The 115,343-nt window shown below is 36.9% G+C and carries 102 protein-coding genes (1 of these 102 running past the window's edge); 63 read left to right on the top strand and 39 right to left on the bottom strand.

Annotated features, from left to right (window positions below; all coding sequences use genetic code 11):
- The 3 genes from HQN83_RS20070 to HQN83_RS20060 form a co-directional block, all read left to right on the top strand.
- Positions 1-114, top strand: partial view of a hypothetical protein gene (locus HQN83_RS20070; RefSeq protein WP_217277435.1) — the 3' end only. The gene continues 381 nt to the left of window position 1, outside the view; 114 of the gene's 495 nt are visible here — the last part of the coding sequence; the start codon falls outside the window, past its left edge; the stop codon is at positions 112-114.
- Positions 115-216: 102 nt separating this feature from the next.
- Positions 217-939 (top strand): hypothetical protein, encoded by a 723-nt coding sequence (locus HQN83_RS20065; RefSeq protein ID WP_173092709.1) that lies wholly within the window; start codon positions 217-219, stop codon positions 937-939.
- Between the two features lie 224 nt (positions 940-1,163).
- Entirely contained in the window at positions 1,164-2,300 is a 1,137-nt protein-coding gene (locus tag HQN83_RS20060; RefSeq protein WP_173092707.1) for a hypothetical protein, read from the top strand.
- A 323-nt stretch (positions 2,301-2,623) separates the two neighbouring features.
- Here HQN83_RS20060 and gap read toward each other — a convergent pair whose 3' ends face one another.
- From gap to pfkA, 3 genes are read right to left on the bottom strand one after another with little or no spacing between them, the layout of a single operon-like run.
- Positions 2,624-3,622 (bottom strand): type I glyceraldehyde-3-phosphate dehydrogenase, encoded by a 999-nt coding sequence (gene gap, locus HQN83_RS20055; protein ID WP_173092705.1) that lies wholly within the window; start codon positions 3,620-3,622, stop codon positions 2,624-2,626.
- A 4-nt stretch (positions 3,623-3,626) separates the two neighbouring features.
- On the bottom strand, positions 3,627-4,469 hold the full coding sequence (locus HQN83_RS20050) for a hypothetical protein (RefSeq protein ID WP_173092703.1): 843 nt from the start codon (positions 4,467-4,469) through the stop codon (positions 3,627-3,629).
- Positions 4,470-4,473: 4 nt separating this feature from the next.
- Positions 4,474-5,460: a 6-phosphofructokinase gene (gene pfkA, locus HQN83_RS20045; RefSeq protein WP_173092701.1), complete on the bottom strand. Its 987-nt coding sequence runs from the start codon at positions 5,458-5,460 to the stop codon at positions 4,474-4,476.
- A gap of 371 nt (positions 5,461-5,831) precedes the next feature.
- Between pfkA and HQN83_RS20040 the strand changes: the two genes are divergently transcribed.
- Positions 5,832-6,521, top strand: a complete 690-nt coding sequence (locus HQN83_RS20040) for an NUDIX hydrolase (RefSeq protein WP_173092699.1) — start codon at positions 5,832-5,834, stop codon at positions 6,519-6,521.
- Between the two features lie 66 nt (positions 6,522-6,587).
- On the opposite strand, the gene HQN83_RS20035 is transcribed toward HQN83_RS20040, so the two are convergent.
- Positions 6,588-7,445 carry an N-acetylglucosamine kinase gene (locus tag HQN83_RS20035; RefSeq protein WP_173092697.1) on the bottom strand — a complete coding sequence of 286 codons (858 nt, stop codon included), beginning with the start codon at positions 7,443-7,445 and terminating at the stop codon, positions 6,588-6,590.
- Positions 7,446-7,865: 420 nt separating this feature from the next.
- On the opposite strand from HQN83_RS20035, the gene HQN83_RS20030 reads away from it, so the two are divergent.
- From HQN83_RS20030 to HQN83_RS20020, 3 genes are read left to right on the top strand one after another with little or no spacing between them, the layout of a single operon-like run.
- Positions 7,866-8,906 (top strand): threonine aldolase family protein, encoded by a 1,041-nt coding sequence (locus HQN83_RS20030; protein ID WP_173092695.1) that lies wholly within the window; start codon positions 7,866-7,868, stop codon positions 8,904-8,906.
- Between the two features lie 8 nt (positions 8,907-8,914).
- Positions 8,915-10,399, top strand: a complete 1,485-nt coding sequence (gene accC / locus HQN83_RS20025) for an acetyl-CoA carboxylase biotin carboxylase subunit (RefSeq protein WP_173092693.1) — start codon at positions 8,915-8,917, stop codon at positions 10,397-10,399.
- Between the two features lie 5 nt (positions 10,400-10,404).
- Positions 10,405-10,989 (top strand): riboflavin synthase, encoded by a 585-nt coding sequence (locus HQN83_RS20020; protein ID WP_173092691.1) that lies wholly within the window; start codon positions 10,405-10,407, stop codon positions 10,987-10,989.
- On the opposite strand, the gene HQN83_RS20015 is transcribed toward HQN83_RS20020, so the two are convergent.
- Positions 10,990-12,135 carry a tetratricopeptide repeat protein gene (locus HQN83_RS20015; RefSeq protein WP_173092689.1) on the bottom strand — a complete coding sequence of 382 codons (1,146 nt, stop codon included), beginning with the start codon at positions 12,133-12,135 and terminating at the stop codon, positions 10,990-10,992. It abuts the gene before it with no gap.
- A gap of 182 nt (positions 12,136-12,317) precedes the next feature.
- Here HQN83_RS20015 and HQN83_RS20010 point away from each other — a divergent pair, with 182 nt between their 5' ends.
- Positions 12,318-12,617: a hypothetical protein gene (locus HQN83_RS20010; RefSeq protein ID WP_108203474.1), complete on the top strand. Its 300-nt coding sequence runs from the start codon at positions 12,318-12,320 to the stop codon at positions 12,615-12,617.
- Between the two features lie 42 nt (positions 12,618-12,659).
- Here the strand turns inward: HQN83_RS20010 and HQN83_RS20005 are convergent, their stop codons facing one another.
- Complete coding sequence (locus HQN83_RS20005) at positions 12,660-14,432, bottom strand: sensor histidine kinase (protein WP_173092687.1); 1,773 nt, start codon at positions 14,430-14,432, stop codon at positions 12,660-12,662.
- Between the two features lie 158 nt (positions 14,433-14,590).
- Between HQN83_RS20005 and HQN83_RS20000 the strand changes: the two genes are divergently transcribed.
- A complete protein-coding gene (locus tag HQN83_RS20000; RefSeq protein ID WP_173092685.1) occupies positions 14,591-15,178 on the top strand; it encodes a porin family protein in 588 nt (195 codons plus the stop codon).
- Positions 15,179-15,290: 112 nt separating this feature from the next.
- On the top strand, positions 15,291-15,572 hold the full coding sequence (locus tag HQN83_RS19995) for a hypothetical protein (RefSeq protein ID WP_173092683.1): 282 nt from the start codon (positions 15,291-15,293) through the stop codon (positions 15,570-15,572).
- On the opposite strand, the gene HQN83_RS19990 is transcribed toward HQN83_RS19995, so the two are convergent.
- The 3 genes from HQN83_RS19990 to HQN83_RS19980 form a co-directional block, all read right to left on the bottom strand.
- Positions 15,569-16,525, bottom strand: a complete 957-nt coding sequence (locus HQN83_RS19990) for a YihY/virulence factor BrkB family protein (RefSeq protein WP_246254555.1) — start codon at positions 16,523-16,525, stop codon at positions 15,569-15,571. The genes HQN83_RS19995 and HQN83_RS19990 overlap by 4 nt on opposite strands.
- A 78-nt stretch (positions 16,526-16,603) precedes the next feature.
- Positions 16,604-17,734: a 4-hydroxyphenylpyruvate dioxygenase gene (hppD, locus tag HQN83_RS19985; RefSeq protein ID WP_173092681.1), complete on the bottom strand. Its 1,131-nt coding sequence runs from the start codon at positions 17,732-17,734 to the stop codon at positions 16,604-16,606.
- Positions 17,735-17,769: 35 nt separating this feature from the next.
- The gene (locus HQN83_RS19980; RefSeq protein WP_173092679.1) at positions 17,770-18,936 is read right to left on the bottom strand and encodes a homogentisate 1,2-dioxygenase; all 1,167 of its coding nucleotides are present in this window, start codon (positions 18,934-18,936) and stop codon (positions 17,770-17,772) included.
- 334 nt (positions 18,937-19,270) lie between these two features.
- Here HQN83_RS19980 and HQN83_RS19975 point away from each other — a divergent pair, with 334 nt between their 5' ends.
- A complete protein-coding gene (locus HQN83_RS19975; protein WP_173092677.1) occupies positions 19,271-20,269 on the top strand; it encodes a fumarylacetoacetate hydrolase family protein in 999 nt (332 codons plus the stop codon).
- Positions 20,270-20,273: 4 nt separating this feature from the next.
- Positions 20,274-21,161 (top strand): flavin reductase family protein, encoded by an 888-nt coding sequence (locus HQN83_RS19970; protein WP_173092675.1) that lies wholly within the window; start codon positions 20,274-20,276, stop codon positions 21,159-21,161.
- Here the strand turns inward: HQN83_RS19970 and HQN83_RS19965 are convergent.
- The 7 genes from HQN83_RS19965 to HQN83_RS19935 form a co-directional block, all read right to left on the bottom strand.
- Complete coding sequence (locus HQN83_RS19965) at positions 21,156-21,698, bottom strand: C40 family peptidase (protein WP_173092673.1); 543 nt, start codon at positions 21,696-21,698, stop codon at positions 21,156-21,158. The genes HQN83_RS19970 and HQN83_RS19965 overlap by 6 nt on opposite strands.
- A 62-nt stretch (positions 21,699-21,760) precedes the next feature.
- The gene (locus tag HQN83_RS19960; protein ID WP_173092671.1) at positions 21,761-22,462 is read right to left on the bottom strand and encodes an SDR family oxidoreductase; all 702 of its coding nucleotides are present in this window, start codon (positions 22,460-22,462) and stop codon (positions 21,761-21,763) included.
- Complete coding sequence (locus tag HQN83_RS19955; protein WP_173092669.1) at positions 22,462-24,249, bottom strand: aromatic amino acid hydroxylase; 1,788 nt, start codon at positions 24,247-24,249, stop codon at positions 22,462-22,464. Before HQN83_RS19955 ends, HQN83_RS19960 begins: the two co-directional genes overlap by 1 nt.
- Before the next feature lie 70 nt (positions 24,250-24,319).
- Positions 24,320-24,811, bottom strand: coding sequence for a GtrA family protein (locus tag HQN83_RS19950; RefSeq protein ID WP_173092667.1), 492 nt, complete (start codon positions 24,809-24,811; stop codon positions 24,320-24,322).
- Positions 24,812-24,815: 4 nt separating this feature from the next.
- The gene (locus HQN83_RS19945) at positions 24,816-26,744 is read right to left on the bottom strand and encodes an LTA synthase family protein (protein ID WP_173092665.1); all 1,929 of its coding nucleotides are present in this window, start codon (positions 26,742-26,744) and stop codon (positions 24,816-24,818) included.
- An 83-nt stretch (positions 26,745-26,827) separates the two neighbouring features.
- The gene (locus tag HQN83_RS19940; RefSeq protein ID WP_173092663.1) at positions 26,828-27,520 is read right to left on the bottom strand and encodes a CAP domain-containing protein; all 693 of its coding nucleotides are present in this window, start codon (positions 27,518-27,520) and stop codon (positions 26,828-26,830) included.
- A gap of 85 nt (positions 27,521-27,605) precedes the next feature.
- Entirely contained in the window at positions 27,606-30,056 is a 2,451-nt protein-coding gene (locus tag HQN83_RS19935; protein ID WP_173092661.1) for a TonB-dependent receptor, read from the bottom strand.
- Between the two features lie 317 nt (positions 30,057-30,373).
- On the opposite strand from HQN83_RS19935, the gene HQN83_RS19930 reads away from it, so the two are divergent.
- The 10 genes from HQN83_RS19930 to HQN83_RS19885 all read left to right on the top strand — a co-directional run bounded on the left by HQN83_RS19930 (position 30,374) and on the right by HQN83_RS19885 (position 46,099).
- Positions 30,374-30,925 (top strand): RNA polymerase sigma factor, encoded by a 552-nt coding sequence (locus HQN83_RS19930; protein WP_173092658.1) that lies wholly within the window; start codon positions 30,374-30,376, stop codon positions 30,923-30,925.
- A 327-nt stretch (positions 30,926-31,252) separates the two neighbouring features.
- Positions 31,253-32,161: a FecR family protein gene (locus tag HQN83_RS19925; RefSeq protein ID WP_173092656.1), complete on the top strand. Its 909-nt coding sequence runs from the start codon at positions 31,253-31,255 to the stop codon at positions 32,159-32,161.
- Positions 32,162-32,292: 131 nt separating this feature from the next.
- Positions 32,293-35,730 carry a TonB-dependent receptor gene (locus HQN83_RS19920; RefSeq protein WP_217277434.1) on the top strand — a complete coding sequence of 1,146 codons (3,438 nt, stop codon included), beginning with the start codon at positions 32,293-32,295 and terminating at the stop codon, positions 35,728-35,730.
- A 17-nt stretch (positions 35,731-35,747) separates the two neighbouring features.
- On the top strand, positions 35,748-37,547 hold the full coding sequence (locus HQN83_RS19915) for a RagB/SusD family nutrient uptake outer membrane protein (protein WP_173092654.1): 1,800 nt from the start codon (positions 35,748-35,750) through the stop codon (positions 37,545-37,547).
- A 76-nt stretch (positions 37,548-37,623) separates the two neighbouring features.
- A complete protein-coding gene (locus tag HQN83_RS19910) occupies positions 37,624-40,002 on the top strand; it encodes an outer membrane protein assembly factor BamB family protein (RefSeq protein ID WP_173092652.1) in 2,379 nt (792 codons plus the stop codon).
- Positions 40,003-40,173: 171 nt separating this feature from the next.
- Positions 40,174-41,292, top strand: coding sequence for a porin (locus tag HQN83_RS19905; RefSeq protein ID WP_173092650.1), 1,119 nt, complete (start codon positions 40,174-40,176; stop codon positions 41,290-41,292).
- A 20-nt stretch (positions 41,293-41,312) separates the two neighbouring features.
- On the top strand, positions 41,313-42,743 hold the full coding sequence (locus tag HQN83_RS19900) for an anion permease (RefSeq protein WP_173092648.1): 1,431 nt from the start codon (positions 41,313-41,315) through the stop codon (positions 42,741-42,743).
- 10 nt (positions 42,744-42,753) lie between these two features.
- Positions 42,754-43,437, top strand: a complete 684-nt coding sequence (locus tag HQN83_RS19895) for a succinate dehydrogenase cytochrome b subunit (RefSeq protein WP_173092646.1) — start codon at positions 42,754-42,756, stop codon at positions 43,435-43,437.
- Positions 43,428-45,344: a fumarate reductase/succinate dehydrogenase flavoprotein subunit gene (locus HQN83_RS19890; RefSeq protein WP_173092644.1), complete on the top strand. Its 1,917-nt coding sequence runs from the start codon at positions 43,428-43,430 to the stop codon at positions 45,342-45,344. The genes HQN83_RS19895 and HQN83_RS19890 overlap by 10 nt, the downstream gene beginning before the upstream one ends.
- Before the next feature lie 8 nt (positions 45,345-45,352).
- On the top strand, positions 45,353-46,099 hold the full coding sequence (locus HQN83_RS19885) for a succinate dehydrogenase/fumarate reductase iron-sulfur subunit (RefSeq protein ID WP_173092642.1): 747 nt from the start codon (positions 45,353-45,355) through the stop codon (positions 46,097-46,099).
- A gap of 273 nt (positions 46,100-46,372) precedes the next feature.
- Here HQN83_RS19885 and HQN83_RS19880 read toward each other — a convergent pair whose 3' ends face one another.
- A complete protein-coding gene (locus HQN83_RS19880; protein ID WP_173092640.1) occupies positions 46,373-47,854 on the bottom strand; it encodes a glycine--tRNA ligase in 1,482 nt (493 codons plus the stop codon).
- 105 nt (positions 47,855-47,959) lie between these two features.
- Here HQN83_RS19880 and HQN83_RS19875 point away from each other — a divergent pair, with 105 nt between their 5' ends.
- The 11 genes from HQN83_RS19875 (at position 47,960) to HQN83_RS19825 (ending at position 57,887) form a co-directional block, all read left to right on the top strand.
- Complete coding sequence (locus HQN83_RS19875) at positions 47,960-48,667, top strand: ATP-binding cassette domain-containing protein (protein WP_173092638.1); 708 nt, start codon at positions 47,960-47,962, stop codon at positions 48,665-48,667.
- Positions 48,668-48,897: 230 nt separating this feature from the next.
- On the top strand, positions 48,898-49,437 hold the full coding sequence (locus tag HQN83_RS19870) for a hypothetical protein (RefSeq protein WP_173092636.1): 540 nt from the start codon (positions 48,898-48,900) through the stop codon (positions 49,435-49,437).
- A gap of 132 nt (positions 49,438-49,569) precedes the next feature.
- Positions 49,570-50,535 (top strand): ABC transporter substrate-binding protein, encoded by a 966-nt coding sequence (locus tag HQN83_RS19865; RefSeq protein WP_173092634.1) that lies wholly within the window; start codon positions 49,570-49,572, stop codon positions 50,533-50,535.
- Positions 50,536-51,402 carry an ABC transporter permease gene (locus HQN83_RS19860; RefSeq protein ID WP_173092632.1) on the top strand — a complete coding sequence of 289 codons (867 nt, stop codon included), beginning with the start codon at positions 50,536-50,538 and terminating at the stop codon, positions 51,400-51,402.
- Entirely contained in the window at positions 51,399-52,148 is a 750-nt protein-coding gene (locus HQN83_RS19855; protein WP_173092630.1) for an ABC transporter ATP-binding protein, read from the top strand. Before HQN83_RS19860 ends, HQN83_RS19855 begins: the two co-directional genes overlap by 4 nt.
- Before the next feature lie 101 nt (positions 52,149-52,249).
- A complete protein-coding gene (locus tag HQN83_RS19850; protein WP_173092628.1) occupies positions 52,250-52,771 on the top strand; it encodes an outer membrane beta-barrel protein in 522 nt (173 codons plus the stop codon).
- Between the two features lie 10 nt (positions 52,772-52,781).
- Positions 52,782-53,510: a gliding motility-associated ABC transporter permease subunit GldF gene (gene gldF, locus HQN83_RS19845; protein WP_173092626.1), complete on the top strand. Its 729-nt coding sequence runs from the start codon at positions 52,782-52,784 to the stop codon at positions 53,508-53,510.
- A 17-nt stretch (positions 53,511-53,527) separates the two neighbouring features.
- Positions 53,528-55,186: a gliding motility-associated ABC transporter substrate-binding protein GldG gene (gldG, locus tag HQN83_RS19840; protein ID WP_317172523.1), complete on the top strand. Its 1,659-nt coding sequence runs from the start codon at positions 53,528-53,530 to the stop codon at positions 55,184-55,186.
- Positions 55,187-55,220: 34 nt separating this feature from the next.
- Positions 55,221-56,345 (top strand): DNA polymerase III subunit beta, encoded by a 1,125-nt coding sequence (gene dnaN / locus HQN83_RS19835; RefSeq protein WP_173092622.1) that lies wholly within the window; start codon positions 55,221-55,223, stop codon positions 56,343-56,345.
- A gap of 87 nt (positions 56,346-56,432) precedes the next feature.
- Complete coding sequence (locus tag HQN83_RS19830) at positions 56,433-57,113, top strand: DUF4397 domain-containing protein (RefSeq protein ID WP_173092620.1); 681 nt, start codon at positions 56,433-56,435, stop codon at positions 57,111-57,113.
- A gap of 81 nt (positions 57,114-57,194) precedes the next feature.
- On the top strand, positions 57,195-57,887 hold the full coding sequence (locus HQN83_RS19825; protein ID WP_173092618.1) for a DedA family protein: 693 nt from the start codon (positions 57,195-57,197) through the stop codon (positions 57,885-57,887).
- A gap of 5 nt (positions 57,888-57,892) precedes the next feature.
- Here HQN83_RS19825 and HQN83_RS19820 read toward each other — a convergent pair whose 3' ends face one another.
- The 4 genes from HQN83_RS19820 to HQN83_RS19805 all read right to left on the bottom strand — a co-directional run bounded on the left by HQN83_RS19820 (position 57,893) and on the right by HQN83_RS19805 (position 63,168).
- Entirely contained in the window at positions 57,893-58,750 is an 858-nt protein-coding gene (locus HQN83_RS19820) for a zinc dependent phospholipase C family protein (protein WP_173092616.1), read from the bottom strand.
- Positions 58,751-58,785: 35 nt separating this feature from the next.
- Positions 58,786-60,675: a molecular chaperone DnaK gene (gene dnaK / locus HQN83_RS19815; RefSeq protein ID WP_173092614.1), complete on the bottom strand. Its 1,890-nt coding sequence runs from the start codon at positions 60,673-60,675 to the stop codon at positions 58,786-58,788.
- 82 nt (positions 60,676-60,757) lie between these two features.
- On the bottom strand, positions 60,758-61,834 hold the full coding sequence (locus HQN83_RS19810) for a DUF3810 domain-containing protein (protein ID WP_173092612.1): 1,077 nt from the start codon (positions 61,832-61,834) through the stop codon (positions 60,758-60,760).
- Positions 61,834-63,168, bottom strand: a complete 1,335-nt coding sequence (locus HQN83_RS19805; protein WP_173092610.1) for a dihydroorotase — start codon at positions 63,166-63,168, stop codon at positions 61,834-61,836. Before HQN83_RS19805 ends, HQN83_RS19810 begins: the two co-directional genes overlap by 1 nt.
- A 121-nt stretch (positions 63,169-63,289) precedes the next feature.
- Between HQN83_RS19805 and HQN83_RS19800 the strand changes: the two genes are divergently transcribed.
- From HQN83_RS19800 to HQN83_RS19785, 4 genes are read left to right on the top strand one after another with little or no spacing between them, the layout of a single operon-like run.
- Entirely contained in the window at positions 63,290-64,612 is a 1,323-nt protein-coding gene (locus HQN83_RS19800; protein WP_173092608.1) for a DEAD/DEAH box helicase, read from the top strand.
- Between the two features lie 9 nt (positions 64,613-64,621).
- A complete protein-coding gene (locus HQN83_RS19795) occupies positions 64,622-64,900 on the top strand; it encodes a hypothetical protein (protein ID WP_173092606.1) in 279 nt (92 codons plus the stop codon).
- The gene (gldC, locus tag HQN83_RS19790) at positions 64,900-65,235 is read left to right on the top strand and encodes a gliding motility protein GldC (protein ID WP_048904276.1); all 336 of its coding nucleotides are present in this window, start codon (positions 64,900-64,902) and stop codon (positions 65,233-65,235) included. Before HQN83_RS19795 ends, gldC begins: the two co-directional genes overlap by 1 nt.
- Before the next feature lie 5 nt (positions 65,236-65,240).
- Positions 65,241-65,654, top strand: coding sequence for a hypothetical protein (locus HQN83_RS19785; RefSeq protein WP_173092604.1), 414 nt, complete (start codon positions 65,241-65,243; stop codon positions 65,652-65,654).
- Positions 65,655-65,667: 13 nt separating this feature from the next.
- Here the strand turns inward: HQN83_RS19785 and HQN83_RS19780 are convergent, their stop codons facing one another.
- Positions 65,668-66,219 (bottom strand): DUF421 domain-containing protein, encoded by a 552-nt coding sequence (locus HQN83_RS19780; RefSeq protein ID WP_246254554.1) that lies wholly within the window; start codon positions 66,217-66,219, stop codon positions 65,668-65,670.
- A 64-nt stretch (positions 66,220-66,283) separates the two neighbouring features.
- Here HQN83_RS19780 and HQN83_RS19775 point away from each other — a divergent pair, with 64 nt between their 5' ends.
- From HQN83_RS19775 to HQN83_RS19715, 13 genes are all read left to right on the top strand, one after another.
- A complete protein-coding gene (locus HQN83_RS19775; protein WP_173092602.1) occupies positions 66,284-66,943 on the top strand; it encodes a heme exporter protein CcmB in 660 nt (219 codons plus the stop codon).
- 51 nt (positions 66,944-66,994) lie between these two features.
- Positions 66,995-67,654: a cytochrome c biogenesis protein CcsA gene (ccsA, locus tag HQN83_RS19770; protein ID WP_173092600.1), complete on the top strand. Its 660-nt coding sequence runs from the start codon at positions 66,995-66,997 to the stop codon at positions 67,652-67,654.
- Position 67,655: 1 nt separating this feature from the next.
- Entirely contained in the window at positions 67,656-67,874 is a 219-nt protein-coding gene (locus HQN83_RS19765) for a CcmD family protein (protein WP_173092598.1), read from the top strand.
- A gap of 149 nt (positions 67,875-68,023) precedes the next feature.
- A complete protein-coding gene (locus HQN83_RS19760) occupies positions 68,024-69,445 on the top strand; it encodes a Glu/Leu/Phe/Val family dehydrogenase (protein WP_173092596.1) in 1,422 nt (473 codons plus the stop codon).
- Between the two features lie 134 nt (positions 69,446-69,579).
- Positions 69,580-70,239: a peptide-methionine (S)-S-oxide reductase MsrA gene (msrA, locus tag HQN83_RS19755; protein ID WP_173092594.1), complete on the top strand. Its 660-nt coding sequence runs from the start codon at positions 69,580-69,582 to the stop codon at positions 70,237-70,239.
- A 158-nt stretch (positions 70,240-70,397) separates the two neighbouring features.
- On the top strand, positions 70,398-70,808 hold the full coding sequence (locus HQN83_RS19750) for a cytochrome c maturation protein CcmE domain-containing protein (RefSeq protein ID WP_173092592.1): 411 nt from the start codon (positions 70,398-70,400) through the stop codon (positions 70,806-70,808).
- Between the two features lie 5 nt (positions 70,809-70,813).
- On the top strand, positions 70,814-73,282 hold the full coding sequence (gene ccsA / locus HQN83_RS19745; protein ID WP_173092590.1) for a cytochrome c biogenesis protein CcsA: 2,469 nt from the start codon (positions 70,814-70,816) through the stop codon (positions 73,280-73,282).
- Positions 73,282-74,043: a Rossmann-like and DUF2520 domain-containing protein gene (locus HQN83_RS19740; RefSeq protein ID WP_173092588.1), complete on the top strand. Its 762-nt coding sequence runs from the start codon at positions 73,282-73,284 to the stop codon at positions 74,041-74,043. The genes ccsA (HQN83_RS19745) and HQN83_RS19740 overlap by 1 nt, the downstream gene beginning before the upstream one ends.
- 40 nt (positions 74,044-74,083) lie before the next feature.
- A complete protein-coding gene (locus HQN83_RS19735; protein WP_108203527.1) occupies positions 74,084-74,416 on the top strand; it encodes a 2Fe-2S iron-sulfur cluster-binding protein in 333 nt (110 codons plus the stop codon).
- Between the two features lie 28 nt (positions 74,417-74,444).
- Positions 74,445-74,687, top strand: a complete 243-nt coding sequence (gene iscX, locus HQN83_RS19730) for a Fe-S cluster assembly protein IscX (RefSeq protein WP_048904286.1) — start codon at positions 74,445-74,447, stop codon at positions 74,685-74,687.
- Between the two features lie 6 nt (positions 74,688-74,693).
- Positions 74,694-75,221 (top strand): KdsC family phosphatase, encoded by a 528-nt coding sequence (locus HQN83_RS19725; RefSeq protein ID WP_173092585.1) that lies wholly within the window; start codon positions 74,694-74,696, stop codon positions 75,219-75,221.
- 120 nt (positions 75,222-75,341) lie between these two features.
- Positions 75,342-75,746 carry a periplasmic heavy metal sensor gene (locus tag HQN83_RS19720; RefSeq protein WP_173092583.1) on the top strand — a complete coding sequence of 135 codons (405 nt, stop codon included), beginning with the start codon at positions 75,342-75,344 and terminating at the stop codon, positions 75,744-75,746.
- Between the two features lie 84 nt (positions 75,747-75,830).
- Positions 75,831-76,400, top strand: a complete 570-nt coding sequence (locus HQN83_RS19715; RefSeq protein WP_173092581.1) for a Maf family nucleotide pyrophosphatase — start codon at positions 75,831-75,833, stop codon at positions 76,398-76,400.
- Here HQN83_RS19715 and HQN83_RS19710 read toward each other — a convergent pair.
- The 5 genes from HQN83_RS19710 to HQN83_RS19690 form a co-directional block, all read right to left on the bottom strand.
- A complete protein-coding gene (locus tag HQN83_RS19710; protein ID WP_246254553.1) occupies positions 76,389-77,324 on the bottom strand; it encodes a Ppx/GppA phosphatase family protein in 936 nt (311 codons plus the stop codon). The genes HQN83_RS19715 and HQN83_RS19710 overlap by 12 nt on opposite strands.
- Before the next feature lie 242 nt (positions 77,325-77,566).
- Positions 77,567-78,736: a molecular chaperone DnaJ gene (gene dnaJ, locus HQN83_RS19705; protein ID WP_173092579.1), complete on the bottom strand. Its 1,170-nt coding sequence runs from the start codon at positions 78,734-78,736 to the stop codon at positions 77,567-77,569.
- A gap of 4 nt (positions 78,737-78,740) precedes the next feature.
- A complete protein-coding gene (locus HQN83_RS19700) occupies positions 78,741-79,340 on the bottom strand; it encodes a nucleotide exchange factor GrpE (RefSeq protein WP_173092577.1) in 600 nt (199 codons plus the stop codon).
- Between the two features lie 129 nt (positions 79,341-79,469).
- Complete coding sequence (locus HQN83_RS19695) at positions 79,470-80,153, bottom strand: cell division ATP-binding protein FtsE (RefSeq protein WP_173092575.1); 684 nt, start codon at positions 80,151-80,153, stop codon at positions 79,470-79,472.
- Between the two features lie 2 nt (positions 80,154-80,155).
- Positions 80,156-80,359, bottom strand: coding sequence for a hypothetical protein (locus HQN83_RS19690; RefSeq protein ID WP_048904292.1), 204 nt, complete (start codon positions 80,357-80,359; stop codon positions 80,156-80,158).
- An 897-nt stretch (positions 80,360-81,256) separates the two neighbouring features.
- On the opposite strand from HQN83_RS19690, the gene HQN83_RS19685 reads away from it, so the two are divergent.
- Genes HQN83_RS19685 through HQN83_RS19670 form a run of 4 tightly spaced genes read left to right on the top strand, consistent with a single transcriptional unit; the run spans position 81,257 to position 87,691 of the window.
- Positions 81,257-84,418, top strand: a complete 3,162-nt coding sequence (locus HQN83_RS19685; protein ID WP_173092573.1) for a SusC/RagA family TonB-linked outer membrane protein — start codon at positions 81,257-81,259, stop codon at positions 84,416-84,418.
- 39 nt (positions 84,419-84,457) lie between these two features.
- Entirely contained in the window at positions 84,458-85,990 is a 1,533-nt protein-coding gene (locus HQN83_RS19680) for a RagB/SusD family nutrient uptake outer membrane protein (RefSeq protein WP_173092571.1), read from the top strand.
- A 21-nt stretch (positions 85,991-86,011) separates the two neighbouring features.
- Positions 86,012-86,677, top strand: coding sequence for a fasciclin domain-containing protein (locus HQN83_RS19675; RefSeq protein WP_173092569.1), 666 nt, complete (start codon positions 86,012-86,014; stop codon positions 86,675-86,677).
- A gap of 27 nt (positions 86,678-86,704) precedes the next feature.
- On the top strand, positions 86,705-87,691 hold the full coding sequence (locus HQN83_RS19670) for a DUF5007 domain-containing protein (protein ID WP_173092567.1): 987 nt from the start codon (positions 86,705-86,707) through the stop codon (positions 87,689-87,691).
- A gap of 69 nt (positions 87,692-87,760) precedes the next feature.
- On the opposite strand, the gene HQN83_RS19665 is transcribed toward HQN83_RS19670, so the two are convergent.
- Positions 87,761-88,780, bottom strand: a complete 1,020-nt coding sequence (locus HQN83_RS19665; protein ID WP_173092565.1) for an acyl-CoA reductase — start codon at positions 88,778-88,780, stop codon at positions 87,761-87,763.
- A 77-nt stretch (positions 88,781-88,857) separates the two neighbouring features.
- Here HQN83_RS19665 and HQN83_RS19660 point away from each other — a divergent pair, with 77 nt between their 5' ends.
- Entirely contained in the window at positions 88,858-89,208 is a 351-nt protein-coding gene (locus tag HQN83_RS19660; RefSeq protein ID WP_173092564.1) for a 4Fe-4S dicluster domain-containing protein, read from the top strand.
- A 56-nt stretch (positions 89,209-89,264) separates the two neighbouring features.
- On the opposite strand, the gene HQN83_RS19655 is transcribed toward HQN83_RS19660, so the two are convergent.
- Positions 89,265-89,720, bottom strand: a complete 456-nt coding sequence (locus HQN83_RS19655) for a universal stress protein (RefSeq protein ID WP_173092563.1) — start codon at positions 89,718-89,720, stop codon at positions 89,265-89,267.
- A gap of 82 nt (positions 89,721-89,802) precedes the next feature.
- On the opposite strand from HQN83_RS19655, the gene HQN83_RS19650 reads away from it, so the two are divergent.
- Together HQN83_RS19650 and HQN83_RS19645 are read left to right on the top strand one after the other, a co-directional pair.
- The gene (locus tag HQN83_RS19650) at positions 89,803-90,582 is read left to right on the top strand and encodes a C40 family peptidase (RefSeq protein ID WP_173092562.1); all 780 of its coding nucleotides are present in this window, start codon (positions 89,803-89,805) and stop codon (positions 90,580-90,582) included.
- A gap of 48 nt (positions 90,583-90,630) precedes the next feature.
- Positions 90,631-96,345 (top strand): alpha-2-macroglobulin family protein, encoded by a 5,715-nt coding sequence (locus tag HQN83_RS19645; RefSeq protein ID WP_173092561.1) that lies wholly within the window; start codon positions 90,631-90,633, stop codon positions 96,343-96,345.
- 2 nt (positions 96,346-96,347) lie between these two features.
- On the opposite strand, the gene HQN83_RS19640 is transcribed toward HQN83_RS19645, so the two are convergent.
- Positions 96,348-96,824 carry an OsmC family protein gene (locus HQN83_RS19640; RefSeq protein ID WP_173092560.1) on the bottom strand — a complete coding sequence of 159 codons (477 nt, stop codon included), beginning with the start codon at positions 96,822-96,824 and terminating at the stop codon, positions 96,348-96,350.
- A gap of 100 nt (positions 96,825-96,924) precedes the next feature.
- Between HQN83_RS19640 and HQN83_RS19635 the strand changes: the two genes are divergently transcribed.
- From HQN83_RS19635 to HQN83_RS19625, 3 genes are read left to right on the top strand one after another with little or no spacing between them, the layout of a single operon-like run.
- Positions 96,925-98,208, top strand: coding sequence for a 6-bladed beta-propeller (locus HQN83_RS19635; protein ID WP_173092559.1), 1,284 nt, complete (start codon positions 96,925-96,927; stop codon positions 98,206-98,208).
- A 21-nt stretch (positions 98,209-98,229) separates the two neighbouring features.
- Entirely contained in the window at positions 98,230-99,465 is a 1,236-nt protein-coding gene (locus HQN83_RS19630) for a 6-bladed beta-propeller (RefSeq protein WP_173092558.1), read from the top strand.
- 36 nt (positions 99,466-99,501) lie between these two features.
- The gene (locus HQN83_RS19625) at positions 99,502-102,309 is read left to right on the top strand and encodes a porin family protein (RefSeq protein ID WP_173092557.1); all 2,808 of its coding nucleotides are present in this window, start codon (positions 99,502-99,504) and stop codon (positions 102,307-102,309) included.
- Here HQN83_RS19625 and HQN83_RS19620 read toward each other — a convergent pair.
- From HQN83_RS19620 to hisG, 9 genes are all read right to left on the bottom strand, one after another.
- On the bottom strand, positions 102,306-103,208 hold the full coding sequence (locus HQN83_RS19620; RefSeq protein WP_173092555.1) for a WD40 repeat domain-containing protein: 903 nt from the start codon (positions 103,206-103,208) through the stop codon (positions 102,306-102,308). The two genes, HQN83_RS19625 and HQN83_RS19620, sit on opposite strands and share 4 nt — an antisense overlap.
- Positions 103,208-103,798, bottom strand: a complete 591-nt coding sequence (gene hisIE, locus HQN83_RS19615) for a bifunctional phosphoribosyl-AMP cyclohydrolase/phosphoribosyl-ATP diphosphatase HisIE (RefSeq protein ID WP_048904305.1) — start codon at positions 103,796-103,798, stop codon at positions 103,208-103,210. Before hisIE ends, HQN83_RS19620 begins: the two co-directional genes overlap by 1 nt.
- Positions 103,799-104,027: 229 nt before the next feature.
- A complete protein-coding gene (gene hisF, locus HQN83_RS19610) occupies positions 104,028-104,783 on the bottom strand; it encodes an imidazole glycerol phosphate synthase subunit HisF (protein ID WP_173092553.1) in 756 nt (251 codons plus the stop codon).
- A gap of 3 nt (positions 104,784-104,786) precedes the next feature.
- Entirely contained in the window at positions 104,787-105,536 is a 750-nt protein-coding gene (hisA, locus tag HQN83_RS19605; protein WP_108203543.1) for a 1-(5-phosphoribosyl)-5-[(5-phosphoribosylamino)methylideneamino]imidazole-4-carboxamide isomerase, read from the bottom strand.
- Between the two features lies 1 nt (position 105,537).
- Positions 105,538-106,131, bottom strand: a complete 594-nt coding sequence (gene hisH / locus HQN83_RS19600) for an imidazole glycerol phosphate synthase subunit HisH (RefSeq protein ID WP_173092552.1) — start codon at positions 106,129-106,131, stop codon at positions 105,538-105,540.
- A gap of 136 nt (positions 106,132-106,267) precedes the next feature.
- Positions 106,268-107,401, bottom strand: coding sequence for a bifunctional histidinol-phosphatase/imidazoleglycerol-phosphate dehydratase HisB (gene hisB, locus HQN83_RS19595; protein WP_173092550.1), 1,134 nt, complete (start codon positions 107,399-107,401; stop codon positions 106,268-106,270).
- 10 nt (positions 107,402-107,411) lie between these two features.
- Positions 107,412-108,470 (bottom strand): histidinol-phosphate transaminase, encoded by a 1,059-nt coding sequence (hisC, locus tag HQN83_RS19590; RefSeq protein WP_173092549.1) that lies wholly within the window; start codon positions 108,468-108,470, stop codon positions 107,412-107,414.
- Positions 108,471-108,581: 111 nt separating this feature from the next.
- Positions 108,582-109,865: a histidinol dehydrogenase gene (hisD, locus tag HQN83_RS19585; protein ID WP_173092548.1), complete on the bottom strand. Its 1,284-nt coding sequence runs from the start codon at positions 109,863-109,865 to the stop codon at positions 108,582-108,584.
- Positions 109,866-110,087: 222 nt separating this feature from the next.
- On the bottom strand, positions 110,088-110,939 hold the full coding sequence (gene hisG, locus HQN83_RS19580) for an ATP phosphoribosyltransferase (RefSeq protein ID WP_173092546.1): 852 nt from the start codon (positions 110,937-110,939) through the stop codon (positions 110,088-110,090).
- Positions 110,940-111,479: 540 nt separating this feature from the next.
- Here hisG and HQN83_RS19575 point away from each other — a divergent pair.
- From HQN83_RS19575 to HQN83_RS19565, 3 genes are all read left to right on the top strand, one after another.
- Positions 111,480-112,100: an RNA polymerase sigma factor gene (locus tag HQN83_RS19575; protein ID WP_246254552.1), complete on the top strand. Its 621-nt coding sequence runs from the start codon at positions 111,480-111,482 to the stop codon at positions 112,098-112,100.
- 111 nt (positions 112,101-112,211) lie between these two features.
- On the top strand, positions 112,212-113,360 hold the full coding sequence (locus tag HQN83_RS19570; protein ID WP_173092544.1) for a FecR family protein: 1,149 nt from the start codon (positions 112,212-112,214) through the stop codon (positions 113,358-113,360).
- Entirely contained in the window at positions 113,361-114,848 is a 1,488-nt protein-coding gene (locus HQN83_RS19565; RefSeq protein WP_173092542.1) for a carboxypeptidase-like regulatory domain-containing protein, read from the top strand. It begins immediately after the preceding gene.
- The last annotated feature ends 495 nt before the right edge of the window (positions 114,849-115,343 follow it).

Genomic DNA, 115,343 nt, shown 5'->3' with positions numbered 1-115,343 from the left:
TTTAGGATTGTCAGTGATCTAGCGTACTTTAAAGACTACGAGAACCTTGTGCAGGTGGAGTTTGAAGTAAAAATACCGTGGACGATCGATGAGAAGCTAGAGTGCGATTGGTAGATTTTCAATTGTAATATCCGAACTTTCCTCTCAATTAACTATCGTTTTACCACCATAAATTTATACAAGGCAATATTAGCTTATAATTATCGACGAAAGAGTATGAAGAAGATTAACTCTATATTGCCTGAGTGGATAGCTACACATGCCTCATTAGGGGATCATGTTGAGCTAGATAATGATGTTGTGTATACTCCAAATGAAAGACTATGGTATCTGCTAACTTTGTTTTGTCCTTTGATATTTGAAAATTATGCAGTAGTCTTTCATCCATTTTGGATTAAGAGTGAAAAGTGTTTATCTCATGATTGTTTTCAATCGAATGACAAAGAGGTAGATTACAAAGCAATCACTTGGCCTAATTTCTTCAAGTTATACAAAGAGCAATTCGATTTACATAGTGCAATCCTAGTGCAAGAACGTATCAGGTTATTGCTATTGAAGGATCAACAGTGGCCATCGCATATTTCTTTTCCGGCGGACGGGGATATGGAAAACACACAGGTACAGAGAATTAGGGACGCAATTCTTAATCTGTATGGTGATATAGAAGTGAACTATTATTATTGTCTATTAAAGACGTCGGACTGGTTTGGTAATGAGATTTTATATAGAGGGAAATTATCAGAGCTAGAAGAACTTTGGAATCAGGAGGATATTAGAGAAAACCCCTCAGCCATATTCCCTGATACAAAAGAATGGTGTATTATTTCTAATTATGATTCGGATGTAACTTACATTGGAGGATCACAAGCATTACTTGGAAAACTAACTTCACTAGTGGGGTGTGATATTTATAAAATTGAACCGAAATTAAGTAACTAATTGGCATTCACACAAAATAAGTCCTAAATCCATTAATTTATTTACGTTCAGCTAGCCTTCCCTTACTCATCATTTAGATTTTGGGAAATAAGTGTATATTACATTATCTAAATCGCGCAAAATGAATAGACTATTAAAAATCCGAAAGAATCATTGTTAAGATCATGCTTGATTAAACGTTAAACCTGAATAGAAATGCCTTCACTTTTGATCTATAAATAACTATGAATAAAGTAATAATAATCAATCTTCTTTGCTTATTCAGCTTTTTGCTCTTGCTGCCCTTTAAGGAGCCTAAAGATATTACTATAGGTACACCTAAAATAGAAGCAGGTACAGCTAATATTAACGGCAAAATTAGCAGTCCAAATGAAACACATAAGAATAATGGTTCTGTGGAGATTTTCGTTCCACATCCAATTTCGGGTGAGATCTCTAAATATAAAACTGTTATTGACGAATCAGGTAAATTCTCTATAGTCGTTGATGTGGAAACAGATATTTCGCTAATTGGCTTATATACTAGTCTAAAGCCATATAATTCTCTTCTTGTCAAAGTGAAAAGCGGAGAAGTAACTAATATCGATATCACTTACAACCAGAACCTTGATATTGAAGACGTGCAGACTGAGCCGGAAATGGATAAATATCAAATGATGCGAAGCTTGGCAATCATAAATCAAATGTTAGGTGTTTATGATGCAGTACCTGAACCACAGGTATCCCTTTACAACAAGAGTCCTGAAGCCTTTCTAAACCATGTCAACACTAGGGTATCCGTGAAATTGGAAATCTTAAATAAGGATTCATTACTATCAAGAGAAATAAAAGAAATTCTGGCTAAAGATTTTCGGATATGGAATTACAGGATGCGTGCCTTCAATTACGAAAGGTCGATGAAATTTAATTACAGGAATATAGTTAAGGATACTACTGCAATGCCTAAGATGCAAAAGATTGATAAATCCTATTTTGGATTTTTGAAAGATTTCGATCTTAATAACCCTCAATATCTGATTTGTTCAAGTTTCATGGATTTTCAAAAAGAAATTTTAAAGAATGGTACATTAGCGATACCCAAAATTGCTGAACGTGATGTTCCGTCCTGGATGGCTAGTGTGAAAGCTATCTTATCGAATTTAGTTGGATTTAAAGATGGTCAATACTACGATATTTTAGCTGCCAATGCTTATGGCAGACAACTGAATGAAGAAGTAACTCCGCTTACAGAAAAGCAAAAAAAGAATATATCAGATTATTGGAAAGAAGGAGAGATTGCAAAAATACTATTGCGGAAAAACCGACAGGTTGTTGAATTAGACAATGCTAAATCATCCGCTGGCCAGACTAGGAAACAATAACCCTAAAGAACTCCTTGATTAAAGCAAACCGGAGGATTAAGAGATATTAATGCAATATTAGGGACTTTAATAGGATTTTTTTGCGCATTCGGCTTTATCGGTATAAACCCAGATTATAGAAAAAGTGTAGGTTGCGTTATCCAAAATCTGTATTTGCCCCATCCTTAAGTAATAGATTAAGGATACTAAGGTTATAAACGGTTGAAATGTAAAACGGTATGATGAGTAATCAGGTAAATGAAAATTTGATAGAAACAAAGAAAGGGATGTCGCATCCACGCACATCCCTTTTCTAACCAAATATAAACCTGTATGAACGGGTTTTACTTTAAGTTTCCGTAGTACTCTACGAATTTAGCTAATGCATTAGAATAGCCCCATTCGTTATCATACCAAGAAACCACTTTAACGAAGTTATCATTCAATGAAATACCAGCTTTTGCATCAAAAATTGAAGCATGCTCATCGCCGATAAAGTCAGTAGAAACTACTTCGTCTTCAGTATATGCTAATACGCCTTTTAACTCACCTTCAGAGGCAGCTTTCATGGCTTTTTTTACGTCTTCGTAAGTTGCTGGTTTTTCCAAACGTACAGTAAGATCGACAACAGAAACGTCGGCTACAGGAACGCGGAAAGACATACCAGTTAATTTACCTTTTAATTCAGGAAGCACCAAGCCTACAGCTTTAGCAGCACCTGTTGATGAAGGGATGATGTTAGAGAAACCACCACGTCCACCTCTCCAGTCTTTAGCTGAAGGGCTATCAACTGTTTTTTGAGTTGCAGTTACAGCGTGAATAGTACTCATTAAACCTTCAACGATACCAAAGTTATCATTTAATACTTTAGCGATTGGTGCTAAGCAGTTAGTAGTACAAGATGCATTTGAAACGATAGTTTGATCTGCAGTTAATTTATGATGATTAACACCCATTACGTAAGTAGGGGTATCGTCTTTTGCCGGAGCTGAGAATACTACTCTTTTTGCACCTGCAGCAAGGTGTTTTGCACCATCTGCTTGAGTTAAGAATAAACCAGTTGATTCGATAACAGTTTCAACACCAACTTCATCCCATTTTAAGTTTGCAGGATCTCTTTCTGCAGTGATGCGGATAGTTTTTCCGTTTACAACAAGATTACCATTTTCTACAGCGATAGTGCCATCAAAACGACCATGTGTAGAATCATATTTCAACATATAAGCCATGTAATCTGGATCAACTAAGTCATTGATTGCAACGATATCTAATCCTCTTTTTAAAGCAGCTCTAAAAACAAGTCTGCCGATACGGCCAAAGCCGTTTATTCCAATTTTGCTCATCTTATTAATTTGAATAGTAGTTTAGTAAATTATATATTGGTTCTTTAGTTATTGATGTTATTGTTAATCCATGTTTTGCAGCAATAGCACGTAGCTGCTCCTGAAACGTTCCTGCAACAAGACCTACAAAATGTATTTCTTTTCCAGGGTGTAATTCTATAGTTGGTAGTAAATAGATTTTAAAATAACTTTCAAACGCATTATCTATCAACTCTAGTATATATTTATGGTTGCGATGTTCAAGGAAGAAATCAAAGAAAGAACTGAAAAACTGCTGAGCCATCGGTTTTTTATACACTCGCTCAAGTATTTGCGGTCTGTCCAGATTATATTTAACCTCAAACTCACTTTGTAAATCTTTTGGTAATTTTTCTTGAAGAAAGCTCTTTACAAGAGTTTTTCCAAGGAAAGTTGCTGAGCCCTCATCGCCAAGGATAAATCCAAGACCAAAGTTGTTTTTCTCAGGACTTTTACCATCAAAATACGCACAGTTAGCTCCACTGCCTAAAATGCCGACAATGCCACTATTATTGTAACAAGCAGATATTGCTGCTCCATACAAATCATCCTTAACTGTAATTTTGCTGAACTTAAAGAAAAGACCTAGGGTTTCTGCCAATTCGTTTCTTCTTTCTACTGAAGAAGCACCGGCAGCAAACACATAAATTTTCTTTATGCTTTCGGCATGATTGATTAAGGTCGATTTTTTATTTAAAAACTGCAGTATTGCTTTCTGGTCATTAAAACAAGGATTAATTCCGGGCATAGTGCACTCAGCGATGGTTTTACCATCACGTGCAATTTTCCAAAATGCTGTTTTTGATCCGCTATAAACTACTGCAATCATTTTATTATATTGATAAGACTTTAGTCATTTCCAATAAATCATTCTCCAATTTAAAGCTGTGCTTTGTAAGCGCATCTTCAATTGAGGTTGTATGTATCTCGTTACCGCGTAAACCAACCATTTGCATGGTACTTCCTTTCAGAATTTCATTTACTGCTGCAAAGCCTAACCTACTTCCAAGTATCCTGTCAAAACTACTCGGACTGCCTCCGCGTTGAAGGTGGCCTAAGATAGTTACTTTTGTATCATAGTGGTTAAACCTTTCCTTAACTTTTTTGGCGATGTCATATGCTCCACCATCTTTATGTCCTTCAGAAACAATAACTATGCTCGAAGATTTTTTAGTAGATGCACCTGATTCCAGTTGCGCTACCAATTCATCAACACTGGTTTCTCTTTCTGGCAACAAAACAGCTTCCGCTCCACTGGCAATCGCACTTCTTAAAGCGATACATCCTGAATCTCTACCCATTACTTCGATAAAGAACAACCTGTCGTGTGAGTCGGCTGTATCTCTGATCTTGTCAATGGCTTCAATAACTGTGTTTATCGCGGTATCATATCCTAAAGTGAAATCTGATCCTGATAAATCGTTATCAATAGTTCCAGGAATACCTATAACTTTTACGCCATGTTTTTTTGCAAACCGTTGAGCTCCTGTAAAGGTTCCGTCTCCTCCGATTACAATTAATCCATCTATGTCTCTTGCTTTTAAATTTGCAAAAGCTATGTCAAGTCCTTCTTCAGTTTTGAATTCCAGACAACGTGCTGTTTTTAATATCGTTCCTCCGAGGTGGATAATGTTACTTACGGATCTTGCATCCATCGGATTAATATTGTTATTTATTAACCCCTGGTATCCCTGCAAAACTCCAAACATATTTATACCATTGTATATTCCGGTTCTTACTACAGCTCTAATACAAGCGTTCATTCCCGGAGCATCTCCTCCAGATGTCAATACAGCGATATTTTTGATATTTGGTCTCATGATTTATTATACGAATATAGGGTGTATTTTTTACACTAAGTAATTATTTTTTATTTTTCTGTGTAATTTGGGGACAAGTATATTTATTTGCTTTAATATTTAAAAATTTAATATATTGAAACAGAACTATAAACATGCAGTTTGTACCCACTTTCAAAGGAATGGAAAAAAAGTAAAATAGAAGCATATTTATTGTTTTACTTAAACGTTTTATTAGGAAAGTGGCTTGTTTGAAAATAAATTGGAGGCTAAACGCACATATGTTGCTAAATTGGGATTCTTACCTATCTTTATGAAAAAAATGAAACCGCCTTTAATTATATTTAGAGGTATAGTATAACGAATAATTAGCGTAATTAATATTTAATATTTTGAAAGAAATCTTACCAAAGTTTGATTCCACTTTTTCCATCGACTGTGTTGTATTCGGATTCGATGAGGGAGAGTTGAAGATTCTTCTGATCGAAAGAAATGAAGAGCCATTTAAAGACTGGTGGGCCTTGCCGGGTAATATTGTTGGAGAAGTTGAGAGTTTAGATCAATCGGCCTCCAGAATTTTGAACGAACTCACCGGACTAAGTAATATTTATATGGAACAATACTACACCTTCGGTGATGTTAACCGACATCCACAGGGAAGGGTAGTGAGTATAGCCTATTATGCATTACTGCGTTTAGGTGGTGATAAAGCAGTAAAACCGATTAGTACATATGCTAAACAGGCACATTGGATTAATGTAAAGGATTTGCCAAGACTGGCATTTGACCATCAGCAGATTTTTGATAAAGGTCTTGAAAAGATCAAACGTCGTATTAAACATCAGCCTATAGCATTTGAACTTTTACCAGAGAAGTTTACACTAACCCAGTTGCAAAATGTGTATGAAATTATCTTAAACAAGAAGCTGGATAAAAGGAACTTTAGAAAGAAGATGTTGAGTTTTGGAGTATTGAGAGATCTTCAGGAAAAACAACAGGGGGTATCTTTCAGAGCTGCCACATTGTATAAGTTTGATAAGAGAAAATATGCGAAATTGTTTGAAAAGGAAATCTCCTTTTAAACACTAAGCACATAAAAAAAGCTCCTAAATATTTAGGAGCTTTTTTTATGTGCTTATTTATGATTGTTATTTGTTAGCTACCTGTAAATGGTAATCAACAAGATCATCTATTGGTGAGCGGATAATTTTACCAACACCCATTTCATATCTATCTGCAACAATACTTAATATATCTCTAAAGCTATAACCTACAGAACCTACACAGTTTAATGTGTGTTCTTTGTAGTTAGGATAGTGAATTACAAGGTTTTCAAAGAATGCAGTAAATGCATACTCAACAGTTGAGAAAGTATAGTCCTCATAATTGTCTTTGAAGTCATATAAAAACTTACTAAAGCCAGCGCAGAAGCGGTTAGGCAATGGTTTGTTATAGATATGATCAAAAATATCTTCGTTGGTTAATGCAAAGTTATCATAGAAACTTTCTCTAAGTCCTTTTGGCATATAACCTTTCATGTAATCTGAAAGAATTCTTTTTCCGATGAAACAACCACTTCCTTCATCACCTAAGAAATATCCTAGTGAATCGATGTTTAAAGTGATGTCTTTTCCATCATATAAACAAGAGTTTGTTCCTGTTCCTAAAATTGCAGCGAAACCAGGTTCATCACCTAATAAAGCTCTGCATGAAGCTAATAAATCGTGACCAATGTTGATCTCGGCATTTGGAAATACCTGTTTCATTGCATCAGCAACAATTTTACGTTTGGCGTCTGTTGAACAGCCCGCTCCATAATAATTTACCTCTTTCAACTTGTCAGTTTCCAAGTGATCAGGTAGTGTTTTTCTTAATGACTCTACTATGTACTCTGTGCTCGAAAAGTACGGGTTATAGCCCTCTGTATTAAAATGAATTTTTCTACCAGCCTCATTAATTAAACACCAATTGGTTTTAGTTGAACCACCATCTGCAATAACTATCATCTTAATTTGATTTTTTCGGGATAAAAGTAAATAATCCTACAACTTTTGTATGGTTTTTTTTCATAAATTTAATTTTCTAGTTTCGGTTAGTTTTTAATTTTCTGCCTTTAAGTACTTAAAAACAGTGTTTTTTCTAATTTTGCTCGTGATTTTTAGATTACCATATTGTTAAATAAACACTAAGGCTAAAATACACTTGTTATTTTAAAATCCAAATTATAAAATTTTCTCCTTTTATCAACCAAGATTGCAATCGCTATTATACTGGTTTTTTGATGAAAAACATACAATTTAAACATTTAAAGATGGAGATAATTCTTTTTTTTACTAAAAGCACTGTTTTATATAGTATTTTGTAATATTATCGTTCTTAATTCCATTAAGAACTAAATGTAAATTTTGTATTCAGTAAAAATTAATATGGCAATAAAAGTCGATTTTAGAAGTGATACAGTAACAAAGCCTACACCCGAAATGAGATCTGCAATGATGAGTGCAAGAGTAGGGGATGATGTTTTTGGTGAAGATGAAACGGTTAATGAGCTGGAGAGTAAGCTGGCAGTTATGTTTAATATGGAGGCCGGCCTATTTTGCCCTTCTGGTACAATGACCAATCAGATCGCGATTAAGTGCTTTACACAACCAATGGATGAGGTGATTTGCGATCAGACATCTCATGTTTATCGTTATGAGGGTGGTGGTATTGCTTATCACTCTATGGCTTCAGTACGACTTTTATATGGCGAACGAGGGATATTGACCCCGGAGCTGATAGAGCCTGAAATTAATGAAGACAACATTCATTATCCGAATTCAACTTTGGTAGTTTTAGAGAATACGGTAAATAAGGGTGGAGGAATAGCTTATACATTGGATCAGATTGAACCAATTCATACTTTATGTAACATTAAAGGATTAAAGCTTCACCTGGATGGTGCCAGAATATTTAATGCTTTGGTTGCTACAGGTGATCATGCAAAAGATTATGGTAAATACTTTGATGGAATATCCATTTGTTTATCAAAAGGGCTTGGAGCACCGGTAGGCTCTGTACTACTTGGTTCAAAAGAGACGATTAATAAAGCTAGGAAAATTCGTAAGGCATTTGGCGGCGGAATGAGACAGGCAGGCTTTTTAGCAGCAGCAGGGATTTATGCATTAGATCATCATATAGCTCGATTAGCAGCCGACCATCGGCATGCTGCAGCATTGGCAGAGGCTTTAGGGCAGGTTAATTACGTATCTTCTGTAATGCCGGTTCAAACAAATATTGTTTTATTTGATGTTGCAGCAGGCTTTAGAGCCAATGATATTGTTCATCATTTGGCTGAAAAAGGTATTGCTTGTAATACCACGGGCCCGAATACAATCAGAATGGTTACTCATTTAGATGTTTCTTCGGAAATGATTGACATGGCTATCGAAAACATAATACATTTGCATCCAACAGCCCATAAATAACTTTACTAATGAATAAAATTCTTGTAGCCAATAGGGGTGAAATCGCTTTGCGCATTATGCGTTCGGCTCGTGAAATGGGAATAAAAACAGTTGCTGTATATTCTGAAGCTGATAGAGAAGCATTGCATGTACTTTATGCTGATGAGGCAATTTGTATTGGCCCGGCTCCATCTAATCAATCTTATTTAGTAGGACAAAAAATTATTGATGCTTGTAAAGTTACCGGTGCAGAAGCAATACATCCGGGTTATGGGTTCTTATCTGAGAATGCCGGCTTTGCGAGGTTGGTTAAAGAGTCGGGATTAACACTGATTGGGCCAACTCCTGAGGCTATGGAAATTATGGGGAATAAGTTGTCGGCCAAAGCCGCTGCTTTGAAATATAATATCCCTATGGTTCCCGGAACTGAAGAAGCCATTACCGATGTTGAAGAAGCTAAGAGAAGAGCGGTTGAAGTTGGTTTCCCTATTTTAATTAAGGCTGCCGCCGGTGGTGGCGGTAAAGGTATGAGAGTAGTAGAACAGGCCGCTGACTTTGAAGAGCAAATGCAATTGGCAGTAAGTGAAGCAACCTCTGCATTCGGCGATGGATCTGTATTTATTGAGCGGTATGTTTCGTCTCCTCGACATATAGAAATTCAGGTTCTTGGCGATACTCATGGTAATATTGTTCATTTTTTTGAGCGTGAATGCTCTATTCAAAGGCGACATCAGAAAGTAATTGAAGAAGCGCCATCCAGTATTTTAACTCAAGAAATAAGAGATAAGATGGGAGCCTGTGCTGTAGATGTAGCCCGATCTGTAAATTATGTAGGCGCGGGAACGGTGGAGTTTATTTTGGATGAAAACCTTGATTTCTTCTTCCTTGAAATGAATACCAGGCTTCAGGTGGAGCACCCTGTAACCGAAATGATAACAGGGTTAGATCTTGTAAAAGAGCAGATTAAGATTGCCAGAGGGGAAAAGCTTTCCTATAAACAAGAAGACTTAAAGATTAACGGACACGCATTGGAGCTGAGGGTTTATGCCGAAGATCCGCAAAATAATTTCTTGCCCGACATTGGGGTATTGCAAACTTATAGTACGCCAAAAGGCAATGGAGTACGTGTAGATGACGGTTTTAAGCAAGGCATGGAAATTCCAATTTACTATGATCCGATGATTGCTAAATTAATTACCTATGGCAAGGATAGGGAAGAGGCCATAGAACGGATGATTAGAGCTATCGATGAATATGACATTACAGGTATAAAAACTACACTTGCTTTTGGGAAATTTGTAATGCAGCATAATGCTTTTAAGGAGGGTAAGTTTGATACTCATTTTGTAAGTAAATATTTTAATGCCGATAGTTTGAAGCATGAGGACGAAGATGAAGCGCTTATGGCAGCATTAATTGCCGTACTTTCATTGAAAAAGCCAAAAGTAATGCAGTCGCAAGATCAGACTACTGCAATAAGTAATTGGAGAAAAAACAGAGTTAAGTTTAATTAATAAATATGTTTACAGGAATAATAGAAACACTTGGAGAGGTAACAGATATAGTATCAGAGGGAACAAACCGACATTATATTGTGAAATCGAATTTAAGCAACGAGCTAAAAATAGATCAAAGTGTTTCGCATAATGGAGTGTGTTTAACTGTTGTTGCCTTGTCTGAAGATACGCATACTGTTACCGCAATTGAAGAAACTCTTCAGAAAAGTAATCTTGATGAGTTAAAGGTAGGGAACAAGGTGAATTTGGAACGTTGCATGCTAATGAATGGAAGATTGGACGGACATATTGTTCAAGGCCATGTAGATCAAACAGCCGTATGTATTAAACGGACTGAGTTAGATGGAAGTTGGGAGTACCGTTTTAAATATGACTCTCAGAATGGCAATGTTACAGTAGAAAAGGGTTCTGTATCTGTTAATGGAATCAGTTTAACTGTAGTAAATTCAGAAATTGACGAGTTCTCGGTATTCATTATACCTTACACGTTTGAACATACTAATTTACATGAGGTTAACGTAGGTGATACTGTTAACCTTGAGTTTGATATTATTGGTAAGTATGTTGCAAGATTGGTAAACAGGTAGTTACCTTTTTAATTCAGTAATCTTATTTTTGATAAAGCCAATTAGTTTAGGTTGTTCTTTGTCATTAATTGTCTTTAAATACTGCTCGTAATAGTCTATTGCACTTTTCTTATCACTAAGCTTGGTTTCATAAACTAAAGCAATATTATACAAGAGGCTTCCATTATTTTCAAATTGGAGGCCTTTTTTATAGGATGCATTTGCCTCGGTATTCTTATTTACATTTTCAAAGGAATCACCAAGCAAGCCATAATAGCTAGCTATTTTTGTAGATATACCTTCTTGTATGGCTTTTTCCAAATAAGGTATTGCGCTTTTGTAGTCTTTTAATCCTCTGTAGCTAAGTCCAATACTGTAATACAAGGTTTCACTGTCCATCGATTTACTTTCTATTGCCAAAAAGCTCTTTAAAGCATTTTTATAGTCTAAAAGAAAGAAGTAAGATTTACCAAGGTTGTTAAGTACAAAGGTTGAGCTGTCTCCATAACTCAATATTTTTTGTCCTGTTTGGATAGACTCATCATATTTCTTTTTTGCCATGCTGATTGGCATTTTCATTTTTAACAATTGAAGATTCGTGCTGTCTGCACTTAAAGCCGGCTCAAGTATATTGCTTGCTTTATCAAAAAAGTTCGATTTGAAATATATTTCACATAGATCAAATACCACGTCGGCGTCAGTAGGGTTTATTGCATTGGCTTTTTCGAGGTAAACTACTTTAGCAATGTTCATTTCTCCTTTGTTTAAGCTAGCCAGCTGCTTGTATACTGTAAAGTTAGTGCTGTCTATCTTCAGGATATCCATGTAATAGTTTTTGGCTTTTTCATCCTGACCTCTTCTAAGGTTTATGTTTGCAAGACTAAACAATACAGGTAAACTTTGAGGTTGTTTCTCCAGCAACTTTAAATAGTTTTTTTCTGCCTCAGGTAGTTTGCCAGCCATCATATTGGCATAAGCAAGCTGAGATATTTCTTTCTCATCCTGAGTGTCTTCGGTAAAAACACTTTGTAAGTACTGTGCAGCATCAGTATATTTTTGCGTTTGATAATATTCCAGTAGTTTTTCTTTATCAAGGACAGGTTTGTCTTGTGCATAAGTGATCTGACAGGAAACGACTGCAAAAAATAGAAGAAGTGCTCTTTTCATACTAGTTATGTTTTGAACAACTAAAGTATTAGTTATTTGTTAGGAATGCAAATTTAACATCTAAATTATTGGTTACATAGCGACACATTCGCGACTCTGTTATAAAAAAACAAAACATATTGGCAGGGTAATTGGTTGAATTATAATATAAATTGAATGTTAATCTTAATTAAAATACGAATATGGATACTTTAAAGAAGTTTGAATTGATGCAGAAAATCGTAAGAGAATTAGAAGACTTACAACACTCTCAACAGGCAATTATTCAGAAGATAGGGAAAATTGAAGTTGATAACATTGAGCTCGGAGACAAAAGATTAGATAAAGATCTAACTGATATGCACCAAAGGGTTTCTGATAACTTGGATACTATTGTTGGTATACTAGATTATTTTGCCGACAAAACCCAAAACTTTGGTGATAAAAACAATGTTGACGCATTGAAAGAACAGCAAGCTATAAATGCTGTATCAGGGAAATAAAGGTGTAGTTTAAATAGAAATGCCTCCAATTTTGAGGTATTTCTATTTCACATCAACCGGTAAATAAATGTAAAAGCTAGAGCCTTTACCTATTTCACTTTTTACGATTAATTTTCCATCATTTTTTTCAATAAATTCTTTACATATTACTAAACCCAGGCCGGTACCTTTCTCATTCATTGTACCACGTGTTGATGCACCTTCACCATTAAACATTTTTTTGAGTACACTTTCCGACATTCCAATGCCATTGTCTTCTATGCAGAGTTCAATAAAACCATCTGTTTTATATACTGCGGTAATGTGTATTTTGCAATTTTCATTACAAAATTTAATGGCATTATTTAAGATGTTTCTAACCACAATCTGGATCATTAACCTATCTGCATAGACCATTTCACCAGGAAATACATCCTGTATAATTTGAACGTTTTTTGCTTTGGCTACCGGTAAATGATAGTTGATTTCATTAACAAGCATACTTTTGAGGTCAAAAAAAACTTTGTTAATTCCGTAGCCTTTTAATTGACTTCTGGACCAATGCAAAATATTATCTAAAAGGTCGGTTGTATAAGAAATATCTCTGCTAAGCGTAGGGGCAAGTACTTTAAATTCCTCAATGGTAATCATATCATCTGAGGTCATTTTTATTATTTCCGAAAGGTTAATTAGAGGCCCTCTTAAATCATGAGCTATTATCGAAAATATCCTGTCTTTAAGCTGATTTAATTGTTGAAGTTCCTCCGTTTGAGCTTTAGATTTTAAAGCTTCTTCTCTAAGTGCTGTTAGATCTTGTAGTTTTATAATAACGGCTTCACTATTTAATTTTAAGTGATTTTGGTTCAGCGTTTTAATCTCAGCCTCCAAATCAAATGATCCTGCAGAGTTTTGAACTTTCAACTCAATTTTTCCCGACTGACGCTCATTTATCAATACAAGCAGTTTTTGCTGATCAGGGAAAAGCAGCTCGATTTGCGCCCCCATTATCTTGTTTTCTTTAAAATCTAACAAGTACTTTCTGAAAGCAGAGTTATAATCAATTATCCTATTTTTACTATCTAGAATAGCGAAACCATCTTGCATTAGTTCTAGCGCTTTCTCTCTGGCAACGGGTAAAATATCAAATAACTTGAAACGATAAATAGAAATTGAGATTAAGAATACCGTGATTATAAAAGAAAAGGGTGTAATGTCTAAATCACCAAACGGCCTAAAGCCGAAAAAATAAGCGAGGTTTGCTACCCATGGTATAAAGGCAGCTATAATTATGCTGTAGTTTTGTTTCTTGTAAATTGGGTCTGATTTGCGAAAGGTAGTGATCAATAAGTAACTCCCTATTCCTAGTAGCACATAGAAGTATATTGTGAATATCCAGTAGAATGGCCCCATTTCAAGGGCAAACATTGGAAATTCTCCCGTGGTGTCCATATGGAAGCCTTTAAAATGAAGGTGATGGAGATCATTGGTCCAGACCACTAACGTAACAATAATAGCTATTGCTACTTGTATTGAAATATTGATTTTTTGCTTATACCACCTTTCCTTTCCAGATAGTTTTAAACAGAAGAGAAGCCAGTTTAAAGGAATGGTAGAGATACCTAGATATTCAATGTTTACAAAGAATTTTGCCTGCTCTAGTATTGGGCTAGCTAATTCAAAACCATAGCCTAATGACCATATGGCACTGGAGAGCATAAGCAGGCCAAAAATCCTAACGGCTCCTCCTTCCTTTTTATAAATATAATAGGAAAGCAAGAGTGCTAGAGCACCAAAGAAAATTAGAACAATCGCGTATAAATTAAACGTAAAATCCATTTAAACTGGTATGGTAATAACAATGAGGGAGTACAGTTCTAATACCGATTTAGATATTAGTCTTTTTAAGATAAAACTACGTAATTTAGTTACAAATTAAAAATATTCTTAATTTTACGTAGTTATTAGTTAATTAATATAATCCTAATCATTCTAATATGAAAAAATTAATCTTGTCTGCATTATTTGTGTGTTTCAATCTGGTGGCATTTAGCCAGGTATTGCCTAGTTTCCAATTGGGACTAAAAGCAGGAACCAATCTTTCTAAACTAAGTACCGACAACACTTTTAGCAGCGACAACAGGGCAGGCTATTACGCAGGTTTATGGGCTCGTATTGGTGCCGCAGGTATCCATTTACAACCAGAGCTTTACTTAACTGGAAAAAACACAACATTAAAAGCTAGCAATGGTGATGAAAATAAAGTGAAATTTACCAGCCTTGATGTACCGGTTTTGGTAGGTACAAAAATAGGTGCTGCTGGTGTTGGCATCAGGTTAAACACCGGACCTGTGGTTTCTTTTATCCTGGATGATGAACAGTCGTTCGGACAAGCCGCTGGTGATGTATTTAAGGGGAACTTTAAAGGACAAAATTTCGCATGGCAATTTGGCGCAGGTTTAGACATCGGAAATTTAGGTCTTGATTTAAGATATGAAACCGGACTTTCTAAAATTGGTAAAGACGGCTACAATGATGCAAAACTTAGCTTATTTACGTTAGGGCTGGCCTACAGGTTATTCTAGAAATAATAAGTTATTAACATTTATTGTAAAAGGGTAAACATTAGTTGTTTTACCCTTTTTTTTGGCTTTAAAATTGATGTTGCTTTCCTCCCTAACTTAATTCAAATTGATCATGAATATCAAAGAACTATTGCTAAACGGCCAAAGCTTTTCTAAGCTGCTAAATCAGTTCTCAATTGAAGCTGATGATGTGAAAATTCAGGATGAAGATGTCCTTCTAACTGATCAGAAATTAGAACACCAGGAAATTGTAAAAGAGACTATCTGTATCGAGGGTAAAAACAAAGATGGAATTATTAACTTTTTCGGTACACTACATTACAATTTATTAAGTAAACTGGCGGTATTTGAAATGCATGGGTTCGAGCAGATCTCCAAGCCTCAGGTATGCTAAGCATTCTTTAATACTTCTTTTATTTCATACTGGAATGCCCCTTTTATTGGGCGTATAGGGGTTTCTTTGGAGTCACTCAATACCTTAATGTAACAAGCTCCAAAATAGAATATGAAAGAGGAGTAGAACACAAAGAGCATGATCAAAACAATTGAGCCGGAAGTACCATAAATATTTCCGATTCCACTTAAAGGAAGCATAATTCTTAAAATGTATTTTCCTATGGTGAATAATACTGCTGTTAGTAGTCCGCCTTTTAGTGCGGCCTTCCAGGTTGGTCTGCCATTAGTTAGAAATCTAAATAATACAGTAAACCAGATCATTACGATAGCAATAAATAGAAGCTGATTTAATATGGATAGGAATACTTTACCGAAAGTAGGAGCGGCAGTATTTATGTAAGAACCAATAAATGCCTGAATACTATCGGTAATAAAACCCATTGTAAATAAAAGTCCGGCTAATAAAATGATGACCATTGAGCGAGCTCTTAGTCTCATTTTAAACATAAAACCGGCATGTTCCTTATTTGCTATAGACCAAATCTGATCCATAGAATTCTTAATTACCGTGAAGAGTGTGGTTGCAACAAATAAGAAAAAGATAAAGCTTAATAAGGTAGCATACCATTCATGATCAATTCCTCTGATGTTTCTTAGTGTTTGTCTTATTTGTCCGGTACTTGAGTCATCTAAAATATTTGCTAAGCGCTCAAACATTCTGGATGCAAGGATTTTTCTGTCGATAAAATAACCAAACAATCTTATTAGTATTATCAAAATAGGGGGTAATGCAAAATTTGCGAAAAAGGCTGTAGCTCCAGCTAAACGTAAGGGGTCGTTTTTTTGAAATAATATAAAAGCTGCTTTAAAATGTGTAAAAAACAGCACTATCCTGTTAACTCTATTGATTTCCATTTCCACATTATAGCCTTGAAGCCCGAAAATAGCCATTTTTTTTAAATGAAAAGGAAGTACATTAAAAAAGGGCATTTTTTTAAATGCCCTTCTTCTAGGTTAATCTATTAAAAGTTATAAATTTCCTCTTAATTCCTGTTCACGCTCCAAAGATTCGAATAGTGCTTTAAAATTCCCGGCACCAAAGGATTGAGCTCCCTTGCGTTGTATAATTTCAAAGAATAGGGTAGGTCTATCTTCTACAGGTTTTGTAAATATTTGCAGCAAATATCCCTCTTCGTCGCAATCTACCAGAATTCCAAGTTCTTTTAATTGTGCTATTTCTTCATCAATTTCTCCAACACGTTCCGGCATCATGCTATAATAGGCTTCCGGGGGTGCACTTAAAAACTCAACCCCTCGAGCCTTTAAGTCTTTTACTGTAGCTAAAATATCTTTTGTTGCTACAGCAATATGTTGCACCCCTTCACCTTCATAAAATTCCAGATATTCTTCAATCTGTGATTTCTTTTTACCCTCGGCCGGTTCATTAATTGGGAATTTAGAATAACCGTTTCCATTACTCATTACCTTGCTCATCAGCGCTGAATATTCAGTGTTGATTTGTTTATCGTCAAAGGAGAGGATATTTACAAAGCCCATTACATCTTCGTACCATTTAACAGTTTCATTCATCCTGTTCCAGCCAACATTCCCAACACAGTGGTCTATGTAAAGCAGGCCTGTTTCAATAGGGTTATAGTCGCTTTTCCAATCCCGGTATCCCGGTAAAAAAGAACCGTTGTAATTCTTACGCTCAATAAACATGTGAACAGTTTCACCATAAGTATAAATACCAGACATGCGCACTTCGCCATGCTCATCAGTTTTTGTAACAGGCTCTAGGTAAGGTTTTGCACCACGTTTGGTAGTTTCTTCAAAAGCGCTGTAGGCATCATCTACCCACAGGGCTAATACTTTAACCGCATCCCCATGTTTTTTTACATGCTCCGTTATCTGACTATCTGATTTTAATCCGGTGGTTAATACCAACCTAATCTTTCCCTGTTGCAAAACATAAGATGCCCGATCACGAACTCCCGTTTCGGGACCCGCATATGCCAGCGATTGAAATCCAAATGCTGTCTTATAAAAATGGGCAGCCTGTTTGGCGTTTCCTACATAAAATTCTATGTAGTCAGTTCCATTTATGGGCAGAAAATCTTGTGCCTTAGCAATCTTCTCTGCAAATGTTTGTGTAGTCATTTTAGTTTTTTTGAATAATAAGTTAGTTTCAGTTTTTACTCTATGTTTTCTTGCCAGCTTTTATGATAACTTTCATCCTCAATGTTGACCGCATCTTCGGTAAGCATTAACGGCCTGAAAGGATCTATCATAACAGCAAGTTCATCTGTACTTTCCTTGCCTATCGACTTTTCAACTGTTCCAGGATGAGGGCCATGAGGGATACCCCCGGGGTGGAGTGTGATTTGTCCTTTCACCACACTTTTTCTGCTCATAAAATCTCCATCAACATAATATAGTACCTCATCGCTATCCACATTGCTATGGTTGTAAGGAGCTGGAATAGAAAGTGGGTGATAATCGTATTTGCGTGGTACAAAAGAACAGATCACAAAGTTATGCCCTTCAAAGGTTTGGTGAACCGGAGGAGGTTGGTGTAGGCGACCGGTAATGGGTTCAAAATTATGGATAGAGAATGCCCAAGGGTAATGAAATCCATCCCATCCAACAAAGTCAAACGGATGAGTACCATAAACATAAGGATATATCAAGCCTTGTTTTTTAATCAATACTTTGAAATCGCCATATTGATCTATAGTTTCCAGATCTGTAGGCAGTTTAATATCGCGTTCACAGTAGGGAGAATGTTCCATGAGCTGTCCGTATTCATTACGATATCGTTTTGGGGTGCGGATAGGACTAAAGCTTTCAACTATAAATAGTCGGTTCTTTTCATTGTCAAATTCCATTTGGTAAATGGTTCCGCGCGGTACCACTAGATAATCGCCATATTCAAAGCGGATTTTACCAAAGCCGGTTTTTAAAGTGCCGCTACCTTCATGAATAAAAATGACCTCATCAGCCTGACTATTCTTGTAAAAATAATCGGTCATTGATTTTCTGGGCGCTGCCAAAGAGATGTGTAAGTCGCTGTTTACCAATACCGGTTTTCGGCTTTGTAAATAATCATCTTCAGGTTTTATATTGAAGCCAATTAAGCTGGTATGTCGTAAATGTTTTTCACGAGCAATCTTAGGTTCAACAGAATATGGCTCTCCTAAAGATTTAACAATGGTAGGGGGATGGCAATGGTAAACGAGTGAATACAGACTAGAAAATCCTTCAGTAGAGACCAGTTCTTCTGCATATAACTTTCCATCCGGTTTACGAAAAACAGTATGGCGTTTAGCAGGTATAGTTCCTAAGGTATGATATATTGGCATAGCAGTAGGTATTTGGTTAAAGTGTAATTTAATAACGATTAAAACGTACAAAACGTTTTAAATAAAGACAGAAGAAGGGAAAGTCTAAATGGAATATTGCGCAAAAATGATTTTGGATAGCATGGCATATCTAAATGAAGCCAATGCTTGCATGGCTACCTGATTCTGATATGTAAAATTGCTTTGTATCATTTTTCTTTTGCAGTGACTAAAGTAAGTATTTTATCTGCTAATCAACAAATTGTAGACTATAATTCTCTTCAGGAATTGTTTTATAACCACTTTGGTGTATTTTTATTATAGATTTGAATAACTACATAAAACTACTGATCATATGAAATTGGTATCCTATAAAACAGAAGACAGAGAACACCTTGGTGTTTTTGTAAATGGACACATTTACAATTTAAATTCTTGCGATAAACAGTTGCCTGATGAGATGAATGCCTTTTTGCAGGGTGGTGATGTTTTGATGGAAAGAGCAAAAAAAGTTGATGCACAGATTAAATCAGGAGAGATTGAACCAAAGCAGGAGGCCTTTTTTGAATTGCTGGCTCCGGTGCCACATCCAACATCATGTAGGGATGGATATGCTTTTCGTCAGCATGTAGCGGCTGCACGTAAGAACCGTAAGGTTGATATGATTGCTGAGTTTGATCAATATCCAATCTTTTATTTCACTAACCACAATGCTATTCAAGGACCAGGCGAAATTGAATGTATGCCTGATCATTTCCAAAAGCTTGATTTTGAATTAGAGGTTGCTGTAGTAATAGGTAAAAAAGGTAGAAACATTACCGCTGCGGAAGCGGATGATTATATAGCCGGCTTTACTATCATGAATGATATGAGTGCCAGGACATTACAAATAGAGGAGATGCTGTTAAATCTTGGCCCTGCAAAGGGTAAGGATTTCTCTACTGTAATAGGCCCGTGGCTGGTAACTCCAGATGAGTTGAGTCAATACAAAACTTCGGCTAAAGAGGGGCACTCAGGTAACGCTTATAATCTTCAGATGACCTGTATCGTGAATGGTAAGAAGGTGTCTGCCGGAAATATGGCTGATATGGATTGGACTTTTGCCGAAATTATAGAGCGCTGTGCCTATGGTACAGATGTTTTGCCTGGGGATGTAATAGGTTCGGGTACTGTTGGAACCGGGTGTTTTCTGGAGTTGAATGGTACAGGATTGCTAAATGATCCAAACTTTAAACCTCAGTGGTTGCAGGATGGTGATGTAGTAGAAATGGAAATTACTGGCCTTGGCCATTTAAGTAATACAATTAAAAAAGTTGATACGGATTTTTCTATCCTGTCTTTGAAGAAGAAGTAACCTTATGCTGACCCTTAATACCTCAGACCTCTCTCCAGCGCAATTACAGAACTATATGCAATACGCAATTGCACCAAGGCCAATTTGTTTTGCTACCACTATCGATCAGGCGGGAAATATCAATTTAAGTCCGTTTAGTTTCTTTAATATGTTTAGCACCAATCCACCATTGTGTGTGTTTTCTCCGGCCAGAAGGGTGCGTGATAATACCACTAAACACACGCTGGAAAACATACTTGAGGTAAAGGAATGTGTAATTAATATTGTAAACTATCCTATGGTGCAGCAAACCAGTTTAGCAAGCACCGAGTATCCGAAGGGGGTAAATGAATTTGAAAAGGCTGGCTTTACTATGCTCCCTTCTCAATTGGTTAAGCCACCAAGGGTTGCGGAGGCTCCTGTTCAAATGGAGTGCATTGTTAAAGAAGTAATTCACCTTGGTGAAAATCCTGGGGCAGGTAACCTAATATTGGCGGAAGTAAAGCTAATACACATTAAAGAGGAGATTTTAGACGAAGAGGGAAAGATTGATCAGGCTAAAATTGATCTGGTAGCTCGTTTAGGAGGTGATTGGTACTGTAGGGTTACTCCAGAAAACCTGTTTAAAGTGGCTAAACCATTAACAACACTTGGGATAGGAGTGGATGCATTACCAAAGGCAGTTCGCAATTCAATGGTGTTAACAGGTAATGACCTCGGAAAGCTGGGTAATGTAGAGCATTTACCAACAGACGATGAAGTAGATGCGATTAGAAATGGTGCCGAAGTTAAAGAGATTTTAGATGCAACTATTGGTGATAGCAACAATAGAGAACGTGAACTTCATGAGCTTGCCAAAATCTGGCTAGAGCAAGGGAATGTGAATGAGGCTTTAAAAGTAGTGTTGTTATAGAATGCTGATTACTTTTATAAACCGTTTTTTATAAAAGCCTTCATCAAGACTAGTTATTGTTACCCCTCTTTTGTTCCCTGAAGAAGAATGAATAAACTTGATTTCATCTCCGTTTATAGAGTAGATAATTCCAACATGTCCCGGTGTTCTGGATCTGCTGTTTGTTCCCGTAAATAGAATAACATCTCCAATTTTTGCATCTTCAAGTTTCTTGGCCTCGCCACTAGTTGCAAATTCCCTTGATGAACGTGGCACTTTAAAGCCAAAGTTGCTGAAAACATAATTCACAAAACCAGAGCAGTCAAATCCTCTGTTAGGGCTGCTCGAAGCCGTTCTGTACCGGATGCCGAGCATCGATTTTGCGAATTCCAGTAAACGATTTGGTGAAGTAGTGACTGCTGGTTTTTTATCCTTATCAGGTACTTCCTGGCTCAACTGATATACCAGTTCTTGAAATTGAACGGGTACGGTGGTTTGCGACTTGGCTGTCGTAAAGCTTAAAAGTACTACACTGAATAGAATAATGGTTTTCTTCATATCAATCGGGTTAAAGATATTAAAATTATCTTTGAACCCTAAAAATGTTGATAAGTTGTTGATTATGGTGTTGTTACTGCAACAGGGATTACCTTTCCGTTAAAAAACTTATGTCCGGTCTTTGCAAAATCTGCTACATACTTACCCATTTCGAATGCTAAAACAGGTGATTGATAACCCGGAAATGCCTGTTCTAACATTTCTGTTTGAGCAGAACCAAGAGCCAGACAGTTTACTTTAATACCAGTTTCTGCCAGTTCAAAAGCCAGACATTCAGTTAAAGTATGTAATGCTGATTTGCTTGAAGAATAAGCAGAAAGGCCAGGGAATTTAACACTACCCTGAAAACCGCCCATACTGCCAATGTTTACAATATGACTACTCTCGGCCATTAAAGGAATCAGGTTTTGGATCATACTAAAATGCCCAACTACATTGCTTTCAAACATCTCATAAAGATCGGCGTGAGTAGTTTCTAGAAATGGTTTATTTATTAATGCCCCTGCATTGTTTATTAAAATGTCAACCTTACCAAGTCTGTCTCTCAAAAAAGGAACTAATGCAGCATAGTCATCATTAACGATGTCAAATTCTACAGGCAACAATGTGCAGTCAGGGTTAATTCCTTTAGCTATTTCTAAAAGTTTGCGGAGTTTATCCGAAGAGCGCGCAATACAAACTACCTTATTCTCCGTGTTCAATGTAAATTCTAAAGCGGCTTCAAACCCAATGCCACTACTTGCGCCAGTTAATACTATATTCATTAATTATCTTTTTCAGTGATCAATTGAGAGACCGGATTTTCAATCACATGCAATCCATCGTTTATTAATTTTTTATGTTCTATTTCGTTTTCTGATTTTAACTCTAAATAATTACGGATCTCTTTTTCCAAATCAGGGAAAAGCTGTTTATGATGTAAAATCTCCATCATCTCAAGAGCCGCAAGCCAATCCTGTCTGTGTTCTGTTTTTACTTTTTTAAACAAATCACGCAATTGTTCAAAGTCCACTTCATGCTCTCTAATGGCACGTACATTTTTATATATATTATGAAGTTTTTCTGTCTTCTCGTCGTAGCTAACTTGATGCGTTTGCTTATCACTAACATGGGTAATCTCCTCATAAGCACCTTTATCAGCCGCTCCATTATATACGGAAATAATTGTTGCACCGATTGCCATATCGTAAATTCCCCATTCAGGTTGGAAAAGAATGTTTCCATTGCTTTCCTTAACAGTACAATCTTCAAGTACAATTAAAATAAGCTTATCATTATGTTTTATGATGTCTTTAACCAAGCCGGCTACATGTATTCCACTTTCAAAAATCAAGTCAACTCTTTGGTCTTTCAGGATTCCGGATTCTTCTAATTGAAGATCAGTGAAGTCTTCAATAGCAATAGGTTGGCCTTTTAGTTTGCCAACAGGCGATGAAAAACCATCTTTATGATAAAGTTTACCATGTCCTTCAAGCTGTTTGCCTTCTACCGCAAGCGCTGATGATCCGGTAGTTTTAATAAAAGTAAGTTCATCATTTTGGTTGATACCCATGTCGGTAAACACACCTGTAACCTGTAACCCAGAACTATAAACAGCAGTTGCCGGGTTTTTACATTCAATAGCTTTAACTATACTTTCCGAACCTCCTCGTCTGAATGCCATTGTATTGGCGAAATCTTCAAGAACATTAATCAGATTTTGGAATGTTTCGGTTACAAACAACTGAGGTTGAGGTTTAGTGATGTCGTATGTGTAGTTAACAGTGTCTTTGTTGTACCATAATTTTTCTACGTCAGGCTTCATGCACGATGAACTTTCGCCAATTGATGACAACAAGCCAGCCCCATAAATTTTAGGGTTTTCTAAAGTGCCAATCAAGCCATATTCTACAGTCCACCAATGTAAGCGACTTAATAAGGCCATCTCCGAGGGCTCGCCCATATCTTCAGAGATTTGCTGCAAGTGTTGCTCAGCCTTTGCAATTTCCTGTTCCCGTACATCAACTGCTTCTTTTAATATAGAAAGATGACGGATAGCCTCATACAATTCAAAGTCTTTTGAAGAGAACATCGCCTTAGCGCCAATAGAGCCAAAATAACTTAGGTAATTGTTGTAATCTATATCTGCAATAATTGGTGCATGGCCAGCCGACTCATGAATAATATCGGGAGCAGGGGTGTATTCTATATGATTAATCTGACGGATATCAGCGGCAATAACGAGTACACGATATGCCTGATATTCCATAAATGCTGCAGGTGGTATAAAGCCATCTACAGTTACCGCACCCCAGCCAACTTTGCCGAGGTTATCGTTCATGGTTTGTAAGTTAGGGATATACTCAATACTTAAACCTGCTTGTTGCAAACCTTTTATGTACGGATAATAAGCGACATGCTTTAAATAACTATAATTCTGACGCATTACATACCTCCAAACCGCTTGATCTATCGGAGTATATTTTTCGTAATGCTGCTCCACAATAAATTGCCTTAAGTGCTTTGGCAGCTTAGCTACTTGCGGATTATTAAAGTCATTAAAATCACTCATTGCATGAATTCAGTAAATACTGTAAAGTTACGCAAATAAAAAATAAGGGTGGGAGCCTGTACCCGGTTTTTTAATTGGACTTTTTAACCCTGAAGGTAAAATGTTTCTGCAGAAAATAGCTGCACAATGATAAGGTAATGGTGATGAATGCCTGCGATATAGAAGGGTAGAAATGCAATCCCTCTACCATATATTTTAGCATCGCAAGGTTAAGACCAAAGTTAACAGTTAAAACTGTAGCATACCTGAACATCTGTATTCTTCCTTTTATATTGGATTTAGTAAATACCAGGTATTTATTTAATGTAAACCCAATCAGAAAGCTAATTACTGTGCTGATGATTAGTGCTGCGGAGTGTGCGGTAATCAATTTCGGTACAAAAGGAAAATCAACCTGAATGCTTTTTTGATGCAAAATCCAGTTATAGGCAATGTAATAGCTGATGATTCCGGACACAGCTGTAGTACCACCAGATGCCATATATCTAAATGTATGAATGGGTAACCAACGCGAAAAAGGAGGGTAAAAGAAGTCTATTATTCGTAATAAGGCTTTCCTCATGCAATTAATTCGCTGTTAGTTTATTTTCAATCATTCTGTTGCTGTATTGCTGGATAAATGCTTTCAGGTACTTTTCCATTTTCTCTGCAATTAACGGTTCTTTTTTCAGAATGTTGTTTTTTGTTAAACGATCTGTTTTTAAATTGTATAAAGCGATATTTGTTTTCCCGTCGTTAATCAATAGATAATCACCCTGATAGAAGCTAAAAGTTCCATCGTTATTATTTACAGCAAAGTTATCATTGCCTTGTTTAAAAGCATCAAAACCTAAAGCAAAATATGGCTTATCATAATGTAAATAGTTTAATACAGTAGGCACAATGTCTATCTGCTGTACAATTTTGTCGGCCTTTCCTTTTAAGTTACCGCCAGGATAATACAGTACAATTGGAATCGAAAAGTATCCCGGTGTTGTTTGGTATTCAGGGTAGTATGAAACTGTTGCGTGATCTGCACATAGTACAAACAATGTGTTTTTATACCACGGCATAGTTGAAGCAGTTTTAAAGAAATTACGCAGAGCCATATCTGTATATCCTAAAACTTCTTGCACAGGTAAATGGCCTTTCGGGAATTTACCAACGTATTCATCAGGTAATCTGAATGGGTGATGAGATGATAAAGAAAAGAAGCTTGAAAAGAAAGGTTGTTTAAATGTATTCATGGTTTGTGCCATGTATTGCATAAAAGGATCATCCCAAATTCCCCAGGTGCCATCAGAGTCGCCTGTTTTTTTATACTCATTTTGTCCAAAATAATGCTTTATCCCAGCAAGGTGAGTGTAAGACGAAAAGCCCATTGAGCCATTAGGTGCGCCATGGAAAAATGCGGTTTCGTAACCTTTATCGCCTAATAGTTTAGCGATGCTTGTTGTTTTGTTGCCCGAATAAATTGAAAGTATAAATGGCTCTCTAATGCTTGGGATACCGGTTATAACAGAAGGTAGTGCATCAATAGATTTACGACCATTTGCATAAGTATGGGTAAAGGTGTAGCTCTGCGAAACCAACGAGTCGATAAAAGGAGTGTAGCCTTTATATTTTCCGCCATCCAGATCTGTATTTAAACTGCCCACATGCTCTTTTCCTAAGCTCTCTATAATTAAGAAAACTACGTTTAGCGGTTTAAATTTACCTGTGTCGGCAGGCAAATGAATTGGATTATATATCGCATTTAATGTTTGGTCATCATAGTAATGAACCGGCTGTAGTTTAGAGGCTGTTAGTGTTCTGAATATGCAAAAAGGCGTGTTTAAAACTAGATTCATCTGATCTGGTGTATCTACAAATTCACCTGCATTACTTAGCGTAATTGGTCTTGTGCCAAATCCCCATCCACCTCTAATTCCGGTAAGGCAGGCCAGCGCTATAATAAATAACAGCGCCGTATGTAAAAGATATATTGGCCAGGTAAAACGTGGTGCTTTATTAATTTTAACCAGATCGTATAGTTTAATAAACAGCCAGATTAACACAGCAAAAATGATAACAAGGTACCAGTAGTCTACAAGGAAATCGCCGAATAACTTAAGCTTATTCTGCTCATTTTTAAACTGATCATAAACTGTACCGGTAGTACGTTTTAGTGTGTATTTGAAATAAGCAAAATCTGCAAAGTTTGCAAATATGCCTATGCTGTTGGATACAATAAAAAGCCACTTACAAAACTTTTGATATCCTTCTTTATACCTGAAAGGGAAGGGGATAACATTTAGTAGTATAAATAACAGATTGATGTAGAGGAGTGCTGATACATCAAATTTTACCCCTCCATATAGTATGTACAGATATTTTGGAAGAGAAATGCTTTGAAATAAGCTATGATTAAAGGCGTAGAAACCCAGTCTGCAAAATGTATATAAAACCAATACAATAAAAAACCGATATGCTAATGCCAGGTAAATATTTACCGTTTTTGTGTTCTTAATTTTCAACTGTCCTTAATTAGAAGCCGTAAATTTAAGTATTTTGAAAACGAATTGTTAATAATAAATTAATGATACATTCTTTTATGAATTTATTGCTGTGGCAAGGAAACAAAATCGATTACGGCAGAATAACCAAATTTCCTATGTGGTTGAATACTTAACCCAACATAGTTAAGTCCATAAGAGTCGCCCAGAATTATTTTCCTATGTCCAAGATCCGGAACTCCTTTGTCTAGTAATAACATACAAATGTTTTCGAGACCACTGGAAAATCCAAAGGCAAGGTTTTCGCCATTTGATCTTTTAGGGTATATTTTTGAAATCCTGTCTTTAACTGATCTTCCGTCACTTGATTTATGACCGGTAAAATTATTACGGTTCATATCTCTGGCGTGTTGTCTGGCCACTACAGATAACGCCTGATCAGGCCAAAGCATAGGAAGATCTTTTATAGCACTTATCTGTTGTTCCAGACTTCTGTAATATTTATCGTTTCTACTTATTTTAAGTTCATTGTAGTTGCTGTATTTCATTACTTTTTTGTTGTAATCGTCTACAAAGTCTTGGAAATAAGTGTTAAAGAACTTCTCTCCGTCCATACGAGCCAGATTCATATAGATGACCAGGTCTTTTTCTTCACCTGTCAGATAACTGGCGTTGCCTGCAGTGTTGGCCATTTTTAATTCTTCTCTTGACCATTCATAGTAGTCAGACGTATTTTTTACTGTAGTAGGTGTAAAAAATGAAAATAGAAATAGGATAGATATTGATAACAGTTTCATGATGGCAGAGGATAGCAAAAGCCAGGCCAATATAAACGAAAAAGGCGCCCTACGGCGCCTTTTTCGTTTATATTGAAATAGATACTTAGAATCTGTAGCTAAGCGTAGTAACAAATTGTCTTGGAGGAATTGGATTAACACTATAGTTCTCATGTATATAGTAATTCAATTCATTAGTTATGTTAGATAATTTACCAAGAATAGTGAATCTTTTGTAGGCATAACCTGCAGAGAAATCAACAGTAGTAAAAGCTTTAACTGGGATGATACCACTAGAAGTTCCTAATTTGTTTGTATTTCTACCACCATTACGGTCTCCTGTATAGAAAGCAGAAGCTCCAAGTTTTAATCCTTTAACAGCACCTTCACTAAAGGTATAGAATAAACTAGCATTTGCTGTGCTTTTGGTTGTTCCAACAAGACGCTCTCCTTCAACAATACCACCAACGTCAAATTTTGTGCCGTCTGGTTTTGTTAATGTCTGCTTATCTAAAGTTGAAGTATAGCGCATATAGTTATAGCTATATCCTGCTATGAAGTTAAGTCCCTTAACCAAGGTTGCTGTAATGTCAACTTCAAGACCATCACTTGCTGTTTTCCCAGAGAATTCTTTAATGGTTGCATCAGCATTTACATTTCCATTTGCGTCTACAAGTGCTTGTTGAGCAAATTTATTGTTGTTAATTCTGTACAAGGTAATATTTGCAGAAAGTCGTCCGTCTAAGAAGTCATTTTTTACGCCTGCTTCGTATTGGTCAACAATTGAAGCACCAAGAGGAGCCTTATAGATATCTGTTCCAGTATTTGGAATGAAGTTGCTAGCATAGCTTGCATAGAGAGATGTAGTTTTGATAGGTTGGTAAATTAATCCCAATTTAGGAGAGAAAGCTTTGTCTGAAGTACCAGTTGCACCTTTAGTCATTGAACCATCTGCAACTGAAGTTGTAGTTGTTGCAGGAGTTTTTTGGTATGTCCAGCGAACACCGGCCAAAACTTTAAACTGATCCGTTAACGCAATCATGTCCTGAACAAATCCACCAAAACGATAGATAGGTGCTTTTGTATTCGCTTTTAAAACAGTTTCAGGGATATCACTTCTTGTGTTATAAGTAGATGGATCAAGCAGGTTGATGTTACCATAGCTGTAGGAAGTTGCGTTATTATTTCCTGGGTAGATGAAATTTCCACTTGTAACATTTGATTGATCAGCATCAACTCCAACTAGTAGGGTGTGCTCTATGCCAGCGGTTTTAAATTTACCTGTTAAATTTACTTGTTGGTTATAAGTGAATTCTTCTGTTTTTGAACGTGTTAAATCACGCTTAGCTATTCCAGCAGCATCAGCAAATGGACGTTCTGCAGAAAAGTAATTTCTATTGTAAGACTGTAATGAAGCAGAAACATTCAACTTCCAGTTGTCATTTAATTGATGATTTAAGGCAGCTTGCGCAGAAGCCGTGTTAGTTTTGTTATAAGCCCAAAGTGTATTAAGGAAAACGTTTCTGCCAAGTGGAGATACTTTGTTACCAACTGTACCTATACCAAAATCAGGGGTAAAGTCACTTTTCAAGTAATCACCTTGTAAAAGGATATCAGTTTTATCACTTATTTTATATAATAGTGATGGATTTACATAGAATCTTTTAGAGTCAACATGGTCTCTATAACTTCCAGCAGTCTCATAAGTGCTGATTAAACGAAATGCAACCTTTTGAGAAATAGGACCATAAACATCAACAGTTGGCTTATATAGATCATAACTTCCAACACGCATAGAAGCCTCGCCACCGTATTCAAATTTAGGCTTTTTGGTTACCATATTAACTACAGCACCACCGCTTACGCCACCATAAAGTAATGCCGCACTACCTTTTAAAACCTCTACAGATTCTAATGTACTTGCTTCTGGAAATCCACCTATAGAAGTTCTTACACCATTTTTGAAAATATTGTTTGCACCAAGGCTGTATCCTCTAGCATAAAAGTTATCACCAACAGATCCACGGTTAGCACCTAAAGCAACACCGTTTACGTTTTTCATGATATCACTTAAACGATTAGCTTGCTGATCTGCAATGACCTGAGCACCAATAATCTGAACAGATTGAGGCAGGTCTCTAGGCGCAATAGCAATTTTTCCAACGCTTACCGGTTTTTCATTAGGTGTTCTATATCCATTAATAGATACTTCATCTAACTGAGCAGAATTTTCAGATAAAGTAAATTCAACTGTTGTACTTTGTCCTTCAGTAACTGATACTTTTTGAGTTTGTACTTGTAAACCTACATAAGAAGTTTTAAGTGTGTATTCGCCAGTTTTTAAATTGTTAAAGCTAAAATTACCGTCTTCATCAGATGCTGTTTTTTTGTTATTCTCAACAATTTGAACGCTTACATAAGCTGCAGGTTTTCCATCGTTGGTTTTTATTTTACCATTTATAGTTCCTCTTGCAGGTGCGGATGCCAATTGAGCAGAAGCAGCAATGCCTGAGAAGATGAAAGTTGTAAGAATAAGTAATTTGTATAAGTGTTTCATTCGATTTATTTAGATTAATTCTAACTGGCCGCAAAAGTAATATCTCTATACTATAGAAACAAATTTATTTAGAATTAATTTAAATAGGATAATAGGGGTGGTCTTTGTCCTTTGGAAGGATAATAAATCTAAGTTTGAGCACATTCGATTTAGCTTAAGAATTTTGCTAATTCAAAAGTAGGGAGCATATTTTTATAATCTTTATAAGTTAATAAAAAGTTAACGTACTGTTAGTCTGTAAGTTTTTTTATAGTTCTACTTTTGTGGAAATTTTTAATACATTGTGATGACCAAACAATTTTAACAACCAACATCTTTTGAAGGGCCTGACTGATTTAGCTTTATTGGATTTACTAAAGGAGGATAGTGATGACGCATTTAATGAAATTTATGCGCGTTATTGGGATTTGGTTTATGCCATTGCCTGTAAAAAGTTAAATAATAGAGACGAGGCCAAAGATGTAGTACATGATCTGTTCATGCTCATTTGGATTAAGCGTCATTCAATTCGCATCACCACTACATTTATTGGATATATTTATATCATCCTTAAAAATAAACTTACCGATCTTAACCGCAGGCAAACTCTGCGTATAAAACATGATGATGAAGCAGTAAAGACTCATTCTTTTGCTGAAAATGACGTGTTTGAACAACTTGTTTCTAAGGATCTGGCTCATCAACTACAATTGGAAATTCAAGATATGCCAATTGGAATGAGGCAGGTATTTTTAATGAGTAGAGAAGAGCAGCTTTCAGTTAATGAAATAGCAGATAAATTATCTATTTCTTCTCAAACTGTAAAAAATCAAATCACAAGTGCGCTTAAAAGACTTAGGGCAAAATGTGATTTTATAGTTCATCGTTAAGTTATTTTATCCCGATTAATCGCCTTCTTTTAACTGAACTTTCGTTACCCTAACGTAGGTGAAAACTTTGCTTATTTATTTCAAAATTAAGCTGATATCGGCTGTGTACCTTAGGCATATCGCTGAGGGTTTTAGCAGGTATTTGGCAGGGGCTTCTCAGGCGTTTTGATAAGCTTAGGCCTGAGGAGAGCCTGAGAAAAGCCTCATTAGCCCCTCAGTATTCCCGACTGGGTATACATCCGGTACCGACCCGGTTCAGAGGCGATTTAGAAAAATATTTTATTTTAGGATAGTACCTCTTTAACCCTAGTTCGTTATGTACTTAGAATGGACGAAAAGAATAAAGAAGATATCTATAAAGAATTTGGTATTTCTAATCCTTCAGAATTTTTTGGGGATGAGAATGACAAAGATCAGTTGCGCAAGGAAATGCTTGGGCGCATTACTGAAAGTAGGCATTTGCATAATGCAAAGTCTGCAAATAAGCAAGGTGCTGCCAGAAAGAAATTGATGATGGCAATGGCTGCTGCTATTAGCTTTGTGTTACTCTCAGCAGGCGTTCTGTTTTATTACAATTCCAGTGATTTTGTTACTATAACTGTGCCTCAGGGACAAACCAAATTGGTTACTCTGCCAGATGGGTCAACTGTGTGGCTAAATGCTGCCAGTACCCTTAAATATCCTAAAAAGTTTGGAGCAAAAAGGATCGTTTACCTTGTTGATGGAGAGGGCTTTTTTAAGGTGGTTCATAATGAAAAGGTACCATTTATTGTTGAAGCGCCTACACTTAAAACATTTGTTCTGGGAACATCCTTTGTCGTTAAATCCTATAAGAGTCTTTCAACAGCTTCTGTATCTGTTGTAACAGGAAAGGTAGCGGTTAGGGATAATAAAAAGCAGATAAGTGTACTTACACCTAACCAAGAGGTGGTGTATAATAAAGTTACCCGAAAACCACAAACATTAAATACTAAAGCTATTGAGAAAACTCAATGGAACGATGGCAAATTAAATTTAAATGGGGTTTATTTTGAAGAGGCTGTTCTTGCTATCGAAAACGCATATGGCGTTAAAATAGACTATAATAAGGAGTTGTTTAAAAATTGTCAGAATACGTTCAACTTAAATGCCAGGCAAAGTTTAAAGGAAACTCTAAACGTGTTGGCATTGATACAAGGAGTTACTTATGAAATTAAAGAAAAGGAGGTACTGATAGCAGGAAACGGATGTAATTAGGCCAAAAAAAATAATGATCAGTACCTGTTGGAGCAGATACTGATCTAAATGTACAGCATGCGGGTAGTTCGTCGAAAAATCTTCCGTATGGCTGTTTTGTGTTTCATTTAAACTATAAAACGATTAAAAATATGAAAAAAAACATTACTACACTAATTCTTAAGATAATGAAGGTAGGATTAATAGTGTTTGCTACTTTACTTACTTCTGCCGGAACCCTTTTAGCAGAAACTGTTTTTAGCCAAAATCTTAAAGATGTAAGGGTAACTCTCAACCTTAAAGGCGAATCATTAGAAAGAGCAATTGAGAAAATCAGTAAAACAAGCAAGCTAGATTTTTCTTATAATAACAACGAATTACGTAAAGTAAAGGGATTGGTACTTGATGTATCCAATGAGCCGATAACTGAGGTGCTGATGCATTTACTGGATCAAACACCATTTTCATATCGCGAGATTGATCATAATATTGTGATCTTCAGGAAGAGAAATGAGTTGTCGGGCGAGAAACAATTGATCAAAGGAAAAGTAACTGATGAGGTTGGCATACCATTACCGGGGGTAACCGTACAGATTAAAGGAACCACTACTTCTGTAACTACTGATGCAAGTGGGGCTTATGAACTTAATACTGCATCTTCGGCTGATGTTTTAGTGTTTTCTTATATGGGTTTAACCACTCAGGAAGTTGTTGTAGGTACACAGCAACAGATTAATGTCGTTTTAAAAGACGATCAGAAGATTTTAAATGAAGTTGTTGTTGTTGGTTATGGCACGCAGAAAAAAATAAATTTAAGTGGTGCAGTTGACGGCATAACAAGTAAAGAAATCGAAAATAGGCCTTTCTCAAGTGTAGGGGCTGGTTTACAAGGACTAATTCCAAATCTTAATATAACCATTTCAAGTGGGCAGGTTAATAAAGCGCCAACTTTTAATTTAAGGGGTTATACATCGTTAAACGGCGGATCACCTTATATTTTGGTTGATAACGTGCCTTTTACAGCCGATGAATTAATGGCTTTGAACCCTAACGATATAGAAAGTGTATCAACCTTAAAGGATGCGGCTTCAGCTGCAATTTATGGAGCCAGGGGGGCTTTTGGGGTAGTCTTGATTACCACAAAAACAGCTAAGAGTAATGATTTAAAGGTTTCGGCCAATACTTATTACGCCGTACGTACCTTGGGTAAGGTTCCTGAAATTGTAACCGACCCACTTAAAACTATGGAGTTTAAGCATGATGCTGCTTATCCGCTATACAACTTGTTTCCGGAGAATGTGAGAGAGTACGCTAGACAGCGTTCTGAAAATCCTTCTCTTCCTGCTGTAATTATATCGCCAACAGATCCTAACGCATGGGCATACTATGGGTCTACAAACTGGATGAACGAGGTTTATCACAATACTGCCCCAAGTTATAGCGCAAATTTCAGTATAGCTAAAAGAGACGAAAAATTAAGCTACTATACTTCAGGCGAATATTTTAGAAATGAAGGTATGTTGCGTTATGGTAACGATAACTATGATAGGTATAATTTAAGAGCAAAAGCAGACTACAAACTTAGAAACTGGTTAACTCTTGGTAATAATACGTCTTTTATGTCTAGCACTTATGATGAATCGGTTTATGGTGGCGAAGGCTTTTTTCATAATGTTAACAGACAAAGCTCACTTGATGTTCCCAAGAACCCTGATGGAAGCTGGACCTCAACCGGGGCTGCGCTATTGGGAAGATTGCAAAGTGGTGGCCGCAGTGTAACCAGAAGCAATAATTTTCAAACAACGTTTAATGCCAAAGCTGAACTGGTAAAGGATATATGGGACTTAAAGGCAGATGCTACTTTTAGAAGGATAGATACTGCAGGTAGGTCGTATGATGTACCGGTTGCTTATAAAACAGGGCCTAATTCTGCAGTGAGTTACAGTGGTTCAAACCCAACATGGGCTCAAAACGATACCAAGCTTGTAAGGCATAATATTTATAACATCTATACAGATTTTCATAAAACTTTTGGATCAAAACATTATTTGCAAGTATTAGCAGGTTTTAATCAGGAATATAGATATAGAACCTCTAATTCGGTTAATCGCAAAGGGTTGATCAGTAATACTCTGCCATCCATCTCTTTGGCCACAGGTGATATGACAGGGAGTGAGAGAATTGATGATTGGGCAGTAAGAGGTTGGTTTTATCGCCTGAATTACATTTTTGATAATAAATATATTCTGGAATTAAATGGCCGCTATGATGGTACTTCACGTTTCCCAAGCAATGACCGTTGGGGATTCTTTCCGTCAGCTTCAGCTGCATGGGTAGTAACGGGTGAAAAATTCTTTAAACCAATAGCAGAAACCATTGGACTTGATTTATTAAAACTGCGTGCATCTTATGGCTCGCTGGGTAACCAGGATGTGGATTCATATTTATACATTCCTTCTATGGCATCAGGACAGGTCGATCAGATTCTTGATGGTAAAAGACCTATTCAAGTGCTGCCTCCAGGAGCCGTTGCGCCAAGTTTAACCTGGGAAAAGGTATCAACAATTAATTTTGGGGGCGACTTAAGCTTCCTCAAAAATCGTCTTGATCTGAGTTTTGATGCTTATACCCGCTACACTGAGGGTATGCTTACAAAAGGTAAAACCTTGCCTGGTCCTTTTGGAGTTAGCGAACCAAAAATAAATGCTGCTGATTTGAAAACAAAAGGCTGGGAGATAAGATTGGGATGGAAAGATGGATTTATGCTGGCCGAAAGCCAATTTTACTATAACATAGGGTTTAATATGGGGGATAGTCGTTCATACATTACCCGATTTGATAATCCAAATGGTTTATTATCTGATTATTATGTTGGTAGAGAAATTGGAGAGATTTGGGGCTTAGAAACAGAAGGTTTTTTCCAGAACAAAGAAGAGCTTGCTAATCACGCCGACCAAACAGCTGTTGGTGCTGATGATACAGGATATAAATTTGATGTGGGTGATTTGAAATTTAAGGACCTGAATGGTGATGGTAAAGTTGACAAAGGTAAAAATACACTTGCCGATCATGGAGATCAGAAAATCATTGGTAATGATAGGGCAAGGTATCAATATGGAGTAGACTTGAACGCAGGTTGGAAAGGATTTGATGTGAGGGTATTTTTCCAGGGTGTGGGCAAAAGAGATTGGTATCCCGGACCGAGTAACCATTATTTTTGGGGTGTTTATGCACAGCCATGGGCTAATGTTCAGGTTCATAATCTTGATCATTGGACTCCTGAAACTCCTGATGCTTACTTTCCACGCGTTAAGGCTTATATCGCAGAAGATGCAACTGAACTTGGAAATCCGCAAACGAAATACTTGCAGGATGCTTCTTACCTAAGATTAAAAAACCTAACAGTTGGTTATACACTGCCTAAGGCCTTAACTAATAGGATTAAGTTGGATAAACTGCGTATTTACTTCAGTGCAGAGAACGTATTTGATGTGTCTCACATTAAAGCAAATCTGGATCCAGAAGGACTCGATGGTAAGGTCTATCCATTCCAGAAAACCTTTTCTTTTGGTTTAAACCTTAATTTTTAACTCAAGCAGAAAGTCTCATGAAACAAAGAATAAATTATATCCTTATAATAGGATTTATAACTATAGCAATGACAGCTTGCAAGAAGGACTTTTTGCAACGTAACCCTCAAACTCAAATTACTGATGCTGTATTTTTTCAGTCTCCATCAGACCTTGAAACATATAGCAATGGCTTTTACAAGCAATTGGGGCCTTCTTACGATGATATTAACTCTGATAATATTGCAAACTATAATGCAAGTGGTGAGGTTGATAATTTGGTAAGAGGTGGTATTTCATCTTCTAACATTGGCGGTTGGGATAAAAAGGATTGGGGGAATTTACGTCAAATTAACTACATGCTAGACCACATTGGCCAGGTAAAAGGTGATGCCGTATCAATTAACCATTATGTGGGTATAGCTCGCTTTTTTAGAGGATTGTACTATTTTAATAAGATTAAAAAATACCACAATGTACCTTGGTATTCGACAGTTTTAAAATCTGATGATCCGGCTTTGTCGAAAGGCCAGGATTCGAGAGCAGTGGTTGCTGATTCGGTTTTAAACGACCTTACTTATGCTGCAACCAATATTAAGGCAGATGGTAGTAATACCCGAGTTACCAAATGGGCTGCACTTACTTTATTGGCACGTTTTGCTCTGCATGAAGGTACTTTTAGAAAATATCATGATGAAATAGGATTAAGCAACGACTATCAACGCTTTTTAGATGTTGCTGTTTCTGCCACTGCGCAAATTATTAAAGATGGAGGTTTTGTAATTTACAATACCGGAAAGGCTGGCGAAGACTACCGCGCGCTATTCTCTAGTGCAAATTTGGCTGGAAACAAAGAGATGATTATGTGGGCTGATTATGGAAAAGAACTTGGAGTTGGTAACAATAGCCATACTGTATTGGACTATACCTGGTCGCTTAGTAAAAATTTGGCAGATACTTACCTGAAAACAGACGGTACACCTTTTACTGCTACGCCTGGTTACAACACAAAATTGTATACGGAAGTATTTGCAGGTCGTGATCCTCGTATGATGGAAACTATTGTTAATCCAGCTTTTAGAGGGCCAAATAATGCGACTGCTCCATACAGAATAAAGCCAACTCTTGGTGGATACAACCAAATTAAATTTTATCCGCGTTCTGCTGATTTAATGCAGGGTTGGGTAATGAATTATACCGACTTGCCTATATTCAGATATGCTGAGGTTTTATTGATTAATGCTGAGGCTAAGGCTGAATCTGGAGTAATTACTCAAACAGATTTGGATCAAACGGTAAATAAACTAAGAGCAAGGGTGCAAATGCCTGCATTAAGTATGGGTGTGGCATTAGATCCTGTACTTGCAGCTACTTATCCTAATGCAAATGGATCAAATAAAGCTGTTCTGCTTGAAATTCGTAGGGAAAGAAGAGTGGAAATGGCTTGCGAAGGTTTAAGATATGACGATATCATTCGTTGGAAAGTTGGGAAAGTTTTGCAAGATAGTCAGCAAGGTATGTATGTTCCTGCAATGGGTGGTTTGGATGTAACAGGTGATGGCATTGCAGATATTGCTATTCTAGCCTCGCCTAATGATGAGTCTGCAATAGCAAACCTTCCTGAGGATGTGAAAAAGAACTTGTCAAAATATTATTTAAAAGATAAAGACGGTAAGGATCAGAATTTTTACCTAACAAATGGTAACTCTGGCTTTGTGGCATTTACGCGCGATAGAGATCAACCGAGAGTATTTATTGAACCAAAGTATTATTACAGACCAATACCTGTAAGTGAAACAGTAGTTAACCCAGCTCTAAAACAAGTGTTTGGTTGGTAAAATCATCATAGTAATTACACGCTCAGGCAGCAGGTTTAACCGCCTGCTGCTTTTTAAATTTACACACAAATAAGATATGAGATTATTAACGATTTTATTCTTTTGCTTGTCCTTTATCGGGACAGCGAATGCTCAGTTTAAGGGTACGGTTTTTCTTGATAAGAATAAGAACAAGCTTGCTGACCTAAATGAAAGGGGAATGCCAAATGTTGCGGTTTCTGATGGGCAAAACGTACTAAGTACTGATAAAGAAGGGAATTTTAATTTGCCCGGACACTCGAAAACGAGATTTATATTTATCACGGTTCCTGCTGGATATAAGCTTACTGATAAGCACTATATTAAGGTGGCAGGTACTGATAAGGCCTATGATTTTGGTTTGGTTGAAGATCCTACAAGTGCAGGAGCTTCTGTTAAAATGCTTCAGATAACTGATACGGAGACTGATAAGTATAACGATTGGATAGTGAACGTAAAGAATTACGCAAAAAAGCAGGGTATCAGCTTTATTGTGCATACTGGTGATATCTGCTACGAAAAGGGATTAAATTTTCATGCAAATCAGATAACCTCTGAAACACTGGGTAAGCAGATCTTTTATTGCATTGGTAACCATGATTTGGTAAAAGGAGCTTATGGAGAAGAATTGTTCGAAAGTTTGTTTGGTCCGGTATATTATTCATTTGATGCTGGTCCTGCACATTTTATTGTGACGCCAATGAGATCGGGGGATTTTCAGCCTTCTTACACTGTTGATGATGTGATCAAATGGATGAGGAATGACCTTGCTGCGGTTGACAAAAACAAGCCTGTAATTATTTTTAATCATGATCTTCTTACGTACAACGATCAGTTTATTTTAAAGGGTAAACAAGATTCCATCAATTTAAATGATAATAACTTAAAGGCATGGGTTTATGGTCACTGGCATAATAATTTTGTAAGGAAAAGTGAAAAGACCGGGATTCATTATATTTCATCGGCTCCGCCTGATAAAGGAGGGATAGACAATTCTGCAGGGCAGTTTTTATCTATTGAAATAGATAAAAATGGTGTGAAGGAAGTGAAGCCGCATTATACTTATTTGCATAAACATCTGGTAGTTACTACACCTTCGGGAGCTGATATGGTACAGGTGAAAAATGGTTCGCTAATAATAAATGCAAACTTGTATGATAGTGAAACTACGGCAAAGAGTGTTAGGAGTTTAATTTATGATTCAAAAGGAAATAAGGTTGCAGAAACTACTTTAACAGCAAATACTGATTGGAATTGGGAAGGAAAGATATTTGCAACTAAACTTGAAAAGGGAAAACCTTTAACACTTCAAACTGAGGTTTTATTTGCCGATGGTGAGCAGCACATTCAAAAACAATCTTTTACAATTGGTATTAAAACAGCAGGGGCATCATTAAAGTGGGTAAATAACCTAAAGGGAAATATATGGAAAACTGCACCTTTGTTTGCCGAAGGGCGATTGTTTGCTGCTACTATAGATGATGGGAACAATTTAAATTGTGGAGTAACAGCGCTGGATCCAAAGAGTGGTAAAACTTTATGGCACTATAAAACCCGCAATTCCATAAAACATGAAATGGCTTATGATAGTGGTTTGGTACTATGTACAGATATGGAAGGTTTTACCTATGCGTTAAAAGCATCGTCGGGCGCATTGGTGTGGAAGAAAGATTTAGGTATGAAAAGCCTTCCGGGTTATATCTCTGCAGGGGTATCAGAAAAAGGTGTTTATTATACCGGAGCAGAAGGCTATTTTCAAGCTTTGGAAGTTAAATCTGGTGAAACTATTTGGGTAAATAAGGAATGGAGAGGAGGAGAAGGAACTCCTGAAAAGATGACTATAGCCGGCGATGTAATTATTACTGGAAGTAATTGGCAAAGCTTATTCGGGCATGATAAAAAAACGGGTAAATTACTATGGAAAAGAAGTGATGAGGGTTTACGTTTTAGAAGTAGCAGTGGAAAGTATGTTGACGGTAAATTATACATTACCGGACTGAACTCAATTTTTGTGATAGACCCCAAAACAGGAAAAACACTTCAGAAAATTGATGCTGATTATGAGTTTAAGGTAATGGCCACACCTTTAGTAACCGACAAGTACATCATTATGCCAACAGCCAAACATGGCGTTGTTGCCTATGATGTAAATACTTTAAAAGAGATATGGAATACAGTAACAGGTAATGCCCTTGTTTATTCTGCACCTTATGCGGGCCCGGAATCTGGGACTGTGGAATGTTCGGTGGTTAAGTATAAAAATAAGCTTCTTTTTGGCGCTTCAGATGGATTTCTTTATGTTTTAGATGAAAACTCAGGAGATGTGCTAAGGAAAATTAATTTAGGAGCTCCAATTTTTGCTGATTTATCTATAGTTGATGATACCGTTTTTATAGCAGATTTTGCGGGTAATGTATTTGCTATAGCCAATATTTAAAAATAGTGATTGTTATAAACTCCTTTGAGAAATTCTATGTGATTAAGCATAAAATGAAACGCTCCCTTATAAAATGATACAGATTATTAAAAAGAATAACTCTAAACACTTTTTTTAGCGTTGATTTTTGATTAATTTGCTTTAACGGAAACACTTACATAAATCGCCCCTATGAAATGTCGTTCTCAAATTATCGCTGTCCTATTGTTTTGCAGCCCCATTTTAATAAAAGCACAAGGGATAAACGTTCCTGTTTCTGAAAAAGCTAAAATCAACTTTTCAGGAATGCTGCAAACCCAGTTTAATTATTCGCTCGATCAGGATATTGATATTACTGGTTTACATCATACCGGTGACGAGCATTTTTCACGTAATTCTTTCTCTGTGAAGCGAGCGCGTTTACAAGTAAATGCAACCATCAGCGACCGTATTAATGCCGTTATTCTGGTCAATTTTGGAGACTTTACCGGAAATCCTCAAAATAAGGTGCTCGAAAACGCCTATATCAAGTACAGCGTTAATGATTATGTGAATTTTCAGTTCGGCCAATTTAGGCCTCAATTTGGTCAGGAGGACAACTATCCGGTTGATTTTGTTCGCTCTATCGACTATTCTAATCAGTACTATTTATTTGGATCGAACAGTTGGCAGAGTTTTCAGATTGGAGCAAGTTATTTTGGAGAAATCAAAAATTCAGATGTTCCTGTAAAGTATTACATAGGTATTTTTAATGGGAACAACCGAAATCAGGTAAGTGATAATGACGATGGTAAAATAATACCTGCGCGTGTTGTTGTTGGTTTAAGTAAAGCTTTTCAATTGGGTGCGAGTGGTGGTGTTGGTAAAAACATGGGGCAAAAAATATGGGCCTATGGAGCAGATATCGATTATAAGAAACAGCTTAATGAGCGATGGGGTGTCGAACTTGTTTCAGAATACAAGCAAGGTATAAACAGTGTGGCTTTCTTCGGTCAGGAAAAACCTGTTATTCCGGTAAGTGAGTACGCAATGCGTGGTATCTACGTGTTGCCAAATGTGGCTTACAATATTAAAAATGCGCGACTTAAAAGTTTGGAGTTTGCAATGAGATATGAATATCTGGATTCAGATTTTAAACAAACAGGAAATGCCAGGCAAAGTTATATTCCAATGATAAGTGCTTCTTTTGCCGAAGCATATGCCATTAGAGTTCAATTGGGATACTTAATGGACAGATACGAAAGAAATATTCCTAATACAACGCAGTACAATACCAATAGGATCATTTGCCAGGTGCAAGCGAGATTTTAAAATATCTAACCCGTTAAATTATGAAAGAAATCAACTACAAAATGATGTTGGCTACATTAGCTTTTGGGTTGTTAATCTGGTTTCTGCCAGTGCCCGATGGTGTTAAACCAGAAGCATGGCATTTACTGGCTATTTTTTTGGCAACCATTTTAGGCATTATTCTAAAAGCGGCATCTATGGGCACAATGTCAATGATTGCCATTGCGCTGGTAGCTTTAACAGGAGTATTGGCTCCTGGAAATCCCGGCAAATCAATCTCAATGGCACTGAGTAGCTTTGGAGATAAGGTTATCTGGTTAATTGGCATTTCATTTTTCATAGCCAGAGGTTTTATTAAAACAGGCCTCGGAAGCAGAATAGCCTATCTTTTTATCAGAGTGTTTGGCAAAAGTTCGTTGGGCTTAGGTTATGGTTTGGGATTGGCAGATTTGGTATTGGCACCTGCAATTCCAAGCAATACTGCCAGAGGCGGGGGTATTATTTATCCCATTATGAAATCTATGGCTCTTAATTTCGGGTCTGTTCCTGAAGAACCTGAAACGCATCGTAAACTGGGAGGGTATTTAACGCTAAGTTGTTATAACATCAACCTCATTACGTCGTCAATGTTTTTAACAGGTACGGCGAGCAATCCTATGTGCCAGAAATTTGCGGCAGATCTTGGCATTGATATCACATGGATGTCCTGGATGTGGGCAGCCATTATTCCGGGAATAATCTCTTTAATTTTAGTGCCATATATCCTATACAAAATCTATCCTCCCGAAATTAAATCGACAGGTGGAGCGCCAAAAATGGCTTCTGAGAAATTGAAGGAAATGGGAGCCGTTACACGTAATGAATGGTTGATGTTAATTGCCTTTGTTGTATTGCTTTTTTTATGGATTACAGGCGATATATTTAAAATCGACGCCACTACTACGGCCTTTATTGGTTTGGTATTCTTGTTGTTATCTCAGGTTTTAACCTGGGAAGATGTGAAAAGTGAAAAGGGCGCCTGGGATACGATTGTATGGTTCTCCGCTTTGGTAATGATGGGAAGTTCGCTAAATTCCCTTGGCCTTATTCCGTGGTTTAGTGAGCTGGTAAGGGTAAAAATAGGAGGGCTGAGTTGGACAATGGCTTTCCCTATTATCGTTCTGGTTTACTTTTACAGTCATTATATGTTTGCAAGTGCAACAGCTCATGTTGCATCTATGTATGCCGCTTTGCTTGGTGTAGGTATTACAATTGGAATTCCACCAATGTTGCTTGCTTTATCTCTGGGTTTTTGTGGTGGTATTTTCGGAACGCTAACGCACTATGGGCATGGCCCGGCACCGGTATTTTTTGGAAGCACCTTTGTTGATGTGAAAGATTGGTGGTCGAAGGGATTTGTGTTAAGTATAGTTTTTCTGCTGATCTGGATGGGAATTGGTGGACTCTGGTGGAAAGTTATTGGCTTATATTAATTTAAGGCTTATGGATAGTAAAAACAGAGCATCTACGCTGATGCGCAAAACACTGATGGCGCTTACGGGATTATTCCTGTGCTTTTTTCTTGTCATTCATTTGCTTGGGAATTTGCAACTATTATTGCCTGCCGAACAGGCAAAGCAGAGTTTTAATGGCTATTCTCAGTTACTCTCTGGCAATATTTTTATAAAGATTATTTCATATGTTCTTTATGCATCTATTATTATTCATTGCCTGGATGCATTGGTTATTACACTTAAAAATAACAAAACAGCCGGAAAATATGCGGTAGATAACAGAGGAAAGGCTAGTAGATGGTATTCAAGAAATATGGGGATTCTAGGCACATTGATCCTGATATTTCTAGTCTTTCATTTTAAGGATTTTTGGTATCAGTACAAGTTTGGAAGTTTGCCAAAAGATGAAAATGGACATAAAGATCTGTATGCAATAGTGATTGCTGCGTATCAGGATTGGTGGTATGTGCTGTTTTATGTGTTATCCATGTTTGCGCTGGGCTATCACCTATTGCATGGCTTTTACAGTGCAGCAAGATCGCTGGGTCTGTATCATCCTAAATATGTTTCGTGGGTACGGGTTTTTGGTATAGGCTATTGCTATATAATTACCATTGGTTTTGCTATTATTCCAATTTATATTTACTTAACTCAACATGTTTTATGGAACTGAACGCTAAAATACCACCGGGACCATTAAAGGATAAATGGAGTTTCTATAAAGACCACGCTAAGCTGGTTAATCCTGCCAACAGGAAAAAAATGGACATCATTGTGGTTGGAACCGGATTGGCAGGTAGTGCTGCCGCTGCATCATTAGCTGAAATGGGATATAATGTTAAATCCTTCTGTTTTCAGGATTCTGCAAGGCGAGCACACTCAGTTGCTGCACAGGGTGGCGTAAACGCAGCTAAGAACTATAAGAATGATGGAGATAGTGTTTATCGCATGTTCTATGATACAATTAAGGGAGGCGACTTTAGATCGCGCGAAGCTAATGTTTATAGACTGGCCGAATGTTCGGCGCAATTAATAGATCAGGCAGTTGCTCAAGGTGTTCCTTTTGGTAGAGAATATGGAGGTTATTTAAATAACAGGTCGTTTGGTGGGGTACAGGTAAGCCGAACTTTTTACGCGAGGGGACAAACGGGACAACAGTTGCTTTTAGGTTCCTATCAGGCACTAATGCGACAGGTTGCCGCAAAGACCATAAAGCTTTACACAAGGCATGAAATGTTGGATTTGGTGGTGATTGATGGAAAGGCAAGAGGTATTATTGTGCGAAATCTGGATACGGGAGAAATTGAACGGCATAGTGCACATGCTGTGATTTTAGCAACAGGTGGTTTTGGGAAGATCTATTACTTGTCTACTCTTGCAATGGGATGTAATGCTTCTGCCATATGGCGTGCTCATAAAAAAGGTGCATTAATGGCTTGCCCAAGTTGGACGCAGGTACACCCTACATCATTACCGCAGTCTGGCGATTATCAATCTAAACTTACGCTAATGTCTGAGTCGCTGCGGAATGATGGCAGGATTTGGGTGCCGCTAAAGTCTTCGGAAAACAGGAAGCCAAATGATATTCCTGAAGCAGAACGTGATTATTATTTGGAAAGAAGATACCCTGCTTTTGGTAATCTTGCTCCTCGTGATATTTCTTCGAGAGCTGCAAAGGAGCGAATAGATGCAGGTTTTGGGGTTGGTCCTCAAAGAAACGCTGTTTATCTTGATTTTTCTAAAGCAATTAAGGAGCAAGGTAAAGGGCGCATTAAAGAAAAGTATGGGAATTTGTTTGATATGTATCGTAAAATTACGGCCACTGATGCTTATGTAGAGCCAATGATGATTTCTCCGGCCGCTCATTTTTCTATGGGAGGATTGTGGATTGATTATGAATTGATGACTACTATTCCAGGATTATTCGCTCTGGGTGAAGCCAATTTTGCTGATCATGGTGCCAACAGATTAGGCGCTAATTCATTGCTACAAGCTTGCGTTGATGGTTATTTTATTGCCCCCTATACGGTTTCGAATTATCTGGCTGGTGAAATTAAATCGGAAAGATTACCAACAGATCATCAGGCATTTGTTGATGCTGAGGTGCAGGTTCGTGCTTATTTAGGTAAGCTATTGGCTATAAATGGAAACAAAACTGCCGATTACTACCATAAAACTTTAGGTAAGCTATTGTATGATTATTGTGGCTTATCAAGAAGTAAAGATGGGTTGATTCATGCCATAACCGAAATAAAAAAGTTAAGAGAGGATTTCTATAGCGATCTCAAAGTTCCGGGTGGAGAGGATGAAATGAATGGGGAGCTGGAAAAAGCAGGCCGCATTGGCGACTATCTTGAAGTGGCAGATTTGATGTGTCAGGATGCCTTAACTCGTGAAGAATCTTGTGGTGCCCATTTTAGGGAAGAATATCAAACTCCTGAAGGAGAGGCTTTAAGGAACGACGAAAAGTTCTGTTTTGTTTCTGCCTGGAAATGGCAGGGAGAAGGGCAGGAAGAACTGTTGATTCCTGAACCATTGCAATTTGAAAATGTTGAACTGGCGGTAAGAAGCTATAAATAAATGGGCTTATGAAGTTATATCTAAAAATTTGGAGACAAAGTGATGCTGCCAGCGAAGGTAAACTGGTAGATTATGAACTTGATAATGTGATTCCACATATGTCCTTTCTGGAGATGATGGATACCCTTAATGAGCAGTTGATTTTAAAAGGAGACCGACCTGTAGAGTTTGATCATGATTGCAGGGAGGGAATTTGCGGCCAGTGTGGTATGATGATTAATGGACAGGCGCATGGCCCAATAGCAAATCTTACAACCTGTCAGCTTCATATGCGCGAGTTTAAGGACGGGGATACCATTTATGTAGAGCCTTTTAGAGCTGTTGCTTTTCCGATAAAAAGGGATTTAAGGGTTGATAGATCTGCTTTTGACAGGATTATTATGGCCGGTGGTTTTGTTTCAGTAAATACTGGCCAGGCACCGGAAGCAAATGGAATTCCTATTACCCATGAACAGGCCGAGTCGGCATTTGATTCTGCTGCCTGTATAGGATGTGGGGCGTGTGTTGCAACTTGTAAGAATTCTAGCGCGGCTTTATTTACATCGGCTAAAATTTCTCATTTGGCAAAACTGCCGCAAGGAAAAATGGAATCGAGGAAGAGGGTGCAGTCTATGGTAAAGCAAATGGACGATGAGAATTTTGGGCACTGTAGTAATACGGAGGCCTGTGAGGTAGAGTGTCCGCAACAGATTTCGGTTCTTAATATTGCACGAATGAACTGGGAGTATTCGATTAGTAGTGTTTTGAAGAAGTAATAATAATGCTTTGAAGAAATGATAAGAGTGCTTTCAAGAAATAATAAGAGTGGGAGGCTTAAAGCGTTCGTCATCCTGAATTTATTTCAGGACCTCGCACTAGCTGGGCTTCTTTTCTCTTGAGGGGTCCTGAAATAAATTCAGGATGACGATAATGCAAAAGGAGGGTGTATCATAAATTCGTGATACACCCTCCTTTTATACTATTAACAATGCTTGTGTCTTATATTAATGCTGTTATCGTAACAAAACTTACCTCACAAATTACCTCACCTACCTCAACAAGTTCTTCCAGCTTGTTTTGCTTTCAATTAATGATTGAAGATCTTTAATTTCAATACGTTGCTGCTCCATTGTATCACGATGACGAATGGTTACAGTATTGTCTTCCAATGTCTGATGGTCAATTGTTAAGCAGAAAGGAGTACCAATGGCATCTTGTCTGCGGTAACGTTTACCAATAGCATCTTTCTCTTCGTATACGCAATTGAAATCCAGCTTTAAGCTGTTCATGATTTCCCTTGCTTTTTCCGGTAAACCGTCTTTTTTAGTAAGTGGGAAAATTGCTACTTTAACAGGAGCAAGGCAAGGATGTAAGCGTAACAATGTTCTGCTGTCTTGTTTTTCTCCCTCACTCAAATCCTGCTCTTCAAAAGCATTGATCATGGTTAACAAGAACATACGATCTAAACCAATTGAAGTCTCGATTACATAAGGCACATAGTTACCATATGGTTTTCCTTCTTCGTTAAGGTCATTGTCGAAATATTGCATTTTCTTGCCAGAGAACTCCTGGTGTTGAGAAAGATCGAAATCTGTACGGCTGTGAATACCTTCTACTTCTTTAAAGCCAAACGGGAATTCAAATTCAATGTCAGTAGCTGCATTAGCATAGTGAGCAAGTTTAACATGGTCGTGGTATCTGTATTTTTCTGCAGATGTACCTAAAGCCAGGTGCCATTTTAAACGAGCTTCTTTCCAATAAGCGAACCATTTTTCATCTTCTCCAGGGCGCACAAAGAATTGCATTTCCATTTGTTCAAATTCACGCATACGCATGATGAACTGACGGGCAATTACTTCATTTCTGAAAGCTTTTCCTATTTGTGCAATTCCAAAAGGAATCTTCATTCTTCCCGATTTTTGAACATTAAGGAAGTTTACAAAGATACCCTGTGCAGTTTCAGGACGTAAATATATTTCTTCTGCTCCTTCGGCCATAGCCCCGAACTGGGTGCTAAACATTAAGTTAAACTGACGTACATCAGTCCAGTTCTTAGTTCCGCTTACAGGGCAGGCAATTTCGTGTTGCTCAATTAGTGTTTTTAATTCCTGTAGGTTTTCAGCTTTTAAGGCCTCATCCATATCAGCTTGCAGCTTTGCAGCTTTATCTGTTTTGCCGTCTTTTTCGTAACGGGCAATCTTATCTTCTAATAACTGATCAGCACGGTAACGTTTTTTTGAGTCTTTATTATCGATCATTGGATCGTTAAAGCCATCAACGTGACCACTTGCTTTCCATATTTTTGGATGCATAAATATTGCAGAATCAATACCTACAATGTTTTCATGCATTTGTACCATGGCTTTCCACCAATATGTTTTGATGTTGTTTTTTAATTCTGCTCCTAACTGCCCGTAATCATATACAGCACTTAGTCCATCATAAATTTCGCTGCTTTGGAATACAAAACCATATTCCTTGGCGTGTGATATTACATTTTTAAATTGCTCGTCGTTAGTGTTTTTTGCCATAATGATGCAAACTTAGATAAAATATTTTAATGGTTTCCATGAATGCAGTGGTGTTTTTTCTACTTTTGAAAATGATCTCTCCCGCAAACGTAAAAATTAAATAAATTGAGCATTAAAGTACAGTATTTGTCTAAATATTACGATAAGCAAAAGGCTGTCGATGAAGTTAGCTTTGAAGCTAAGCCGGGTAAGATATTGGGCTTTTTGGGTCCTAATGGAGCAGGTAAGTCTACCACAATGCGCATGCTTACCGGTTATCTTAAGCCTACTTCAGGTTCTGCTCAACTGTGTGGATTTGATTCTCAGACTCAAAGTATCGATGTAAGGCGTATTATAGGTTATCTGCCTGAAAATACACCTTTATATACAGATATGTACGTAAAGGAGTTTTTATTGTTTGTTGCCAATACTTATAAATTACAGCAGCCGGAGCAAAAAGTTAAAGAAACTATTGAAGCTGTTGGTTTAACGGCTGAGCAGCATAAAAAGATAAATATGCTTTCTAAAGGCTATAAACAACGGGTAGGTTTGGCACAGGCGATTATCCATAATCCTGCGATTTTAATACTTGATGAGCCTACATCGGGACTGGATCCTAATCAGTTAACCGATATTAGAGAGCTCATAAAGAAATTGGGAAAAGACAAAACAGTGATCCTTTCAACCCATATTATGCAAGAAGTTGAAGCAGTTTGCGATGAAGTTATCATCCTTAATAAAGGAAAAATTGTAGCAAATGCTGAAATTACTGAACTTAAAAGGCAACACCAATCGTCATCACTAGAGGATATTTTTAGAAAATTGACTTCTTAATAAGATAAGTCAGTTGTTAATAACTGAATTATCTGTCGGTTTGGTTAAAAACGTTTGTGTTTATCAGAATCGTAATTAAGGGCTGTTTTTCCTAATGTTTTGTTTTTCAGAAGGTTGCTTTTGTTAATAATTATTTACTGTATGGTTTTATTCTTTGTAACTATTGGCCAAGTTTTTGTGTCTAAGGGTAAAAGTTATATAATTAATTATACAATTTAAATTAAACAGAAATGAAAAAAGTATTTTTACTAACAGCTATTGCAGGTCTTTTTGCGTTTTCAAGCGTTAAGGCACAAAAAGATGTTGCTATGACAGGTCCAAAGTTAGGTATTGGAGCTGAGTTTGCATTTCCAATGGGTACATTTGGTGATGTAACTAAATTAGGTTATGGTGGTTCATTATTGTACCAACATCCTGTAGCTGCTAACTTGAATTTAACAGGTAGTGCAGGTTATTTAAATTTTAAAGGTAAAGACGTTAATATTGGTGGTGTAACGTATAAAGGTGGTAGTGCTGGGTATGTACCAGTTAAAGCAGGTGCAAGATACTTTGTGGCTGAGAACTTTTATATAGGTGGTGAGCTTGGTGCTGCTTTCTCTACTGAATCGGGAGGTTCTACTGCATTTGCTTACGCTCCTGGTATTGGTATAGAGTTTCCGGTTTCTGACGGTGGAGCTATTGAATTGGGTGGACGTTATGAAGGATGGTCAGCTAATTCGCACACTAGTTCTTTCATCGGACTTAGATTAGCATATAACTTCGGTTTGTAGTCAGTATTTACCGAAAAAGAATTAGAAAGCCGTCTCATAAATTTATGGGATGGCTTTTTTAATTCTAGTTTTCCATATTCGATTAATAGGTAGCTAGCCCAAAAATCAACAAAAATATTTAACTTAGCATATATGAAACTGCTTAGAAACATCGCCGTATTTTTTTTAATTCATCTTCTTGCCGGCTGCTCATCTGGCGACAAAAAAGTACCCGTTGTTGGTTTTATTGACGCTTTTGAAGATACTACTATTGCCCAGGCCCGTGCTGGTTTTACCGATGCCCTTCAGAAAGATGGCTTTAGTGAAGCTAATCATACCTTGAAAATTGAATATCGTAATGGACAGGGCAGTATACCAACCCTTGTGCAAATAGTAAACTATTATATTAATAAGCCGGTTGATATACTGGCCACAAGTACCACATTATCAACTTTGTCCTCTATTCAGAAAACAAAGATGATCCCTATTTTTGCTATGGTATCGCCAACACCTAAACTTATGGGTGTATTGGATAAAGATGGCAGAGCCCCAAGTAATTTATATGGCGCTGTAGAAGATTTGAACTATATTGACACTTCTTTTTTACTGATTCCGCAATTGCTGAAACCTGCAACAGGCAAACTTAAGGTGGGCGTAATTTATAATGATGCTGAACCGCAATCAGCAGATGCATTGAAAAGGATTGAAGTCATAGCTGCAAAGAATAACATCACGATATTGGCTACTCCGGTTGTTACTTCGGCCGACGCTCAACTCATTACTCAGTCATTATTGACTAAAAATATTGACGCTTTTTTTGCCCTTCCTGATAATGTGGTATTCGCCTCATTTGAAACAATAGTTAAAAGCTGCGACCAGAAATCTGTACCCATTTTTACGAGCGAGGCTGGTTTGGTTAAACGCGGAGCTGTAGCGGCCTTCGGTGCAGATATTTACCAATGGGGTTATCAGGCAGGTGAGCAAGCGGCGAGGTACCTGAAAGGGGATACGGTTGGCTTAAAGCCTGAAATGGTGAAAATAAGGAAGCGGGTGTATAATCCAACTGTTGCAGCTAAATACCATATTACTGTTTCTGCTAATTTTGATGCTTTAAAATAAATGGATTTTTACCTCACTGCCTTAGTACAGGGGCTTTGTTATGGGAGTCTTGCGTTGGGAATTTATATCTCCATGAAGATCTTTAATATTCCTGATATTACTACCGATGGAAGCTATACCCTGGGAGGAGCAGTTACCGCGGTGATGTTGACAAATAACCAACCAACATATTTAATTTTACCGGTAGTTATTGGGGTAGGTGCGGTAGCGGGGGCACTGACAGGATTAATCCATACCAAATTAAAAGTAAATGCCCTACTTGCAGGGATCTTGGTGATGACAGCGCTGTATTCCCTTAATCTTACCATTATGGGGCGTTCTAATTTGCCTCTAAGCAATTTACCCTCACTATTTACCCTTGTAGATATTAGTACTGATACTAACCTGAATACTTTTTGGATTGTATTGGCTTTTATTGCGATAGTTACTTTATTTATTGGCTATTTGTTAAAAACGGACTTCGGTATTGCCATGCGGGCTACAGGTAATAGTGAAAGTATGATCCGGGCATTGGGGGTTAATACGGATAAAATGAAGATCATTGGGTTGGCTTTGGCTAATGCCTTAACCGCGCTGAGCGGTTACCTCATCACCCAATGGCAAGGATTTGCTGATATTAGTATGGGTATTGGAGTGGTGATATCAGGCCTGGGTTCGGTTATTATTGCGGAAACTTTAATTCGTTCACTGAGCATTACTTCTGTATGGCTGAATCTGCTGTTAGTGCTCGGTGGTGCTATTGTTTTTCAAATGGTATTGGCATTTACCTTAAGTACGGGCGTAAATCCCCTCTATCTGAAGGCTGTTACTTCCACGTTTGTCCTGCTGATAGTTGGATTACCACGTTTATTCAGGAGGGAAGTATGATCAGAATAGATTCACTCTATAAAACTTTTAATAAAGGTCAACCTAATCAAGTAGATGCCATCAATGGGATTAATTTGCATATTGCCGCAGGTGATTATGTAATTGTTGTTGGGTCAAATGGATCGGGAAAATCAACATTAATGGACTTGATTTCGGGAAGTGTTGTGCCCACAAGAGGCGCTATTAGCTTTAATGGGAAAGATGTAAGTAAATTGGCAGATTATAATCGCAGTCCCTGGGTTGCACGAGTTTTTCAAAATCCGCTGAGTGGTACGGCACCTGATCTGAGTATTTTGGATAATTTTAGATTGGCCGCGCTACGCACCAAGCCTAAAGGGTTTAATGTGGGAGCAACCAATGCTTTTAAAACACTGGTGAAAGAAAGAATAGCTGTGTTGAACATGGGGTTGGAAAATAAAACCGGACAACTAATGGGTACCCTTTCAGGTGGACAGCGGCAGGCACTTACCCTATTGATGAGTGTGATGGATGATTGCAAAATTCTGTTGTTGGATGAACCATCAGCTGCACTAGACCCTAAATCGGCACAAGTGGTAATGCAAACAGCTGACCACCTGATTAAAGATTTTAAACTGACAGCTATGCTTGTTACTCATAATTTAAAGGACGCTTTTACCTACGGTAATCGTATTATCCAATTGTCCGAGGGTGCGATAAAGTACGATAAGAGTGCAGCCGAAAAGCATGCATTAACTCAAGAGGAATTGTTTAACTGGTTTTTTTAAATCATTAACTCTAGCATTGAAAGAAAAGAGGTTTATCTGAGACTGCCTTTTTGTTATCATGGGTATATTTTATAATATTGCAACTCATTGAAATTTAACTAATGAAAAAAATATTCTTCTCTACTGTTTTACTTATGCTTTTCTTGTTTACCAATACCCATGCACAATCAAGTGCCCAGGCTGCTGAACCAAGATTGGGGATAGGACTTGATTTAGGTTTACCTATTGGTGATTTTGGAGATTTTGCAAATTATGGAGTAGGAGGTTCAATACTTTATCAACATCCGGTATCCACATCGTTAAACATCACCGGAAATGTAGGGTATATTAAATTTAATGGTAAACAGACGATAGGTACATTGAAATACATGCAAAGCTTTATACCAATTAAAGTTGGTGCCAGGTATTTCCTTACTCAAAATATATACGGAACAGCTGAGGTCGGTTCATCCATTGCTACAACTAGTGGAAGTGGTGCTTCTTTTATTTATACTCCAGGTTTGGGTTTCGAAATTCCGGTGTCGAGTAACGGCTCGTTAGATATAGGAGCCAGATATGAAAGCTGGACTAAAAATACCGGTACAATATCGTTTATTGGCATAAGGGCCGGATATAATTTTTAGAAGCAAATTAATGTACGCAGTTTTTAAAAGAGAATTATTCAGCTTGTTAAACTCATTAATGGCTTACATAACCATTGGTGTTTTTTTATTGGCTTCGGGATTATTGCTTTGGTTTTTTCCTGATACCTCTATACTGGAATATGGTTATGCTGAACTGACAGGCTTTTTTAGCCTTGCACCATTTCTGTTTATGTTTCTTATTCCTGCAATTACTATGCGTTCATTTGCCGAAGAAAGACGTGAAGGTACTTACGTTTTACTAGCATCGCGTCCTTTAACCGATTGGCAGATCATTTTGGCTAAGTATTTTGCTTGCTTCGTTTTGGTGTTGGTTTCATTAATACCAACATTAATCTATTATTACTCTATTTATAAACTGGGTATGCCGGTTGGAAATATTGATACAGGTGCGGTAATTGGGTCTTACTTAGGGCTAGTGTTATTGGGAAGTTCATTTGTGGCGATTGGAATATTTGCTTCTTCAATTACTAAAAATCAGGTTATTGCCTTTGCTGTGGCGGTATTTATCTGTTTTATAGCTTACAGTGGCTTTGATGCTTTGAGCAAAATCTTCGCTATGCGTTATCTGGAAACTGTTTTTCTAGGCTTAAGTGTAAACGAGCATTATCAATCTATAAGCAGGGGCGTTTTAGATACCCGCGACCTTATTTATTTCATCACTTTTGTGCTGTTCTTTTTAGGTATTACTAAACTGGTAATAGGAGGTCGGAAATGGTAAAGTTGAGGGAGAATAAAATGGTAAGATTACTTGCCTTTGTAATCGGATTAATAGTGCTGAATGTAGCAGCACAGTACATTTATACTAGAATAGATTTTACCAAAGAGAAGCGTTTTACACTCACTTCTAAGTCTAAAACGATTTTAAAAGAGGCTACAAAACCAATAACTATTACAGTTTTTTTGGATGGGGATTTACCTGCTGCTTTTAAACGGCTAAGAAATGCAACAAAAGATTTGTTAGCTGATTATAAAGCATATTCGGGTACAGATATTAACATCGAGTTTGTTGATCCGATATCAGGATTATCGGGAGCTGAACAGGATACTGTTATCAATCATTTGTATCAAATAGGGGTAGAACCTACTACTCTAAATATTAAGAACGATAATGGATTTGCACAGAAAACTATATTTCCGATGGCAATTGTTGAAGGTAATGATCATCAGTTGTCGGTTAAATTGTTGCAAAATCTGGATGCCTCAGGTAATTACGAAGAGAACATCAATAATTCTATTCAGAACCTCGAGTACATATTTACCTCGGCCATTCAAAAGGTATTGAGCGGTCAGCATCCAAGGATAGGTTTTACAGAAGGGAATGGAGAGCTTTCAGATTTGTTTTTGAGTGATGCGATAAAAACTTTGTCGGAGAGTTATGATGCGGGCAGGGTAAATCTGAATCAGATTGATAAGGCAGGATTAGATAAATTGAAAGTATTGGTTATTGCCAAACCGGAAAAGGAATTTACTGAAGCAGAAAAATACAAGATCAATTATTTTGTAATGAATGGGGGTAGGGTAGTGTGGTCTATTGATCAGGTGAGTGCCAGTTTGGATAGCTTAAGAGGCGCAGGTGAGCAGCTTGCATTTAATAAAAAGCTGAACCTTGATGACATGCTGTTTATGTATGGCGCGAGGGTTAATTATAACCTTATTGCAGATGCCAATTGTGCTGAAATTCCTTTGAGTATGGGCGGTCAGCAGGGCCAAATTCAGATGGCACCTTGGGTGTTTTATCCAATACTGATGCCTGATACTTCAAATAACCTTGTGAAAAATATTGATGGTATAAGGAGTGAGTTTGTAAGTACTGTTGATACTATAGGAGTAAAGGGGCTTAGTAAAAAGGTGATCTTGCAAACTTCGGCTTACAATAAAGTGCATAATACACCTAAAATGCTTTCTCTGCAAATGGTTGCGGAACAACCGAATCCGCGTGAATATGCGAGTAAACCGCATACTGTTGGGGTGGTTATAGAAGGTAAATTTCCATCAGTTTTTCTGAATAGGTCTGTACCTGCCGGAATTACTGAGACATATAATCTTCCTGCAGAAAGCAAGCCGACTAAAATGATTGTGATTGGAGACGGAGATATCTTCAAAAATCAGATAAGTGCGAGAGATGGTTCTGTTTTTCCATTGGGATTTGACAGATATACAGAAAGAAACTACGGAAATAAGGCATTGTTATTAAATATTGCAGACTTTTTATCTAATGACGACAATTTGATCGCTTTACGTAATAAAGAAGTTAAGATCAGGCTGTTGGATAAGGTGCGTTTGCGTACCGAAAAGTTGCAATGGCAGCTAATTAATGTTGTTTTTCCTTTACTATTGTTAATATCGTTCGCGATTTTTCAACATTATTACCGCAAGCATAAGTATGCAAGGTAATTTTTATATTTTTGAGAACTGACAAGATCATACTATGAGATTTATTGTATCCACATCAACGTTATTAAAACATTTGCAAACAGTAAATGGTGCTTCGAGCAGCAGTACTGTTTTGCCTATATTGGAAAATTTCTTATTTGAAATTAAAGACGGAAATTTAACTATATCTGCAACGGACTTACAAACCAGCATGACCACTTCTTTGGCTGTTGAATCTAAAGAGGGTGGTAAAGTAGCTGTACCAGCAAGAATATTGTTAGATACTTTAAAAACGTTACCAGATCAGCCTATTTCTTTTAACATTGATGATGCTTCATTCTCTATTGAGATAAGCGCCGGAGATGGTAAATATAAACTAAGTGGCGAAAATGGAGATGATTTTCCAAAAATACCTGTAGTTGAAAATGCTTCATCAGTAAATTTACCTGCATCGGTATTAACAGAGGCAATTACCAAAACTATTTTTGCGGTAAGTAATGACGAGTTGAGACCGGCAATGACTGGTGTTTTCTGTCAATTGTCTGAAGAACATATCACTTTTGTTGCAACTGATGCTCATAAATTGGTAAGATACAGACGTATGGATAGCAAAGCCGATAAGTCGTCTTCTTTTATCCTTCCCAAAAAGGCATTAACTTTATTGAAAGCAGCTTTACCTTCAACAGATGTGAATGTTTCTGTTGATTACAATGCAACAAGTGCTTTCTTTAAATTTGAAAATATAAACCTTGTTTGTCGTTTAATCGATGAGCGTTATCCGGATTACGAAGCGGTTATTCCTGCTAATAATCCTAATAAATTGGTGATTGACAGAGCTTTATTCTTGAATACACTACGTAGGGTAGTTATTTTTGCTAATAAAACAACTCACCAGGTAAGATTAAAAATCAATGGAAGCGAATTAAACATATCTTCTGAGGATTTAGATTTTGCTAATGAAGCTCATGAGCGTTTAAGCTGCCAGTACGAAGGTGAAGATTTGGAGATTGGATTTAATGCACGTTTCTTAATTGAAATGTTAAGTAATTTGAGCGGAGAGGAAGTTACATTAGAACTTTCAACGCCAAATCGTGCAGGTTTGTTAATTCCTCAAACCAATGATGAGAACGAAGATGTTTTGATGCTGGTTATGCCGGTAATGTTAAATAATTATAATTAATACTCATTTAAATATTTGTAATGGCTTGGTTTTTGACCAAGTCATTGCTGTTTAGATTAGAATTGTTTTAAGTTTAAAAATACTACTATGAAAAAATCATTCTTTTTAAGTCTAACACTAGGCGTTCTCTTTTTAAGCTCGTGTTTTAAGGCGCCAAAACCGGATCCTGTTGGAGATGCATATGTTAAGGCTGTTAATACCGTAAAAGGATCAAATTCACAAGAGTTTTACTTAAATGGAACTAAAAGAAATGCTGCCGCCATTCCTTATGGCGAGGCTACTCCATACATTACTGTAAGTTCTGGAAGTAGTCAATTTGCATTTGCAGATGCTGGTACCGTAAGTGGGACAGCTAATGCCGCTACACAGCTTGTAGGTGTTCCAATCGGTGTTTATGCAACAACTTTTTATATCAAGGTGAAAAATCAGACAACACTTGAGGAATCACTTATGGCAACAATTATTAATGATGATATGAAACCATCGTTGGTTGCGGGTAAAGCAAAGGTTAGGTTTATTCATTTAAATTATCTTTTAAATAATTCAATTTCAGTTATGTCGGGCACTTCAAGTCTTTTAACTGGGATACCTTTTGGAAGTGCCTCATCTTATATTGATGTAGATCCTGGAACCAAGTTTACATTTAAAGCTACCGATGTAACTACCTCACCTGAGATTGGAGGAAATTTTCTTGCTAATAAGAATTATACCATATGGGTGGATGGTGCATCGGCAACTGAGTTGACCGGACATATCATCGCACAATAATTAATTAAATGACATTACTAAGGTTAAAAATATCATGGTTATTGCCATGATATTTTTATTTTTGGGCTTAATTTATAAAACTTGGAATTTTTCACTTTCTTAATAGACTTTCTTCTTCATATTGATAAGCATCTGGAGGAGATCATTAGAGATTATCAGAATTGGACATACGCCATTCTTTTCTTAATCATTTTTGCCGAAACAGGTTTTGTAGTTACCCCATTTTTACCGGGCGATTCTTTGTTATTCGCTATGGGTGCTTTAATTGCCGGTGGTAACACAGGCTTAAGCATTTGGGTAATGTTAATCTTATTAATTATAGCTGCCATTGCTGGTAATTCCTTGAATTATAAGCTAGGTAGTTTTTTTGGAGTGAAGGTGTTTAAGGAGAGTAACAAAATATTGAAACTCGAATATTACAATCAATCACATATCTTTTTTGAAAAGCATGGCGGTAAAGCCATCATTTTTAGCCGTTTCTTACCTATTTTTAGAACTATAGCTCCATTTGTTGCTGGCGTGGCTAAAATGCCTTTCGGAAGATTTACCTTCTTTAACATCATTGGTGGTGTAGCCTGGATAGCTAGTTTGTTACTTGCAGGATTCTTATTGGGTCAGATTCCGGTAGTTAAAAACAATTTTGATATCGTAATCGTTGTGATTGCTGTAGTTACTTTCTTCCCAGCTGTTTTTGCTGCTTTAAAATCTAAGTTTAAAAAGAAAGAAGTAAAACAAGAGGCTGCTGTTGAAGAGCAAACTGATAAAATAGCATAATAAAGCTAGTTTTCGAGTAGGGGTTGACCTGCGTCAACCCATGCAGAGTACCAGAATGAGCCAATAGTTAGTATAGCAGATTTCATTTGCTTTTCAACCATATTGTTCATCATGTTATGGTAGGCTGTTGCGTATTCTAATGAGTATTGTTTAAGCACCTGATTGTTTCTTTCTGAAAAGCTATATTTTCTGTATCCTGGAAATGTGTTGTTTAAATCTGCCTCCAGTACTAAAACAGAATCCACTAAGCTATGTGTTATTACATCCCATGTTTCAGTAAGTGGATTTTCAATGTACTTTGCTTTTCCTACCAGATAGTTATAATCCTGAGAAAATAGTTCAGGGAGCCTGCTCTCCCAAAAAGTATGAATACCAACCTGATTGGTTAGTTGACCGTTATGGTTTTGCGTAGTATGCAAAGGTACATGAGCATCAGCAATATAGTGCCCCAGATAGGCAGAGTAGATTAGGATTTTTAACGAATCCCTGCTTTTAAAGGCATTTACAAGTTTATAATAGCTTTTTTGAATTTGCCATGGAAGGATGCCATTCTTGGTCAATTGTTCCTTGCCGTACTTTTCAACTGCATCATCCCATTTGCGAGGAATGCTATCTATATTCTGTTCATATAATTCAACATCAAGATAATGTCGTGGAGCCTCTGCTGTATCAGCATATCTACGTTTATCGGGGTCAACTGCATGATCAGAGATATACTGTATGTTAGCCTTATAGAATCGGCTAATACCAGTGGGGAGTGTGAAAACTGCGAGTTCGTTAATTTTAACGTGGGCAAAGAAGCCCCAGGAACTGAACAGCATTAATGCTGTAATGAGCATTACGGAAATAAAAGTGTATTTCATTTCCGTAAAACTATATAAAGAAACCTTTATGGTGGTTATTTGTCTATGCTTTTCCCTTTCATTGCAGAAGAAACAGCTACATCCATAACTCGTTCTGCAAACGGACGTGTAAATTCATTTAATTCATCAGCTTTCTTAAGAATTTCATCTTTATCTGCTTTAGCCAGCGCTTCTTTTAGTGCGGCAATATGAATATTAGTATTTGAGATTTCGTCGGCTGTAAGGAAAGTGCCGTGTTTTTCAATGAAGCGCTCAGCTGTGTATGTCAATTGTTCACCTTCACTTCTGGCTTCAATCAGCATTCTTTGTTCAACATCGCTTTTTGCATGAGTAATACTGTCAATCAACATTTTTTCAACAGTTTCATCGGTAAGGCCATAACTAGGTGTAATGTCTATTTCTTGTTTTACACCAGAGCGTAATTCAATAGCCTGTACGGTTAAAATACCATCAGCGTTTAAAAGGAAATTGATGTCTACTTTTGGTAAGCCGGCCGGCATCGATGGAATACCTTTAAGGTCAAACTCAGCAAGTTTTCTGTTTTCCTGAACAAGATCACGCTCTCCCTGAAATACGGAGATTTTCATGTTTACCTGTCCGTCAATTGATGTGGTATATTGTCTGCCCGCTTTTGTTGGAACCTTTGCATTTCTTGGAATAATTACATCCATTAAGCCACCCATGGTTTCAATTCCCAATGATAAAGGAGTTACATCAAGCAAAAGTATGTCAGATCTATTCCCCGCCAGAATATCAGCTTGTATAGCTGCTCCTAAGGCAACTACTTCATCAGGGTTGATCTGGTCATGGGGTATTCGGCCAAAGAAATCAGCAACTTGTTTTTTAACATATGGACTACGTGTAGAGCCTCCTACAAGTACTACCTCATCAATGTTTTCTATAGTTAATTTAGCATCGCTTAAAGCTTGCTTACATGAGGTTATGGTTTCTTCAACTTTGGCTGCAATCAATTGCTCAAAAGTTTGTTTATCTATAGAGCACCAAATTTCGCCAAGTTTAACTTCGTTGAGCTCACCATAGGCGAGGTTTTCATTAAACAGGTTTTGAGTGGTTAAAGCTTTTTTAGCTTCTTCTGCCTTTAACCTTAAGGCTTGCATTAAGCTTGAATCAGCAGCAAGGTCTTCTTTGTTTAATTTGTTTTTTTCTATCCAATAATGAACTATAGCACGGTCAAAATCATCGCCACCTAAAAAGGTATTGCCATTAGTTGATAAAACTTCAAATATTCCATTTTGAATAGAAAGTATAGAAACATCGAAGGTTCCTCCACCTAAGTCATAAACGGCTATAGTTTTTTGTTGAGTAGGATCCAAACCTAATCCATATGCCAAACTAGCCGCGGTAGGCTCGTTTACAATTCTTAGAACATCAAGGCCAGCAAGTTTACCTGCATCGCGGGTTGCTTGTCTCTGACTGTCGTTAAAATATGCTGGAACAGTAATTACGGCTCTGTTTACGGGCGTTTTAAGTGCATGTTCTGCTCTTGCCTTAAGCTCTTTTAAAATCTCTGCAGATAATTCAATTGGTGTGTAGAATTTGTTGCCGGCTTTAATTTTTACCAGAGAATCATTCTCATCATCAATTATTTTATAGGAGAAAGTATCCTGATGACTGGCTACATCCTTGTATGACCTTCCAAGTAAACGTTTAACCGAAAATATGGTGTTTGAAGGATCGGTAATTAAAAACCCTTTGGCATCATTACCTACTAAAGCATCACCTTGCGCATTAAAGTGTACAACAGAAGGAACCAGTAAACCTTTGCCCGTGTCATTTATTACCTTCGGGTTTTTGTCCGGATCGATAAAGGCAACCAGACTGTTAGTTGTTCCTAAATCAATTCCAACGATGATCTCTTCTTGTTGCAATGAGCCTGTTGCCAGGTTGATGGATATTTTTGCCATAGTTTGGCAAATTTAGGAATGTTTTAAGGTAATTCTTAATTAGAATGAATTTGTTTGTGGCAAATTAGGTTATTATGACCTTTTATTGATTTCGCAGTTCCTTTTTATGGATGTTGTAAAGCCAAAGAACAATGTCCTGATAGCTATCGGTACCTTTCTGTTGGTTGTTTAGCTTTAAGAACCTGTCGAAAGCAACATCAAGATACCCAAACATCTCGTTATTATACTTGCGCCAAAAATCACGATCGTTTTTGAAATCCTGTATGGTGCCTGCATTTATAGTGGCATAAAGCGTATCATAATCTTCTTGAGATTTAATTCTGATCTCAAAAAGGATGCTTTTTAACATTGCATAAGATGCAGAATATTGAAAATTAGGATCGGTACTGTTTGATGCAACCAAATAACCGATAAGATTTGCCTCATCTTCGCGACCGATGCCAAGCTGATGAGCTATTTCGTGACAAGTAACAAAAGGTAAAGAGATTGAAGGCAGTCTGGTATTTACGTTGGCCTCTCCCGAAAGTGGATTGTAATACCCTTCAATACCAATTTTAGTTACTATCCAACTGTTTAAAACAGGCTTTACAGCAGGACTACGATATTTAAAAATGGGGTTTGTTTGCTCCATTTTATCATATCCTGCTTTCGCTTTAGTCTCTAATTCAGTAATACTGGACCTCGTTTTTTGGACTTTCTGGAGATGATTCAATTTGTTAATGAAGAATTTTCCAAGCAAAACAAGTTCAGTAGTATTGTATTTCTCATCGCTTATACCCAGCTGTTTAGAGATAGAGGGGCGCGAATAATTTAGTCCCCAAAGGATTTTAAAGAGTAAATAAAGAATAAGAATAAAGTTGAGTACCTGTAATGGTATTCTTACTCGATCTTCTTTTTTTAATGATTTGACTACTATCTTTTTATAGAATAGAAATAAGCTCCAGATGACAAAAAGAATTAGCAGCAAATAAAGAAAATCGCCAAGTGCAAAAGGAACTAATGAGCTTATAAATCGCTGAGCAACTGAGCTGATCTGGTAAATCCCTTCGGAGTAAATGTTTTCAATAAGCTGATTAAAAAAGCCCGCTATAAATACAATTACTGAAAGAGATAACAGGATAACAAACTTCCGTATTTCAGGTTTATAAGCTACATTCATTACCTGTTAAAGGTTAGTCTTTTTCCGTTTTCTCTAGTCATGAATCGTCCTTTTTGATAAGCAAGATTACCCGACACAAAGGTGTGGGTTACTTCTGCCTGGAATGTTTGGCCTTCAAAAGGCGACCAACCACATTTGTAAAGCACATTTTGTCTGGTTACTTTGAATGGATCATTCAAGTTTACCAAAACAAGATCTGCCCAATAGCCTTCTCTGATGAAACCTCTTTTGTCGATATTGAAACAAGTAGCGACATTGTGTGCCGTTTTTTCAGCTATCTTTTCTAAGGTGATCTTTTTTTGATGGTACATTTCAAATAAAGCAGGCAATGCATGTTGTACTAATGGACCGCCAGAAGGAGCTTTCAGGTAAGACTGTTCCTTTTCAGGAATGGTATGTGGGGCATGGTCAGTAGCTATAACATCGATGTAATTGTCAAGTACTCCTTTTAGAATGGCATCCTTATCTTCCGCTGTTTTTACAGCAGGGTTCCATTTTATCCAGTTTCCTTTGGTAGCGTAATCCTTGTCATCAAACCATAGATGATGAATGCAGGCTTCTGCTGTGATTTTCTTATCCTTTAAAGGAGTTATATTGTCAAATAACGCAACCTCTCTACCCGTTGATATGTGTAAAATATGTAGGCGGGTTCCATGTTTTTTTGCAAGTTCAATAGCCATCGATGAAGAAATATAACAAGCTTCGGCACTTCTGATAAGTGGATGCATATCAATAGTGATGTTCTCTCCATACTTTTCTTTGTACAAGGCCATGTTAGCTCGTATGGTTGCCTCATCCTCACAATGAGTTGCTACCAACATTGGAGCTTCTTTGAAAATGTTTTCTAAGACGGTTTCATTATCGACCAACATATTGCCCGTTGAAGAGCCCATAAAAACTTTAATTCCACAAACATTTTTTGGATCAGTTTTTAGCACCTCTTCAATATTGGTGTTTGATGCACCCATAAAAAAGGAGTAGTTGGCAAGTGACATTTCAGATGCAATCTGGTACTTATCTGCTAGTAATTCCTGCGTTAACGTGTTAGGAATTGTGTTAGGCATTTCCATAAAGGAAGTAATCCCACCAGCTACTGCAGCCATACTTTCAGAAAAAATATCTGCCTTGTCAGTAAGCCCTGGTTCTCTGAAATGGACTTGGTCATCTATCATTCCAGGAAAGAGATGTAATCCTTCGGCATTGATTTCCTGATCGGCAGGTTCATCAATGTTAGGTGCAATTTTTTCAATAAACCCAGCCTTGATGAGTACGTCGGCGACTACTATTCGGCCTTCATTTACAATTGAAGCAGCTTTTATCAGTATGGTATTCATGGTGTCAAACTTAAATAAAAATTTCTTTGATGCCGCTATGCTCACAATAAAAACAGAAGTCGGAATAATGTGCTAGTTAAAAACCACAGGTCAGTAAATAAATTTTGACTATTTTTGCCGAATGCCCAAAAAATTCGAAGAGTTTAACCTTAATCGACAGATTTTAAATGCTGTTGCCGATGCAGGATTTACTGTTGCAACTCCAATACAAGAAAAAGCAATAGCACCTGTATTATCCGGTCAGGATATTTTTGGTATTGCTGAAACCGGAACAGGTAAAACTGCCGCCTATGTTTTGCCTATTTTGATGCAATTGAAATATGCGCAGGGTGATTCTGCACGCGCATTAATATTAGCTCCAACAAGAGAGCTTGCAATGCAAATTACTGAACATATCCAGATCTTTTCTAAGTATACAGATCTGCGTACTGTCGTTGTTTATGGAGGACTTGGGCCTAAAACTCAAATTGAACAAATTAAAGCCGGTGTTGATATTATTGTAGCTACCCCAGGGAGATTTTTAGATATTTATCTGGCAGGACATATCAATACCCAATACTTAAAGTTTTTGGTGCTTGATGAGGCAGATAAAATGATGGATATGGGCTTTATTGGCTCTATTCATAGAATTCTAGAGGTTGTACCGCGCAAAAGGCAAAACCTTTTGTTTTCGGCAACAATGAGTAATCTTGTGCAAAAGATCGCTGGTGACTTTTTAAAGCACCCAACTATAATTGAGGTAGCGGAGCAGGCAACGCCAGCAGCAACGGTTACACAAACTTTGTATGAAGTGCCAAACTTTAAAACAAAGATTAACCTGTTGCAGCACTTAATGAAAAATGATGAGGAATTTAAAAGACTGATCATTTTCTGTAAAACAAAGACTGTAGCCGATAATATTTTTAGTTTTATTGAGCGTAGGTTTGGAGCAGAGGCTGTTAGAGTAATTCATGCTAATAAAGGCCAGAATACAAGGATTAACTCTATAAATAATTTTAAAGAAGGTAATATCAGAGTATTGGTTGCAACCGATGTGGCATCAAGAGGTATAGATGTTTCGGAAGTAAGTCATGTAATTAATTTTGATGTACCAATCATCATTGAAGATTATGTACATAGAATTGGCCGTACCGGAAGAGCTTATTCTAAAGGAGATGCACTTACTTTTTATACGCCTGCCGAAAAATATTACATTGAGAAAATACAAAAATTAATAAGACAGGAGATCCCTGTTGTACCTTTGCCATCGGAAGTTTTTGTGGAAGAAACACCTTATGAGGAGAAACAGGCTATAAATCGTGCTATTGACGATCAAAAGCGTAAAGAAGATCCTGATTTTAAAGGCGCTTTCCATGAGAAAAAACATGCTGCCGCAATTGCAGCTGCTGCAAGAAATAAAACAAACAAGCAGCCTGCGTGGAAAAAGAAGAAATTCAAAAAATAGTTTAAGAAATTGAAAGTAAAACTGACACCCCTTAATATTGTTTCTGCCATTTGTCTGGTTATCGCTGTGCTACTGTTGATAAATAAGAAAGAAGAGGGGAATCCTAAATATGTAGATATTACGGGGATTTTGGTAGGATTTAGTTTTTTAACCGCAATTGTTGCTTTCATCTCCGATCAAATTTTCAGAAGGTTTATTTTAAACCTAAAAAAACTATGGGTTGTAGAAGGCATGTTAGTTATTTTCATCACCATTTTAATATTTATAATAAAAGCTAGTATAAGTTAATGAAGCAAGCAGAAATTAAAATCACCGTTCAGTTAGACGATAATAATGTTCCTGATAATATTCTTTGGGAATCTACAGATGCACAAACTCAGGAACAAGTTCCGGTTAAGTCTATGATGCTTGCATTATGGGATCATAACTATAAAAACTCAATGCGTATTGACCTTTGGACTAAAGATATGCCTGTTGATGAGATGAAGCGTTTTTTTTATGAAACACTACAAACTATGGGCGATAGTTTTTTAAAAGCTACCGGAGAAACACTTATAGTTGAAGATTTGCGTGATTATTGCGCGCATTTTGCTGATAAAATGGGAATCAACACTCAGGGATAAGCAAAATGAGACTGCAAGGAATTATAGGGTCAGTAATTATGGCCGTAGGAGGGATGTGTCCACTGATGCGTATTCCAATTATTGGCAACTGGAATTATTTTGATATTGACCAGAGGTTAGCCATTGCTTTTTACGTACTGGTATTAATTGGCTTAATAGGTGCATTTGCCAATAAGGCCGGACTAATAAAACTTGCCGGTTGGGGTGGAGTTGCTTTAGTCCTGATCACTTTGGCCGGTATATACTTTAAAGCACACGATTCATTTAGCTTTCTTCATTTTACCAAGCTGATCAATTTTGGTGCTGGTATGGTGAAATATAAATGGGGTTGGTATGTTATTACTGCAGGAGCATTTATTTTAATTACCGTAAGAAAACCAAAGGTTATTGTGGTAAGTGAAGTTGCCGAAGTTAAGTAGATAAAAGAGGAGATTAATTCAAATCACCAAGTGATTTGTGTTTGTTTTTTCTTTTAAACTGAGTATGCTTCAGTTGGTCATCTCCACTGATGATACTGATATTTCCATCTACTTCAAGAATAGCGAGTTTTACATCTTTATATTTTTCAATTCCATGTTCCCTCATGGCTTCTTCAAGCTCCTCGTTGGTAATATCCAATTTGCCGAGCTTGTCGAAATTTAATTTGCCATTATGGATAAGGATTTCAGGATGCTGGGAGATAAGATCTCTCAGCTTCTTGCTTTTAAACATGAGTTTTTTTAAAGCGAAGTTTAAAGCAAATAATACTGCTGCGGCAACCAATCCTCCTAAAAGGCTTGTGTTATTGCCTACCATGGCGTTTTGAACGGCATTACTGATGAGTAAAATCAATACTACATCGGTAGTGTTAAGCTGGGAGAGCTCCTTTTTGCCGGTTAAGCGAATGGCTACAAGCATAAACGCATAAACTGCAAGACTCCTTAATATGATATCTAAATACTCATTCATAGCCTGGGATTCATTTTCTACTACAATAATATTCATATTTAGTTTACAAAACATTCACATAGCTCGAAAATAAGCGATTAAAAATTATCTTTGCCACAGCATGCAATTACTACACCAGGTAAAATATTTAATTAAGAAAGAGGTACTGCTGGAATGGCGCTCGAAATATGCACTTAATGGCGTTCTGCTTTATGTAGTATCAACCGTTTTTGTTTGTTTCTTGTCTTTTGTCAGTATTGTTCCGGTTACCTGGAATGCATTGTTTTGGATTATCATGCTCTTTGCCTCTATAAATGCAGTTTCGAAAGGGTTTTTACATGAAAGTAAAGGTCAGCAGCTATACATTTATACGATAGCAAGTCCTTTAGCACTCATCATTTCAAAAACAATTTATAATGTGCTTTTGATGATGCTGCTTACCCTTATAGCATTGTTTTTTTACATGATGGTATTTGATTATGTGCCTCAGGATCTTGGACTTTACATTGTTGCAACTGTATTGGGTAGCTTAAGTTTCTCAACTATTTTTACAATGATTTCCGCAATTGCCTCAAAGGCAGGTAATGGCGGTATGTTGATGGCTATATTGAGCTTCCCGGTTATTATACCGGTGCTGATTGTGCTGATAAAATTGACAAAAAATGCAATAGATGGACTAGACCGAAGCGTAAGTTTGGATGAAATTGGTTTGCTTTTAATCATAAATGCTCTGGTTGCTGCAGTAACCTTACTACTTTTTCCATATCTATGGAGAGATTAAGTGGGAAATGCACAGGCCAGTTATTACCTTTGTTACAATTAAGCCTATATAATGAACAAACTTTGGTGGAAAATTTTAGGGTCGGTATTAGTTATATATACCGCCATTGCAGGATTACTTTTAGGTGTACCTCATTTAGCTATACTAAATGAAACAATACGTAACCTGTATTTTCACGTACCTATGTGGTTTGCCATGCTTACCTTGTTCTCAATTTCAGTATTCTACAGTATTAAGAACTTGTTATACGGAAAAGAAGCTGACGATATCAGAGCGGTAGAAAGTGTAAATGTGGGGATCGTTTTTAGTATACTTGGTTTAGTAACAGGCGCAATTTGGGCTAAATTTACCTGGGGACAGTTCTGGAGTTTTGATGTGAAACAGAACTTTACAGCAGTAGCTATACTTTTATATTTTGCATATCTGGTTCTAAGAAATGCAATAGATGAGCAACAAAAAAGGGCCAAAATATCAGCCATATACAATATTTTCGCGTTTCCGATGATGGTGGTACTCATAATGGTATTGCCTCGTTTATCTGACTCTCTACACCCCGGAAACGGAGGTAATCCGGGCTTTAATAGTTATGATTTAGACAGCCGTATGCGCGCTGTTTTATATCCGGCTTTTATTGGTTGGTCAATAATTGGCTATTGGATTTATACCATTAGATTCAGAATCCGTACAATAGAAAACAAACAAAATTTATAAGATGAAGAAGATCATATTTGCTTTAATGCTGTTATTAAGTTCAGTGCAATTGTTTGCTCAATCCAATGATGTGGAGATGGCTGATGCTTTACGCAGTAACGGAAAGATATATGTTGTTGTGATCTGCATCGTCCTAATTCTTGTTGGTTTGTTGATTTATCTATTCTCGTTAGATAAAAGATTAAAAAAAATAGAGAAGAAATCTTCAGATAAAAACTAATTTTAAAACGCCTAATCGTCGTTTTTATGCCTTTTTAGGGCTAGTGTGTACGATACACTAAGTAAATCTTCATTTGTATTAATCGTTTTTTTTAGTGCAATTTTGTACTCATAACTGAGAACTTATTCAAAATTCATAAAAAACAAATAATGGCTAATTCAGCAAATGAGACAAAATTTTTTGCCGACGTGTGCAAAAATTTTGACAGTGCAGCGCAGTTCACTTCCCATCCCGAGGGACTATTAAATCAGATTAAAGCCTGTAACAGTGTGTATCGTTTCCAGTTCCCAATTAGAAGAGGAAATGGATTTGAAGTTATTGATGCGTGGCGTGTAGAACACTCTCATCACATGAGCCCAACCAAGGGCGGTATCCGTTACAGCGAAATGGTTAATGAAGATGAGGTGATGGCTTTAGCTGCCCTGATGACTTATAAATGTGCAATTGTAAATGTTCCTTTTGGTGGGGCAAAAGGTGGTATTTGCATCAATCCTAAAAACTACTCTGTAGCCGAGTTAGAAACTATAACTCGTCGCTATACGACAGAGTTGATAAAGAAGAATTTTATTGGTCCCGGCATTGATGTTCCTGCTCCTGATTATGGATCTGGAGAGCGTGAAATGAGTTGGATTGCAGATACTTATATGACCATGAATCCGGGTCAGCTGGATGCTTTAGGTTGTGTAACCGGAAAACCAATCGCTTTGCATGGTATTCGTGGGCGTAAAGAAGCTACTGGTCGCGGTGTTGCATATGCAGTTAAGGAATGTGTTAACGTTGCCGAGGATATGCAAAAGATAGGTTTTAAAGCTGGTTTAGGTGATAAACGTGTTATTGTACAAGGTTTAGGTAATGTAGGTTACCACTCTGCTAAATTTCTTTCGGAGTTTGGAGCAACAATTGTTGGTCTTTGCGAGTTTGAAGGAGCAATTTACAATGCCAACGGTTTAAATATAGATGAGGTTTTTGCTCATCGTAAAAATACAGGGTCTATTTTAGGATTCCCGGGAGCTACAGACTTCAAAAATTCAATGGAAGGCTTAGAGCAACCATGTGATATTCTTGTGCCAGCGGCATTGGAGAACCAGATCACGGTAAATAACATCCGCAACATTAAAGCAAGGATTATTGCTGAAGGTGCCAACGGGCCAACTACTCCAGAAGCAGAAGAGATATTTACTGAAATGGGAGGTATAATCATTCCTGATATGTATTGCAACGCAGGTGGTGTAACTGTTTCTTATTTCGAATGGTTGAAAAACCTTTCTCACGTGGCTTTTGGGCGTATGGAAAACCGTTATGCTGAAAATTCTAATGCTAACCTAATCAATACATTGGAGAATTTGACCGGTAAGAAAATTCCTGCTGAAAATCGTTTAATGATTGTAAAAGGAGCTTCAGAAATGGATCTTGTAAATTCAGGTCTGGAAGATACAATGATTCATTCATACCATGAAATCAGAGAGAGTTTAATCACTAAGCCTGGTATTCAAACATTGAGAACAGCTGCTTTTGTTGGTTCAATTGATAAAATCGCGGTTTCTTATATGAACCTTGGTATTTGGCCATAAATTCAGGACCGCCGTATGAAGAAAAACGCCCGTATCACATCATGTGGTACGGGCGTTTTTGTCATCTGTTTGCTATTAAAGCTGATACGAAAATCAAAATGGTATTGTGCACGTATATTGCATAAAGTTTGATTATGAAAGTTAAGGCGATCTTTTTTCTATTTCTTACTGCTTTTTTCTGTGCCTGCAATGACGTGCAAAAACTGGAAACGAAGGATGGGTTTGCTGTAATAACAGATCCGAAAAAAGGAGAGGCGGTGGCCACATATGCCGGAGGCTGTTTTTGGGCAATGCAAGAATGTATGCTGGAGTTAAAAGGTGTAGATAAAGTAATCAGTGGTTATTCAGGTGGCGCCAAAGCCAATCCAAATTACGATGAGGTTTTGTCTAAAACAACCGGACATGCTGAATCAGTTCAGGTTTATTACGACCCTAAAATAATTAGCTTTGAGAAGCTAACTGAAGCATTCTTTAATTCCCATGATCCTACCCAAGAGGATGGACAAGGTCCAGATTTAGGCTCTGATTATCGTTCAATCGCTTTTTATCGATCACCCTCAGAACGAATAATAATTCAAAACTTAATTAGTAAAATTGACTCAGTAAATGGCTACAATAAACCTGTAGTGACTGAAGTCGTCCCGTTTAAAATAATATATCCGGCTGAAACTGAACATCAGGATTATTATAGGAAGAATAGCTGGGATCGATATATTCGAAATGTTTCCCGTAAAAAGGTGCTAAAGCTCAGAAAAACTATGCCTTACCTCATAAAATTGGAATACAAAGACTGAAAAATAAAGACCTTTTTTATGTTTAATCCATTGATAATCTCTTTTTTTGTCAGAGAACTATCAATAAACTGTCATCATACTTAATTGGACAGTGCTAAAGGCCTTTAGGTACTTATATTTTTTATCTTTGTAGGGTTCAATTAATTTTTATTACGATCATGAGAAAAAGTGCAATTGTTGGTTTAATTACAATAGCGATATGTGTAGGCTTTTTAGTTAGCCTAAATGCAGATACAAACAGCTATTCTACATTTACTGAAGCTGCAAAGGATCCTAAGGAATTTCACGTAATGGGTTACTGGGAAAAAGAAAAGGGTACTTATTACGATGCTAATAAAGATGCCAACCACTTTGCTTTTTACATGAAGGACCAAAAAGGCAGTATTAATAAAGTTGTTTATAACGGAACAAAACCTCAGGATTTTGAACGCTCTGAAAAGTTGGTGTTAATCGGTAAAATGAAAGATGATACCTTCTACGCTTCTAAAATACTCATGAAATGTCCATCTAAATATAATAACGATCTAGTTGAGATCAAGAAGGACGGTACAGTGGAAAAATACAATTAATCTTAATGGATATACAATTTATTGGAGAGAACCTCCTTCCGGGTAAAGTCGGGCAATTCTTTATTGTTTTAGCGTTTGCAGCGTCTTTGCTATCAGCCATCTCTTATTTTTTTGCAACCCAAAATAAGGACCTTGCAGATCAATCATGGAAACGTATCGGACGTATCTCATTTCTAATAAACTGGGTAAGTGTAATTGGCATCGGTGCCACACTGTTTTTCCTGATCTTAAATCATTACAACGAATATTATTACGTTTGGTCACACTCTTCAAAAGAACTTCCGGTATACTATATCGTATCGGCATTCTGGGAAGGACAGGAGGGAAGCTTTTGGCTTTGGGCGTTTTGGCAATCATTGTTAGGTGTAATATTAATATGGAAAGCAAAGAGCTGGGAAAATGGAGTAATGACTACAGTTGCTTTCTCGCAAGCATTTTTAACTTCAATGTTGTTAGGCGTTCAAGTATTTGGCGAAAGAATTGGTAGCTCACCATTTATCCTTTTAAGAGATGCAATGAACCTTAAAGAGATGGCGCCGATATTTGCCAATCCTGAGAACTATAAAAATTACCTTAAATTTATAACTGACGGACGTGGATTAAACCCACTCCTTCAAAATTATTGGATGGTTATCCACCCGCCAACCTTGTTTTTAGGGTTTGCCAGTATGATTGTTCCATTTGCTTATGCCGTTGCTGGTTTATGGCAAAAGAAATATAAAGAGTGGGTAAAACCTGCAATGCCATGGGCTTTGTTTGCAGTAATGATTTTGGGAACGGGTATCATTATGGGGTCGTTCTGGGCATACGAAGCCCTAAATTTTGGTGGTTTCTGGGCTTGGGATCCTGTAGAAAATGCTTCTATTATTCCTTGGTTAACCCTTATTGCAGGTGTACACGTAATGATTGCCTTTAAAAATACTGGGCACGCATTCTTTACCGCAATTGTATTAATCTTTATCAGTTTTGTATTGGTGCTATATGCGTCATTCCTTACCAGAAGTGGTATTTTGGGTGAAACATCTGTACACTCATTTACAGATCTGGGCATGTTTGGCCATCTTATATTATATAATGTAGTCTTTTTGGCAATCCCTGTAATTTTACTGATTGTAAGATGGAAAGAATTGCCAATTACCAATAAAGACGAAGAAACTTATTCGAGAGAGTTCTGGATGTTTATCGGTTCACTTGTAATTACTGTGGCTTGTATTCAGGTAATTTTCTCTACTTCGGTACCGGTGTTTAATGCAGCATTTGGAACCAACTTTGCACCTCCAATAGATGCTATTAAGTACTACAACCAATGGCAGGCTCCGTTTGCTATTTTAGTAACGATTATATCAGGGTTTACCCAGTTCATGAAATACAAAAGAACTGACATCCGTAAATTCTATAGTGGTCTTGCGGCCACGATAATTTTCTCGTTGGTAATTACTGCTGGTTTTGTGTACATCACCAATGTATATCACAACCTGATGTATATTTTGCTTACTTTCAGCTGTGTTTTTGCCGTAATTTCTAATGCAAAAATTCTTGGACAAGCCTTTGGTGGTAAGCGTAAATTAGTAGGTGCTGCGGTTGCACACATCGGTTTTGCTTTGTTGTTGCTAGGTGCTTTAGTGGCTGCTGCAACCAACAAGCCTATTTCCTTAAATGCTACGAACTTTATTCCCGTTAAGGATTTTGAAAAGGCCGAGAAACCTGGAGAGAACATTGTGCTTTACAGAAATGAGCCAAAGAAAATGGGTAAATACACAGTTACCTATATTAGTGATACTACGGTTGCTCCGAATACTTTCTACAAATTAAACTTTAAGGTTTATGACGAAGAGACAGGTAAGGTAAAAGAAGATTTTGAAGTAAATCCACATATTCAATCGAATGAGAAAATGGGACTTATTGCTTCACCAGATACTAAGCATTATTTAACTTACGATATTTACACCCACGTTACCAGTGCTCCTTTGAAAGAAAATAAAGAGCATGGAGATCATGAAGGTCATAGCGAAGAGGAGAACTATAAAGCTCCAAGAATTGTGACGGTCAGCGTTGGTGATACCTTACATACAAGTAGTGGGGTGCTTACTGTTAAGGCGTTAAACCCAAAACCACAAGCCAAAGATTTAGTGTTAGGCCCTAAAGATTTAGCTGTTGGTATGCCAATTGAAGTTGATGTAAACGGTAAAATATATAAAACTGAACCTATCTTCCTGGTAAAAGGAAATAACGTGTTCGACTTTGCCCGTAATATTGATGAATTAGGATTAAGGGTGAGGTTTACAAAAGTAATTCCGGAACAAGGAAAAGTACAGTTGCAGGTTTACGAAAAACCTCAACAAGCTAAGGATTGGGTTGTTTTCAAATCTATCGAATTCCCTTACATCAATTTGTATTGGATTGGTACCATTGTAATGGTTGTAGGATTTGTAATTTCAATTTTCAGAAGACAAAAAGAAGTTAAAACTGTTTAATGAAAGTAGTCTGTATTGGTTCTGGTAATGTGGCAACACATTTGGCTTATGCTTTAAAAGCAAAAGGTGCGGATCTGATCCAGATATGGAGCAGAGATATAACCAATGCAATTGAGCTGGCTAAAACTACAGATTCGACTGCCATTTCAGATCTCAAAGAAATAGACCCTTTGGCAGATTTATATGTTATTGCAGTAAAGGATGATGCCATTTCAACGGTATCTGAAAGCTTAAAAGATGTAAACGGACTGGTAGTTCATACATCGGGAGCTACTGCAATAGATGCTTTGTCAGCCTTGAAAAATCACGGTGTTTTATATCCTTTGCAAACTTTCTCTAAAGCCAAACCGATTGACTTTGCCAATGTTCCGTTATGTATAGAGGCAAGTAATACCGCATCTTTAGAAATACTAAAAGAAGTAGCAATTAAACTCTCTTCGCCGGTTTATGAGGTGAACAGTGAGAAAAGAAAAATATTGCATTTAGCAGCGGTGTTTGCATGTAATTTTGTTAACCATCTTTACACATTAAGTGATAAAATAGTGGAACATTTTGAGCTCGATTTTGAGATGCTTAAACCACTAATTATGGAAACAGCCTTAAAGGTGCAGACCGAATTACCAATAAATGTACAAACAGGTCCTGCTGTTCGGAATGATGAACAGACAATGATTAAACATCAGGAATTGCTGAGCAGTATGCCTGAATTAAAAGAAATCTATCAAACTTTAAGTAAAAGCATTAAAAAAACACATTTATAGTTACAAATGCCGTTTTTGGTGCTTATTTTTGGACACAATTATGAGTATTTTTAAATTAAAGATAAATTTTGAAGAACAAGGAAAAGAACCTATCGAATTACCTATTGTGGGTGGTGAGTCGGTACTTGATGCTTGTTTAGATCACGGAATAGAATTACAACACAACTGTGGCGGAGTATGTGGCTGCAGTACATGTCATGTTTACGTATTAAAGGGCATGGATAATATCCAGGAAATCTCTGACAAAGAAGAAGATTTTATAGACAGAGCTGTTCGTCCAAGAATTACTTCCAGGTTAGGCTGTCAATGTGTTGTTATAGATGGTGACATAGAAGTAACCATTCCTGATCAATCAGAATTTTTAGGTCACTAATAATAAATCAATAAATTATACAGAAAACATGCAGGATAAATTTGCTTTACCAATATACTGGAATGACCATGAGGATATTGCCCAGGAGTTATATGAGAAATTTGGTGACGATTTTAACGAAGCCAAAATATACCGTATCAGATTTACTGAGTTAATAGAATGGGTATTAGAATTACCTAATTTTAAAGGCACCAGAGAAGAAAGTAGTGAAGGTCACCTGGAGCAAATCCAGTCGGCTTGGGTTTATGAATGGAGAGATAACCAGGATTAATAAGATATGTTCCTGCAGAAACTCAAAACTATTACCACTCTCATTTTTGATGTGGATGGTGTGCTCACTAATGGTGATATTATCGCCTCAGATAGTGGAGAGTTTCTGCGCACATTTAATATTAAAGACGGCTATGCTTTACAGCTGGCCGTAAAAAGAGGATACCTTATTTGTATCATATCTGGAGGTCGAGGTTTAGCGATGCAGAAGCGTTTTGAAGGTTTAGGTATTACAGAAGTATTTTTGGGTGTTTCTGATAAGGTAACAGTATTCAATTCTCTTTTAACAAAATACGATATCAGCGCCAGCGAAGTATTGTACATGGGTGATGATATTCCCGATCTTAAAGTAATGCAATTGGTAGGGCTGCCAACCTGCCCATCAGATGCTGTTCCCGAAATAAAAGCAATATCAGAATATGTTTCTCCGTACTCTGGAGGCAAAACAGCAGTTCGTGATATTGTTGAAAAAGTACTTAAAGTACAAGAAAAATGGTTCGATGAGAACCCCTCAGCAGCCGATTCAGGTAAGTAATAATCTGCAACAACTATGTTACTCAAGTTAGATTAAACCTATTAATGGGTTTGTTCTCTAATCTTTTACAAAACCGAAGCTAAATAGCTTTATAACCATTTAAAACAACTGTAAAAGAGTATGAAAAAATTATTGATTATCTGCGGATTGTTATTTAGTGTAATAACATTTGCACAAGCACAACAAGATCAAGGAAAGGATGGTCGTAGGGGAATGGGTACACCTGAGGAAAGAGCAAAACGGAATACCGAAATGCTTACCAAAAAACTAAACCTTACAGAAGATCAGCAAACTAAAGTTTCTGCGATTTATTTGGAGCAAGCAACGGCGATGAAAAAATTACGTGATGATGCATCAGGAGATAGGGATGCAATGAGAGCAGCAATGAAAAAATCTAATGAGGAAAGTGATGTTAAAGTTACAGCACTATTAAACGACGATCAGAAAAAAGCTTACACTACCTGGAAAGAAGAAAGAAAAGAAGCCATGAAAAAAAGGGCAGAGGGTAATGGTGGCGGCCAGTAACATGGCAGTTGGTAATTATAAAAACATTTAAAATAATAGAAGCGGCTTCCGGTCGCTTTTGTTATTTTTGAGCAAATTTTAAATATGTATAAGCAGACACTTCCAATAATACTCGCCTCAAAATCTCCACGCCGACAAGAATTAATGAAATCGATGGACCTTGATTTTAAAGTAGTTTTAAAAGAGGTTGATGAAAGCTACCCTGAGGACTTACTGCCAGCAGAAATTGCAATTTACATTGCTGAAAAAAAGGCAGCTGCTTTTGCAGATGACAGTAATGATAGCATTGTAATTACTGCGGATACCATTGTGGCTTATAATAATGAAATATTGGGTAAACCAGAGGATGTAACTCATGCTACTGAAATGTTAACTAAGCTATCAGGCACAAATCATCAGGTTTATACAGGTGTAAGTATTGCACACGCAGGTAAATTGCATTCCTTTTATGATGTTACCGAGGTGTTCTTTAACCCTCTTACAGCTGAGCAAATTGCTTACTACATCGCTAATTTTAATCCTTTCGATAAAGCCGGTGCTTATGGTATTCAGGATTGGATAGGCTTGGTTGCAGTAGAACGAGTTATTGGTTCTTATACTAATGTGATGGGTTTGCCAACAGAAAAGCTATATAAAGCTTTATTAGGATTCTAATTCTAACAGCGAATATAGGACACCCATTTTCAAGTCGTAAGTAGATAGGCTGATCTTTTTAATGCCCGACATGGATATAATGTAGTTGGTAAGAATAGCTGCAATAACAATCATATCTACCCTTAGTTTTATCAGATCAGGCATGTTTTCTCGTTCTGCATGAGTAGAGGCAATTAGTTTTTCGGATAGTGCGCTGTATGCTGTAATTTCAATTGGTGTAGATTTAGTGTTTTTTATATCTGTTCCCTTTAAAATCATGCCTGCAAATGTCTCAAAAGCTCCTGCTGATCCTATTAAATGATTAGGTTTAAAAGATGCACAAGCCTGCTTTAAATCGGCCAGTTCCTTGTCTAAATGATTAAGGATGGCAGTTTTATCTTGTTGGCTAATTGGATCAGAATTGAAGTAAGCCTGCATAAGCCTGGCAGCGCCTATGTTATAGCTTTTTTTCCATAATAGCTTTTGATGATCGCAGATGATAAACTCAGTGCTGCCTCCGCCGATATCCATAATCAATGATGTGCTATTGATTACTCCTGTAGCTTTTACCCCTTTGTAAATGTATTCGGCCTCTTTGTCGCCGTCCACAACCTCTATGTTGATGCCAGCTCCTTGCTTTGCAGCTTCAACAAAGTCGCCCCCGTTGGCAGCACTTCTTACTGCCGAAGTGGCAATTGCCAGTGTTTGCTGAACTTGATGCTTTTCAATTTCCTGTTTAAAATTTTTTAATGTTTCAATTCCACGGTTAAAAGCTTCTGGGATTATAATGTTTTCGTTTATGCGTCCTTGTCCAAGCCTAACAGGTACGTTGGTTTTATAAATTATTTTAACATCTGAAGCAGATATATCTGCTATGATTAGGTGAAATGTATTTGTACCAAGGTCTATAACTGCAGCTCTCATCAACGATTTATTTGCTGTCAAATTTATAGTTTATTTTAATGTGTTGTTGAATTTTAAATTGATGAAAATTGGATTTGAACTTGATTCAATAAATTCATCGGGTATAGTTCGGCTTTCATAAGGACCTCGTTCGGGGCTCGTCGAACGAAGTCCGAACGAGGTACGAATGAGAGTGGTGCAACACAGCTAAAAAAATAAATTGTGAGACAACAAAAAAGCCACCTGGATTGGGTGGCTTTCATATATAAAAAACTAATTAATTGTTATTCGAAATATTCCTTCATCTTCTCGAAGAAACTTTTGTCGTGCTTACCGGGTTGCGGTTTAAAATTAGGAGACTCTCTTAGTTTTTCAAGCATACTTCTTTCTTCAGAGCTTAACGCTTTAGGCGTCCAGATGTTTACATGAATAATTTCATCACCTCTGTGGTATGAATTAATTTCAGGGATACCTTTGCCTTTTAAGCGCAATAGTTTTCCGCTTTGGGTACCTGGCTCAATTTTGATTTTTGCTTTACCATCAATTGTCGGCACTTCGGCACTGTAACCTAATGCTGCATCGATGATAGAAACATGTAAATCATAAACCACATTGTTTCCTTCGCGTTTTAAAGTTTCGTGAGGGATCTCTTCAATCAAGATGATTAAATCACCAGGAATACCTCCACTAGGAGCGGCATTACCTTTTCCGCTCATGCTTAACTGCATGCCATCACTTACACCGGCAGGGATGTTAATGGTAATGGTTTCTTCACCACGAACAATACCTTCGCCATGACAAGATGTACATTTAGCTGTGATCTGCTGACCGCTACCATTACAAGTAGGGCAGGTAGAGGTAGTTTGCATCTGACCAAGAATAGTATTGGTTACTCTGCGTACTGCACCGCTTCCACCGCATGTTTTACATGTACTTACAGACGAGCGATCTTTTGCCCCTGTTCCGTCGCATGGTTTACAGCTAATCTGTTTATTTACTTTTATTTTTTTCTCTGTACCGTTGGCAATTTCTTCAAGAGTAAGTTTTACTTTGATACGCAGGTTAGTTCCTTTAGCCACGCGTCGGCCGCCTCTCGACTGCTGTTGACCACCGCCAAAGAAGCTTTCAAAAGGGCTACCGCCACCACCACCAAAAATATCTCCAAACTGGCTAAAAATATCTTCCATGTTCATGCCGCCACCGCCATATCCGCCGCCGTTAGAAGCACCACCTACACCGGCATGGCCATAATGGTCATAACGTTGTTTCTTTTCCTGATTACTTAAAATCTCGTAAGCCTCGGCAGCTTCCTTAAAGTTATCTTCTGCAGCTTTATCACCAGGATTTTTATCAGGGTGAAATTTGATGGCTAGTTTACGATAAGCCTTCTTTATCTCTTCGGCAGATGCGCTTTTGGTTACACCAAGTACATCATAAAAATCTCTCTTACTCATAATATTAACTACCCACTACAACTTTAGCAAAGCGAATCACTTTATCATTTAAAGTGTAGCCTTTCTCTAATTCATCAATTACTTTTCCTTTTAAATCTTCGGTTGGTGCAGGTATTTTAGTAATAGCCTCGTGGTTGTCGGTATCAAAAACAGTGTTGATACTTTCCATTTCTTTTAAACCTTTTTGGTTTAAAATTCCTTTTAGTTTGCTATGTACCAATGCAACACCTTCGCGGATTGGATTTATATCAGTAGCAGTTTCCATTGCCTTGTTGGCACGATCAAAATCGTCTAAAACAGGTAAAAGTGAAACTATTACATCTTTTCCTGCAGTTTGTAAAAGCTCTACACGTTCTTTTTGAGTACGACGTTTGTAGTTGTCGAATTCAGCAAACAGGCGTAGATATTTATCATTTAATGCTGCATTTTCTTCTTGTAATTTTTCTTCGGCAGATAGCTCTGGCACAACCTCAGTTTCAACAGCTGGATTTTCTTCAGTTGTTGCTTCAGTATTTAATTGATCTTCTGTATTATTCATCTGCTCTTCAGCGTTATTTTTCACTATTGGATCTGTGTTATCGTTTTTTTTCTTCTTGCTAAACATGGTATAGTAGAATTTTTGATGGTAAACTCAAAAGTTTTGCCAATGAAATATATCAGTCATGGTGTCAGTTTTATTTAAAATAAACTGACGAAAATGACTGAAAAGGAAAGTTTTGTCAGATTTTGGCGGTTACACTATTTGTGCATCTTCGTGCACAATGCCACCCTCACATTTGATAATTCTTGACGGGAACGTTCTTATAATATGGTAATCATGGGTAGCCATAAGTACGGCAGTTCCACCCTGACTAATCTGTTTAAGTAACATTACTATTTCTTCAGATGTGTCTGGATCTAAGTTTCCTGTAGGCTCATCCGCAAGTATTATTTCCGGGTTATTTAATAATGCGCGGGCAATAACAACGCGTTGTTGTTCCCCTCCTGATAGCTCATGAGGCATTTTTCTGATTTTTGAACGCAAGCCCACTTTTTCAAGAACATCTTTTATACGCTCTTCAATTAAGCCACTATCTTTCCATCCGGTAGCTTTTAATACAAACTCTAGATTTTTCTCGATCGTTCTATCGGTAAGCAATTGAAAATCCTGGAATACGATTCCTAGTTTTCTGCGTAAATATGGTACGTCTTTAATGGCAAGGTTTTTTAAATCAAAACCAGCTATTTGCCCATCGCCATTGCCAATATGAAGATCGCCGTAAATGATTTTAAGTAAACTACTTTTACCGGAACCGGTTTGGCCAATTAAAAAAACGAATTCTCCCTTATCAACATTCAAATTAACATCTGATAAAACCAGGTGTTTTTGTTGAAATACATCTACATTCTTTAAATTTATAACTGCGTTTCCTGTCATTTTTAAATATCTATTTTAGCAATTTGTCCAAAAGGCAAATCATTTACAAAATTCATTATATAAGGCAATTTGTCGCCTAAACCCAATTTTTCTAGTGATTTATCGGGTCTGTCTACCCTAAAGTAGGCCAATAGGGTAAATTTGTCATCCCTTAATTGTACGTAATCGGGGATTTTGGCAATGCCTTTTACTTTAATAACATACATTAGGTCAAAAATAGTATTTCAAATTGAGAAATAAGGTATGTGATGTATTTATCTGTAGAGGGTAGGAGATGCTATAGCGAATTGCATCTAATTAAGTGAATTGATCTTACCGTAAAGTTATCACTAAGATTTTTGAAAAATGGAATTGGAGAGGAAAATTTCGACTATTTGAGGTTTGAATTATTAAATAGCTTAAGATTAGTTAGTTGCGTTTTGTCTTGGTTTGTGTATACATTTAATATGATCCGATTAAAATAGTGCCTTTAAATGGTCTATTGGCTATTTTTCGTTCAACACAAACGGTTGTGTTAAATTTCCGTTAAATCTAATCTATTTGATTTTCTAATCACTTGCATCTGTAATGAATAGGCAATGTTTATATCTTAATAGTTAATTTTTTTCTAATGATATTTAAGATTTATAACCACATAAAAGAGCTTTATTTAAATTCATTTGATTAATGCAAACGTTTGTGTTGTTAAAACTTGTTAAATGACATTTCATTAACACTAAATTAGGCCTATCAATAAAAACGGAAATTACAATTTTGGCACACAAAGGCTTTATAATTAATTAACCATTTTCATTATCATAAACCAGGGTTTGATTTAGGGCATCAGACCAGAGCAACAAAAACCACATATAATTTAAACGAGGGTACTAGGTAAACCTCAGTTGACTATTGCTATAAATATAGCCAGGGAATTCCTATGCCATAATTTTATTAACAAACTTACTTAAACATTAACAAAAACTAACCAAACCATGAAAAATCAAGCTGCCTAATCGTAATCTGTGAATGTGACTATCCAGGTGTAGTTCAGTCACTTAAAATGATAAGAGAAACACTCTTTTTATTGAATTCAACTATTTGACTTTAAACTAAAAACAATATTTATGAATAATTTTTACAAGAAGCAACTCTTAACCGGTCTGTTGCTGCTGTTTTCCGTAATTGCGTTCGCACAAAAAAAGATTACCGGAACAGTTAAAGGATCGGACGACGGAGGTCCTCTTCCGGGCGTATCTGTCGTATTAAAAGGTACCTCTAAAGGTGCAAGCACAGATGCAAATGGAAAATTTACAATTGATGCCCCAGCCGATGGTGTACTGCATTTCTCCTATATAGGATATAATGCAAAGGATGTTAGTATTGCCGGACAAAGTGAATTGAATGTGCAGTTAGCACCTTCAGAAAATGCACTTAAAGATGTAGTGGTGATTGGATATCAGGAAGTATCAAGGAAAAAAACTACAGCAGCAGTATCTACTGTGAAAGCTAAGGATATTGAAAATTTGCCATCTCCAACATTTGATAAATTATTACAAGGTAGGGTGGCTGGTTTAAATGTTCAGGGTTTCTCTGGAGAACCAGGAGGAACACCAACATTTGTTGTACGTGGTAATTCGTCAATTGGTAGAGCAGTAAATGCAGCACGTGCTTTAAGTAGCCCATTATTCGTGATTGATGGAATTCCTATTTCGAGCGAAGATGTTACTTCTTTTGGGGATTTAACCGGGACTAATTTTATAGCAGGAATAAATCCTAATGACATTGAATCTATCGATGTATTAAAAGATGCAGCAGCTGCATCAATTTATGGTTCAAGAGGTGCAAATGGAGTAGTAGTAGTTAAAACTAAACGTGGCAAATCCGGTAAGCCTGAGATTAATGTGAGTGCATATTCTGGTATTTCTAAACAAGGTAAAATGCAAGAGTATATCACGGGTGCACAAGAACGCAGGTATAAAATGAACTATCTAAATAAGTATGCCAATCACGAGCAGCAAGGTTTGTACCCAATGATATTAACTGATAGTTTGAATCCAGCATTTAATAACGCCAACGACTGGCAAGGAATATTCTATCGTACGGGTATCATTCAAAACTACGATGCTTCAGCTTCTGGTGGTACAGAGAATATTAATTATCGCTTTAGTGGTAACTATTACAATGAAGGTGGTATTATTAAAGGAACTGGATTTAAGCGTTATACCATGTCAGGATCTATGGGGGTAAAACTTACACCCCGCCTTACTTTAGATGCTTTGTTTAGATTGTCAAGAGGAGATCGTGCAAGGGGACGTGGTCAAGCACCTTGGGAAAATCCGCTTCCTATTAGTGCAGGAACATTCCCAACTTCATTGTTATATATAAGTGATACAGACATGCAAAATTTTACTGGTGTTCTGGATCAGGTTAAGGATAAGAATATCAATGATGATATTACTTCCAGTATAACACTAAATTACGATATCAGCAGTAAATTCCATTTTCAAACACAAGGATCATTACAATCAAGTAAAGGAAGTAGAGATATTTTCAGACCTAGTATTCTGGATGCAGATGGTAATTTTTACGTTCAATCTTCGAGATCAAATTTTGATAACTTTAATATAGATAACCTTCTTTCATACACTACTTCGGTAAATAATGATCACCATATTACTGTACTTGGTGGAAATACTATTAACTATATAACAAGAGAATATGCAGGAATCGGCGGAATTGGAAGAGGAAATAATGTAATTTCTACTGTTCAGGGTATTAGCGATTATGTGTTTAATGATCCAAATGGTAGTTTGATAACAGGATCTAAGCGCGAGGCTTCCGGAATGCTTTCATTTTTTGGAAGAGCAAGCTATGACTACAAAGATAAGTATCTATTTTCAGTTAGCTTCCGTGCTGATGCATCATCTCGTTTTGGTAAAAATTATAGATGGGCTCATTTTCCATCTGTTTCGGCAGGATGGATAATATCTGATGAGCCATTTATGAAATCTGCAGAGAATTGGTTGTCTTTATTGAAGATAAGAGGTAGTTACGGGGTTTCAGGTAATTTGCCAGCAGATTATTATGCACCATTTAACTCATATACAACTGGAACCGGAGGTGCGGGGTATGAGGGTTCAGTTCCTACAAATACGTACAATGGCGTAAATGCTGTTACCTATAGCCCTAGCTCAATTACACAAGATAATTTAACATGGGAAAGATCAATTCAGTCAAATATTGGTATTGATGCTGAGTTATTTAAAAGTAGGCTGAATTTATCAGTTGATGCTTATAATCGCGGTACATCTGATCTCATTTTTGATTTAATTATGCCTGTTACCAGTGGATATGATAAGGTTAGAACTAATGCTGTTGATATTAGGAATTTAGGAGTTGATTTAAATGTGACAGGAAGGGTATTTAGTCCTGATAGTAAATTTCAATGGAACCCAAGATTGATTATGGGATTCAATAAGAGTCAAATTGCATCGTTGCCTAATGGAAATAGAGATATCATGGTTACAGATAATAATACTGGTACCACTTTTATCCTTACAAAAGGACGTCCGATATATGAATATTACTTAGTTAAATCTGAAGGTGTATACTCAGATAAAAGTCAGATCCCTTTTGATCCTCGTACAGGAGACCTTATTACTTACTGGAATGGATCACAAACAGCAAAACCTGGTTCATACAGATGGATAGATCAGAATTTTGACTATGACGTATGGGATCATTTTGATAAAGTAAGGACAGGGAATCCAAATCCAAGAATCACAGGTGGTTTGAGTAATACTTTTACCTATAAAAATTTCTCTCTTGAAGTTTTTACAACATTCTTACTGGGCAGAGAGGTGTATAATACTTATATCTCAAGTTTATTGAATCAATATAAACAGCTTGGAAGCTTTCCAAGTACTGGGCTTATTAATCTAGATAAATTACCTATATGGCGTAAACCTGGTGACAATGCTACTTATGCCGACTTAAATCCATATGGAGATTATTATTACCAGTTTAATAATTTTTCTTCAGCGTATATGGAGAATGGATCTTATGCAAAAATTAAGTACATCAATCTAGCTTACAACTTCCCAGCCAAAGTTTTGGAAAAACTAAAAATGAAACGTTTACAGGTTTATACCATTATTGATAATGTTTATTCATTCCAAAAATCAACATTACCGGACGTAGAGGCTGTAAATGAATTAGGTATTTATACAGGCGATGGTTATCCGGTACCTAGAAAATTCACCTTTGGTATTCAGGCATCTTTTTAGGCTGCTGTAAATAAATAATTAATAATTAGAACATAGATCATGATTTTATCAAAATATAAAGCATTAAGTATTTTTCTTTTAGGAGGGATGCTTTGCACAGGATTATTTTCCTGCAAAAAATTATTAGACTTAAAACCAGAAGGTTCTGTATATGAAGGAGTGTATTGGAAAACTCAAGACGATGCAACTTCCGGTTTAATGGGAGCTTATTCCTTATTACGTAAATCACTTACTCTTGGTGGACAAGGCATGTCGAATTTCGTATTTGGGGATTTTACCGCCGGAGTTTTTAATGAAGGAGGAGATTATGCTCTAAACTTCCTTGTTAAAGGCGATGAGTATTATGGAACAGGATTGAACGTTAACGATTTTAGAGGTGATTATTTGGATGATTTTCAAACCTGGACACCTTTTTATAAAACAATCACTCAAGCGAATACTGTAATAGAAAAAGTAAGTAAAATGCCGGATAAGGCATTTAAATCGCCAGCTGAAAAAAGAAAAATTATTGGCGAAGCATATTTCATCCGTGCCTATACCTACTTTTATATGGTGCGTATTTGGGGGGATGTGCCTTTGGTACTTCAGTATGATCCGGATCCGGTATCTTCTAAAAATATTCCACGTACTTCGGAAACTGCAGTTTTAGATTCTTCTGTTGTGGATATGAATAAGGCTGTAAAGCTTTTGGCTTGGAAAGCTAACAACCAAGAAATAGTGAGAGCTGATAAAGGAGCTGCCTTTGCGTTGTTGGCACATTTAAACAGGTGGAAATATTTTGTAACAAAAGGAACTGACCAGAACTTATTGAATAATGCAGTTGCTGCAATTGATTCGATCACAACATCTGGTAAGTATCAATTGGAACCTGCTACTGATTTTGCAAAGCTATTCAAGGGGAAATCATCAGAAGGTATATTTGAAATTAGCACAAGTTTTTCTCAGGGTGAATACCAGATAAATGGAGGGTTCTATTTATATACTGTTGGAGCTCCTTATATTCCAAATAAAGGAAAGGCAACAATTTTTGATAAGGATATGGTTAATGCCATTTTTACTGACCCTGCTGACGCAAGATATAGCTACTATTTTGACAGAACAAAGCCTGAGGATATGATCCTAACAAAATATGTAGGTAAAAATAAACAGAACTTAGTTTTTAAAGATCCAAATGCTCAAACTGGTGCTGTAATTGACTGTAATATCAGCATTTTTAGACTAGCTGAAATGTTATTGTTGAGAGCCGAGTGCAATAATCTACTTGGTAAGGATGGAAATGCGCTTACCGATTTAAATCTAGTTAAAAAGAGGTCTAATCTTGATAACTATGCAGGAAGCGGTGATGACCTTAGGTACGAAATATTTGATGAGACTTTCCGTGAATTGTTTTGTGAGGGACATACCTGGTATGACATGGTTCGTAACAAAATGGTAGTGGATTATCTTGGCGCTGATCGTTTTTCTCAATCGAGATATGATGAAGAAGGCTGGAAATGGCCTATCAACAGAGGATTGTTTGTTGATAATAAAGACTTGGCACAAAATAAATACTGGATCGGAAAATTAAGATAACGGACTATTAAATTAAATATCATGAAAATTAAATTATCATACATTTTAACTCTAGTCTCTTTTTGTGTTGCATTTACTGCTTGTAAAAAGAATAACTATATCATTGGAGGTGATTTACATGATCCTCATGTAAATATGACAACTTATGATTTCCTTAAAACTAAGCCCTTATTTGATACGCTAGTAGTTCTCATTGATAAGGCTGGATTAAAAGATGAAATCAACGGAAATAATACCTTTTTTGCTCCTACTGATTACTCGATTAAGTCTCTTTTGGAAAGAAGGACTTTGATTATTCAACAAAAATATCAAGATGAGAATATCAAGTATACATTGGACAGTTTACCTATTCCGGAATTGAGAGATTCATTAAGGTCACATCTTTTTGCAGGCAAGATTAATCGTGAGCAGCTAAGTTTAGAAAATAAGGTTTTCAAAAGTTTAGCCGGTGAGGATTTCTCAATTTTATTAAAAGTGGATGATGGCTATACTGGGTTGACTACAACTAAACCTCAATATCTTTATCTGACTAAAATAAGAAATGGTCTGGATCCGAATCCTATTCCAGATGATTACCCTTATCCAGATGAAGACAGAGATATAGTAGATCTGGTTCAAACTTCAGGAATTCTAACTACCAATGGGGTGCTTCATGTATTAAACAATAGGCACAAGTTTTACTGGTAAATCTTTTATTCAATTAATTAGAAAGAAATGAAAACTATAAAATATATATTAACACTCATTGTGTTTGTGAGCTTAGCTTGGGTGGGTTGCAAAAAGATTCCGATAGGTTTTATTGGAGAAACAATGTATTATAAGGACAGCCCTTTTTCGATTGAACAGGGCAATGTTAAGGTAGTAACCAGTTCCTTAAATTTGGATGGCTCAACACTTCCTGTTTTGGTGAAGTTACTTGAGGTTCGAAAAAAGGGAACTACGGGAAGAGCTGAAGAGTTTTATGCAGAACACGAAGTTTATGTATATAAACAAGCAATTGACCCTGATGTTGATACTACGATTGCTCAGGTAAATGCAAAGAGAGAGAAAAAGATGCTGCCTCCTTTTGAATTTTTGCCGAGTGGACAATTCCTGTTTAATGCAGGAACAGCGTTTTTACCGGCTAAATCTCAATATGAATTTGATGTAGAGGTAAGTAATGAGAGCGGGACAAAAGTGTTTAAAAACATTGGTGAAATTCATTTTACAGATCCGGAGTTATTTAAGTCTTATGCTATAGCTGCAAGCTGGTTTAATGATAATGGAGTAACGTCAGATAATGGGGCATTGGCTGTTAACCCAGAAATGATCATCACAAAAATTAGTGATGAGGGTACAAATGCAATCGTAAAGATTGTAGATCAAAATGGAGTTCCATTTAACCCTAAGGCAGGTGAGATCATTAAAAGGGGAGATAGACCAACTTTTGAATCTTATGCTAAATTTAACCCTGTAACTTATACTGATACTTCAATGGTTTGTAATTTTGAGATTACACCCTTCCCTATTAAGAGAATTAGTGGGTATGGTGATTTCCTTATATACTACAGAATACCAAGTAAGTATGCTTCATTAACCACGTTCCCGGCAAATCATCCTGCTGGAACAACATTTAGTATCAATCCAAGATTTGGCTTCCAGATTAAGCAATTGGGTACCTATTTAATAACCATTAAGTTAAATGGTGTAATACATAAATAATAGGCTGTATTTAAAGCAACAAGGACGGCATATCTGACAAACTCATTGGGCGTCAGATATGCCGTTTTTTTATATTGTTTTAAGGAATGCGATTGTGTTTACATTATCGGCATAATCCCAAAGTTTTGGCGACTGACTTTTGCCAAAGGCTTGTACGTCAGTTTTCAGTTCAAAAGGTATGTTGCTTACCACACATTGAATGTTTTCTTCTTCTGCCTTTAATTTTTCAGCTACGTCATCAATGCTTTTGTAGCGTTCATAGAATAATACTGCCAAAGGAGAAGCCATTCCTGCGTCCGCTTTCAATAGCAGGAAGCCATTGTCATAATGCTCAGCCATATTTACAAGGTATATCGATTTGTTGTAATCGTAGTTGTTATTGTATTTGAAATGGTTGATGATTTCTTTGAATGACTCCAGAGGTTCAAAAAAGTCCTTAATATCGTAATCTTCGGGAATAAACAATTTAGAGACATTTCTGCATCCTAAACCGAAATAATCAAATATATCGTGTCCAAGCAGCGAAATTTCAGCTGGGCTTTCCTGTCCGTTTAATACTGCGATGCTATTTCTGTTTTTACGGATGATATTTGGAACCTTGCCAAAATAAAAATCAAAATATCTTGATGTGTTGTTGCTGCCGGTTGCTATTACGGCATCAAAATCTTTCAAACGATCAACATATACAATATGTTCGGCCAGTTGAGGTTCAATAATTACAAGTTGAGCCAGTAGGGCAGGTAGCAATTTATCATCAGATGAAGATAGCTTGATTAATGCGATGTTCCCAGTGGAAATAACTGATAAAACATCGTGGAAACCAACCAGAGGGATATTTCCGGCAAGTATTAGTCCAACTTTTTTAGGTGTGTCAGTAATTGTAATGTCCTGAAACCAGGTTTCCAGATCCTGTTGATTCAACATTTTATGCAAAGCATTTAATGATCTTTGAACCTCATCTATAGTAAACCAGGCATTGCTGTTTTGGGCCGAAAACATGAGGTTTTTGAAACCTTCGTCGGGATTGGCCATGTAGTCGCTAAGTTCTTTTAAAGCAATAATTAGTTTTTCTGTAGTAAGGATTGGCATATTTCCAACAATTTTAAAGTTTAAGTGTTATATTTGCATTGCAAAGTTAACCCTTAGCAATAGATTTACACGAAGACATGGCTATTAAAATAACAGACGAATGTATTAACTGCGGAGCATGTGAGCCTGAATGCCCTAATAATGCAATTTATGACGCAGGCACTGCCTGGAGATTTTCTGATGGTACTAATTTAAATGGTATTATCGATTTTGGCGACAAACAAATAGATGCTGAGGCTGCACAAGATGCGGGATCGGATGAGGTCTATTATATTGTTTCGGATAAGTGTACAGAATGTAAAGGCTTTCATGATGAGCCTCAATGCGCTGCCGTTTGCCCGGTTGATTGTTGCGTTGATGATGAGGATGTTCGCGAAACAGAAGATGAATTATTGGCTAAAAAAGCTTGGTTACACCAGGAAAACTAGTTTTAGCTTAATAACAAAAATTTATACAGGACACCCATTGGGTGTCCTTTTTTGTTTTAGTTTTTCTCTTCGTATTTGTTTGGTACAATTAAAACGGGGCAAGCCGATTTTCTGGCAACATGCTCTGCAACACTACCCATTAAAAAGTGATATAAACCGGTTCGGCCATAAGTTCCAATTACAATAAGATCAGAACCATATTCATCAGACTGTTGTATGATACCATGCGCAGCGCTATCAACCACACTCAAATAAGTGGTAGGTATGCCGTGGCTAAATTTTGTTTCTATTTCTTTTAAAAGTAAATGGCTGTTCTCTTCACTATTGTCGTAAGTTTCCAAAAAAACAGGGGCTAAGGTTAAATCAGGACTGATATTAGCAGGCACGGGTTCTATAATATTAACAAGTGCAACCTCTGCGCCAAAAGTTTTTGCTACTTCGTAACCTACTTTTGCCGCTTTTTCTGAACAGGTACTGTTATCAACAGCAATTAAAATTTTTTTGAGGTTCATCGTCTTATAGATTAAGGTTTATACTATAAAAATAACAAAATAACTGTGCAAAAGTTTACATTTATACCATTGATTTTATGCTATGGAACAATACTATGGAATATGCAGGGTAGCAGTAGCACCCCTAAGAACTGAACCATCCGACAGAGCTGAAATTGCTTCTCAATTGCTTTTTGGTGATCACGTAGAGATCATTGCTAAAACTGAAAAGTGGTGGCAAGTGCGTAATGCTTATGATGGATATGAGGGTTGGATGGATTTTAAGCAGTTGGCAGAAGTATCTTTAGAGGAGTTTGTGCGTAACCATAATTGTAAACATCTGGCACCTGCGGAAATGGGTAATGTAATTACAGATACTCAGGGTAGTAAATATTACATATCGCCGGGCAGTAACCTTCCATCGTTTGATGACGGTTATTGTAGTGTAGGTGATGAAAAATATGAAGTTTTGTTTAATCCGATAGAATTGCCAGTTTCTGGAGCTGTTGACGTGATAGATACTGCACTTTTTTTTCAGAATGTTTCCTATTTATGGGGAGGTAAGAATTTGTTTGGTATGGATTGTTCAGGATTTGTGCAGGTTGTATTTAAACTACACGGAATACAATTAAACAGAGATGCATGGCAGCAAGCTGAACAGGGGACAACGGTCGATTTTTTACCTGAAGTTAAACCTGGAGATATGGCTTTCTTTGATAACGAAGATGGCCGCATCATACATGTAGGTATTATGCTTAATGCAAAAGACATCATCCATGCTTCGGGTAAAGTGAGAATAGATCCAATGGATAATCAGGGTATTTATAATGCCGAATTGGGCAGGTATTCACATAAACTTAGAATCATTAAACGATATTCTTAGCATTTTTATGTAATTTGGTTTCACAGCAGATTACGGTAAACCAAATATATGAAACGACTCTTAACCTCTCTGTTACTGTTTCTTGCTTCATGCAATTTTCTTTTTGCCCAACAAAATCTAACCACAAGTAGAACATCGAGTTATTATAAGTATATCTACAAACTAACAGACAAAGAAGCGTCTGAAATTGCCGAAAACCCAAATCTCAAAATAAAGGAAAGCTTTTTACATACCGTTATCGACTCTTTTTATTATGAACGTTCGGGGTATAAGAAAAAACTTCCCTTTGGTAACTACCTATACGTAAATGCAGAAAGAAATAAATTGAAATATGTATCCGTTGCCGTTGCCAATGTTAGAATAGAACGGGTAAGTAACAACAAAGACTTTCAGTTTATTATTATGGACTTAAACGGTAAACTTATTGAGGATGCTGAGGTTAAAATTGGAAACGGAGGGCATGTACCTTTTAATAGAAAGGCCAATTTATATGTTACCTCCTCAAAATCTAAACGTACCTTTATTACGGTAGTTCACGAAGGAGTTAAAAACTACTTTAGAGTAAATCCAGGTTATCTTCAGGAAAGGAATCGTAGATCTAATACTATTCAGAAGAAAACCATAGGCTATACCGGCTATCTGACTTTTAATAAACCCAAATTTAAACCTGGCGATACGGTAAGGTTTAAGGCTTATCTGGTAAATAAAAATGGCAAACCATTGCATAATAAATTGTTGGCATTTGCATTGGATGAGGATGAGATTATTGATTCGATTAAGCCGTATAATGAGGGTGGTTACGAGGGAAGCTTTGTCCTTGCAGATAGCCTAGACTTAAGTCTTGATGAATATCAACGTGTTCTTTTGAAAGAAAAAATTAAAGGTGAATGGAAAACTGTTTTCTCAAACAGTTTTTACTATGAAGATTACGAACTTAAATCGACCAGATTTTCGGTTCGTAGCGACAACTATGAACATAATCCTGGAAATCCAATTGTACTTTATTTAAAGGCAGTTGATGAAAATGAGTTGGCGGTTCCTGATGGAAGAGTAGAAATTTCAATAATAAATCCGTATAAAGGCGAACTTAAAGACAAATATCTTTTTCTTAAAGATACACTGTGGAAAAAGACCATCATGCTGGATCCGGTTGGCGAAACGAAGTTTGTACTACCTGATAGCATATTCCCTAAAAGTGACATCAGTTTTACTATGAATTTCGATTTTTTCAATAGTAATAATGAGAAGAGTTCCGAACAAAAAAACTTTAGTTATGCTAATCAACGAAAAAATGTAATTGCTAAAGTAAAGGCTGACAGCATTTACTTTGAATATATTATAAATGGTAAATCAGAGAAGAAAAAAGTAACGTTATATACCTTTTTTGAGGGCAATGATAAAACGGATTCTGTGAATTTAGTCCTTCCTACCGGTATAAAGATAAATCAGAATGCAAGTGAATATGAGGCAAAAACTGAGGATGGAAATGAGTATCGCGTTACATTTAATCGTTTGCTGCGGCCGAATATCTACATCAATTCAGTTCATACAAAAGATTCACTGAGCTTAAGTTCTGTTAACGAAAGTAAACTCAATTTTTGGTACACTATTTTGTCGGATGATAAAGTAATTCTGAAAGGATACACCAATAAATTGGATACAGTAATGAAGTTTAAGGGGACTAAAGCGGCTCATATTGTTTTGAATTATATCTGGGGTGGTCAAATTTCAAATCAAAAGACCAGTGCATGGTACAATAAGCAATCCGTGTATGTCGACTTGAAAGCTCCGCGGATAATTTATCCCGGACAAACAGTAAATATGGAGGTGAAAGTTACAAGTCAGGAAAATCAGCCTATTCCACAAACTGATGTTACTGCCTTGGCATATACTTCGAAATTCACTAATAAAGTACAGGATATTCTACTCCCTATTTTCGGTGATGTTTATAAAGCACGTAAAGTACTTCCGGATATGGATGTTCATAATATTTATACTGGTGGAGAGTTGGATTTAAATTGGACGAGATGGGGTAAAGAACTTGGTTTAGATACAATATCTTATTATCAATTTACACATCCTAAAGAGATTTATAGTAATGAAGAAACGGTAAATGATTCGATGGCCATTTTGTCTCCTTTTGCAATAAAGGATGGAGAAATTGTGCCTATTAATGTCATTTATGTAGATGATATTCCTGTTTATTATGGTGGTAGCGATCAGTTGAAACGATATGCGTTTAGGGTTACTCCAGGGCGCCACCGACTGCGCCTGCGTGGTTCAGGATTTACGATAACCTATGAGGGCGATTTTTTAAAAGGAAAGAAAACGGTTTTAGGAATTGCAACAGATCTTAAAAATACTCAAGCTAAAGTAAGTGCATCGCCATCTTTATTAACAATAGAAGAGTTATTGGATCTTGAAAAGTATGTGATTTATGTTAGAGATAACTTTGAAGGTGAGAAGACTACCATTTCAACAGATAAAACAGAAATGCTGCTTAATCCTCCAAACCAGGTTCAAAGGTCTGGTAATTTATTGATTGGGCCCATTGTTGAAAACCAACTTAGATTTAAATCAGGTTCTTTAGAGCATATGTTTGTTAAAGAACCGAGATATATGTATTCTTTTTTTACCGGATTGGTTAGGCAAAAATCTCTAAATAATAAAAATTTATTGTACCGGCTTTTAATGCCCTCTGATATGAGCGAGGATTATAGAAAAGGGCTATTAAAAAAAGAAGAGATTGATAGCATTTGGAATGATTATCTTGATTTGAGAAGCAGAACTACCAGGCTATATGAAAATAAGGAAGTAAAAGGTAAGAATATAGGTAGGTTGAATATTGATATTGACACTGCGATTTTGAATCAATTACCTTATTTAAAGAATGTCATCCTTTATAAAAATGATGATTACAGATTCTTACAAATACACCCCGGTCGGGATCCATCCTATGGTAATTTAAATGAGGGCAGCTATAGTGTAATGTATTTATTTAAAGACAATAGGTATTTTACAAAGGATGATCTAATAATTAAAGCAGGAGGCTCGAATCTTTACCTGATTAAGGATGTAAAGATAATGAAAGCTGATAGTTTGAGTATTAGGATGGACGGAAAGATAAAGGCTTTAGGTAAGAAAGATGATAGGCCGATAGATTATTTTAAGGAAAGCGAGGAGGTAGTTTTCAATTCTGGAATTGATAAAAAGCTTTTGGTAACCAGAATAAGAGGGACTGTGTTTGATGGGGGTACAAAGGAAACTATGGTAGGCGTTAGTATTGCTTATAAAGGGAAAAATAAAGCTGCTAAAGTACTAGCTCATACAAATTCCAGAGGTGTTTTTGATGTTATGGTGCCTAAAGATGGAGAAATCTGGTTTTCTTACATAAGCTACAAGAAAAAAGTAACCAAAGTTAGAGCAAGTGATAATTTAGTTGTATTTCTAGATGAAGCACCAGAGGGAATGCAGGAGGTAGTTATTAGAGGTTACGTTGCAAAACGAGAAAATGGAGGTGATGTAGAACAATTACTTCAAGGCAAGGTTGCCGGATTCAATATTCAACAAAATACAGGTGCCCCAGGAATGCGAGGGACGATTAACATTAGGGGGTTGAGCACAGGTTCATCATTGGTGGGAGCCGGTGTTTTGATTATTGTGGATGGATTACCCTATAACGGAGATATCAGCAGTATTGATCAGAATTCTATTGTTGAGATGCAGGTTTTAAAAGATAAAGCTGCAACAGATATTTATGGATCAGCAGGTGCAAATGGCGTCATTCTTATCAAAACAACAGGTAATAAGCTTAATATGGATGCAAATGGGGGACAACAGCCTCAGCAACAAACCATGAGGTCTAATTTTTCTGATTATGCAGTATGGCAGCCTAAATTGTTTACCAATGAGGAGGGGAAGGCAAGCTTTACGGTAAAATTTCCTGATGATATTACGAGTTGGACCACGAAAATTATTGCCATGAATGGTCGCCAGCAATCGGGCTCTTATCAAACGGAGATTAAATCTTTCAAAACACTGAGTGCCAATTTAGTTTCTCCACTTTTTGCGTTGCAAGGGGATAGCATCAATGTAATTGGTAAATTAATGAATTATAGTACAGAAGCCGAACGTGTTAAAAGAAAGCTCATTTACAATGGCAAGGAATTGTTAAATAGTGATTTCGACTTTAAAAATGCCCATTTAGATACAATAGCTATTGTTGCTCAGAAAAACAGTATAGATAGTCTACAACTCCAATACACTATGGAACAACCCAATGGTTATTTTGATGGGGAGATTCGCAAAATACCATTGTACCCTTTAGGGGTAACTGAAACAAAGGGCTATTTTAACGCATTAACAACTGATACCACTTTAAATTACAAATTTGATGCTGATCTTGGAAAGGTAACGTTGAGGGCAGAATCTTCCGTTTTTCCAACACTGTTGGATGAAATGGAAAAACTGCGCAATTATGAATACTTCTGTAATGAACAATTGGCATCGAAACTAAAGGGACTATTGCTTGAAAAGACAGTAAGAAAATACTTGAACGAGGATTTTAAGGGAGAAAAGAGCATCAAGGATTTGATTAAAAAGCTTCAGAATAATAGTAGACCTGAAGGAACCTGGGGTTGGTGGCAAGATAGTAACACAGAATATTGGATTAGTTTGCATGTTGTGGAAGCATTACTGCAAGCTCAAAAACAAGGTTACCCTGTATCCATAAATATGGATAAATTGCATAATTCTTTGGTAGAAAGATTAGGTGAGAAAAATGCAATTGATCAGGTTCAAGCTATAAAACTTATGCGTCTGTTAGATGAAAAGTATTACATCAAGGATTGGCTTACTACTATTGATCAGCAAAAAGCAAATGAGAAGCAAACAGTTTATGATAAGCTTCAGATTATGCAGTTAAAACAGAAGGCTGGTTTAGATGTAGATGTTAAGTGGTTATTGACACAAAAGAAAAGCACCATGTTTGGCAACAGCTATTGGGGCGAAGAAAACAATCATTTCTGGGACAACAGTATTCAAAATACATTGCTTGCTTATCAGATCCTAAAGGAAAAGGGTGGCTATAAAGAAGAGTTGGTGCGTATTCAACAGTATTTTCTTGAGCAAAGAAAAGACGGTCAGTGGAGAAATACATATGAATCTTCTCTAATTCTAGAGACAATATTGCCGGAGCTAATGGTTGCAGGTAAAAAGTCTGAACCGGCTACTATAACACTGAATAATAGTGAGACGGTGACTGTTTTTCCTTTTAATAAGGTTATCGAACCGAAAGCCTTAACGGTTAATAAAAAAGGTAATGATCCAGTGTATTTTACAGCTTACCAGCAATTTAATAATCCTAAGCCTGAAAAGGTTAGTAAAGATTTTACGGTAAAAACCTGGTTTGAACAGGGTTCTGAAGCAGTACAAAGACTTAAAGCCGGAACTTCAACTGCTTTAAAAGTAGAGGTTGATGTGCGTGCGGACGCGGATTATGTAATGATTGAAGTTCCTATTCCTGCAGGCTGTTCTTACGAAAACAAAGCACAAAGCTTTTGGGGCGTAGAAACGCACAGGGAGTACTTTAAAAACAAAACCGCTATTTTCTGTACCAAGCTTAAACAAGGAAAGCATAGTTTTTCAATCAGCCTGATGCCTAGGTATTCAGGAAGTTATACGCTTAACCCTGCAAAGGCAGAAATGATGTACTTCCCTGTTTTTTACGGCAGGGAAGGAATGAAAAGGGTAGAGGTTAAGTAAGTTTAACCTCTTTCAACAATACATTTAGGATTGTGTGTAACCGGGAAATTGCATGAGTTAGCAATAAAGCACATCTTGTTTGCTTGTTCATGTAATGCGTTGGCTTTTTCTACATGATCTTGATTGTTAATTACAACTACGGGGTTTAAAATAACCTCGGTGAAATGACCACTTCCGCTTGGCTCTTCAGCCATCTTGCCTACGGCATTATCTGTATAATCTAATACAATGATCTCGTTTTGCGAGCATAGGTGTAAAAACCAAAGCATATGACATGATGATAGTGATGAAACCAACAAATCTTCTGGATTGTGTTTAGTTTTGTCACCCAAAAATGCCGAATCAGATGATCCTTGAATATCTGCTTTATGGTCTATTGATATAGTATAACTTCTCTCATAAGACCGGTAGTCCATTGTTCCTGAACCTTTATTACCTGTCCATATTAAACTCGTTTGATATAGGTGTTCTTTAGCCATAACTTATACTTAGTATCCTCGAATTTAAACAAACTTTCCTTAAAAAAACAGTATACTTGTATAGAAGATTAAGATTTTCTTAAAATAAATTTAACCAAATATGCGCGCTCAACAACTCCTCAAATCTTTAGCCTTGCTATGCCTTTTTGCTATTGCTGGTTTTAGTGCTTTTGCCCAAAAGGTAATTCCTATTGATACTTCTAAAGTAATGACTCTGCGAGTAGATCCTATAAATGCCAATGGGGGCAATGCTTCAGAAGTATTCGAAAGTGTTACTTACATTCCTCTTGAAACTACAAAGGAAAGCACCTTTGGAAAGGTAGATCAGTTGGAAATAACCGATGAATATTATATTATTCTTGATAAAACCACCAATTCTATTTTAATCTTTAAAAAGGACGGCAAGTTTCATGGGAAAATAAAGGGTGGTAGTTTTACATTGACTAACATTGATAATCGAATGGATAATTTTAAGATCAATAAATGGACTAGAGAAATTATGTTTTCAAGATGGGATGTTAAAACAAGTCAGCAAACACATTGTTTTTTCAATTATGATGGCAAGAAAACCAGAGAGATATTGAGTAGAGATAAAGAGCTAATAATCTACAATGGAAGGTTTGTATCAAAAGACCTAATGATTCTTGCTGAGAACTATGATGATGATAAAAAGAATGGTGTAAAGACAAAATATTTGATGGAATATGCAAATGATTTTAAGAAACCTAAAACTTTTGCTTTTCCTTATCAGGCTGAAGGTTTATCTATTTCTGAAGAGGTCATGAGTGCGGGAAGTGGCCCGTTTTATAATTATGGAGTTGATTCAGCCGTGTTTTTTGTTAAACCATATGATTACAATATTTATAAAGCAGCTCCAAATACTCTTAAGCATGCTTATAGATTTCTTTTTCCATTAGTCAATTCACTGCCGAAGGATTTTCTATTTAATAATGAGTATAAAGGCAAAAGATTTAAATATCTCCAAGATAATCCAGATGCCATCTTTGCCCTGAGTAATTGTTTTCAGGTTGGTGATAATTTAGTCTTTAAAGCAAATTGTTTCAATAATGACTTTAATAAGCAGGCTTCCATGATCTATAACCTTAAATCAGGGTCACTTATTGCCCTCGGCCATATCACAACAGACGCTATGTCTTATTTCCTACCTGTCGCTGATGATCGAATGACCGGATATACAGGCTTTGTAGCCAGTGATGGTAAATATTTGTATTCTAGTTTTTCATCTGTTTATATGTTCCAAACTCATGAAGAGAACAAGGATAAAAACGTCAAATACAATAGAGTGCTAATTGACTATTTCGGAAAAGGAAGTGGGGAGAATAACCCAGTCCTAGTTCAGATTAAGTTAAAGGACGATTTATAGTCTCACATGAACTAAAACGCTATGATAAAAACGCTCATCATCTGTCTGCTATTTACCGGATTCTATTCGCAAGCACAGAAAATTATCCCAATAGATACTTCAAATGTTACGACTTTGAGGATAGACGTTGGCAATGCTTTTGGTGCGTCGGCAAGTGAAGTGTTTGAAAGTAGTACTTATATACCCCTAGAAACTACAAAAGAAAGCCTTTTTGGCAAGATAGATCAATTGGAAATAACGGATGATTATTTTATCATCTTAGACGAAACTACCAATTGCATTCTTTTTTTTACAAAAAATGGAAAATTTCATCACAAAATTTATGGAGGAGGTAAACATAGGATGGGGAACAGAGAGGAGATAAGGAGTTTTAAATTGAACCGCTGGAAAAATGAAATCGCATTTGTTCAAATTATAAACGGTAAATGGATGCATTTGGTCTTTGATCTGAAGGGGACAAAAAAAGCGGAGATTGTTGTTAAAGATGAAGAGATGCTAAATGAATCAAGATTTATAACAGAAAGTATAGCAATTTCACCTTTTTTATATGAAGACGATAAAGCGGATAGGGTAAAAACACGTTTTCTTGTCAACTATGTCACAAACTATACAAATGTTACAGCCAACGCCTTCCCTTATGATGTGCCAAGTTTAAAGATAAAGGATGATTACTATTCGACAGTAGAGAGATTATCCGATTCAGGATTAGATACAGCTATTTTTTTTACCAGAACCAGCGACTACAATATCTTTAAGATAAGTCCCTCCAGAGTCCAGAATTTGTATAGGATAATCTTTCCTACAATCAACTCAGTTCCAGTAAATTTTTTAGCCGATAGTATATTTCAAGGAAAAAGAATAAAGCTTTATAAAGCCAATCCCGAATGGATTTATGATGTAACCAACGTTATGAAAGCCGGCAATAATCTGCTGTTTTACATAAGTAAATTACACCCTGTCAATCTAATCTATAATCTAAAATCAGGTGCATCGATTGATGTTGATCATATTCTTACGGATAGCAGTACTTATTTTCTACCAGTAAATAAAGGCAAGTATTATCATACTTTTCCTTTGACTGCATGTGATGGGGAATTTGTTTATACTAGTTTTTCATCTGCTGTAATGTTTGATGCGCATGAAGAAAATAAGGATAAGAATATAAAGTACAACACCATACTTAGTGACTATTTTACTCAACGAAATAAAACAGATAATCCTGTGATTTTGCAGTTCAAACTCAAGGAGAAATTGTAGCTTAAACCAGTATAAATAAATTTAAACGCTTTCACATTGACCAAATATTTAACCATTATAGGCTTACAGATCTTTCTGTTAGGATGTTTCATTACTTCCAAGGCTCAAAAAAAGGACTCTACTTATGTAGGGGCAATAGAGGGGTTAGTAAAGGATTCCGTTCACAATTATGTACTCCGATCTGCAACGCTTTCCGTTTATAAGGCCGGTGACGATAAACTGATCAGTTACCAGTTGTCTAATAACTTTGGTAAGTTTCAGTTTAAAGAGCTTCCTGTTGGCGTTAAATTAAATATACTGATGAGTTATGTTGGATACCAGGTTTACAAGAAGGAGTTTGTAATTCCAGCAGATTCCAGAGTACTAGATCTAAAGATGCTTATTGCCGAACGGGCAGAGAATAATCTGGAGGAAGTAAAGATTGTTGCTCAAAAAGCTCCAGTAGAAATGAAGGGGGATACATTGGTATTTAATGCGGATGCATTTAAGTTGGATACGAATGCTACTGTAGAGGATTTACTTCGCAAGCTTACTGGAGTAACAGTATGGAGCGATGGATTGATTACTGTAAATGGAAAGAAAATAAGTAATCTTTATGTCGAAGGGAAGCCTTTTTTTGGTGGCGACCCTAAAATAGCCATCCAAAATCTTCCTAAAAATGTAGTAGAGAAAATCCAGGTCTATGAAAACAAGGAGAGTCTGGATAAGGTAAATCCTGATGTAAATATGAATATTGTGCTAAAGAAGGATAAAAAGAGTGGTCTTTTTGGTAAGATAGGAGGTGGTTATGGTACCGATAAGAGATATGCTATAGATGGTATGCTTAATGGTTATACCCCCAAGACGCAGACAGGTATTATAAGTACGCACAATAATGTTAACAAAACAGCCAATAGTGTTCAGTCACTTATGGCGAATAGCTCTTACAAAGGAGAAGGAACAAACTATGAATACCAGTCTGATTTTAGTCAGCGAGGACTAAACATTTTTACCTCCGCAGGTTTTACCCTTGCTCATGAGTTTGGTAAGCCAGACCGCCTTAATGCTAGTTACTTTTTTTCTAATTCTGACAATGATCTTAAAGAACAGGTTCACACAGTAGAAAGCTTAAATGACGGAAATCAACTTATCAGAGATAATGTAGGAACATCAAAAAATGTAAATAGAAGTCATAATTTTAATTCTTCTTACAATCATTCATCAGACGAAAGAGATATAGTAGCAGGATATAATATGAGGAACAGCATTAATAATAGTATCAACACTCAAACTGCAATTGGCCTTAATAAAGCAACGGGTGAGAGTAGCCAAAATGCAGCGCGACAGGAAAATACTGGAGACCAACGAACAATTGATGCAAATCTAAAGCTTTCCAATAAAAATTCATATCTAAATTCTAGTAACAAACAAGCAAAGTTCGATGCACAATATGCTTATAGTAATACTTCTGGTAGTAATAATAGTAAGCGGATCACAAATTTTAGTGCTTCAGACCCATCGCAGAATGAAAATTTCAACAGGCAATACAATACCGATTTTAACAATTCAGTACATACTATCAATTTAACTGTACCGAATGTCGGGCCTCTTTCTCTTAGCTACTTAGGTGTAACGATGGAGTTTAAAAATGCGTTGAAGGTTAATGATAATAAGGAAGCTGTTGTGGTAGGCGATCTTGACAATAATGTTGGGTATGTTGAGAATAGCTACTTGAGCAATAAAAGTAATTACAGTACACTCAGTGAAAAACCGGCTATAGGCTTTTCAAAAAGCTTTAGAAAGTACTTAGATAATCGTTATTACAAAACAGTTAGTGTGAACCTGTTTACCGAAGGTGAGGTCTTGTATCAGAAAAATGCATCTGAAAAGGTATTTCAGCGATTCAGTGAATTCAATTTTCGTTTTCTTCCCTCTGGTTCTGTTAGCTATGCGCACAATAAAACCAGCACGTTTAATAGAACCTACAGTTTAAATTATACTACTTCTGCTAATTATCCAAATGTATATCAGTTAACTCCTTTAACTGATAGTTCGAATGTGTATTTTCTCCATTATGGGAATGCTAACCTTAAATCTGATTATAAACAGAGGTTGGAATTTAGTTTTGAACATAATGGAACAAGAGTAGGAAGTACTGGACGTTTAAATCTTAGATTTTGGATGAGTAAGATCGGTAATTACATTGGTGATAGTAGCCGATATGATGTTCTGGGTAGAAGAATACACTACAATGTTAACTTGAATGGTTATCACGATGTAGGATATTATGCTAATTGGCAAAAGGCATTTAAAATGAAAGAGAACCTCTTGGAGGTTATGTTTACAAGCGAATTAAACTATGCAAATACACCGGCTTACATCAATGGCGATGAAGTACTGCAAAAAAATCTGACTACTTATAATTGGCTTAGATTGTCGTACAATTTGAATTCATTGATTACTGTTTCCGGTTCTCAATCCATTTCTACGGGTACTACCAGGCAAGAAGGAAATGTGAATTACAGTTATAAGAACTTCGGAACCTATGGAGGAATGAGTGTGGTGTGGCCTAAGAGCCTATACTGGAATACGAATATTAACTTCAATAGAAGCACGTCTAATTATTCAAAACCCATCGATTTTACCATCTGGAATGCAAGTATTGCTTACAGGTTCTTAAAGGGGGAGAATGCTGAAATTAAGGTTTCTGCATTAGATTTATTGGGGCAGAATAAAAGTATTATCAACTATGGCTACAATAACATGATCTCAACTGGTTCGGTTAATGTATTGCAGCAGTATTTTATGCTAACAATGGCCTATTATCCCCGTTTTTTTGGAAGTACCGAAAAGAAAAAGCCTTAAGAATTAAATTCCCATACCATTACCTGTCTGTCGTCTCCTGTAGAGATCAGATATTGGCCATCTGAACTCCAGATGAGTTTGTTAATAGAATGGAAATGCCCTTCGGTATTCTTTTCTAAACTAAGGATCTTATAGAGTTTAAAATCATCCGAACCCCATAGTTTAATGCTCTTGTCCTGGCTGCAAGTAGCAAAATAAGGCTGATTAGGGTGGAAGGCAATGCTGTACACACTAAACATGTGTGCGGCAATGTTATTTATTAATTGATAATCAGGTAAGCTCCACACCTTTAATTGTGCATCTCGTCCACCTGAGATTAAAGATAATCCATTAGGAGAGTATTGCAATGAGGTAATTGGGAGTTTATGACTGCTCAGCTCAGCATTTAAGCTATAATCTAAAGAATTATAAACTCTGATAATTCCATCTTTACATCCAAAAGCAACTTCTTCTTCTGAATTACTTACCGCAATGGTACGTACAGTATTCTGTAAAACAGGGAAATTATAAAGTAAAGAGAAATCGGATAGCGACCATACAGCAACTGTTCCATCTTCTCCGGTACTTAAAAGCTCGTTTTTATAAGCAATGGTTTTCAGGTCGAATACACCCTTTTGGTGATGGCTTAAAGTTGCTATGGTTTGCTCAAGCTTAATATCGAAAACCAAGATTAAGCCACTCCTTTGCGCTATAAAGAGCAAATCTTTATAGCTGTGTAAAGCATATACAGAACTTTGTACGGGCACCAGAACCTTAACAAAGGTCATTGTTTTTAATGACCATTCAACTACACCCTTATCGTTGCCTGCACTAAAAAAGACATCTTCTTTTGCCGCAGGACTTGCAAGCGCATATATGGGGTTTTGGTGACCGCTAAGTGTATGTAAATGCTTTAACATTATTTACTATGTCTGCCTTTAAGGTTTAAGCCAATATCAGCAAGAGTTTTGCCCTTTTCTCTAAGTAAAACCAATAGGTGGAAGATCAAATCTGAGCTTTCGTTAACAAAATCTACATCAGTTTCTGCCAATGCAGCGATAACGGTTTCAACACCTTCTTCACCTACTTTTTGAGCAATCTTATTAAGGCCTTTTGCGCGAAGTTTATTTACATAAGACTCTTCTGAAGGGTTCTCATAACGATCTGCAATGATCTGCTCCAATTCAAAGATAAAGTTCTGGTTGTAGTCGGTTTTAAAGCAGCTACGAGAACCTGTATGACAGGTTGGGCCAACCGGAGTAGCTTTTATAAGGATTGTGTCGTTATCGCAATCGATATGAGTTTCCTTTACAAAAAGGAAGTTTCCGCTTTCTTCACCTTTGGTCCATAACCTGTTTTTGCTGCGCGAAAAGAAAGTAACTTTCCCTTCTGCAAGCGTTTTGTCCCATGCTTCCTGGTTCATATAACCCAGCATTAAAACTTCCAGGGTATGTACATCCTGTATAATTACAGGTACTAAACCCTGTGTTTTTTCAAAATCTATATTCATAGTTTTTAATTCATTACCTCATTGAGGTATTTTTTCATTACGTCAACGAGGTTTTTACTCATTGCCTCAATGAGGTTTTATATTCATTACGTCATCCTGAATTTATTTCAGGATCTCGGACGTGTTATGTGTTAACCTTTCTCTTGCGAGGTCCTGAAATAAATTCAGGATGACGATAAAGCTTACAAAGATAAGGCTCACTAAGATAAAGCGCTTACACGAAGTATATTTACAACCTTACCGGGATATTGTGTTTCTTTAATTCGCTCTTTAAATAGGGTATAGGGATCTCGCCGAAGTGAAAAACCGATGCGGCTAAAGCTGCATCAACACCTGTCTCTAAAAATACTTCTGTAAAATGTTCAACCTTACCGGCACCACCTGATGCAATTACAGGGATGTTGATAGATCGAGCCACCTTATCAAGTAACGAACAGTCAAAGCCGTTTTTAGTGCCATCGTGATCCATTGAAGTCAATAAAATCTCTCCGGCTCCTAAGCTTTCAGCCTTGAGAATCCAGTCCTCAGTTTCCAGTTCAGTAATCAGTCGTCCGCCATTAAGGTGAACCATGTTTTTGCCATCTACCAACTTTGTGTCAACAGCCACAACGACAAACTGAACACCAAAAGCTTTAGCCAAATCCTCAATTAATTTAGGGTTTCTGACTGCTGCGGAGTTGATGCTGATCTTATCAGCACCGGAATTTAATAAGGCCTCAGCATCAGCGATGGTTGTTATACCACCACCAATAGTAAAGGGAATATTCAGCTGACGAGCAACTGATTTCACCATTTCTATCGTTGTACCACGTCTTTCATGCGTTGCGGTAATGTCTAAAAATACAAGCTCATCAGCCCCTTGCTGTGCATATTGCCAGGCAAGTTCAACCGGATCACCAGCATCTTTTAAGTCGACAAAGTTTACACCTTTAACCGTGCGCCCATCTTTAACATCAAGGCATGGAATAATACGTTTACTTAACATCGATTAAAGAGAAGTCATTTGCTTCAAATTCCATTGCTTAATCTCATCAATAGAAATCCTGTTTTCATATATTGCCTTACCAACAACAACTGAACGGATATCTAAAGCTGCCAACTCTTCAATATCAGCCATTGAACTGATACCACCAGAAGCAATTAGTTTAATAAACGGAGAGTGCTCCAATAGTTTTTTATATAAATCTACAGCTGCACCACCTAATTTACCATCCTTGTTGATGTCTGTACACAAGAACCTGAAAAAGCCAAGTTGTAAACATTTATCAACATAATCCATTAGTTTAATTGGCGAGCTTTCCATCCAACCTGAGTATTTTATTACTTCGTCTAAAACGTCGATAGCAATCACAATACGGTTAGCATAGTCATATTTTTTGCCTACTTCAGTACTAAGATCTTTTAAGAAATCAGGGTTGGTAATGGCTTGTGTACCTACAATAACACGGTGAATACCTGCATCAAGCAAATCTGTAACTTGCTTAATTGTACGTATACCACCTCCGTACTGCACACGCATGTCGGTTTTTCTAATGATATCAAAAAGCTCTTTCTGATTGCTGAAATCGCCTTTTGCTCCATTTAAGTCAATAATATGTATGAATTCTGTACCATTAGACCGGTAAGTCTCTATCATTTCAGCGATGGAAACATCATATACTGTTTTTTGGTTATAATCACCTTCTCTAAGGCGAACAACCTTACCATCTAGAATATCAATTGCGGGAATTATGTACATTTTACTGTTTTAAGTTTGAAAAATTCTTTAATAAACGTTCTCCGGCGATACCAGATTTCTCTGGATGAAATTGTACGCCATAGAAATTATCCTTTTGCACTGCTGCAGAAAATGGCTTGCCATAATTTGCAGTTGCAATATCAAAAGTAGGGTTATATTCAATAAAGTACGAATGCACAAAGTAAAATTGTGTCAGATTCTCTACACCTTCAAACAAAGAATTGTTTTTATGGTCTATATTATTCCAACCCATGTGCGGGATTTTAATCCCTTGATTCTTATCGAATAACCTTGTTTTAACGGGCACTATGTTCATCATATCGGCATTACCTTCTTCCGAATGTTCGGTAAGCAATTGCATACCAACACAGATGCCCAATACCGGTTTTTTTAGCGCTTTAATTGGTGCTACTAGTCCTGTTTGTTCCAGTTTACCCATTGCTGCTCCGGCATGTCCTACACCAGGAATAATGATGTGGGTGTATTTATCCAGATCAGCTTCTGTGTTTACCATTCCGAAAGGTATGTTTAGCCTTTCCAATGCAGAAGTAAGGGAAAAGATGTTGCCGGCGCCGTAGTTTACTATTCCAATCATTTTACTATTCCAATCATTGTTTAAATTCTTTATTTCTCGTTCCCGTCATCCTGAATTTATTTCAGGACCTCGCACTAGCGAGACTTCCTTTCTCTTGAGAGGTCCTGAAATAAATTCAGGATGACGGCTGATATATTTACAACACCCCTTTAGTGCTAGGTAAAACCAGCTTTTCAGCATCACGCTTAATGGCCATTTTTATCGCTTTAGCAAAAGCTTTAAATATAGCCTCTATTTTATGATGCTCATTCTCGCCTTCTGCTTTAATATTCAGGTTGCATTTTGATGCGTCACTAAACGATTTAAAGAAGTGATAAAACATCTCAGTAGGCATATCACCAACCATTTCACGTTTAAAATCTGCTTCCCAAACAATCCAGTTACGACCGCCAAAGTCTATCGCAGCTTGCGCTAAGCAATCGTCCATTGGCAAGCAGAAACCATAACGCTCAAGACCAAGTTTGTTGCCTATAGCCTTAGCAAAAGCTTCTCCCAATGCAATACCGGTATCTTCAATAGTGTGATGCTCATCAATGTGTAAATCACCATTGGTCTTAATCTTCAAATCAATACTGCCATGACGTGCAATTTGGTCAAGCATGTGGTTAAAGAAGTTTAAGCCAGTATCAATATCCGCTTTACCTGTTCCGTCAAGATCAATGCTAATGCTGATTTTGGTTTCATTGGTATTGCGTTCATGCGTAATTGTTCTTGTGCCAGCCTTAAGCATGGTATAAATATCTACCCAATTCTGAGTTTTTAATGCGATAATATCACTTAAATGCTCTGCTTTTTCAAGCTTTTCATTAGCACCAAGATCCTCATTGTTGCAAATCCAGATGGCTTTTGCACCAAGGTTTTTAGCTAAAATAACGTCGTTAATGCGATCACCAAGTACGAATGAATTCTTTAAATCATATTCTTCTGTAAAGTAATGCTGCAATAAACCGGTATTAGGTTTACGTGTTATTGCATTCTGATGCGCAAAAGTTTTGTCGATGATTACCTCACTAAACTCAACACCCTCACCAGAAAAAGTATCCATAATGAAATTATGTACCGGCCAGAAATGCTCTTCAGGATGGGAATCAGTACCTAAACCATCCTGATTGGTTACCATTACCAAATCATAATCCAACTCTGCTGCAATCTTAGAAAGATAGTACAGCGCTTTAGGATAGAACTCTAATTTAGCAAATGAATCAATCTGCTCATCCGCGGGTTCTTTAATGAGTGTGCCATCGCGGTCTATAAATAATAATTTCTTCATGATTTGGTTTTTAGGCGTTAGATGGCTTTGATAGTGTTTTTAAAGCCTCTAAGAGGATTTCGTTTTCTTGGGTGGTTCCTATGGTAATGCGAAGACATCCTTCGCACAGCGATACTTTAGAGCGGTCTCTGACAATGATACCCTGATCTACCAGAGCATTGTACGTATTTAACGCTTCATCAACCTGTATTAGTATAAAATTAGCATCAGATGGATGTACCTTTTTAACCATAGCAAGCTCGGCCAAATCAGTGCTTAATTTATCCCTTTCTGCAACGGTAATTTTAATCCAGTCGTTTACCTGTTCTATGTTTTCTAAAGCTTTCAAAGCAATGTCCTGAGTAGCCTGGTTGATGTTGTACGGAGGCTTAACTTTATTCAGTACATCGATAACCGGACGGGCGGCAAAAGCCATACCCAAACGTAGTGCTGCAAGGCCCCATGCTTTAGAGAAAGTTTGCAATACAATCAGGTTCGGATACTCCGTTAATTCTTTAATAAACGTGCGTTGTTTTGCGTAGTTTATGTAAGCCTCATCTATCACAACCAAGCCATTGAAATTAGCCAATACCGTTTCAATATCTGTGCGGATAATTGAGTTTCCGGTTGGGTTGTTTGGCGAGCAAATAAAGATCAGTTTAGTGTGCTCATCGATAGCTTCTGCAATGCGTTCCAGGTCTAGTTGAAAGTTCGGTAACAAGTCAACTTTACGTATCTCAACGTTGTTGATGTTTGCCGAAACTTCGTACATACCATAGGTTGGAGGGAGGATGATTACATTGTCTTTTCCGGGCTCACAAAAGGCTCTGAAAAGAAGGTCAATTGCTTCGTCGCTTCCGTTTCCAAGGAAGGTGTTTTCGATTGGAACTCCTTTGATTTTGCTGATCGCATCTTTCAAATCAAGTTGCAAAGGATCAGGGTAACGGTTGTAATTTTGATCTAATGGAGAGCCGTAGCTGTTCTCATTGGCATCCAAAAAGATACTCGCTTGCCCTTTATATTCATCCCTCGCAGTTGAGTAGGGGCGAAGGTTTTTAATGTTTTCTCTTTGTAATTTATTAATATCCATTGTACTTTTTTTAAGCGGTCGTCATGCCGGCGAAGGCTGGTATCTCGCATTGAAAGGTTTTTCTTTCTAATGCGAGATCCTGAGATAAACTCAGGATGACGAGTGTGTTAATTATTTCAATCTGATACTTATTGCGTTTCTGTGTGCCCTTAAGCCTTCTGCCTCTGCAAGCACCTCAACTGTGGCTCCTATATTCTGTAAGCCCCTAGGACTGATATGCTGGAAGGTGATCTTCTTTACAAACGAATCAAGCGAAACACCTGAATAAGCTTTTGCAAAGCCACTTGTAGGCAAGGTATGGTTGGTTCCTGAAGCATAATCACCTGCGCTTTCCGGCGTCAAATTGCCTAAGAATACAGACCCTGCATTGGAAATCAGCGGTATAAGCTGCTCAAAATGATCTGTTGAAAGGATTAAGTGTTCAGGAGCATAAGTGTTGCTAAATTCCATGCCTTGTTCCAGGTCATTAACCAATACAGCGTACGAATTTGCTATTGCAAGGGCGGTTACGTCTTTTCTTGGAAGATCTTTTAGTTGAATTTCAACTTGTTCTAGTGTTTTAGTTATGATCTCGTTTGAGGTAGATACTAGAATAGTCTGACTATCAGCTCCGTGTTCAGCTTGTGCAAGAAGGTCGGAAGCGATATATGACGGATTGGCAGTCTCATCAGCAAGCACTAAAACCTCTGAAGGGCCAGCCGGCATATCAATTGCAGTCATGGTAGTCGACTGGATTAACTGCTTTGCTTGTGTTACGTAACGGTTTCCTGGGCCAAAGATTTTGTACACTTTAGGTACGCTCTCTGTTCCGTAAGCCATTGCTGCAACTGCTTGCGCACCTCCAACCAGATAGATCTTTTCGATCCCTAATTTCAAAGCGCAATAAGCCAGATAGCAATTTGTTTTTCCATCCTTTTGAGGAGGAGAGCAAACCACAATCTCTTTGCATCCGGCAAGAGTAGCTGGTATCCCAAGCATCAAAAAAGTACTTGGTAAAACAGCAGATCCACCGGGGATGTAAAGGCCTACACGGTCGATAGCTCTTGTTTCGCGCCAGCAGGTAACACCAGGCATTGTTTCTATCTTCTCTTCCTTGCTAGCTTGCGCTGCGTGGAAGGTTCTGATGTTTTGATAGGCCGTGTCAATGGCTGCTTTTGCATCCGCAGGAATTGATGAAGCTATTTCCTCAATCTCCTTTTTATCGATGAAGAGCTGCGATAATTCAACCTGGTCAAACTGTTTCGCAAAGCTGAATAGGGCTTTGTCTCCGTCAGTTTTAACAGCATCAACTATGCTCTTAACACGGTCTTGTATGGTTGTGTCGTCTTCCAGCTGTCTTAAACAGATTGATTCAATCTCTTGTTTAGATAAATCAGTATAACTGTAGATTTTCAAGTTGTTATATTTTAAGTTTAACTATTAGTTAATGCTAAAATAAGCGTTTTATGTTGTTTTGTACTGTCTCGATCCGTCTTATATCCGGTCGTCATCCTGAATTCATTTCAGGACCTCACACTGGTAAGTCCAGAACCTGCAAATCTTACTTTCTCTTTCGAGGTCCTGAAATAAATTCAGGATGACGAGGAGATTATTAGGATGCCTAGGAACTCTACAATATTAAGCAATGATTTTTTCAATTGGCATAACAACAATTCCTTGTGCACCGGCAGCTTTAAGACTATTGATCTTCTCCCAGAAATCGTGCTCAGCAATTACCGAATGTACCGCAACCCAGTCCTCATCAAACAACGGAACTACAGTCGGACTTTTTACACCAGGTAAAAGATCTACTACTTTTTTAAGGTTAGTCTTGGCCACATTAAGCACAACATATTTTGTCTCTTTTGCGCGCAGTACCGAACGGATGCGTTGCAACAATTCCTGAACTTCAGGTAACAATTCTGAACCTTCTTTTCCAATTAAAATTGCTTCAGATTTCATCACTTCCGAGAATGGTTTTAGACCATTACTTTTCAATGTTCCACCAGTAGAAACGATGTCGCAAATCGCATCACTTAATCCCAAACCAGGACCAATTTCTACGGAGCCTGAAATGGTACGAACCTCAGCGTTTACGTGATTATCTTTTAGGTATTTTTCAAGAATTACAGGGTAAGAAGTTGCAATCGCTTTACCTTCCAGTTGTGCAATTTCTGTGATGTTCGCTTCGTTAGGAATTGCAATTTTAAGTGTGCATTTACCGAAGCCTAATTTTTGAAGATAAGTAACTTCTGATCCTGACTCAACGATTACGTTTTCGCCAACTATACCAAGATCTGCAATTCCATCCTGAACATATTCCGGGATATCATCATCTCTTAAGAAAAGGATTTCTAAAGGAAAATTGGTAACTGTTGATATTAATGAGCTTTTGTAGTTTTCGAAAGATAAACCACAATTTTTAAGGATCTCTACTGATTTTTCGTTTAGTCTACCCGATTTTTGGATAGCAATTTTAAGTGTTTTCAAATGTGCTTTTGATTATTATTGATTGAACAAGAAAATAAGGTCGGAAACAAGTTTTGAAGTACAAAACATTACATATACATCGCCAATTGGCGATGGTGCAAATGTAAATGATGGTTCAAAACAGTGTTCATAATATTATTTAAGTTCCTTATCAACAATGACTAGCATCCTGAGGGGATGCAAATATATAGATTGAAATCGCAATTCCAAATAAAATTTGGTTTAAAATGAAAAAGTTCTTAATGAGCCAAATAAAAAAAGCATTAAAATTGATACTTGAGTTGCAGTTTTAGAGTTTTTAGGAAGTATTGCCAGAGCAATTCGAAGAGGCATCTGGCAGGATTTGGGCAGGCACTCCTCAGGCGTTTTACCCCAGTTAGGCCTGAGGAGTGCCTGAGAAAACCCTGAAAAGTGCCTCGGCATTTCCGACTGGGTATAGGCGCGGAGCCGACGCGGTATAGGGAAAAGATGAGTTGTTTAGTTCAGTGATTTAAAAAAACTAAAATGACGTAATTTTCTCACTAACGGGATTTTTATAGTTTGAGTATTGGGAAAATAGTTAACTTTAGAGAAGTAATTGAGATGTTAGACTATACCAAATATAACGAACATGAATTAATCCGGCTTTTTAAGCAGGGGGATGATGCTGCGTTTAAAGAAATCTACATTAGATACGATAAACCGCTTTACCTCTACGCCTACCATAAATTGGGAAATAAAGAAGAATCGAGAGATATAGTGCAAGATGTTTTTGCCTGGATGCTAAACAATCGCGAAACTCTTGAATTAAAAACTACTTTATCCGGTTATCTCTACAAATCTGTTCTCAATAAAATCTTCAATATTTTTAAGCATAATGAGGTTTTACGTAAGTATGCGGATGAAGGGAATCATTACATAGATGTGGATAGTGATGGAACGGATTTCTTGATCAGAGAAAAAGATATTGCTGCAATGATTGAGAAGGAAATTTCGGCGATGCCTCCGGGAATGCGAAAAGTTTATGAGCTACGGAGTAAACAATACATGTCGGCCAAAGATATTTCTGAACATTTAGGCGTTGCTGAATCTACTGTAAATACCCAGCTCAAAAGGGCAATGAAGCACTTAAAGCTAAAGCTTGGGTTTGTTGTTTATGTCATTTTTATATTGAACTCCTAATCCGAAAAAAAAATATTTTTATATGCTGTCCCCATTTGGTATTCATGAGTTGTCTATATCTACAATAAGCGGAATCCTAAATACTAATTAACAGGAAATCCTAATATGGCAATGGAAAAGAAAGATATTAAAGAAATTTTAAATAAAGTGAACGCGGGTACTGCCACCTCTGAAGAAGAACATGCAGCCAAATATTGGCTGCACTATTTTTCTAAAGATGATATTCCAGCACTTTCTGAAGATGAGCTTAATCAGGAAACAGAAATAATTTATAATTCGCTGATGGAGGGACGTACTCCTGCAAAAGTGAAGCGCCTATGGTATCCGGCAGTTGCCGCCGCTTGTTTGTTGATGATTCTTGGTGTCGGTTTGTTTTATTACAATCAGCAAAATACCGAGATACTTAAAAATGATGTGGTTGTAAACAAAATTCAAGATGCAACACCTGCTCAAAATACGGCAACTTTAACGTTGGCTAATGGGAAAAGGATTAGTCTTGCAGATGCACCAACGGGTCTAATTGCTGAGCAAGCAAATGTTTCAATTTTTAAAACTGCGGACGGAAAATTAGTTTATAAAGCAAAATCTTCAACTGCAAGTACTAGCGAGTCTGCTTCTGAAAACTTAGGCTTAAATACAATAACCACGGCAAGGGGACAGCAGTATCAGGTTGAATTATCAGATGGATCAAAGATCTGGTTAAACGCAGCTTCATCATTTACCTTTTCTGCAACTTTTGCTTCGTTAAAACAACGTAAGGTTGAACTTAATGGAGAGGCCTATTTTGAGGTTGCAAAAGACAAGGCTCATCCATTTATTGTGAAAACGGATAAACAGGAGGTTGAAGTACTGGGTACTCATTTTAATGTGAATTCGTATAGTGATGAAAATACAACCACGACTACTTTGTTAGAAGGATCGGTTAAGGTATCAGATAAAAAAGAACAAAAGATTTTGCATCCGGGACAGGAATCGGTGGTGACAAACAATACACTTAGCATTCGTAACGTAAATACCCAGGAAGCTGTGGCCTGGAAAAACGGAGATTTTATATTTGACAATGAAGATTTTGGAAGCATCCTTCGTCAGGTTGCCCGATGGTATAATGTTGAGATTATTGACAATGGAAACCATGAAGATCTTCGTTTAAGCGGTACTGTATCGCGCTCAAAAAATATTTCGGCGGTATTAAAAGCGCTCGAAGTAACAGGGAAAATTAAATTTAAAGTAGAAGGAAATAGAGTCATAGTTACAAAATAGATGAGATTGTTGTTCGCATTTTTCTTGGTCATGTTTCTATCTACAGGATTTTGTGCGAATGCACAGGGTATTACCTTGTCGCTGAAGGATACCGAATTGTCTTCTGTTTTTAAGGAAATAAGAAAACAATGCAATTACGATTTCCTTTATGATAACTCCCTGCTTCAAGATCTAAAGCCGGTAAGTGTAACGGTTAAAAATGCAGGTATTGATTTAATATTGAGTACTGTTTTTGAGGGGCTTCCAATTACCTACATCATTGAAAATAAAATTGTAATGATCACTGCTAAGGATAAGAATGAGGTTCTTCCGCCGCAGAGTTTGTATGCTATTTCGGGGGTGGTTAAAGATAAAAATGGTGAAACATTGCCTGGAGCAGGAATTCTGCTCAGTGGATATCAGACGGGAACAGTGGCAGATAACGAGGGTAAATTTGTTATCCGGAATTTAAAGGAGGGGAATTACAATGTTCTAGTTCAGATGATTGGTTACTTACCGGCCAGTCAGAACGTAACCATCATTAGTAAATCGGCCGATATAGAAATTATACTTCAGGAAAATGTTAAACAATTAAATGAGGTTGTGATTAGAGTGGATCCGAATAGGGAACAGCGACTTAAAACATTTACAGAAAGTTTTATTGGAACATCACCAAATTCTGAAAAATGCGAAATCATTAATCCGGAGGTAATTCAATTTGATTACGATGATGAAAAACATATACTGAAAGCAGCGGCTGATGAGTTTCTTGTGGTAGAAAATAAAGCACTAGGTTATAGGATAAAGTACCTTCTTAAGTACTTTCAGGAGGATGAAGAAACAAATGTTGTCTTGTTTTACGGCTATCCTTACTTTGAAGAAATTAAAGCTGGCAAATCAAAAACAAGAGGTTATCTGGAAAAAAGAAAGATAGCATACCTTGGGTCTCCACAGCATTTTTTTAGGGCTCTGTATAGTAATTCTATTGATGAGGATGGCTTTGTTATAAATAAGCTTGTGAAGGCCCGAAATAAAGAGAAATATGCTGATACAGTTATTGATGAAAAGATTAAGTTTTTTTCTAATGTGAAAGGTAAGGAAATCAATTTTAGAACCAGAAAAGATTCATTAAGCCATTGGGCGGTTATGAAAAATCAATCGGATACGGTAGAGGTTCTGAATAGGGGCGAAGTACTAGTTGATACACTGGTTAAGCAACAGTTAAGTAGCTTAAAAAGCTTGAATTTTAAAGATGCCTTGTATATCATCTATAAAAATGAAAAGGAAACAAGAAGGTACGCTGACTATTCTGGCTTAAAAATTAAGCGACCATCAGAATATTCCAGATATCAGATCTCTTTGGTTTATCAATTAAAACCATCCATCAATTTTTATGAGAATGGGGGTATTTATGACCCGGGCTCATTGCTATATGAAGGGTTTTGGGGATATGAAAAAGTTGCTGATATGGTGCCAATGGATTACGTTTTGCCTAAAAAAGAAGATTAAATATAAATGTTGATATAACATACTAGTATAATGATATCCAGCGACTCTCAAGCGTAAAAGATCGGTGAGGCTGTTCAATAAGTACAATCGTCCTGTTTGATAAGCCTCTTCCCGATCATGGTTTCTGTTATTTTATCGTGGTTCACATTATTTTGCGAGGGCTCACATCATCCTATCGTGGCTCACGTCATCCTGAATTTATTTCAGGACCCCTCAAGAGAAAGAAAGCCTTGCTGGTGCGAGGTCCTTCTATGTTGAAATCCAAATTTATTTATCCATATTTTATCAATCAATGATGTTGTTAGGAGAGAAAAATCTCCTAACAACATCATTGATTTCCATATCTTATTTGTAATGATCTTCTTCAAACAATAAAAACAATCTTCTCTAAGCGGACGCCTTGCCGCAATTTTCTATTATTTTTCATTAAGGTATAGCGCAAACTGAAATGAGTAGTCTGAGACAGCTACAAGGACCTCGTTGCGCTATATACCA

It is taken from the genome of Pedobacter foliorum, assembly GCF_013266735.1.
GTDB classification, from domain to species: domain Bacteria; phylum Bacteroidota; class Bacteroidia; order Sphingobacteriales; family Sphingobacteriaceae; genus Pedobacter; species Pedobacter foliorum.
This window is presented reverse-complemented; position numbering and strand designations above follow the sequence as displayed.

What these genes read in the sequence shown, in the direction of transcription:
- HQN83_RS19565 (WP_173092542.1), top strand. Translation starts at nt 113,361, where the DNA reads ATGAGATTGTTGTTCGCATTTTTCTTGGTCATGTTTCTATCTACAGGA.
- HQN83_RS19720 (WP_173092583.1), top strand. Translation starts at nt 75,342, where the DNA reads ATGAAAAAATTATTGATTATCTGCGGATTGTTATTTAGTGTAATAACA.
- hisB (WP_173092550.1), bottom strand. Translation starts at nt 107,401, where the DNA reads ATGAAGAAATTATTATTTATAGACCGCGATGGCACACTCATTAAAGAA.
- HQN83_RS19700 (WP_173092577.1), bottom strand. Translation starts at nt 79,340, where the DNA reads ATGTTTAGCAAGAAGAAAAAAAACGATAACACAGATCCAATAGTGAAA.
- HQN83_RS19695 (WP_173092575.1), bottom strand. Translation starts at nt 80,153, where the DNA reads ATGACAGGAAACGCAGTTATAAATTTAAAGAATGTAGATGTATTTCAA.
- HQN83_RS19915 (WP_173092654.1), top strand. Translation starts at nt 35,748, where the DNA reads ATGAAACAAAGAATAAATTATATCCTTATAATAGGATTTATAACTATA.
- HQN83_RS20010 (WP_108203474.1), top strand. Translation starts at nt 12,318, where the DNA reads ATGGATACTTTAAAGAAGTTTGAATTGATGCAGAAAATCGTAAGAGAA.
- HQN83_RS19800 (WP_173092608.1), top strand. Translation starts at nt 63,290, where the DNA reads ATGCCCAAAAAATTCGAAGAGTTTAACCTTAATCGACAGATTTTAAAT.
- hisA (WP_108203543.1), bottom strand. Translation starts at nt 105,536, where the DNA reads ATGTACATAATTCCCGCAATTGATATTCTAGATGGTAAGGTTGTTCGC.
- HQN83_RS19870 (WP_173092636.1), top strand. Translation starts at nt 48,898, where the DNA reads ATGAAAAAAGTATTTTTACTAACAGCTATTGCAGGTCTTTTTGCGTTT.
- HQN83_RS19880 (WP_173092640.1), bottom strand. Translation starts at nt 47,854, where the DNA reads ATGGCAAAAAACACTAACGACGAGCAATTTAAAAATGTAATATCACAC.
- HQN83_RS19650 (WP_173092562.1), top strand. Translation starts at nt 89,803, where the DNA reads ATGGAACAATACTATGGAATATGCAGGGTAGCAGTAGCACCCCTAAGA.
- ccsA (WP_173092600.1), top strand. Translation starts at nt 66,995, where the DNA reads ATGAACAAACTTTGGTGGAAAATTTTAGGGTCGGTATTAGTTATATAT.
- HQN83_RS19960 (WP_173092671.1), bottom strand. Translation starts at nt 22,462, where the DNA reads ATGAATATAGTATTAACTGGCGCAAGTAGTGGCATTGGGTTTGAAGCC.
- HQN83_RS19570 (WP_173092544.1), top strand. Translation starts at nt 112,212, where the DNA reads ATGGAAAAGAAAGATATTAAAGAAATTTTAAATAAAGTGAACGCGGGT.
- iscX (WP_048904286.1), top strand. Translation starts at nt 74,445, where the DNA reads ATGCAGGATAAATTTGCTTTACCAATATACTGGAATGACCATGAGGAT.
- HQN83_RS19620 (WP_173092555.1), bottom strand. Translation starts at nt 103,208, where the DNA reads ATGTTAAAGCATTTACATACACTTAGCGGTCACCAAAACCCCATATAT.
- pfkA (WP_173092701.1), bottom strand. Translation starts at nt 5,460, where the DNA reads ATGAGACCAAATATCAAAAATATCGCTGTATTGACATCTGGAGGAGAT.
- HQN83_RS20060 (WP_173092707.1), top strand. Translation starts at nt 1,164, where the DNA reads ATGAATAAAGTAATAATAATCAATCTTCTTTGCTTATTCAGCTTTTTG.
- HQN83_RS19885 (WP_173092642.1), top strand. Translation starts at nt 45,353, where the DNA reads ATGAAGTTATATCTAAAAATTTGGAGACAAAGTGATGCTGCCAGCGAA.
- HQN83_RS19940 (WP_173092663.1), bottom strand. Translation starts at nt 27,520, where the DNA reads ATGAAACTGTTATCAATATCTATCCTATTTCTATTTTCATTTTTTACA.
- HQN83_RS20050 (WP_173092703.1), bottom strand. Translation starts at nt 4,469, where the DNA reads ATGATTGCAGTAGTTTATAGCGGATCAAAAACAGCATTTTGGAAAATT.
- accC (WP_173092693.1), top strand. Translation starts at nt 8,915, where the DNA reads ATGAATAAAATTCTTGTAGCCAATAGGGGTGAAATCGCTTTGCGCATT.
- HQN83_RS19775 (WP_173092602.1), top strand. Translation starts at nt 66,284, where the DNA reads ATGCAATTACTACACCAGGTAAAATATTTAATTAAGAAAGAGGTACTG.
- HQN83_RS19995 (WP_173092683.1), top strand. Translation starts at nt 15,291, where the DNA reads ATGAATATCAAAGAACTATTGCTAAACGGCCAAAGCTTTTCTAAGCTG.
- HQN83_RS19980 (WP_173092679.1), bottom strand. Translation starts at nt 18,936, where the DNA reads ATGCCAATATATCATACCTTAGGAACTATACCTGCTAAACGCCATACT.
- dnaJ (WP_173092579.1), bottom strand. Translation starts at nt 78,736, where the DNA reads ATGAGTAAGAGAGATTTTTATGATGTACTTGGTGTAACCAAAAGCGCA.
- HQN83_RS19955 (WP_173092669.1), bottom strand. Translation starts at nt 24,249, where the DNA reads ATGAGTGATTTTAATGACTTTAATAATCCGCAAGTAGCTAAGCTGCCA.
- HQN83_RS19925 (WP_173092656.1), top strand. Translation starts at nt 31,253, where the DNA reads ATGGACGAAAAGAATAAAGAAGATATCTATAAAGAATTTGGTATTTCT.
- HQN83_RS19735 (WP_108203527.1), top strand. Translation starts at nt 74,084, where the DNA reads ATGAGTATTTTTAAATTAAAGATAAATTTTGAAGAACAAGGAAAAGAA.
- HQN83_RS19810 (WP_173092612.1), bottom strand. Translation starts at nt 61,834, where the DNA reads ATGAATGTAGCTTATAAACCTGAAATACGGAAGTTTGTTATCCTGTTA.
- HQN83_RS19900 (WP_173092648.1), top strand. Translation starts at nt 41,313, where the DNA reads ATGAAAGAAATCAACTACAAAATGATGTTGGCTACATTAGCTTTTGGG.
- HQN83_RS19740 (WP_173092588.1), top strand. Translation starts at nt 73,282, where the DNA reads ATGAAAGTAGTCTGTATTGGTTCTGGTAATGTGGCAACACATTTGGCT.
- gldF (WP_173092626.1), top strand. Translation starts at nt 52,782, where the DNA reads ATGTACGCAGTTTTTAAAAGAGAATTATTCAGCTTGTTAAACTCATTA.
- HQN83_RS19850 (WP_173092628.1), top strand. Translation starts at nt 52,250, where the DNA reads ATGAAAAAAATATTCTTCTCTACTGTTTTACTTATGCTTTTCTTGTTT.
- HQN83_RS19935 (WP_173092661.1), bottom strand. Translation starts at nt 30,056, where the DNA reads ATGAAACACTTATACAAATTACTTATTCTTACAACTTTCATCTTCTCA.
- HQN83_RS20000 (WP_173092685.1), top strand. Translation starts at nt 14,591, where the DNA reads ATGAAAAAATTAATCTTGTCTGCATTATTTGTGTGTTTCAATCTGGTG.
- HQN83_RS20030 (WP_173092695.1), top strand. Translation starts at nt 7,866, where the DNA reads ATGGCAATAAAAGTCGATTTTAGAAGTGATACAGTAACAAAGCCTACA.
- HQN83_RS20020 (WP_173092691.1), top strand. Translation starts at nt 10,405, where the DNA reads ATGTTTACAGGAATAATAGAAACACTTGGAGAGGTAACAGATATAGTA.
- HQN83_RS19645 (WP_173092561.1), top strand. Translation starts at nt 90,631, where the DNA reads ATGAAACGACTCTTAACCTCTCTGTTACTGTTTCTTGCTTCATGCAAT.
- HQN83_RS20005 (WP_173092687.1), bottom strand. Translation starts at nt 14,432, where the DNA reads ATGGATTTTACGTTTAATTTATACGCGATTGTTCTAATTTTCTTTGGT.
- HQN83_RS19830 (WP_173092620.1), top strand. Translation starts at nt 56,433, where the DNA reads ATGAAAAAATCATTCTTTTTAAGTCTAACACTAGGCGTTCTCTTTTTA.
- HQN83_RS19965 (WP_173092673.1), bottom strand. Translation starts at nt 21,698, where the DNA reads ATGAAGAAAACCATTATTCTATTCAGTGTAGTACTTTTAAGCTTTACG.
- HQN83_RS19895 (WP_173092646.1), top strand. Translation starts at nt 42,754, where the DNA reads ATGGATAGTAAAAACAGAGCATCTACGCTGATGCGCAAAACACTGATG.
- ccsA (WP_173092590.1), top strand. Translation starts at nt 70,814, where the DNA reads ATGGATATACAATTTATTGGAGAGAACCTCCTTCCGGGTAAAGTCGGG.
- HQN83_RS19690 (WP_048904292.1), bottom strand. Translation starts at nt 80,359, where the DNA reads ATGTATGTTATTAAAGTAAAAGGCATTGCCAAAATCCCCGATTACGTA.
- HQN83_RS19785 (WP_173092604.1), top strand. Translation starts at nt 65,241, where the DNA reads ATGAGACTGCAAGGAATTATAGGGTCAGTAATTATGGCCGTAGGAGGG.
- HQN83_RS19855 (WP_173092630.1), top strand. Translation starts at nt 51,399, where the DNA reads ATGATCAGAATAGATTCACTCTATAAAACTTTTAATAAAGGTCAACCT.
- HQN83_RS19750 (WP_173092592.1), top strand. Translation starts at nt 70,398, where the DNA reads ATGAGAAAAAGTGCAATTGTTGGTTTAATTACAATAGCGATATGTGTA.
- dnaK (WP_173092614.1), bottom strand. Translation starts at nt 60,675, where the DNA reads ATGGCAAAAATATCCATCAACCTGGCAACAGGCTCATTGCAACAAGAA.
- HQN83_RS19635 (WP_173092559.1), top strand. Translation starts at nt 96,925, where the DNA reads ATGCGCGCTCAACAACTCCTCAAATCTTTAGCCTTGCTATGCCTTTTT.
- hisIE (WP_048904305.1), bottom strand. Translation starts at nt 103,798, where the DNA reads ATGAATATAGATTTTGAAAAAACACAGGGTTTAGTACCTGTAATTATA.
- HQN83_RS20065 (WP_173092709.1), top strand. Translation starts at nt 217, where the DNA reads ATGAAGAAGATTAACTCTATATTGCCTGAGTGGATAGCTACACATGCC.
- hisH (WP_173092552.1), bottom strand. Translation starts at nt 106,131, where the DNA reads ATGATTGGAATAGTAAACTACGGCGCCGGCAACATCTTTTCCCTTACT.
- HQN83_RS19920 (WP_217277434.1), top strand. Translation starts at nt 32,293, where the DNA reads ATGAAAAAAAACATTACTACACTAATTCTTAAGATAATGAAGGTAGGA.
- hppD (WP_173092681.1), bottom strand. Translation starts at nt 17,734, where the DNA reads ATGACTACACAAACATTTGCAGAGAAGATTGCTAAGGCACAAGATTTT.
- HQN83_RS20015 (WP_173092689.1), bottom strand. Translation starts at nt 12,135, where the DNA reads ATGAAAAGAGCACTTCTTCTATTTTTTGCAGTCGTTTCCTGTCAGATC.
- hisF (WP_173092553.1), bottom strand. Translation starts at nt 104,783, where the DNA reads ATGTTAAGTAAACGTATTATTCCATGCCTTGATGTTAAAGATGGGCGC.
- HQN83_RS19805 (WP_173092610.1), bottom strand. Translation starts at nt 63,168, where the DNA reads ATGAATACCATACTGATAAAAGCTGCTTCAATTGTAAATGAAGGCCGA.
- HQN83_RS19640 (WP_173092560.1), bottom strand. Translation starts at nt 96,824, where the DNA reads ATGGCTAAAGAACACCTATATCAAACGAGTTTAATATGGACAGGTAAT.
- HQN83_RS19820 (WP_173092616.1), bottom strand. Translation starts at nt 58,750, where the DNA reads ATGAAATACACTTTTATTTCCGTAATGCTCATTACAGCATTAATGCTG.
- gldC (WP_048904276.1), top strand. Translation starts at nt 64,900, where the DNA reads ATGAAGCAAGCAGAAATTAAAATCACCGTTCAGTTAGACGATAATAAT.
- gldG (WP_317172523.1), top strand. Translation starts at nt 53,528, where the DNA reads ATGGTAAGATTACTTGCCTTTGTAATCGGATTAATAGTGCTGAATGTA.
- HQN83_RS19990 (WP_246254555.1), bottom strand. Translation starts at nt 16,525, where the DNA reads ATGGCTATTTTCGGGCTTCAAGGCTATAATGTGGAAATGGAAATCAAT.
- HQN83_RS19910 (WP_173092652.1), top strand. Translation starts at nt 37,624, where the DNA reads ATGAGATTATTAACGATTTTATTCTTTTGCTTGTCCTTTATCGGGACA.
- HQN83_RS19970 (WP_173092675.1), top strand. Translation starts at nt 20,274, where the DNA reads ATGCTGACCCTTAATACCTCAGACCTCTCTCCAGCGCAATTACAGAAC.
- msrA (WP_173092594.1), top strand. Translation starts at nt 69,580, where the DNA reads ATGAAAGTTAAGGCGATCTTTTTTCTATTTCTTACTGCTTTTTTCTGT.
- HQN83_RS19665 (WP_173092565.1), bottom strand. Translation starts at nt 88,780, where the DNA reads ATGCCAATCCTTACTACAGAAAAACTAATTATTGCTTTAAAAGAACTT.
- HQN83_RS19660 (WP_173092564.1), top strand. Translation starts at nt 88,858, where the DNA reads ATGGCTATTAAAATAACAGACGAATGTATTAACTGCGGAGCATGTGAG.
- HQN83_RS19780 (WP_246254554.1), bottom strand. Translation starts at nt 66,219, where the DNA reads ATGAATATTATTGTAGTAGAAAATGAATCCCAGGCTATGAATGAGTAT.
- HQN83_RS19655 (WP_173092563.1), bottom strand. Translation starts at nt 89,720, where the DNA reads ATGAACCTCAAAAAAATTTTAATTGCTGTTGATAACAGTACCTGTTCA.
- HQN83_RS19905 (WP_173092650.1), top strand. Translation starts at nt 40,174, where the DNA reads ATGAAATGTCGTTCTCAAATTATCGCTGTCCTATTGTTTTGCAGCCCC.
- HQN83_RS19675 (WP_173092569.1), top strand. Translation starts at nt 86,012, where the DNA reads ATGAAAATTAAATTATCATACATTTTAACTCTAGTCTCTTTTTGTGTT.
- HQN83_RS19725 (WP_173092585.1), top strand. Translation starts at nt 74,694, where the DNA reads ATGTTCCTGCAGAAACTCAAAACTATTACCACTCTCATTTTTGATGTG.
- HQN83_RS19715 (WP_173092581.1), top strand. Translation starts at nt 75,831, where the DNA reads ATGTATAAGCAGACACTTCCAATAATACTCGCCTCAAAATCTCCACGC.
- HQN83_RS20035 (WP_173092697.1), bottom strand. Translation starts at nt 7,445, where the DNA reads ATGATAGTTATTGCAGATGGTGGTTCAACTAAAACCAATTGGTGTTTA.
- HQN83_RS19890 (WP_173092644.1), top strand. Translation starts at nt 43,428, where the DNA reads ATGGAACTGAACGCTAAAATACCACCGGGACCATTAAAGGATAAATGG.
- dnaN (WP_173092622.1), top strand. Translation starts at nt 55,221, where the DNA reads ATGAGATTTATTGTATCCACATCAACGTTATTAAAACATTTGCAAACA.
- hisC (WP_173092549.1), bottom strand. Translation starts at nt 108,470, where the DNA reads ATGGATATTAATAAATTACAAAGAGAAAACATTAAAAACCTTCGCCCC.
- HQN83_RS19865 (WP_173092634.1), top strand. Translation starts at nt 49,570, where the DNA reads ATGAAACTGCTTAGAAACATCGCCGTATTTTTTTTAATTCATCTTCTT.
- HQN83_RS19760 (WP_173092596.1), top strand. Translation starts at nt 68,024, where the DNA reads ATGGCTAATTCAGCAAATGAGACAAAATTTTTTGCCGACGTGTGCAAA.
- HQN83_RS19860 (WP_173092632.1), top strand. Translation starts at nt 50,536, where the DNA reads ATGGATTTTTACCTCACTGCCTTAGTACAGGGGCTTTGTTATGGGAGT.
- HQN83_RS19765 (WP_173092598.1), top strand. Translation starts at nt 67,656, where the DNA reads ATGAAGAAGATCATATTTGCTTTAATGCTGTTATTAAGTTCAGTGCAA.
- HQN83_RS19680 (WP_173092571.1), top strand. Translation starts at nt 84,458, where the DNA reads ATGATTTTATCAAAATATAAAGCATTAAGTATTTTTCTTTTAGGAGGG.
- HQN83_RS19685 (WP_173092573.1), top strand. Translation starts at nt 81,257, where the DNA reads ATGAATAATTTTTACAAGAAGCAACTCTTAACCGGTCTGTTGCTGCTG.
- gap (WP_173092705.1), bottom strand. Translation starts at nt 3,622, where the DNA reads ATGAGCAAAATTGGAATAAACGGCTTTGGCCGTATCGGCAGACTTGTT.
- HQN83_RS19975 (WP_173092677.1), top strand. Translation starts at nt 19,271, where the DNA reads ATGAAATTGGTATCCTATAAAACAGAAGACAGAGAACACCTTGGTGTT.
- HQN83_RS19950 (WP_173092667.1), bottom strand. Translation starts at nt 24,811, where the DNA reads ATGAGGAAAGCCTTATTACGAATAATAGACTTCTTTTACCCTCCTTTT.
- HQN83_RS19670 (WP_173092567.1), top strand. Translation starts at nt 86,705, where the DNA reads ATGAAAACTATAAAATATATATTAACACTCATTGTGTTTGTGAGCTTA.
- HQN83_RS19630 (WP_173092558.1), top strand. Translation starts at nt 98,230, where the DNA reads ATGATAAAAACGCTCATCATCTGTCTGCTATTTACCGGATTCTATTCG.